The sequence below is a fragment of the Bacteriovorax sp. Seq25_V genome (genome assembly GCF_000447795.1).
GTDB lineage: Bacteria > Bdellovibrionota > Bacteriovoracia > Bacteriovoracales > Bacteriovoracaceae > Halobacteriovorax_A.
Genome location: NZ_AUNI01000009.1, coordinates 115,344 through 230,686 on the forward strand (window position 1 = coordinate 115,344; position 115,343 = coordinate 230,686).

Sequence of the window (115,343 nt, forward strand, 5' to 3'; positions counted from 1 at the left end):
CCCCAAGCATTTTATAAAGATTGGCGGCACTATGAGAGACGCGTTCTCTTACTGTATGATCTCTTTTTCCATTGATAATAAGAACTTTGTCATTGTTTAGGTTTGAGATCGGATCAATAAGGCCTCTATCTTCGAGATCTTTAATTTCTCCAAGAAGATCGTCTGTATCTATTGTGAGATTCTGTTCTTCCATGCAAAGCTTCATCGCCTTCATGACATTATTTTGAGAACAATAGTATGGACCACCTGCGAATAGCGCAGCACCTGAAACAAGATTTGAATGACTGAGGTGAAATTGTCCCGCCATATAGGCACCAGAAGAGATTCCAGAGACAGTGACCGTCTTGTTAATGTGATGAAGCTTTTGAATATCTAACGTCTGGTAATGGTCTATTGTTATCATAAGGTTTATTTACCGTTACAATCGCCTGTTGGCACGCTACTTTTTTGAAAGTATAATATTTATATGAGAAAAGTAATTGTTTTTACTGGCGGTGGAAGTGGTGGGCACGTCGTTCCTGGCCTAACATTAATAGCCAAACTTAGAAATGAAGGTTTCGAAGTTCACTATATTGGTTCAGAGCATGGTATCGAATCCAAGCTAACTCAAGGGCATGTCGATAAGTACTACGCCATTCAGACTGGAAAGTTAAGACGATATATCGATTTTCAAAATGTGAAGGATATATTCAAGGTCTTTGTCGGACTACTTCAGAGTATTAAAATTATTTTGAGTCTTAGGGCGCGTAACCTCGTTGTGGTATCAATGGGGGGATTTGTATCAGTTCCAGTAGTAATTGCAGCTAAGTTCCTTTTTAAGAAGGCTGTGATTCATGAACAAACGACGAGAGTTGGATTGGCCAATAAAATTTGTTCTTATTTTGCAGATAAGGTTTTTGTTAGCTTTGAAGATTCACTCCAATTCTTTCCGAGTAAAAAAACTGTTTTAAGTGGTTATCCAGTGAAAGAGGAATATGAGACGGTTGATCTAACTATCGATATGTATGAAGGGATCAAGCTTTCTGAAATTAAAAAAGATATTCTCTTTATTACTGGAGGTGGAAATGGTTCAAAGCTTCTTAATGACCAGGTTTACAAATCTCTTGAGGTTTTAAAACAGAAATACTTCATCATTCATCAAGTCGGACAAGCTTTTATGCCTGAGTATGTAAATCTTAGAGATGATAATTACATTCCGTGTGCTTTTATTGGTGAAGAAATGCCAGATATCTTTAAGGTCGCTAAGGTTGTTATCTCGCGTTCAGGTGCCGGTACGGTCGCAGAATTAATGGCCCTTGGAAAAAAGTCTATTTTTGTTCCTCTGAAAATTGCACAGAAAAATGAGCAGTATCATAATGCTATGGCCGCCAATAAAAAGCTCGGATCAATTGTAATTAAAGAAGATGATTTTAGAGAAGTTAATTTTGTTGATTTACTAGAAGGTTTTGTGTCAAGTTCTGAAGTTGTTGTACAGACTAATGGAGCAAGGGACTTTCTAGTTCGTGAGATTCAGAAGTTATATCTCAGTTAGTTCCTTTAGAAGGTCAATTCGAGAAATCATTCCAACTAGAACACCTCTTGATGTTATGACAGGAATAATCTTTAGTTTGTTTTTAAGAATTTTTAGTAAGACTTCTTTTAAGTTGTCAGATTCGTTAACAGTAATAACATTCTTTGTGTAGCTAACTTCTTTATTAATGTCTTTGGATGCAGATTGTATTAAAAGATCATACTCTGAGACAATACCTAAAATAGTGTTCGCGTTATTAACAACACAGATTGAACTAAGTCTTTGGACTGAGAGGGTCGTAATAGCGCTCTTGATGGAAGTTGTACCAGATATGGTGACAGGATATTTTTGCATAATATCTTTAGCACACATCTTGAGAAATTTATCAGCATTTGATGCTTCAGTTATTAAATCAATTGGTAATTTAGCCATTTCACACTCTTAGTAATACACCCCGAGACTTAATAGTTTTAATATACTTCGAAAATGGTTTCAGTTTCTTTCTTAAGTTAGAAAGGTGAGTATCAATATTTTGAGATGATGTATTTGTACTCGCCCAAATAATCTCAGCGAGGTGTTCGCGTGGAAAAATCTTGTTTGGATTTGTCACGAGAAGGTGAATGATTTTATATTCAATTGGAGTAAGAGTGACATTAGTATTTGCTACTACAGCAGATTGCAGGTCAGGGTTTAGTGCAAATTCATATCCATCAAGTTTTAAAAGCCCAACGTCCTTTTTTCTTCTGTGTTTTGCTTTTTTTGCTTCAACTTTATTTTTGATACGTGCAATAAGCTCATTGATTGAGACGGGCTTAACAATAAAATCTTGAGCCCCTAGATCAAGGCCTTTAATTAGTGCATCTTCCGATGGATCACCAGTTAAAAAAATCGCAGGAAGTTGAGGATGAGTTTGTCTCATCTTTTCATATAATTCAAATCCATTGATATTTGGCATATGAAGATCAAGAACAACAAGATCAGTCTTACTTGTGTTGAGATAGCCTAATAGTTCAAGAGGGTTTTGAATGAGTTCCATTTCAAACTCAGATCCAAGTAGGTCTCTATAGTTGTTTAGGTTGTCTTTAACATCGTCAACGATAGTAATGTGCATACAAAATCCTATTTTAAAATCTTAAGAAATGCCTTGTAAGTAGTTATATTAGTATTATCTAGTATTTTAAGTCAAAGAAAAGGATTTGGGAAAGTAAATAATTATAATGTAGTAGAGAAAAGGGCCCTAAGGCCCTAATTATATTGAGAATTTTAAGACTATTTACGTTTTACAGAACGCTTGTTGGACTCAAGGATTTTCTTACGAATGCGGATATTTTGTGGCGTTACTTCAACCCACTCATCGTTATCAATCCAATCTAGTGCCCACTCAAGAGTTCTTGGTCTTACTGGAGGTAGGATGATGTTTTCGTCTTTACCAGCAGTACGAACACTTGTAAGTTGTTTCGCACGACATACGTTTGCAATTGTGTCGTTTTCTTTCTTAGCTTCACCAACAACCATACCTTCATAAACAGTGTCACCCGGTTCAATGAAGAATTCACCGTTGTTAAGCAGGTTGAAAACAGCATAACCTGTTACTTTTCCAGCTCTATCAGAAATAATTGCTCCATTTTGTCTTGCTAGTAGGTCTCCCGCGTAAGGGCGGTATCCAAGGAATTCAGATGAAAGAATCCCTTCTCCGCGAGTGTCAGTTAGGAATGTTGATCTGTATCCAATAAGTCCACGTGATGGAATTTCGAATTCAATTCTTGTTCTGCCTTCACCAACTGGAAGCATTGAAGTCATAAGACCTTTTCTTTGAGAAAGTTTTTCTGTAACTGCACCAGTGTAATCATCTGGAACATCAAGAACAGCTTTTTCGTAAGGTTCAAGTCTTTCACCATTTTCTTCTTTGAAAAGAACTTCTGGTCTTGAAACCATTAGCTCGAAACCTTTTCTTCTTAGTTCTTCGAAAACGATTGCAAGTTGAAGCTCTCCACGACCTTTTAACTTGTAGATTTTCGCATCATCAGTTTGCTCATACTGAAGAGCTACGTTAAGACGACAAGCATCTAGTAAGAATTCTTCAAGCTTTCTTGAAGTAAGATATTCACCTTCTTGTCCAGAAAGTGGAGAAGTTGAAACTGAAACGTTAACAGAAACTGTCGGTGGCTCAACTTCAATTCTTGTCATTGGGTCAATATTATCTGTGTTACAGATAGTATCACCAATAGAAACTTCTTCAATACCTGAACAAATTACGATCTCTCCAGCAACTGCTTCAGTAACTTCTGTTGTTGCAAGACCAGCGTAAATTTGAATATTTGATACTTTGAAGTTCTTTGTTTTTCCATTTTTCATTACGCACGCAAAGTTTTGGTTCTTTACGATTTTACCTTGGTGAATACGTCCAACAAAAAGTTGCCCAAGGAATTTAGAGTAAGAAAGGTTAGATACTAAAAGTTGTAGGTGAGTATCGATATTTCTTACAGGTTCTGGGAAGTAGTCACTTACCATGAAGTCAAGAACTGGAATCATGTCTTCTCTTACTTCTCCTTGGTTTAGTGATGCCCAACCATTTTTTGCTGAAGCAAAAATAAATGGAATATCAATATCAAAGTCTTCAAGATCAAGTTCAGTTGCAAGTTCAAGAAGTAGATCTTCTACTTCACCCTTAACCTCATCGATTCTTTGGTCAGGTCTATCAACTTTATTGATAATAACCCCAACTTTAAGACCTCTATCTAAAGCTTTTCTAAGTACGAATCTTGTTTGTGGAAGTGGACCTTCTGAAGCATCAACTAAAAGTAGGATACCATCAACCATCATAAGAGATCTTTCAACTTCTCCACCAAAGTCCGCGTGGCCTGGAGTATCGAGAAGGTTGATCTTTGTATCATTCCATACAAATGAACAGTTTTTAGCTGTAATCGTAATCCCTCTTTCTTTTTCAATTTCACCAGAGTCCATAACTCTTTCTTCGATTTCTGCTCTTGCATCAAAAGTGTTTGATTGTTTTAGTAACTCATCAACCATTGTAGTTTTTCCGTGGTCAACGTGTGCCACGACGGCAATGTTTTTTAATTTGCTAAATGAAGCAGTCATAGTTCTTCCTCTGTAATGTAAATTTTGTGAGAGTATAGTTTTAATGGCGCAATATGTAACTATTAATATTTAATCTTTTTAGAAAAATAACATTAAATATGCTATTAATTGCGTCATAAACTGATGAAAATCTAACATAAATAAAAAAAATGGAAATAAAGTGATTCAAGTATTCGGATTATCGAAAAGTTATGGGGAACGTGTCTTATTTAGCGATGTGACATTTTCAATAAATAAAGGCGAGAGGGTTGGCCTTGTGGGAAGAAATGGGGCAGGTAAGTCGACCTTGTTCAAAATTCTTCTTGGGGAGCTCTCATTTGATACTGGTGATTTGAACATTCCAAAGGCCTATAAACTTGGAACATTAAAGCAGCACATTGAATTTACGCAGGCAACTGTTATCGCTGAATGTATGTCAGCTCTTCCAAAAGAATTTGAATACGAAACATATCGTGCTGAAAAACTACTTTTTGGTTTAGGTTTTACGCAAAAAGATATGGAGAGAAGTCCGAGTGATTTTTCTGGTGGGTACCAAATTCGTATTAATCTTGTGAAGACGCTTTTACAAAAACCTGACTGCTTGTTACTTGATGAGCCTACCAACTATCTTGATATTGTTTCTCTTCGTTGGCTTAGAGATTTTCTAAAGTCATTCCCTGGTGAAGTGGTCCTGATTACCCACGATAAAGATTTCATGAATTCAGTAGTTACTCATACTATGGGAATATCGAGAAAGACTGTTCGGAAGTTCAAGGGTGATACAAATAAATTCTACGAGAGAATTATCGAGGAAGAGGAAATATACGAGCAGACTCGAATTAATCAGGAAAAGAAAATTCAGCATATGATGGATTATGTTGATAAGTTTAGGGCGAAGGCTAGAGGAGCTTCTCAAGCACAGTCAAAGCTTAAGATGATTGAAAAGATGGAGCGTTTTGATGCTTTAGCTAGTGAGAAGAGTTTGGATTTTGCATTTAATTATCAGCCATGCCCGGCAAAAGTTATTATGCGAATAGATGCCCTGACTTTTGGATTTAATGATAAGAATCTTTTTGAAAATATTACTTTTGCAGTTGAGTCGAATGATCGAATTGGAATCATTGGAAAGAACGGTAAAGGGAAGTCAACTTTCTTGAATTGCTTAGGAGAGTTTCTTACCCCTAAGTCCGGTGAAGTCTGGAGGCATTCGAGTTTAAGCCTAGGACACTTTGGCCAGACCAATGTTGACAGGCTCTATGCTGACAATACGATTTATCAAGAAATTCAAAGTGAAAATGAAGATATGACAATCTCCAAGGCACGTAGTGTATGTGGGACAATGCTTTTCTCAGGTGATGATGCGGACAAGAAGATCAAAGTATTGTCTGGGGGAGAGAGAGCGAGGGTTCTACTTGGAAAAATTTTAGCTCGTAAGACAAATCTTCTCTTCCTCGATGAGCCTACAAACCATTTAGACATGGAGTCGGTCGAATCATTAATTGATGCCATCAAAGATTATGAGGGCGCATGTCTCGTTGTAACCCACTCGGAAGAACTGCTTAGAAAGTGTGTTAACAAACTTGTTGTTTTCCGTGAAGATCACGCTGAAGTCTTCGAAGGAACATATGATGAGTTTCTTGAAAAGATTGGATGGGACTCGGAGGAGGAAAAAGTTTCAACTCAAAAAATTGTTGAAGCTGCTCCTGTTGTGAAAAAGAAAAAAGGTAACTCTCAAAAACTTGAAGCAGAGGAAGAAGAGATTACATCTAAGATTGAAGTACTTGAAAACTACTTGAATGTCATAAATCAAAATATCATTAAGCACTCAGAGTCTGGTGATCATGAAAAAATAATGGCCTCTACCGCTGAGGCCGAAAGCGTAAATCAGAAAATCGAGGAATTATTTCTTCGCCTAGAAGAGATTCACGATTTACTTGCTGATTAGATTAATTATCTGGTTTGGTTTGGCGTAGATTTCTTTCTCTGCGCCAGATCGATTACGTACTCTGAAATGCATATAGTTTTCGTTTTTAACTTTCCTTGTCATCAGCATGATATTGCAGTCACCAACTTCTTCTCCCCAAATATAAGTCACATCTTTTTGATTTTTAGAACTGTCTTGGCGCTCAAGTTGCCAAATAATATGGGATATATCACAGCCGTTAAAAATGCTTTTAATACTGAGATCGTTTGGAATCGATATGCATGGGGCTTCTTCCTCAACTATAGGATAATGAATCTCAATATCGGAAACTTTAAATTCTTCTGACTCGGTTATTACTTGGTTTATAGTCCTACCATCTGTGCAAGTATGATCTGGGGAAAAACCAAGATCTGAAAAAGCAGTAATCGTTTCGGCTAATTTTTGTGAATTGTATCGATAGTTATCGAGCATGGATTCTTCAAAGAAGTCATCTTCTTTTGCGTACTCAATACTCGAAAGTGTTCCAGGCTCCTCGTCTTCGGCAAAATAACTTATTAATTGGTCAACATAATCGCAGGCGATAGCCGGAATATTGAACCCTGCAGCGGAAATAGCTGGAGAGAGCTGTCTCGTGTCGTAATCATATCTTATATAGATTGAAATAAGTTCCTGCAGCATAAAGTCTTTAGCTTCTGGAGGAAGGGAACTAGAGCTTAAAGCAATTTCGTAGAGACTATCTTGATCTACTTTGTGGAGATAATTATAAACATAAGTTCTAAAAGCATCATCCGATAATTGTGAGATTGCAGAGGCATCTGTTCCCGCTCTGAAAATTTGTATCTTATCTTCATTTCCTTGTTCTCTGGAAATATATTCTATAGCTTCAGCTCTGTAGGATAGATCCTTGTCAATAATGTTTTCATCGATCCCATAGTTAATATTTCTTCTGATATCATTTAAATTGAGATTGGAATTATTTGCTAATAATGCTTGTTCAATTTCTTCATAGCTATAATTGATTTTACCATCGAGCTTGTCTTTTACAGCATCTCGAGCTACTTCATATAACCTATAAATAGATTCTTTCTGTCCTGTAAAGGGATTTGTAAAAGTTGTCTCTGGAGACTGGGACATGTCGTCGATGACAGATTCGATATCCATTGCATGAATAGTAAGAGATAGAATTAAAGTAAAACAAAACAATTTCATTGGTTCTCTATTTTAAGATATTTTTACGCAATAGAGAGTAGGTATAACTCTCATCTGCTATCTATCGGAAAGTAGATGAGAGTTCTTGAATAGTTGATTGCTGGAATCGGGTACTATAGGTTGAAATAAGCAGTTAGTCCAAGATTTGTTTTATCTGCTCTGATATCATCATAGATAAACGTCGCGCTTGGAGCAATTGAGATATCTCTTGTGAAGAAATAAGTCATAGCAATAAGCTGTTGATTTTCTTTTCTATCAACATCGCTGAAGCCTTTATTTCTTAATTGCTCATAGTTACCAAGGTCTGTTTGAGCGCGAAGAGCAATATTTTGCCTTATATAGTACTCCATTGAAATACTAGCTTTGTATGCCCTTTGAATTTGATATGAGTATAGGGAGATGTCTCTTTTGTAGGTTGGTATATAGATTGTATCTTTATCGAAAAAAGCCTGCTGATATGAAAAAGTACCTGCAACATAAAATGCCCTTGTTATAGGAAGAGCTAGTGCATGCTGAAAGCTTAGGTTGTAATTATAACCATAATCTCTATAGAGCTTTTGAGTATATTTTTCGAATGCTAAGAAAGAAACATTTTGAAGATATCCAAGACGGTAAGTTTTAAAATAAGAAAGCTTTGGATTATCAAATTCTAGATTTTGGTGGTTATCATCAAATTCCTTTTGAAGAGAAGAATCATTAGATTCAAAACTTGAGTGGAAAGGAGTTGTCATATAAGTTCCAACCTGAAGTGAAAGGTTATCACTTTTTGAAATCCTATACTTCATCCCAAGTTGTCCAGAGAGAGATTGAAGGCTTGGCTTTTTTGCTGAATTTGTAATATTTGGTCTTTCGGCATTCATTGGATCACTTAAAGCTCCACCCTTATATGTAAATCTTGAATAAAAACTAAATGATGAAAGTGCTCCTGATAAGTTTTTTAACGTAGGGTTCTCAAGAACTTCTTCTTTTGATTTTGTTACTGCTTCTGGAGCTTTTTTTTCTACTGTATTTTCTTCCGCTGTATACACAGTCAGAGAAGTAAGCATAATTAAAAGAATTTTAAGCATTGTTCTCTCCTTTTAGTGAGTAATCACAAAAAATATTTTCATAATTACTAGTTTGATATGTTGTTTTTTTTGTTAGCGTATTAATTACTGTCGCTGACCTCCATGCCATTAAGCTTGTTTGAGGGTCAGCAATGCCGTGGCAGTGGCGACTGAAATTCATTGCGAAGATTCTATTCTCCGTTGGTAAATTAGCTCGAAGGGAATAGTCTTTCTCTAAAACTGGGCGATTGTTGTTATCAAAATGAATATTAGAAAATAGACTCTCAAGACAGTTTGGGATTCTTGTCTCAAACCCTGTGGCAAGAATAACAATATCGTAAGAAGCGACTTCGTCTTGATCATGCATTGTGTTCCTAGCTGTTACATTAAAATCTCCCTTAGGAGTTTCTGTCATCGCAGTGACCCATCTCATTGGAAGGATTTCATATCTTGTAAATTTCTTTAGGTAGAAACGATCGAGATACAGCTCATTATAAAAATCATCTAAGTAAACAGGTGTATTTCCATCACTCATGAATTTTTGATTGTTTACAATTTCTTCCTTGATCTCACTCTTTACATCGAAGAAACTATTGATAAAATCTGGAGTAAAGAAATCATTTGAAAAAGAAGCCTCATCTAGCGGTTGAAAAGTTTGTCTGTCTGAAATAATTGAAATCTTGTCTGCTCGTCCCCAGTTTTCTTGAAGTCCGTTTCTAAAAATCTCAAGACCTGTCTGTCCACCACCAACGATAAGAACTCTCTTGGCCGTGAAATCTACATCCTTAAGGTTTTTAGACTTCGCGTGGAAAACATTTTTGCCGATATGTGAAGTTGCAAAATTAGGAATTCTTGGAACTGGACCAGTTCCGATACAGATATTCTTTGCAACATATTCACCATTGCTTGTGGCTAAGTGGAAGTTACCATCTTTAAATGTTACATTCTCAACACTTGTATCAAAGAGAAGTCGATCAGCAAGATTTCTTGACACCCATTGGCAGTAATCTTGAAATTCTATTCTGGTAATAGACTTTCTTCCCGTATTCATGAACTGGTAGAAAATACCTTTTTCTACTAGGTAGTTTAGAAAAGACTGTGGATTCGTCGGATCAACAGGAGTGACGAGATCTTTCAAGTATGATGTTTGCATAATTGCATCATTGAAATGTAGCTCCTTGTGCCAAGTAAACTCTTTTTGTAGGTCAAAGAACTTCGATGACAGGTTGGTTTTACTAAGCAGTGAGGCTAAACTTAAATTGAATGGGCCTATCCCAATTCCGATTAGATCTAAAGTGTTACTCATATTTTTTCCTCGATATTTAATGATAATTGCCTCTTTCCTAGGACTGGCTTGAGCCTCTCTCTTGTGTCTCCGTAGCCACGTATAAATCTGACCTTGTTGACTAGAACTTTTTCAAATTTATGAGATGTGAGATCAAGGCTTTCAGAAGGAAGGGGATTTTGATTGATATATTTTCTTAACTCGTTGTTAAGAATTTTTAGAATGTTCTCTTCTGTTTGATTAAATGCTGCAGTGAAAGCACGAGCAACATATCTAAAAACAGTGACGAGATGCCCAGTGAAGAGATCATGGATTAAATAATTTGCAGGTAACTTATCGAGATGTTCGAAAAATGAGAATTCTCTTAGTGCACTGTCTGGAGTAACTCTCAGGTCTCCGTGGAAGTCTTTAATTATTAGACCTGCTGGAGAATGATTTTTCAGAACAATAATAGTATTTTGGCCATGAGCAACTAAACCTATCCCATACTTCATTTGTAGGTGATAAAGCGGAACAATCACTGTATTTACATATCTGGCAAGCCAGTCGTCTTCTGACAAACCACTAAGTTTTACATATTCTGCAATTAAAAAATTATCATTGTGTGAATAAAAAAGAGCTGCCGTTGGTATTGCAATATCACCTGAAGAAATTTTAGAATCTGCCGACTCTCTCCAAATGCAACCAAGCATCTCTTTGTAGCGATAAGGAGAAAATTCTATTCGACTGTAAATTTTATTATTTACACTTATTCCCGCAACTTCTTTCAGGCATATTGTATTTTGCTCTTTGAAGAGTTCATCACTGTTTAGAATATTTTCAATTTCATTTGATAATGAATGACCATATGGAATTACTTTGCTTGGAATTCCTCTGAAAGATGATGTGTTGAGGATTGAAACGGATGTTTTAATATCAAGTTTAGAGTTTTTTCTAGTGTTTGAAAGTGTTCTGATTGAGGACTGTGCTGAAAAATAAGATCCTAACTCACCAAACGAGATGATCATTTTCTCATTAATTAAATCCGCAAATTGAATAACAATTTTATTCTCCCATTGCCATGGATGAACAGGGAAAATGATATAATCACTAATGGAAATATTTGCTTCTGCTAGTAACTTATCAATTGTCTCAAAGTCTTCTGTCGAGAGAGATTCCTTGAGGAGAACATCAACGTCATAGTTGTCATCAAGTCCAAAAGTAGCAAGAGATTTATTGACTGCAATATAAACTAGCTGGAAGCTGTTTTTTGCCTCAGGAGAATAATTTTCTAAATCTTTTGATCCCCATCCTAGTCTTCCTTTGTTCAGAAGTAGCTTTGGATGACCATCGAGAAGATGATTCATTTCACTAAAACCATATTTTGATATTTCTTCAAGTGATAAGTTTTTATATTTATTTGTTATAAATACATCTGAATATAGTGTTTGCTCGAGTTCTTCGATAAAAATTGAAAGTGTTTCATCTGACATTTCTGTGAGATGTTGTGTTTCAAGAAAAAAATCTTTCGCTGATAAAGCTGCAACTTCTTGTGTACTTATAAACTTCTTAATTGTTGTATGATTAATTGAAATAGAGTCGAGTAGCGATTTTCTTGCTGAAAATGTATAGCTTATGCCATTGTTCAGGCTCAGACTAAAACACGAGTCTGAAAGGTTCTCATAGTTGAAAACTTCTTCGAAGTAGAGTTCTTCTAGGGCCTTAGAGATGATTTTTCTCGATGCTAATTGATAGTTATTTTCCACTTAGATACTCCTGGAAAAACCTACTACGGTCACAACGAGTGAGTGCTGCTCTTTTATGAGGAAAATCAAATTCTTTTACAAGTGACCAGCCTGGAAGGGACGTTGCAAATTTAATAACCTTTTTATTATCAGCTCTCGGCTCTCCCCAGATTCTTTTTGTATTCAAATTACTTTGAAATAAGTAGTCGCAGATACAGTTTATTGATTCTATAACATAGCGAGAACCTAGAAACTTTTCTTCTCCGATTAGGAAGTGAAAACCCATATCTTCTGATTCAGGATTACAGTAAGGAGCGATACGATCTCCATAAGCATTGTATACTTCAAAGTATCCAATTGGCTTTTCATCAACAAGACACATTAATGGTGTCTGATAAGGACTCTTGATAAGATTGTGAATATATGTTTTTAGTTCTTCCTTTGGAAGATTCATCTCCCAGAACTCTTTAACGTACCCTTGATGCTGCCAAGTGTAGAAAGTTTCTAAATCACTCTTGTTATTCATAACTCTAAAAGAAATGGGACGTGAAAGTTTCTTCACTTCTTTTGTATACACAATTTTATCAACAGTATTTGGCGTTATAGTTCGAGCATTATGAAATATTGGGTTTGGAATCTTGTTGTAAATAAGTGTTGGATCAGCCATTGTATTTTCATTGTGACTTTCAACTGAACATCTAAAATTACCTTTTTGCCAAAGTGTTTCTGAATTAAGGAGGTTGGAGATAATACTTCTGTCAGCAATTTGATCCCTCATTGATAATGTAAATAGAAAGTTTTTAAATTCATTAATGATGAATTTTTCAAGGTAGCTATCACCGTCAGCCATTTCACTAATAAATGAAAAAGTTGTGTTGATGATAAGATAATATGAAAAAATTTTGTTAACATTTTCACTGTCTAAAATATTCCCATTTTCTTTTTCAAAATTTGCAATTTGATGTTCAAATTTCTTCGATCCGTGTTGAGTGAATCCGCTTCCTTGGCAGTCTTTAAATAGGACTCGATCAAAGAGACCATCTTTAGTAGAAATAATAATGTTTTGGAGATGAGCCCCTAGTAAAACGCCGTGATCTGTAGCGAGTGTGAGTATAGGCTCGATAATTTTTTTAAAAAATGAATTAGAAATAAGTTTAGTTGCTAGAATTTTGTTTGAACTGTAGCTCTTTACAAGTGTGCCAAGTTGAGAGATTTTTGAATCACTTTTCTTTTCGATGAAAGTCGCGAGAAGGTGATAATCTGCACTTTCATTTTCAAAATTGTCTCTTAGTACAAATGATGACTCCTGAACTCCTTTGATGCAACTATAGACTGGTTCACCTAGGATTTTGAAGTTATCATATTTTTTAAGATGTTCTTGTATATATGAAGTTTCTTTTAATTGTGTTACTTGTAGCCCACGCATACACTCATTTTTTGTCAGCACTCGTACAGAGTTAGTCAGTTGCACGGACATGGAAAACTTGATTGTGAATGGAGCTTGGTTACAGTAGAGAGAGCGCATCGAAGATGTTGGGTACCAATCGTTTAGCCCTTCACTTGTTTTGATCTCTTTAGCAATATTTGTAAGCTTTCGTAGTTGCCATGGATGAAAAGGAAAAGGTGTTTTCCCTGTTGGGATATCAGTTATACCTTCAAATTTTGCAAGCTCTACAATTGCATCTTTATATTTTGCAGAAGCAATTAAACTTTCAACTATGTCATTGTCTAGCAGTATCCACTGAAGTTTAAACTTTGAAGCATATTCAGGAGAGAACTTCTCCGTCTCCTTATTTGTCATCCCCTTCTTAAGCTTTGGAAAAGGATGAAATGGGTGTCCAAACAGAAGGTTTTGTTCAGAAGCGATATAATTATCTGACGCTTGTTTGGTCGTCTTTTGTGCGTCGAAAATTCTTTCAAGTTCTTTATCGCTTTCTAGAATATTACTAAGAAAACTTGAATTATCTCCATGTGGAAATAGTTTAGTGATGATAATTTCTTTTAGAGACCCTGGAGTAATGTGAGTTAGATTACCATTCTCTTCAAGTATGTACTCCGATGAAAATTTGTGATTTCCTGTTATTGATATAAAGTCAGCATTAATTATAAGTTTTTCATCCGCTGAGAATGCAATGATTAATTTATTGTTCTTGAATGTAAATCTATCGTCACCTGAAAAATCTCTTAGAAGAGAGTTCAGAAATGATTGATTAGAATAAATTGTTGTTAAGTTATTCTGTTGCATTAGATATCCTATAACTCGAGATGTGGCTTAAAATGCTTAATATCGTAAATATTCCGAGCGTAAAGAGTAGTGTAGTTTGCAATGATCCAGCTGTTAGATAGATTAGTGTAATTAACAGAGCTGGAAATAAAATTTGAAACTTTCTTGTTTTGTAAAATGTATTTAATTTTTTAATTTTTAAATTTCGAATCTTCTTTTTTCGTATTAAGTATATGAGAAGGGCACTTAGTGGAAGAATGGAACTCAGCAAAGAGAATATTGTCCAGATTACTTTTAGTGTCGCCCCGCCAAAGTTTCCGTAATGTAGAGGCTCAGAAATAATGATTGTCTTAAGGATAAAAGGTAGTTCGACTACCTTAACGTCAATCGCCTCATTGACAGATACAAACATGAGTCGTTTAATTTCTCCTTCTTCAAGAAGAATAGAGTAAGATGATGGCGTCGAAAATTCATTATCTGGAAATGAAATAAAATCAACTTCATTTCCTTCTAGATTAGCAAAAGCTTTATTCAATGCTTTGGGAAATTCTGATTTAGCTTCTGCGCTAATTATTTGAGCGTTAATTTGGGACTTGAAGTATAGGTTAATAATTAGTCCATTAAATGAAAGAAACACGCCAGTGAGTGAGACTATTAGAAGCCATGAGAAAGTGAAAACACCGATAGTATTATGAATACTTCCAACTAATGTTCTAAGGTTAGAGACTGGTTTATTATTTTTAAACTTCTTAAGTATCAATATTCCACTAAGTAGGATAAAGATCAATCCAAGACCTATAAGGCCAATTAGATACTTTCCCTTTCCCCCAAGAAGTATATCTCTGTGAAGTTTGAGAATAAAATCAATGAATGTATCACTTGATTTTTTTATGTTTTGAATTGTTTCAATACTTTGATTTTCTTTGTTGTAAACTAACTTCGTTGCTCCGGAGAATTTAGTTTTTCCTTGATCTGTAATCCTAATATTGATGATCTTAGAATTGTTATCATCCTTGGCCAATGATAGAATTTTCTTATTAGGAAATTGAGTTTTTAATAACTCATAAGCAACTAAGAAATCTTGCTTTAGTAGAGGTCCTTCTTCTGAGTAGTGTACTTTCTGAGTTAGCTCTTCTTTCCAGATTAAAATTGTTCCAGTTAGAGCTAGGATGAGGAAATTCATGGCCAGGACTAGACCTAGAATCTTATGTATTTTGAATATTTTTTTAAAGATATTCGATTTTCTCATTTCTTAAACTTCTGTAGAGAGGAGATTTAAATAAGTTACAAATCTCCCTAATTCATCTATAGGTTGGATTTATCATTAAAAAGTTTGAGTAGTCAAACTATTATTTAAGTCTGTAAACATTGTTAATGGAATTTACTAAATCTGGATGGACAGTCGTGTATTTTTTTGGAGAAAATAGTCTATATATGACTTAGTTCAAGATGTGCTGTAGTGCGTTATTATATTAGGAAGGATAATTGTCAAAATAAGCTGCGTGAATGTTGAACTTTCAGCGCAGCTAAAACTAATGAGCTAATACAAATCTTTAGTTTTAAGTTCTGTGATAAATCAAAGATCATCACTATGAACTAAGGAAACAGAGTTCATGCAGTAGCGTTTTCCCGTCGGGGCAGGTCCGTCATCGAATACATGGCCAAGATGGGAGCCACAGCGAGAGCATACAACTTCCACTCGTGACATTCCCCAAGCATTATCTTCATGTAGAGTTACACTTTCTGGGATTGCATCATAAAAGCTTGGCCATCCTGTGCCAGAGTCAAATTTTGTCACACTATTGAAAAGCTTTTGTCCGCAAGAAGAACAGTGAAAGACTCCTGGTCTCTTTTCTTCATTGTACTTACCAGTGAAAGCTCTTTCTGTTCCTTTCTCTCTTGTTACGTGATACTGGAGAGGAGTCATCACTTCTTTCCAGTAGTTTTCATCTTTTTTAGACCAATCAATTTTTTCATAATCAATCTTTGAAAGATGGCTTCCAATCTTATCTTGCGTTTCTTTGGCTTCTGTTTTTCTAAAAATATTAAACATAAAAATACCTAAAATAAAAAATGGGATAATAATAAGAGCTTTTTTCTTCACGTTCACATCCTCTTAAAGGTTCTTGATATTTAGTGAATAAAGCACAACTTCTGTTACATCTATTATAAGCTATGGAAGGTTTGTTTCAATACTTATTGGTTTACGATCATCATCAATGGCGACAAATGTAAACTCACCATGCACAGCTAACTCTCGAGAATCATTATACATATCCTCGAGGTAGATATCGACTCCAACAACAAGACTCGATTTTCCAACCATTTTTACTTTGCCGATTAGTTCTGCAATAGTTCCTCCTGGAATTGGTTTTTTGAAGTCTACCTTTGAACTTGAAACAGTTACTACTTTTTGGCGAGTAAAACGTGTCGCCGTAATAAATGATACTTCATCCATCCATTTAAGTGCTGTTCCACCAAAGAGGGTGTCGTAGTGGTTAGTTGTACTTGGGAAAATTGCTTTTGATACTTTTGTTGTCGAACTCTCAATTCTACGAGATAAGTCCATGTTTCCTCCTGCGGGGTTGTTGAATCTTCAATAAAGGATCTGGCTTCTACTATTGTAGCTACAGTCGCGCGACGGCCGGGACTTTCACCCTGTTCACTTTAAAGAGATTATTTATTTCTTATATTCTTATATGTTTTGATTGCTAACATCAAGACAATTGTGAAAAGGATGAGTCCAACAAGTCCATATCCCATACTTACGATATCCTTTAATACAACAAGGAACACGATAGCTACAAGAAAGATTGTTGCAACTTCATTCCAAACTCTTAATTGGGTGCTTGTATACTTGAATGAATTATTTAGAAGTTGTTTTAAAATACGATGGCAGCTTAAGTGGTACAGAAAAAGTCCAAAGACAAAACATAGCTTTACAATAAGCCATGGATGGTTATTGATTGGAAAGTAATTATGAATGAGGGAAAGTCCAAAGAGAATAGTCACGATTGCAGAAGGCCACGTAATTCCAAACCACAGTCTTTTTTGCATAATCTTAAATTGATTAGATAGAATTTCTTTTTCTGGAGATGGTTTTTCTTGAGCTTCAGTATGATAAATGAAGAGTCTTACAATATAAAAAAGCCCTGCAAACCAAGTCGTTACAAAAATGATATGAAGAGCTTTAAGATAGAAATAACTCATTATTTAACCTCGAATACAAGGAAATGAGTTCTCTGGTATTTTGAAAAATTATTATCACTAACAAAAATTAGAGTCTTGTTTCCATTTGGAAGAGTTGGTCCAAAACACATTCCCTCAATATTATCAAGGAATTGATATTCAGAGTTAAGGTCCTTAATATAGTTGTCCAGATCAGCGACAATTTGTTTCTTAAGATGGGAAAGCTTCGCACCTTTCAAGCTTTTGATCGTTGAAACATCAGTTACTTTCTCGTCAATAGTTACTTTAAAGAGAAGGATTTTAGTTTTATCTACAATTGGGTAGTATGTTCTTTCAGCGACAAGTAGAGTATTGTCATCAAGCGAAAGAATGGCTGGAACTCCCGACTGAGCGCCTGTTGAAGTCATGATGGATTCTAGACTTTCAATTGGCCCTAGGGAGTATGCATATTCAGACATTGGCACAAATGTTGTGCCTGTTGATTTATATTTGGAAATCCTAATCGTTGAGGGAGCTTTAAGAGTAGCTACTTCACTATCTTGAACTAATGCATCTTCAGTTGAAAAGAACATATATTCACCAGAAGGTGAAATTGAAATAGGTTCAAAAGCAAGATTGTCTCTCACTCCACGAGTGAAGTAACCATTGTCTCGAAGAGGAGTAAACTTTTCATCGATCATGAGATCGTTGATATATTTTCCCTCAGATGAGAAAGTAATAATACGTGGTGGATAAATTGTCTTTCCACGAAGACTACCTTCGCTGGTAATAAGAAGGTTTCCATTTTTTAAAATTTCAATATCTTCAAAATCAATAGTATTTTTCTTATAGTCGGCTTCTTTACTGTTTTTTAAGTAAACCATATGAGATGGAGTGATATTTACTTTTCCATCTTTAATCTCTGTTTTGAATTTATAAAATCTTGCTGCTGCAAGTTTTGACCTGTCGTCACTGACGGCAAGAAGCTCATTGGTTTTTTCATTAAATCGAACCCCTGATAACCCACCAAAGGCCTTACCGTCCACAGAGAAGTCTTGAGAGTAGAGGATGTGGTTATTAAGTTTTAAATCAAGAGCTAAAATTGATTGCGTACATAAGAATAGGATCAATAGAAATTTCATAATTTTCTCAAAAAAGAAAGGCCGCATGACTGCGGCCAAGTATTAATTTTTAAATGTCGGAGCACCTTTGATATTTTCTGTGTAGAAATCACCAAACTTTTCCATTTGCTTATGGAATGATGCTGCAAGATTTTGAGCTTTCGTTACATAATCATTTTGATTTGCCCATGACATTTGTGGATTAAGAATATCAGCTGGAACATCTTTTAGTTCACATGGAATTTGAAGTCCAAAAATTGGATCCATTTCTGTTGGGGTATTTGTAACTTCGTTCGCTTGGATTCCTCGAATAATTTTTCTTGTGATCTTTAATGGGAATCTTTGACCAACGCCATATGACCCACCAGTCCAACCAGTGTTGATTAACCAGACGTTAAATCCTAGTTTGTCGATATACTCACCAAGAAGTTTTGCGTACTCAGATGGATGTCTTAACATAAATGGTGCTCCAAAGCATGGAGAGAAAGTAGCACTTGGCTCTTTTACACCAACTTCTGTTCCTGCAAGTTTCGCAGTGTACCCAAGAACAAAATAGAACATTGCTTGTTCTTTAGTTAGTTTAGCTACAGGAGGAAGAACACCAAAAGCATCTGCAGAAAGGAAGAAAACATGTTTCGGAGTATTTCCACGAGATGATTTTTCAAGTTCTTCGATGAAAGAAAGTGGGTAACTTGATCTTCCATTCTCAGCGAGAGTCATATCGTCAAAATCCACGATACGGGTATTTTCGTCCATCACAACGTTCTCTAAAAGAGCACCAAACTTATTTGAAGCTCTATAGATTTCAGGTTCAGTTTCAGCAGACAGTTTATATGTCTTAGCATAACAACCACCTTCAAAATTAAAAGTTCCCGCTTCGCTTAGTCCGTGCTCATCATCACCAATTAGGAATGTTCCTTCGTCTGTTGAAAGTGTGGTCTTACCAGTCCCTGAAAGACCAAAGAAGATTGATACTTCACCATTTTCGAGACGACTTGCACCTGAGTGCATTGGGAGAATATTTTTTTCTGGAAGTCTATAGTTCATGGCCGCGAACATACTCTTCTTAATTTCACCCGCGTAAAGTGTTCCACAGATAATTGTTGTGTTTGTCTCAAGGCAAGTTACAACCGCTACATCGTCACGAAGATTGAACTCTTTCGGATCAAGCTTTAGTTCTGGCGCGTGAAGAATTGTGTAGTCAGTATTATTAAAATCTCTCATCTTCTCTCTAAAAAGATGAGTAGAGAAAAGCGCATGATTAGGGTGAGTCGTAACAAGACGAGCTCCGATATTATGAACTTCGTCAGCACCAACTGATCTCTCCGTTACGAATAGATCTTTTGAGTCATTTAAGAAATTTAAGACATGTGACTTAAGTTTTGCGAAAGTTTCTGGAGTCATCGGGTGTAGATTATTTTCCCACCACACAGTATTTTCAGTTGCAGCTGATTTAACGATATATCTATCGTTAGCCGCGCGCCCAGTATATTTTCCTGTCTTAACAACAAGAGCACCATCCTTAGTTAACTTTCCGATCCCTCTCGCTACAGCTTGTTCAACTAGTTCTGCACGAGATAGGTTAAAGTAAATATTATTCGGACTTCTGTCGAGGTTAATACCTAGGGATTGATAAAAAGATGTCATGATTTCTCCAATTCGTATTTGATACTGTTAGTCATTTTTTGTTGTGACTCAATTTAACTATATTTAATGCCATTTGATAACTGCTTTTTTGAGGCATTTTTACAAAAATAGTGTGAGAATATATCGATGTTTGGAGCCGCATTGAAACGGTTGAAACTTTAATAGAATTTGATATATAAGTAATAGAAAAAATGTATAATTTTGCGCTCTGCGCACTTGGAGAGAAGGCCACAGATGAAGAAGCTTAGTTCTACGGAAATTAGAGAAAAATTTCTTGAATACTTTGAGAAAAATGATCACTTAAAAATTAAACCAGCATCAATTGTTCCAGAGAACGATCCTACGCTTCTTTTTATTAACTCTGGTATGGCACCTCTCAAAAATTACTTTCTTGGAAGAGAAGTTCCTCCAAGTCCAAGACTTGCTAACTTCCAACCATGTATTCGTACAAAAGATATCGATGATGTTGGAGACAGGCACCACCTCACAATTTTTGAAATGATGGGGTCATGGTCAATCGGTGACTACTACAAAGAAAGAGCATGTGAACTTGCTTATAATCTTCTTGTTAAGGAATTAGGTTTTCCAGCTGAGAGATTATACTTCACTGTTTATGGTGGAAACGAAGCTATTGGTATTAAGCCAGACTTTGAATCTGTAGAAGCTTGGAAGAAATGTGGAGTTCCTGAGGACCATATCGTTATGCTTGGTGATGATAACTTTTGGGGACCAGCAGGGGACACTGGTCCATGTGGTCCATGTACAGAGGTCTTCTTTGATTGTGGTCCAGAGTATGGTCCAGAATATAAACCAGGTGGGCACTTTGATGATGTTAGTCGCTACATTGAAATTTGGAACGCTGGCGTTTTCATGGAGCTTAACAAAAATAAAGACGGAAGCTTTGATCCACTTCCACTAAAGTCTGTTGATACAGGTTCAGGTCTTGAAAGACTTGCCATGGTCATGGGTGGACATGACTCTGTTTATGATACAGATCTTTTAAAGCCACTTGTTGATCTTTCTAGAGAACTCATTAAAACTGATGATGTAGCAACTAATCGTATGCTTTCTGATCACATGAGAGCAACGGTAATGATCCTTGCTGAAGGTGTAATGCCAAGTAATGAAGGTCAGGGATATATTCCAAGAAGACTAATTAGAAAATGTGTTGCTGCTTGTATTTCTCGTGGTGTTTCTCATCCAGACTTTACTAAGCATGTTGATAAAACAATTGAGATTCTTGGAGATAATTACCCACAACTAAAATCTGCAAGAGAGGCGATTCTTTATAACCTTTCTCAAGAGGTTGATGAATTCGTTCCGACTGTTAGAAACGGTTTAGAGATGATTGCGTCTGAATTGCAAACAAATAAGAAATCAAATGAACTATTTCCAGGGAAAATTGCATTTGAACTTGTTACAACTCATGGTCTACCTCTTGAAGTCATTAAAGCAGAACTAAAGAGTAAGAAAATTCCATTTGATGAGAAGGGATTTGAAGAGTGTTACGAAGAACATAGAAAAACTTCACGCGTAATTTCGAGAAAAGGTTCGACTTCTGAAGACCAAGCAAAAGTTGAAGAGGCATTTCTTTCAGAAGAAAATACAGAGTTTACTGGATACGATAAGACGAAAGATCTTTCGACTGTTGTAAAAACTTACTCTTCAGATGGACAGACAATTTACTTCTCAACTTTTAAAACACCATTTTACGGTGAGTCTGGTGGGCAGGCCGGAGATATTGGTTATGCGACAACATCAAACGGAAAAGTGGAAATTATTGATACAATCAAAATCAAGGGAACTCATGTTCATGTGGGACATGTTATTGAAGGAAAACTTGAAGAAGGTGATCAAGTTGAATTAGTTGTTGATGAAAAAAATAGAAAAGCATCAATGAGAAATCACACAGCTACTCACTTACTACACTCAGCACTTCATAAAGTTATTGGAACGCATGCTATTCAAAAAGGTTCTTCTGTATCTGCTGATAGACTTCGTTTTGACTTTCAAAATCCTGGTGCTGTGACAAAAGATGAACTAGAAAAAGTAGAACTTCTTGTTAATTCTTGGATTATGTCAAATAACTCAAAGACAACTGATCTTTGTGGCTATGAAGAAGCAATAGAAAAAGGTGCAATGGCCCTTTTTGGTGAGAAATATGATTCAGAAGTTCGAGTTGTTTCTTTTGGCCCTGAATCTGTAGAGCTTTGTGGTGGTACTCACGTTAATGCAACTGGTGATATTGGATTATTCCTTATCACAGCTGAAAGTTCAGTGGCTAAAGGTGTAAGACGTATTGAAGCCGTTACTGGTGAAAAGGCAATTCTTCTAATGCAGGAGAGGGCGAAGTTTTTAAGAGACGCTTCTGAGGAGTTAAAAGTAAAGCCAGAAGAAGTCGCTACAAAAATTAAAGAACTTAGAATTGAAATGAAAAATAAAATCAAAGAAGCAAAGGAAAATGCGGGAAGTGCTTCTTTGGAAAAAGAAATTAAACTTGAAGTATCTGGAGTTAAATTCTTCGCAGGTGTGACTAGTGGTGATCCAAATGATCTTAAGGCCATGGGTGATGACCTTATCAACCGTGGAGAGTATCAACTTATTTGTCTTACAGGAAAAGACGATAAATCTGTTAAGGCATTTGTTTGGTCAAATGATTCTTTAAATAAGAAAGTTAAGGCCGGTGATGCACTTAAAAATATTCTCGAGGTAATCGGTGGACGTGGTGGTGGAAAGCCGCAATTTGCTCAGGGTGGTTCACCTGAAGTTGCAAAATTACCAGACCTTGTGAAATACCTAGAATCTGACTTCCAAGCTTGGTTATCTACTAAAATTTAATCAATATAGTCGCTATTTCATAATAAATAGCGACTACTTTTCTCTCATTTTCATCTACTTATAGCCGATAAATTATTACTATTTACAAAAAATAAGGTGATTCTATGCCCAAGCGAGTTCCACTCGTTAATGATTGGATAGAAAATTATACTAACTCAAAAATGGTGATCTTATCAAAGAATTATTCATTAAGTTTCGGAGAATATTAAATGAATAAAAATATTGAAAAACAGAAAACTGGATTTATTCAAAAGGTGAAATTCTTTCATTGGATTGTCTTAGTTCTTTCAGTTGCATTGACACTAGTTGTATGGAAAATTACAAAGAAGCAAACTTATGATAAGGAAAAAGTTCGCTTTGACAGAGAAGCTGATCAGGTCGTTAGTATTATTATTGAAAGAATGCAGAAATACGAAGAGGCGCTGTGGAGTGGGGTAGCCGCAATTCGAATGAATGGGGATAAAATATCGAGAAAGGAATGGGAAGTATTTAGTCGAAAATTCCAAATTGAAAAAAAGTATCCAGGTATTAATGGAATAGGTGTAATTTACAAAGTTTCAAAAAATAACCTGAAGAAGTTTATTGATTATGAAAAGAGATTCTATCCAGACTTTAAGCCTTATCCAGATCATGAGAAAAATGATAAGTGGGTAATTACTTATATTGAGCCAGTGGAAGATAATAGAAAAGCTGTCGGTCTTGATATGGCACACGAACAGAATCGTTATCAAGCGGCTTTAAGGGCCGAAGAGACGGGCCAGGCGCAGGTTACTGGACCCATTGTTCTAGTTCAAGATTCAAAAAAAACACCTGGATTTCTTTTCTATACGCCTTTTTATAAGAATGAAAATATTTCAACAGCTGAAGGTAGAAAGGAAAATTTGATTGGCCTTGTCTATGCTCCGTTTGTGATGCGAAAACTTATGGAAGGTGTTCTTGATGAGAAGCTACGCGCAGTTAGTTTGTCAATTAGTGATGGTGATTCTGTTCTTTATAATGAGTTGAGTGAAACAAGAGATACACCAAGCTTTAAGAGCACAAAAAATATAAATATCTATGGTAGAGTTTGGAAAGTTAGTATCGAGACAAACAAGCTTTTTAATAAAAATACAAATAATACTCTGTCTAAATTAATATTAGTCGCAGGATTCTTGATTGATTTTCTCGTGTTCTTGCTATTTATCTTCCTCTCTAATTCAAATACGCGCGCTATAGAATATGGTGAACGTATGGCAAAAGGATATCAAGAGAAAGTAAAAGATTTAGAAAGGTTGAATAATGAGCTAAAGAAAGAGAATTTTGAGCGTATTGAAGCAGAGAAAAAAGCTGAGTATGCAAACGTGGCGAAAAGTAATTTTCTTGCAAATATGAGTCACGAAATTAGAACCCCACTAAATGGAATTATAGGTATCTCTGATTTGGTCAGTGAAGAGAACATTCCAGAAAATGTTAGAGAAGATATCATACAAATTAGAGAGTCAAGCCTTAGCCTTTTGCATATTGTTAATGACATCTTAGATTTATCAAAATTGAATGCTGGAAAGCTTGATCTTGATTATGTGGTCTTTAATATTCGCGATTGTTTTACAAGTGCAGCTTCTCTTTTTAAGGCGAGTGTCCTATTAAATGAGATCTATCTCGATCTAGCAATAGATCAATCGGTACCTGAGTTTGTTGGAGGTGATTCATTTCGTTTGAAGCAAATCCTTTTAAATTTAATTGGAAATGCTATCAAGTTCACTTCTGATGGGGGAGTTAAAATCTCATTAAAAGTCGTGAGCTTGATTAATGATACTTATCTTTTTGAATGCTCGGTTCTTGATACTGGTATTGGTATATCTGAAGACGCCATGGGGCAATTATTTAAATCATTTGAACAAGCGGATAGTGGTATTAGTCGGAATTTTGGAGGCACTGGATTAGGACTAAGTATATGTGCGAGTTTGGTTGAGCTCTTTAACGGAGAAATAAAGGTAGAAAGTACGGAAGGTGTAGGATCAAACTTCTCTTTCACTTTCCAATTAAAACATGAGAGCCAAAAATTATTAGATCCAGAGGAAAGAGAACAATCAATTCAAAATTTTAGTGATATCAGTGTATTATTAGTTGAAGATAATAAAATTAATCAAGTTGTAGCAAAGAGATACCTTGAGAAAGCGGGGGTGAAAAATATTACTGTCGCTTTAGATGGACAGATTGCAGTTGATCTTGTTCGTGAGAAAAATTTTGATATTATTTTGATGGATATTCAAATGCCAGTGATGGATGGATTAACATCGACAAAGCTGATACGAGAGTTCAATAAAAAAGTTATTATTGTAGGGTTGTCTGCCAATGCCTTTGATGAGGATAGAGAAAAAGCCTTGTCTTATGGCATGAACGATTACCTTGGAAAACCATTGAAGTATAAAAGCTTAGTCGAAGTGTTATCTAAGTGTATAGCGGTAGTTCAAACTCATAAGTAGAGCCTTCTCCTTTGGTACTTTTAATTCGAAGCTCACTGTTGTGTTGTTCAAGGATTCGTTTACAACTTGCTAAGCTAAGTCCTACTCCTTCGACTTTTGGGAATAGGCTAATTTGAGTGAAAGGTTTCATTAATGCATTAAGCTCGTTTTCCTCAAAACCTTCCCCGTTATCAATGTATTTAATACGACACTTATTTTCTTGAAGCTCATGAGTTATGAGAAGTTTTAAAGGCGTATTGCTTTTTTTAAATTTCATTGAATTTTTAAAAAGATTAATGAATAAAGTGTTTAGCAGAGCTTCATTGCCTTGAAGCATTGGGATTTTATTTCTTATTACTTCACAGTTACTCTGAGCAAATTCCTCAGAAAGAATTTCTTCAGTCGAGTTGATAATATTATTGATGTCAACTTCATGAAAATCAAATTGTTTATGGGTAAGTATAGCGTAATTGAGAAGGTCATCAACGTTGTTGATCATTTTGTTAATAAGCGTATATACTTTTTGTCCATACAATTCTATTTCATTAAACTTTCTATCTTTAATATCCTGATTAATAATTTCGACAAATGAGCAAACCTTCTTTAGCGGAGATTTAATGTCATGTGTTGCTACATAAGCAAAGTTTTCGAGTTCCTTATTTGATTTTTCAAGATTTGTAAAAGTTTCCTTAATTGCTACTTCCATTGTCTTCATCTTAGCTTCTAGTTCCTCAAGTTCATCATTGGTACTTGATTGGTTTGTTGTTTGATTTTCTGTTTTAAAATTGAAATGACTAATCCGTTTAGATTGATTAATAACTTTGGATATAGAGCGTGAGAGTTCAAAAGAAATTTTACTTATTAATAAGTAGCTTAAAGTAATTATTACGAAATAGCAGATAAATATAAATCTTAAGAGGCTTTGAAAATTAGAGTCGATTTGATTTATTTCTTTTGATCTTAATTCGATAAAGTATTTTTCAAGATTTTTAAGAGCTTGTATTGCTTGAGTGTCATCTACTCTAACCGTTTTATCTATTTCTATAATTGATTTATTTTCATTTCTTAGTTTCGTGATGACCTGTAACTGAGAGTGGTAGAGTGCGATTGTATTTTTTAGTGTATCGAGTGTATTCTTTTCTGCTAATGATAATGGACGAAGCTGCAAGTACTCTTCGATTTTCTTCAATGCTTCAGATAGGGTAATGTCTGCTGTTCTTAGGTATTCACTATTACCCCTGAGCACATAATTCTTAAATGCATGAATTCCTCTTCCGTAACCAAGAAGTGAATGAATTGTAGAAAGTTTACCTTGTCTTTCCGTAACATTATTCAAAAATATTTTTATGCTATCATTTGATTTTTTGAGATAGTAAAAACTTGTCGCTTCTGCAATGAAGAGTAGTATGATTGGTAATAAACCTATAATTAAGAGTTTCTTTGTTATTTTCATAATAATGAAGTATATGCAAAGTTACTCTGTCAGTGAAGGTAAGTTATTGTAAATATTATGATCTAGGTTTGAACCTATATCTAGGTAATTGTGAACGGATTCTTAATTTTTTATATAGTTTACTAAAGATAACTTTAAGATTTAAGGCATTTTAAAAGTTAGAGTTAACCCAATTGGCATATTATTGAATCCGATTTTTTTTGAATTACTTTTATCTGCGATATTGAATGGCCCTACTAGGATTTGATCATACCAAGCATGTGTAAAAATATTGCTATTAAGGTTGTAGTTGTTTCGATGATATTGCCAACAAAACGCCAGGCCCATTATAGTTCTTCCAATATTTTCTTCTGTCGTTGCACCAACATGAGCAAATGCAAAAAGTGCTGAGCTAAAAATTGCTCCTCCCCAAATTCCAACAGTAGAGGACATTGAAGGAAATAGAAATCCTCTAAAAAGTGCTTCTTCTCCCATTCCAACCGCAGCAAAAGTAAAAATCGACTTCCACGCATCTGTTCGAAGAAGGCGATAGAGCTTTTCTTGATCATCTTCTCTTTCTGCATCTTCGATAGCATGATCTCGCGCCGTACTTCTGTTATAAGCAGCAAGTGATAAGAATCCGACTGCAATAGAATCACTAGCATTGAGTGGATTAAACATTTGTGCGTAATCATAGAAAATAAAACTTTCTCTATTACTTGGAGTTCCTCCAGCATCTCTCCAGGCATCATACATACTGTAAAAGGCAATATTTAAGCCAAGAGTTCTAAGCTTAGGGTCCTTCATGGAAAGAAGGCCAACAGATGAAACGAAGTAACTAGCTCCCTCCCAGTGACTACCATTCATTGATTGCCCAAGACCTGGAATTATACTACTCAAGCCCTGATAGGCTTGTGCTCTAACAGAAGTATTTAGAATGAATAGGCAAAGAAGTATAAAGGTCTTCATAATATCCTAATGAATATGAGATCTATATTCTAAATAAAAAGAAGCGAGAAACAAACCATGGGTAAATTTGGGACTTAAAGAAAAAGCACCCCGAAGGGTGCGTAAAAAATTAATCAATTTTAGTTCTAACAGACTTCTTGAAGTAGATACCAACAGTTGTTGCATCGTCTCCACATAAAGTTGCTGCATCAGAAACTGGAGCGAGAAGAGACATTGCTCCATGGTGGTAGATATACTTTACTGGTTGAGCGAAAAGTGAATCTAGGTATTCTTTCCCTTCGATACAATTTTCAGAAGATCCTCCATTTACTGGATAAGCAGCAGTATCAGTTTTTGTGAATGTCCAGTTAACGTTATCAGCTAAACCAATCAAGTTATAACGACATTCAGTTCCTTTACTGTGGTAAGAAGCAACAAACTTTCCGTTATCAAGAGAATAGTCTGTCGTCATATATGAGAAGAGAACCGCTCTTGTTTTAAAATCTGTTGGTGCTTGAGTTGGTACTCTATCTTCTCCACAAACAAAACCTGCATGTTGTGCTAACCAACGCTCTTGAGCTGGGAAGTTGATATCTTGAGCAAAAGATGAAGTTGCTGCGATTAGTGTCAGTCCAAATAATAATTTCTGCATATTTCCTCCTTGGGATATTTTTCACATATTGTATGCTTATATTAATAAAAGTTTGATAAGTCAAACTGCTTGTAACGTGTTAGTTTTATTGTTAAAAATGTAAACTAATTTGTTTTTAGCCAAGGGAGATATGTAAAATAGTCAGAGAGATTTATAGCTAATTTAGTATTAAATATTATAAATGGGAGAGCTGCCGTGCTCCCCCTTCGCCAAAATTATTTTCTTATAAAACCGTCAATAATTACGCCGATAAATGTAGTGACAAACAAAAAAGCAATAATATAGAGGGAGAGGTTACTTCCTTTGTCTTCACTCTTGCTATTGTTCTCAACATCTTGCTGTTCATTCATTTTGAATTCCTCAAATGTGGTTAACAAATTTTAAATACTAAGAATTAAGAAAAAAGAAGTAAGGGTGGACTTAAGCCCGAATATTTTTTGCTATAGGACTCTTTGCAGAGTTGCTTAGATTGAAGCGAAAAAGTTTCACCTAAGAGACATTTGATCGGAAAAACTTTATTCGTATGATGATAAAATGGTAGAGGAGAGGAATCTCCTGAAACTTCTGACTTTTCAAGTCGATCACTTTGCAGAAGACTCTCTACTAAATGGGGAGAGGAATAAATCTTATCAATTTTTTCTTTAGCTAAATCTTGAGTAAAATTTAGAAAGCAAAATTTCGTTAAAAAGATTGATAATATAATTATGTAGTAGATTCTCATTCAACTGTATTATATCTCTGTTGTGAGAATTTAACTACTAAGTAATTTTCAAGAATAAGCGCCAAAAATTTCGTAGACCTATTATTTCGATTGCAGTGATTTTCTTAGATTAGTGGTGCCCGGGGCGAGACTCGAACTCGCACAATGTTGCCATCGGCGGATTTTGAATCCGCTGCGTCTACCATTTCGCCACCCGGGCTTGGAAATGATATTTTAAGAATTTCCAGACTGTGTGTCAATGAGATTAAAGCCTCAAAAGCTTCAATGCCTGCTTCGTCGTAAATCTAAACTCAGAATCAGGTAGTCTCTTCATTAACTCCCTACCGTCGATGATACAAGGGTGCTTGATATAATCGATTAAGTAGTCTGGAAAGGTCCAAAGTTTTTTTACAATTTTCGCAACAGGCGAAAGTATAGAGACAGGAAATGGCACATAACTATGAGCAACAAGTTCTTTGGCTTCTTTTAGAGTAATTGTTTCTTCTGGTGCAACATTATATATACCAGTTTCAACATTAAATAAGCACTCACTAATAATTGAAGCCATATCCAGTTCATGAATAAATTGAAATGTAGGGTTGAAATCAATTGGTATTGGTGCAATCGATGACCTTAGGTACTGACTAATAGTATTATTTATTTGTGGACCAATAATATTACAAGGACGGAGTACAATTGTTTGTAGCTGATCTTTGTACTTCCACATCCAGTTTGTGCAGATTGAGTCCATCTCTGTTACATCGCGAAGCTCTGGATACTTGATACTCGCCCTTAGTGGAGCATCCTCTTTAATGAAAACTGGATTATCTGAAAGCGCGCCATATACATGATGAGTCGATAGGACAATTACTTTTTGAAGTTGATACTTAAGTGCAAGCTCTAGAATTTTGTTTGTTCCAATCAAATTGAGATTTAATCTTTCTTCTATTTCACTCTGTGAGGTCGACTTTGAATGGCTCATTCTTCCAAGGTGGAAGAGGGCGTCGATATTTCTCTCTCTAAATATTTTTTCGAAATTTCCACGAGTATATTTGATTCTCACAAACTCAAAATTTGGAGCAGTGATTTTCACTCGAGGGTTTCTAGTATCAACACCAATAATTTTAATGTTGGGATACTTTCGCGTGATAATTCCACAAAGAATATTTGCAAGTCCTCCTGAGGCACCAATAATTAGAACGCTTTTAATTTCTTTCATTTTATTTTCCATGTTTCTTAAAGATAAAGTTCCTTCTCTTTTTTAGCCCTTCATCTAACATTAATTGAATCGTTGATTGAATATGATCTATATATTCATCAAGCTCTTTGTCTGAAGGATCCTGACCAATTAATGATTGTTCAACTTTAATTGGTTTTCCGATATAAATATCCATCGGTGAAGGAAGGGGAAAGTAGTTTGCACTTATTGGCATGGCCGGCAATCCAAGCGCTTTTGCAAGACCTTTTGCTTGATAAACAAATGGAAATGTTTCTTCTGCGCCAACAACAGCAACAGGTAGGATTTCAATATTCGCACTAAGTGCCATTCTATAAAAACCTTTAGTGAATGGTTGTACTTTGTAAAAGTCCTTTGTACTTTTTGCCACACCACGAACCCCCTCCGGAAACACGAGAAGAGATTCGCCACGCTCTAGTAGATTTTGACAGTTGTCGCGATCTCCGAGAACTGATCCACATTCACTGGCCCATTTATTAATAAAAGGAAGATTAGTAAAGAATCTCTCAACCATTGGACGTACGATTCTTGGGGGCCAAACTTGAGTGGCGAATGCTGTGCCAATCATCAGTCCATCGATAGCAATCTGCCCACTATGGTTTGATACCACCATATATTGTTTATCTTGGACATTCTCAATTCCAAATGTTCGTACTTTGAAGTAGTTCTTAAATACTGGAAAGATCAGGTTTAGATACTTCTTTGCACTTTCAAAGTTGAGTCCCCAGGGATCAGTTCCTCCTTGGTACTTCTCTTCTAAGTAGCTAAAAATATTATCAATATTTTCAATTTTTTCATTTTTAAGAAATTTAAGCACGTCTTTTCCAAGTATAAGTAATTGATTTATTTATATTTTATCAAAGTTACAAACCTCTACCAAACTAGGCAGGATGTGCTAAAATATTAATCGACAGTTATGTTTCGTTTAGAGGAATGTATGCAAAAACAAGAATGGAAATTTAAGCTTCATAAGCTAATGAGAGAATGCCAAGACGAAATCTCGAAAGCTACAGTTATTGGGAAGAAAATGATTACAGCTTCTCAAACTAATTCAAACTTACATGAAAATTATGAGGAGCTAGGTCGTTTAGCTGCTAAGCACTTAAAGGCCGGGATTCTTGAGTGGGAAAATCCACGAGTTAATGAATTACTTGAGGAAATTAAAAAATGTGAAAAAGACCTTCACCATTTCGAGAGTGAAGTCAAAGATATTAAAGCGAAGTGCGACGAAAAAGAGTAAGCTAGGCTTACTCTTTTATTTTTTCTCTCTCAACATGTAATAAAAGAAAATTGATTATCGCTGACTCAAGAGGAGGAATACCTGTTCCTTTCTCCGCTGAAATGAAGTGAAGTTGTTCAACCCATGATGACTCTTTAAAGATTCTTGGTTTCAACTTTTCTAGAGCTGAGCGCTCTTTCTGTGTTTTAAGTTTATCAAGCTTGTTGAAAATCATAAACGTGTGATGACCGAAAGGCTCTAAATAGTCTCTAAACTCTAAGTCACTATCTTGCATGGGATGGCGTGCATCTTGAAGGTTTAGCATCAGAATTTTTTCGTTCGTTCCTGTAAAGAATGTATGCATCAATTCTTGCCATTGAGTTTTCATCTCTTTTGATACTTTTGCATGTCCATACCCTGGAAGATCGAATAAAAAGAACTCTGGTGTGTCTTTGTATAGTTTTCCTTCAAGTTCTAGTCCGAAAGAGAAGATATTAATCTCTCTCGTTCTTCCTGGAGTTTTTGAAATACGGGCAGTATTCTTTCCGAAAATAGCATTGATTGAACTCGACTTACCAACATTACTTCTGCCGATGAATCCGATACCAATTGCATTATTATTTTTTAAGAAGTCCTTTAATTGATTAGGGTCGCTTATACCATATCTGAACTTTGTCGATGATTTTGAAATTTTAAAATCCATTATTTACCTCAAACTTTGTATAGATCCAGTAAATTGGAGGATCTATGGCAATACAACTATCAAACAATAACCCTCTTGTAAAAGAGAGCTTCGCAAAAATTGGGACAGAACTTGAAATATACCCCGTTTTTGGAAAAAAGCGTACGATATCTCTTAATCGGAAGATACTGATGATTAATGAGAAAAAGGGACAGTTTGCGGTGAATCCTCACCAGATAAAGCTGTCATCAATCTCAGATGAGGAGCAGAGCTATCAATTAGAAAACTTTCAGGACGAATTTAATGAATTCTACACACTTAAGGTTACTAAAGGACAAGGCTTTAAGGTTAATGGACAGCTCGTTAAAGAAGCCTATTGCTTTGAAGGCGATGTCATTATGATTGGACTCAATAAACTAGTCTTTAAAAACTCAGATAAGAGGCTTAAAAAGAAGTTGTATTCATATATCCCTAAATTACCAATGTTGATTGAAGGCGAAACTGGGACGGGAAAATCAACTCTAGCTAAGAAGCTACATGAGCAGTCATCTGTTCGTGGAGACTTCATTCATATTAATATTTCTTCATTTCCTGCTAGCTTAATTGAGTCAGAACTTTTCGGACATGTAAAAGGAGCTTTTACCGGCGCCATTACAGAAAAACTTGGTGCGATAAGGAGTGCGAGTGGGGGAACACTTTTTATTGATGAGATTGACTCACTCCCTCTTGAATTACAAGTGAAGTTACTACTATTTCTTGACTCTAAAAGTGTACGTCCAGTTGGTAGTGACAGTGAGTACCATAGCGATACTAACTTGATATTTGCTTCGGGACAAAATTTAAAAGAGCTCGTTAAAAAAGGAGAAATGAGAAAGGATTTTTTCTTTAGAATCTCTAGTGGGCAGTATATTTACTTGCCATCTTTGCGTGAAAATAGAGAGCAAGTCGCTGAGTTATGTATGGAGTTTGAATTTAAAAATCTCGTTACAATCTCAAGAGAGTTAATATCATTTTATAAAGACTATGACTGGCCAGGAAATATAAGACAGCTACGAGGGCATCTTGAAAAGAAGATGTATCTCACCAAGCGAGGAAGACTTGTATTGGATAAAACTGATTATGAACTTTTAGATATAGATTTTGATCTAGGAGAAACAGAAGAGAATTTAATATACGACTTTGAAAGTTATAAAAAGAAATTCTTCTTACGTGCTTATCACCGCTGTGGAGAGAACCTGTCTGTGACCGCAAAGAGAATGGATGTTGCTCCAAATACAATTAGAAGAGTACTCGATTTAGCCATTAAGGATTGATTGAATATAAACCTCTTCAATGGTTCCATCTATTTTTAGATCTTTTAGAACATTATTTAATTCTCTTTTAATCTTATTTCTTAAAATAATTTTCCCTTCTTCTTCCATTGGAAAAGAGGGGATTATTGGTTGGACATTCTTGTAAATGCGATCTCTGAGAACGTATTCATTTTGAATTTTTTCAAAATACTTGGCAATATATCTATTACTTGCTCTAAAAGAGAAATCTACCAATAGAGTTTGCATTCCTTTTCTCTCTTCGATGTAAATTGGAATATTGACATCATTCAGTTGAAGACTCATTTCCGTATAGTGACGAAATTTAGAACGAGAGTGTGCAAGTTTTTCAGAATCCATTGTATCAGAATAGCTACTAGGCTCTCTCACTACTTCTTTTGCCATCTTATTATCAATTTCACTAGCTTGTTTAATAACTGTTATACCTGTTAGAGTTATGGCCATCATTCCAGCTGTTCCAACCACGATTGTTGTAGGTTTAAGTCCACTCAACCATTTTTGAGTTTTTATAAAAAGTGGTGCAAAGAGAAGCGAAACCCCAGCTAAAACTTTTTTTGGTGTAATACTTTTGTAATCATAGCTTTTAGCCTTGACGACTTTTTCAAGAGCTGAAATTTTTGCTTTTTCACTTTTCTTTTTTACATCGCCAATAGACTTTAAAGTGAACTGCTTACTTTTTGATATTGATTCTTTGAAATTAATTGTTGTTTTCTTTCTGATGATATCAGTTTGTGCGACAGTTTTTTTGACAGATTTTGGCGTAAGTTTTAAGACAATACGAGAGAGAAAATTGCTAATCACAATTAAAATCTTATTTATAAAACTCTCAATCTTTAACCAAAATTTCATTAGCCTACCTTCGTGTTGCCAACTCACTTTTCGACTTTTTAGAGCAGATCTTTACTAAAGAGCTAGAGTTTAGGGCAAATATGTCCGCTATTTAAAAAAAAGGTCAATTTTCAGAAGAAAACCTAGGGGCTTCCGAAGAGATTTCGAGTTGAGTGGAGTAAGGAGTAATTGATGAAAAAGCTTGGTTTTTTCGCCCTATTTATTATTTTTCAGGCCTGTGGGCCGATTTCGATTAATCGTAGTTTTCTTGATGAGATGGAAAATGAAGGGGAGCAGTACTTGGTTCCTGGACAGCATTTCTCTCGCGTTTCTGGTGATAGCGAGAAGTCTGCCTATCCAGAAAGAGCAATGTTCGAGCGTACGCCAGACAAGGAGAGTGTTTATCCTGAGATGACGGAGAGACAAAGAATTGCCGCGGAACTCAAAGGAAAGCTTGCTACACTTACACCTCAACAAAGAAATTGGTTTGATGAGCATGAAGACTTATTTCAGAGTGATTCGCAAAAAGTATATTTTCTAAGTCTCGCGGATGGGGAAAGAGATGAGTATCTTGCGAATATAACGGGAAAAGTTATTGGACAACAAGCTCGTCGCGCGCCGTCATCAATAGTGAAATATTCGCCTCGTGGAGGGCGAGAAGTCATGCTTGGAATGGACAAGGCACAAGTTGTTCAGCTTTGGGGGAACCCGCATCAAGTCGATGTTGCAGGTAATCCAAGACTTGAAAATGAGCGTTGGACTTTTTATGAGCAAGGCGTAAAAAAGTATATTTATTTTGCTCGTGGTAAGGTTGAAGGCTGGTTCTTAGAATAGCTTGAAAACCGACCCCTAATGGGATAAATAGGGGTAATTACATATTTTAGGGAGAGAGGGAATGACCCAAAAAGACACAAAAGTCTTTTCAATGACTGGCTTTGGAAAGTTTCAGCTTGAAAGAGAAAATTTACAAGTCACAGTCGAAATCAAGAGTGTCAATCATCGCTTTAAAGATGTGCGCTTTAAAATGAGCTCGCATCTTTCTCCATTAGAAATAGAAATGAGAAATGCCATTAATGCGAACTTTAAAAGAGGGAGCTTTGACATTTTTATTAATTATAAGAAGATTGATACAGGTACAAGATTTGATGATTTCGATGAAGACAAAATTAAGGCCTTCTTGAAGAAAATTAAATCGATGGCCGATGCTGAAGGTGTTGGCGTTAGTGTCAAACCGACAGAATTTTTAAGATCTGAATTTCAAAAAGATCAAGATGACACTTTTTCGGAAGTGCTTCTTGAAATGACAAGAGAAGCTTTTCCTCACGCTATTGAAGAGCTTAAGAAATCAAGAAATATAGAAGGTGAAAAGCTGGTCAGTGTTTTAAAAGAGCATCGTAATCACTTTGAAGAAAATTATTTAGAGATAAAAAAACTTAGTGGAAGTTTTGAAGATACTGTTAAAGAGAGACTTAATAAGAGATTTGAAGAGTTTCAAAAGGTAATGCCTGTAGATGAACCAAGGTTCATGCAGGAAGTAATTTATTATCTTGAAAAAATGGATATTCAAGAAGAGCTTAATCGAATTCAGATTCATCTTGAAAAATTCGATTCAATTTTTGAAACAGGTGGAGAAGTTGGAAGACAACTAGATTTTCTACTTCAGGAATTAAATAGAGAAACTAATACAACAGGTTCGAAATCATCTCTTGAGGAAATTTCATCGCGCGTGGTGCAAATGAAAGTCCACATGGAAAAGATTAGAGAACAGGCATTAAATTTAGAGTAATATGGAAAAAACTGGAAAAATTATAGTAATTGTAGCCCCTTCAGGAACTGGGAAATCAACTCTAATTAAGAGATTGAAAAAAGCATGCCCTGAGCTATTAGAATCTGTATCATATACGACACGGAAGATACGTGAGGGTGAAGTTGATGGTGTTCACTACAACTTCATCACTAAAGAAAACTTTCTTGCGATGAAAGATGCTCAAGAGTTTTTAGAGTGGGCACAAGTTCACGGAAATTACTATGGAACAAGTAAGAAATTTGTAGAGAAACAACTACTGGAAGGGAAGAGTCTACTTTTTGATCTCGATGTTCAAGGAACTGACTCGTTTAAAACATACTTTAAAGATAGTGCAAAAGTTATTTTTATTGCACCACCATCAGTTGAAACTCTTCAAGAAAGACTTCTTGGTAGAGGGACTGAAACTGAAGAATCACTAAAGCTTAGACTTTCAAATGCTCTTGGAGAGTTGAAAAGAAAAGATGATTTCGACTATTGTGTCATTAATGATGAGCTTGAAAGGGCATATCAGGAATTGCTTTCAATAGTAAAAGGTATTTTAGGATAATATGTATCAGCAGCTAGATTTTTCACATGAAAGAGAATTGAATATTGAAGAACTTTGTCGAAGGGTAGAGGCATATTATCCAGATGCAAATTTTACTTTATTAAAGAAGGCCTATAAATTTGCTGAGAATGCACATAAGGGTCAAATGAGAAGCTCTGGGGAGGAATATATTATTCACCCAATTAACGTTGCGGGAACACTCGTTAAGCTTCGAATGGATATAGATTCAATTATTGCTGGTCTTCTTCACGATGTTGTTGAAGATTGTGATGTGAAGCCTGAAGAGCTTGAAAAAGAATTCAGTAAAGATATCGCACAGATTGTTGTTGGTCTGACAAAAATTTCTAAAATCAAATTCAAAACAAAAGAAGAATCTCAAGCAGAAAACTTTCGAAAGATGGTTGTGGCGATGGCCAAGGACCTTCGAGTTATTATCGTGAAGCTTGCAGATCGTATGCACAATATGAGAACTCTTCAGTATGTATCTGAAGAGAAGCAAAGAAAGATCGCGCAAGAAACATTAGATATCTATGTTCCTCTCGCAAGTCGTCTGGGGATTAACTCAGTTAAGACTGAGCTTGAAGATATTTGTCTTCGTTTCCTACATCCTGATATTTACTATCGTCTTGCAGAAAAGATCATGATGAAAAAATCTGATCGCGAAGAGTATATCGCTGATACCATCAGTATTATTCAAGATAAACTGATTGAATATTCAGTCAAGGCTGAGATCAAAGGAAGACCAAAGCATTTCTATTCGATTTATAAGAAGATGAGCGCGCGTGCTGTAGACTTTGATCAGATCACTGATATTCTAGCGTTTAGATTAATCGTTTCCAATATTACAGAATGTTATAAGACTCTAGGGATTATTCACTCATCATTTACTCCTATCCCTGGACGTTTTAAAGACTATATTGCGATTCCGAAAGTTAATAATTATCAATCTCTTCACACAACCGTAATTGGACCAAAGGCGGAGAGGATTGAAATCCAAATCAGAACAAGTGAGATGGATGAGGTTGCAGAGAGAGGGATCGCTGCGCACTGGAAATACAAAGAAGGTGTCGTCGCTGGTGGAAAACAACTTTCGTGGGTACAAGAACTTTTAGAATTTAATCAAAATATCGAAAGTAATGCCGAGTTCATGAGTCATATTAAGAATGACCTTGATATTGGAGGTGTATTCGTATTCACTCCAAATGGGGATGTTTTTGAACTTCGCTATGGGGCAACTCCACTTGATTTCGCTTACAGTGTTCACACCGAAATCGGTCATCGCTGTGTTGGGGCAAAGGTTAATGGAAGAATTGTTCCTCTTAAGCATACATTAAAGTCTGGAGACACTATTGAGGTTCTAACTTCGAAATCTCAGACTCCAAATAAAGACTGGCTAAGTATTGTTAAGTCTTCAAAAGCGAAATCAAAAATCAAGGCCTGGCTTCTACGTGTTGAGCGTGAGAAGAATATTGAAGTTGGTAAAGAGACACTTGAAAAAGCATTCAAAGTTCTTGGGACAACTCTTAAGGCCGCGATTAAGGCCGGTGATTTTGATAAGGCCAAAGAGCCTCTTGGTGCGAAGAGCGATGATGAGATCTTTGCGCATGTTGGTTCTGGTAAACTAAGTGCTAAGAGAGTAATTGAAGTAATCCCTGGTTATGAACAACCTGACAAGGATGAAACTCTTCAAGAAAAACTAAATGAGATCAATACTCTTTCTGATAAAATTTCTAAGACCGCGAAGAGAAGTTCTCATAAAGATAATGCTGTTATCGTCGATGGAATGGATGATCTGATGGTTCGTATGGCCCGTTGTTGTAATCCAATTCCAGGGGATCCAATCATTGGTTATATCACTCGTGGTCGTGGTATTACGATTCACCGTGGTGATTGTACGAGATATGATACAGGTGAGGTGGGGAGACAGATTCACGTCGAATGGAATCCTGAATTTAGTTTCAGACATCCGGTAAATATTCGTGTCATTACCCATGATAGACCAGGTGTTCTTTCATCGATTTCTAAGTCGATTAATAACCTTGGTGTTAATATTCGTTCTGCTATTGCTAAATCAACTCAGGATAGAAAAGGTAGTTTTATCTTTGAGATTGAAGTTAAGGATTACTCTGAGCTTCTAAAAACAATCAGTGGCATTGAAGGTTTAGAAGAAGTAATTTCTGTCTCAAGAGCGTAGTAGGTAGGGAGGATTTTATCCTCCTTATTGTATATTCAGCTTTCTCGAGTCAAATATATTGAAGAAGTCTCGCCCCTGTTCTTTCACAAGTTTAGGAAAGCTTTCAAAATTTTCGACGAAGTCTTCCTTTGTAATTTCCTCTTTGAGTTCGTATCCCTTGTTTTCGAGCTTGAAGAGCTTCATTACTTTTTGATCAGCAATGAAAACAACTTTGATTTTTGGTTTATCACTGTTGTTTATGACTTCGGGCTCTTTTTCCTTGCTTGGAATATTATACGACTTTAGAGAAGGTGCTGAAATTGATCCCACTCCAGATGATGAATTTGACTTCCCACTGTTTGGTAGTGAGGCTGGACTTCTTGTTGTCGTTGCACTTCTTGAGGCAGCGCTTGGTAAGGCATCTGAAAATGTATTACTGATGCTTTCTTTTTTTCTCTGTGCATCTTCTCTTTTATCTTTAGCAATCTCTTCTTTTGACTTTGGAGCTGCAGGTACAATATTTGTTCTTACAGCTTTTTCTGTCTTGGTGTAGAAGGGAGTATATTGCTTGTTGGAATTAGCTTTGTTAACAGAGTTATTGTTTTTTGCTTTAAACGTAGATGGGGTAGGCTTATAATCTTTTGCCTGCGACCAATTGCTACTTGTTGAATTCTTTCTGTGATCATTTTTAATTTCAGCATAGTACTGCTGAGCTTCATCAGGATACTTGCTTTCTATATCTTTAATAGAGGAGATATTATCTTTTTGTGGTACTGTTCTTGCGACTTTTCGAAGTTCTTTCTTAAGCTGATGAAGCTTAGTAAATATCTGCTTTCTTTGCACAGGGTTTTGTGTCTTAGAAAGTTGATCGATTAGTGAATTAAGTTCAGTTGTAATTTCAGTAGTTCTTATTACATCTCTCTCATACTGTTTCTTATGTTCAGCGATTGCAATCTTTCTGTTGATTATGAAAAGACTATCGTCTTCATCAATTCTAATACCGTATTTATTTTCAAGTTCTGGCTTATCTTCTTGTTGATATTCTTTCACTAGTTGCTGAATTTCTGGAATTATTTCATTTGTTGTTTCACTGTAGATATCGACGCCAGCTAAGCAGGAATATATCAGAATATTGTCAATGTTTATCTCATCATTTATAAGTGAAGAATTAAATACACGAATGTCTTCATAGTTGATTGAATATTCATTTTCTGGTATCGATAATTTATCGCATAGTGAATCGATTGTCTCTGTTTGGCATGTGGAAATGTTATCTTCTTTTAGTAGTGTTTCGATAGTATTTGAAACCACCGCATTTATTCCCTCACTTATGAGTAAACCTTTTAGCAGATAGTTAAGTGTCTTTTTTGATTCATCATCTTTACATTGTGATAAAGACACAATTTCTTTTTTACTTTTCTCTGGAGGACAAGTTTCAAGCTCTAAACTTCCTAGGGATTCAATCTCTGGAAGAATGGTAATAGCTTTATATTGTAGCTTGTTTTTATTTTCATCTTCATTCTTACAGAATGGATCTTTAGCCCTTTTTGATTTAGGAAGTTTGCATATGCAATTATTTAATGGGAAAGGAACTAAATCTTTTTCTGATTCAAATCCTTTTATTTCTACATTTTTATTCTGACGACAGAAATCAGTAAAACTTTGTTTAACAGTATAATTGATAATATCATCGAGATCAGATTCTGTTTTTACAGTTGGATTAGGATTGAACTGAGTGCAAGAAATAATAACATTTTCAATCTTCCTAATGCCTGTTTTGCAGTAGTAATCTTTATATCTCTTATAGTCTTCATTGGCATAAAGAAGACCATGATATGAAATTGATAATATAATTAGTTTTAAAGTAGTTTTTTTCATTACTTGTTCATTATCGTCAAGTATCGAAAAAAAGTTTAGTGTCTTTTAGCAAATTGTTGAATTTAATAGGTTTGGTGGCATTCAAAAGAGCTTTCGAGTGCCACTGTTAGTTGGTAATTATTTATTTAATTCATTTAAGAAGCGGTCGTCAACTCCGAGGTATGAATCGTAGTTAGTTGATGCTGAACCTGCTGATGTACTAGATGATGATTCTTTGTAGTACTTCGTATCGTATCCAAGAGTGATCGTTGTACCAACATAATAAACTTGCTTGTATGGATTATCGATATCCTCGTACGAAAGATCTACGTCAACGAGAAGAGCTCCACCACTTGCTCCTGAAAACGAAACAGTTTGAACTCCAAACTTTCTTCTGTCATAAGCGTTAAGGTTAATAAACTCTTGTGCTCTTATCTGGTCGTCATATGTTAGTGTTTTCCCATTGTCTCCTTTGAGATTATCTGAACTATATCCTGCAGAAATGACCGTTGTTTGATTATCATATCTAATAAACTCTGATGGGTGCATGGCCAGTTCAGTTTCAATTAGAGCCGGCTTAATTGTAGAAAATGGGATTTTTCCATTAAAAGAGAGTACTGCTGAGTCTCTTTCTAGGTTTAATTCCTCAATGTTAAGATCTTTAACAATTTTTAAGCCAGACTTTGTTGTTGTTTCCCAAGTGATACTTTTTATATCATACTTTGATTCGGTTTCTGTGTTACCAAAACAGTGACCTGCAGATTTGATAACACGACTTGATTGGCCAGGGATTGCTGAAATTAACGTACCTGAACAATATGAAACTTGCCTATTTGTTAAAACCGTTTTGATTCTTCCTACCGCATCAAGATAAGCTGGAGATGATTTTGTTTTCTTTTTTCTTCTGTCCGCTTTTTGAAGTTCTGAAAGGTCAGTATAGTAAGTTATTCCATTCTCGGAGAATGAGAGTGCACGAGTTGCAATTTCTAAAATTTCAAGATTAGAGCTGTAGTTTTCTGGAAGTGTAATTTCCGGCTTAGAAAAATCGCATTCTTTAGCAGTTGTAGAAAAAGTAAACACTGTTAAAACTGTGATCAATTTAAGTAGTTGTAACTTCATAAATACACCCTTTATCTTGATTAATATGTATATTTATAAGCAAGTACGATGCCAAAAATAAAAATATTGCGTGTATATTGGTATCTAACTTGCAGAGTTGTCAGTATGAAAAAACTTATTTTGATACTTACATTTCTAGGCTTTTCAGCAGCTTATGCCAACGACTGTAGACGCTTAAATGTGTCCAATAATTGTTCACGTGACAGAATTTATACAAACCGGATGGAATTAATTGCAATTAAAACGGCTGTATTCTTAAGTGATAGAGGTCTTAAAACTCTCGAGGATTATGTAAGTTTAAAAATATCTCGAATGAGCTCACAGGAAATACTCGATTTTAAATCTGATTTTAAAACTCTTTTCCTAGAAACTTCTTATAAGAGCTTTATCGAAGCTGCAAAGAAATCGAGTTATTGGAATAGAGATAGAAGACTAAACAATGCTTCTGCAACATTGGCCATGTTGCTAATGAAGAGAGAAGAAAGTGACATATTCAATGCATCTGAAGTTAAGTTTATTTATGCATTACAGAATTTAGACTTTATTGAAAATAAGGTTATTAATGATTTTAATCTTTCAAATATTGTAGTGAAGCTGACAGGGGCAGTTGGAAACAATGAAACGGTTAATAGAATAAGCGCACAGGCCCTTCTTGATACTATGGAAGTTGCGGAGTGCTTAATTGATATCACTGAAAGCGATGACCTCTATGGCGATATGCTTGCCTATGCAGACAAGGTTGAAAATACTGGCTCGGGAATAAAACTGAATGGTGAGCAAATTTTAAGCCGCCCTCTTCTTAAGCTGGAAAGGCTAAAAGTACCAAGAGAAATCGAAGTGATAGATAGTCGCAATTCTTTGAGCGGTCACACTAAATACACTAGAAATGAAAGTAGCGGACTTGATGCTATATTTGAATATTTTAAGTCATATAGTAGTAGTGAGTATGCAATAATTTCAAAATCAAATAAAACGATCAAGATATATGAGGGAGATCGTTTAGTTTCTGATGATGTTCTGCAATCAAAACTTTCTCTTGATGATAGACGCAATATTGGTGGAGCTGGAATATATTATCTAATGGGGAATAAGCATCTCTATAATAGTGATGGAACTTTCTTTAAAACTTTAGAGGATTATATCTCGTTAGACGATGGATCTGTCGTTATCATCCTTCCTAGTGATGAACGTTCGCATAATTTCAGAGTGAAGAACCATGAGCTTGCTTTTAATTCATCAAATTCAAAAGAATTCTATACGGCCTATAATTATACAGGAAGAGATCATCACTTTATTCCAATTAAATTCAAGGTTGAATCTCGTAGTCAAACAAATGTGGAATTTGCTGAAGCACTTGAATCTGAAAAGAGAAATTTAATGAAATTGTATGGAATGGACTCTGATACTTATAATGAATTAGCGAAATTTGCTTATGGTGTAATGAATGTAGAAACCCAGTATGGAGAATCACTGAAATATAAAATTAAAGAAACTGCACCAATCTTAGTATCAATAGCTAAAGGTAATGGGCTAAATGTGAAGCAAAACTCTCGTGGCCTCACTCAGATGAAAAGAATCCCAAAGTTGATTGTAGAGTCTTATAGGATAAAGAAGTCAGAGCTTGATCAGCCTCGTGCTGCAGCTGTTGCGACGGTTGGCTTTGCTTATGAGCTACTTCAAGATCTTAAGAGAATTTCACACCATCATAAAGATATTAATTCTACAAATATCTACGATTACCTATATTATCTCTACCAAGGAAAGCGTGGGGAGATTACAAAAGGTACGGCAACACCGGATAAAAATTTAACGATAAGAAAAATTGAAGCTTCAAAGAGAACTATTGAACTATCTGATGTTTTTAATTAGGGCAGTACTTAGAAATACTGCCCTCGAGTTTATGATTACTTACTTGAGGCAAGAAAGTCGATAAGCGTTTCAACGCTTTGACCACTACCTCCTCGTTGAACAAGTGATGGCTTTGCTCCACTTGTCCATCCAAAGATATCGAGGTGGGCCCATTTCGTTCCCTTTGTAATAAACTTCTCAAGAAAAAGAGCGGCCGTAATTGAACCTGCATATCCCGAGCTACCAGCGTTTGTCATATCAGCGAAGTCGCTGTTGAAATCTTTAATGTACGGTTGATATAGTGGCATTCTCCACGCAAGATCATTCATCTTGGCTGAACTTCTTTGTAATGCTGTTGCTAGGCCGTCATCATTTGAAAATAAACTTGCAATGTCTTGCCCTAACGAAACCTTGCCGGCACCTGTTAGTGTAGCAACATCAATTAGTACTTCAGGTTTCTTGTCCAGAGCGTAGCTAATAGTATCAGCAAGTGCTAAGCGGCCTTCTGCATCTGTATTGTGAATTTCTACACTAATACCCGCGCGAGACATATAGATATCACTTGGTCTCGAAGCATTTTCTGAAATTGCATTTTCTGCAAGTGCAAGATAGATATCGACATTCTTTTTAATCTTAGAGTTTTCAAGCCATCTCGAAAGACCAATCAGTGTTGCAGAACCACCCATGTCTTTCTTCATTAGTCTCATTCCTGCAGCAGGTTTTATGTCTAGACCACCACTATCAAACGTAAGTCCCTTTCCAACTAGGGCAATTGATTTTCCTTTTGCTCCTGCTGGTGAATACTTTAAGTGAACAATACGAGGAGGATTGTTCGAAGATCTTCCAACACTTAGAAGAAGTCCACATTTCTCCTTCGCTAGCTTTTTTTCATCGAGTACTTCAACTTTAATACTCTTGCTTTTTGCATAAAGTTTTTTAATTTCATTTGCATATGAAACTGGATGTAGCTCATTTGGAGGAAGGTTAACAAGGTGTCTTGCTTGATTAATTGAGACCGCAATCTCCTTAGCACTTGTGATAATTGTATCTTTAATTTTCTTTCCATCCACTAAAATAGAATTATATGAAAGACTTAAAGTACCTGAGAATCTATAAAGTCCTAACTCGAGTCCAACAATACTACCAATAATTTGTTCTTCATGCAGACCAGAGATTTCTATATTTATTGTCTTTCCTGCTAATTCTGTAGCTAATTGGCCGAGTGCCTCTCTTGCTTGACCATAGAGACTTGTATCAATAAAGCCATCGTGACCATTACTTGATATCTGAGAGTCGAGAACTACTGTGTAAAGAGTTTGATCTTTGAGTACAAGTTTCGACTTTGATTTCTTTAGTTCTTCGAGTTGATTTTTTGAAAGTCCAAATTTCTTAATTGCCGAGGCAAGAGATGCTGACGTTAAGATTAGAAGAGTGGATTCAGTTTTTTTAGAGCTTTTAGAAAGCCCTGAATTAATTTTAAAATTCATGTTTATGTCCTTTAGTCGATATCTGCTAGAGATAGGTATGCGATAGTTCTAAAAAATTTAAAAACTTCTTTATATAGAATTTTTATATTTCTAAAATTTGAGTAGTTTGTATTCACGCCGGAGTAATATAGATTGAAGACGTCATCTTTACGCCTTTTTTCTTCAAATACGGCCTTAATTCTTAAGATATGATAGTCATGGGAAATGACTAAAATATCTTTGAGCCCCTTAGATGCTCTAATATAGTCGAGAGTTCTCATAACATTTTCATAGGTATTACGTGCTTGATAGTCCAGTTCTAGAAAGTTTGGATTAATCTGAGATTCAGTATTTATATCCTTCAGTAGAAGATCGACGTTATTCTTACTATGAACTCCAGAAATAAGGATATTTGATTGCTTCAGTTCTTTTGCAAGCTTTATCGCGTAAGGAATTCTTCCAGCATCTCCAGTGAAGACAACAATCAGGTCAGGACTTTTCTTAAAGAAAGTCTCCTTTGATTCTTGATTTTCTTGTTTTGAGACGAGGAGGAGAATAATACACAGAATAGAATAAACAAAGAAAAGAGAAGCCAAAGACATGAGAAGACTTTTAAGCCTTCTCATTGTACGTGTTTGGCTTGTTTCAAAAACATATTTCTTGTCGTTAAACATAGACTACGGTTTTCTCGCAGCGATTACTTCAATTTCAATTAAAGCATCTTTTGGAAGTCTTGGAACTTCAACACAACTTCTCGCAGGAAATGGAGAAGCAAAGTACTGAAGGTAAGCTTCGTTTACTTTTCCAAATTCACTAAGGTCAGTGAGGAAGATCGTTGTCTTTAGAATATGATCTCTTGTTAAATTTTGACTTTCCAGTAATCCATCAATATTTGCAAGTGTTTGTGCTAATTGTGCCTCAAATCCTGAAGCAAGAACACCTGTTTCTGGATGAAGACCAATCTGTCCAGAGAAAAGAATCATATCTCTAAACTCAACACCTTGTGAATAAGTCCCTACTGCTGCAGGGGCCTTATCTGTTTTAATGATTTTTTTATCAAATGTACTCATTCTTACGCCTCGTTGTTTATAGTTTCTTCTTTTGAAAGAAGAGCTGTTAGACGACACATATTTACGATTTCTGGAATTGATGCCGTTCTTTGAATTACGTTTGCAGTGTGCTTCATTGGAACAAGGATTGGCCCAATCGCATCGGCTTCAGTTAATTGTTGAAGTAACTTGTATGCAATATTCGCAGAGTTTAACTCTGGGAAAATAAGAATGTCTGCAGACTTATCAAGCTCACAGAAGTCGAAAAGTTTATTCTGAATATTCTTATTCACAGCAACGTCTGCTTGCATCTCACCTTCAACATTTAAAGTTGGGTACTTCTCACGTGTGATTTGCGTAGCCTTCTTCATCTTAAGAGCTGAAGGATCTTTACTAGAACCAAAGCTTGAGAAGCTTAGGAAGGCAATGCTTGGATCTTTTCTCATTAAATGCTTATAAAGTTGAGCTGTAGAGTTTGCGATTTCACTTAAATCTTCCGCAGAAGGATTGATTTGAGTTGTTGTATCAGCAAGGAATAATACTCTGTCTTTGAAAACAAGAATAAATACACCTGCAGCTTTATGTCCTTCCTTAGTTCCAATTACTTGAAAAACTGGTTTAAGGCAATCACCGTAGTTTAGAGTTGGACCTGCTATAAATGTATCAGCAAGACCTTTTCTAACCATCATCGAACCGTAGTAGTTCTCTTGAGTCATAAGATCTTCTGCGTGGTAAATTGAAACACCACTTCTTTGTTTTTCTTTCGTATACTCTCTATAAAAGTCTTCAAGATTATCCGCTTTTCTTGGAGAAATAATTTCTACTTCTTCAAGGCCAGTAAGGCCAAGCTCTTCAATTTTTCTATTGATAGTTGTTCTATTTCCTAGAAGAATAGGTTGGATCTTTCCTTCATCAAGAAGTGTTTTTGCAGCTTGAAGAATTCTAGAGTTTGAACCTTCAGCAAAAACCATGCTAACTTTCTTTCCAGTTTTCTTAACGTGAGAAGATAGTCTATCTCTTGTTAATTTCATGAAAGCACCACTTGAGTGCTGTTTTGATTCAAGGTGAGCAGCATATTCGTCTAAGTCACTGATTGGAGTTCTTGCAACACCAGTTTCCATCGCGGCTTTTGCAACTGCTGGAGAAACTCTTGTTAGTACTCTCTTATCAAATGGCTTTGGAATTAAATAATCTGGCCCAAAAGAGAAATCCTCTCCACCATAGGCCATCTTTACATCATCAGGTACTTCTTCTTTAGCAAGACCTGCAATTGCGTAAACAGCAGCGAGCTTCATTTCCTCATTGATCTTTCTAGCACGAACATCAAGTGCTCCTCTAAAAATATAAGGAAAACCTAGAACGTTATTTACTTGGTTAGGGAAGTCTGATCTTCCTGTTGCCATGATGGCATCATTTCTAACTTCAGCAACTTCACTTGGAAGAATTTCTGGATCTGGGTTAGCCATTGCAAAGATAATTGGATTCTTTGCCATTGTTGCTACCATTTCTTTTGTCAGAACACCTTTAGCAGAACAACCGATGAATGCATCTGCTCCATTCATTGCATCAGCAAGTGATCGATCAGAAGTTTCAACCGCAAATTCGTCTTTATAAACGTTCATCCCTTCAGTTCTACCTTTGTAGATAACGCCTTTTGAATCAGTCATATAAAGGTTTTTAGCTTGAACACCAAGAGTTTTAAATAGCTTTGCACATGCAATTGAAGCAGCTCCAGCTCCTGAGAAAACTACCTTTACGTCTTCAATCTTTTTCTTCGAAATTTCGACAGCATTGATAAATGCCGCAGAAGCAATAATTGCAGTTCCGTGTTGATCATCGTGAAATACTGGGATATCCATGATTTCGATAAGCTGCTTTTCAATTTCAAAACACTCTGGTGCCTTGATATCTTCAAGGTTAACCCCTCCAAAAGTTGGCTCAAGTGCTTTTACAACATTAACCATACCTTCGACTGTTTTTTCATTTACTTCAAGATCGAATACGTCGATATCTGCAAACCTTTTGAATAGAATCCCTTTTCCTTCCATTACTGGCTTTCCAGCTTCTGGACCAATATCTCCGAGACCTAGAACTGCTGTTCCGTTTGAAATAACAGCAACAAGGTTTCCTTTCGCTGTATACTTGTATACATCTTGAACATTCTTTGCGATTTCAAGACATGGAGCTGCTACTCCTGGAGAATATGCTTTTGTAAGATCTGATGCCGTTAAGCATGGCTTCGTTGCGATTACTTCAATTTTTCCGGCTCTACCATTTGAGTGGTAATCGAGAGCCGCTTGCGTGCGTGAATCCTTAACTTTGTCTTGATTTTCTGTCACGATTTATTCCTTTGTTTCCAAACAATTTTTGCCCCTAAGAATACTCCATGAATCATGAAAAGATAACTTTTTAGGCCATCTTTTTTTTAGACATAATGTAGTGCAAGAATAAAACAAGGGAAGTTGTAAGAATTCCTACATATAATTCATCTACATCCACAAATAATGCAGGGCGGTTGATATTGCGCCATGTGGCAGTAGTTACAACTCCAAGTAAACATGCATATACAAATTGTTTATCTTTAATTTTTCCTGGGAAGATGTGCCCATACATCACAGGTAAAAGTAAGCAAGAAGCTGAAAAACTTCCAAGCGTTTTCCATACAGTTTTGATATTTCCTTTGAAAACCATTGCAAGAATCACAGAGATGATACCAACGAGAATAATTCCTAAGTGGTGGACAATGACTTTTCCTTTAAGTTTTTTTGGAGCAAGGTCATAAGCGAGAGTAGTACCCGCAAGAAAAAGATATGAGTCCATTGTCGAAAGAATCGTTGCAAGAATTCCGGCAAGGACAAATCCTCTTAGTCCATCAGGAAGAATTTGAATCGCATACGTCAAATAAGCATGTCCTGATTGTGCTTCTGGAATAACTGCGCGTGCATACATTGCACCCAGAGTTGTACAAATATCAAAGCAAAACCAAATTAGCGTCGAATACAAAATTCCATTACGAGCAGCTTTTTCGCTTACCGCTGCAAAACAACGTTGGTAGAAGTTAGGATCAACTAAAGTTGATAGGGCAATGAATCCCCATACTAGTGTTGTTCCAAGACCTACTTTTCCAGTTAGAGCAAAGTGAGTTTCTGGAAGATTTGCTCTAAGAAAATCAAGGCCTCCAAAAGTTGTGTACGAGAAAATCAAAACGATCACAACACCCGTACACATGACAAAGAATTGAATTAAGTCAGAAAAGACAACTGCGCGAAACCCGCCCCACATTGAATAAAGAACGACAAAGAGTGTCCCTAAAATAATATTAAGATATAGTTCTCCACCAAAAAGTAATTGTAGAAAAATTCCTAAGCTGATTGTGTACGCGACAGGAAGAACATTGAAAAAATTAAATATGGCCGCAAGCTTTGCTGATTTTGGACCAAACATTTTTTCAATCAAGTCAGGAAGTGTGATTGCTTTGTATGGCGCAATTTTGTGTATGAGAAAGAATGCGAAAATTATATAGGCGACATACCAGAAGAAACCTTGAGTCACAAAATTGAAGACACCTTCGTTAAAAGCAATTTCAGTTACACCAAAAATTCCACCATACCATGTTGCTACAAGAGTCGCGACGAACATCGGAAGAGTTAATTGTCTTCCAAGAATAAGAAGATCAAGCATTGACTCTTCTTCTGATTGGATAGCTTTACTTTTTAATTTTTGGCCAATGATTACAGAAGCAGCCGTGATTAATAGAACGACAAAGAATATTCCTACATCAAGGCGTGATAGTGTTGTCCACAGGTCAATTTCTGATTTCATGCGATCTCCTTTCGCCAGTATTAGCTGGATCAAGTTCAAAGGGTCGTTTGTTTTCAAACCTCTCAGCCAAAAATGGCTCCCCTGATTGAGTATTGGTAATTTTTAAGTATAATAGAGGAAATTAATGATTTTGAAAAGGGTAATAGCTCATGACTATCACACAACTTGAATATATCTTAGCCGTAGACAAACATCGTCACTTTAGAAAAGCATCCGAAGAATGTCATGTTTCACAGCCAACACTAAGCATGCAGATTCAAAAATTAGAGGAAAGCCTCGGCTTCATGATCTTTGATCGCTCCAAAAATCCTGTTATCCCAACAATTGAAGGAGAGAAGTTTATTCATCAGTCACGTACTGTATTAAAAGAATTTAAGAAGTTAAAAGATATTACAAATGATCCGACAGCAGGACTAACTGGAGAGTTTAGGCTTGGAATCATTCCAACTCTTGCTCCGTATCTTGTTCCACTTTTTTTAAATAAGTTTTCTGAGGCGTTACCTCAAGTTGAACTTATCTTAAATGAGAGAACAACCGAAGAGATCATTCAGATGCTCGACAGAGACGAACTCGACGCTGCCGTGTTAGTGACACCTCTACATAATAACTCTCTTGTTGAGAGGGTATTATTCTATGAGCCTTTTTATGGATTTGTTTCTAAAAAGCATGAGCTTTCTAGGAAAGCACAACTCGAATCTTCTGACCTAAATACAGAAGGCCTTTGGCTACTAAGGGAAGGTCATTGTTTTAGAGGCCAAGTTTTGTCTCTTTGCTCTCGTGGTGGAGGAACTCATGCTGGTCAAAGGTTTGAAAGTGGAAGTTTAGAAACGCTTAAAAACCTCGTTGTAAAAGACTCTGGATACACACTTATTCCTCACCTCGATATGATCGATATTGCGGGAACAAAGAAGTCTCTTGTTAAGCCATTCAAGGCCCCTGTACCAACGCGAGAAGTATCTATTGTTTATGGCAGAAACTTCTATAAAGAAAAGATCATCGACGCTTTAGAAAAAGTGATTCTAGACACTATTCCAAAAGAACTTAAAAGCTATAAAGTTGGTGAGGTTGAAGTCGTTCGTCTTAAATAATTAAGAAATGCTCCACTTGAATGGTGTTAAGAATTTCAATTCTTTATACGAGATCATCGTTTCATCATTCTTAATTGAAGCAGTTGCTAATGGAGATCTAATTTTTATCAGCAACCTTGCGATATAAGTACAATTCTCTAGATTTGAATTAGATTCCAACACCATCCGAAAGGGGCAGTTTGGTTTCATTTTGACGCCTTTTAAAGTAAGAAAGCAGTGTGATAATGCTATTTTCTTACATCTTCTTATATTTCGCACTTTCTCTTTAAATTACACGCCGCATTCAATGAAATTGTTTTATTTAATTACTATATTGAACTCAAGCAGAGAGGGACGCGAGTCCCAGTGGAAGGAGTCCAAGGATGAGAAAGATGATGAGTAAATTAGTTAAGGGAACAGTGGGAATGGCAGTAGTAGCAACAATGGTTTCGTGTGGAAAGACGATACCAGAAGGAAACGCTACTTTTGATGGTTCTAATATCATCGTGGGAGAGGTTAACTGGGGAGAAATCACAGACCTTTCAAGTACTGACGCTAAGAGAGTTGCAGGTAAGGCCGTAGCCGATGTGCAATTTGCAAATGGTGGAAGATGTACTGGTTTTCTAATCTCTGAAAATGTTCTTATGACTAACGAGCACTGTATTGGAAGTGCGGCAGATGTTATCGGGATGAAAGTTTATATGAAACACGAAAAAGGTGTTTCTAAGAGTGCACAAGAAGAGATCAAATGTTCAACATTTATTGGGAATGATCCGGCGTTAGATTTTGCACTTGTAAGATGTGAGGGAACGCCAGGACTAAAATATGGAAAAGTAGAACTTGCAGAAGTTGTACCGGCAGTAGGAGCTCAGATCTACGTGGTTCACCAAAACTGTGATTACTACACAGTACGTGACTGTGATTGGTCAAAGAAAGTTTCACCAGGGAAAGTAGTACAAGTTAGCGATGATATTTACTATGATGCAGATACATTAGGGGGGTCATCTGGTTCACCATTATTTGCGGCAGATTCAAATAAAGTAATCGCAATTCATCACTTTGGTCACGGCGGGGGCTGGACTGGAAGAGGGGAGAGTAACTCTGGGGTACCAATGACTAAAATTGTACCTTTCATCAAGTCTAATTTTCCTGGTGTTTTAGTAGACGCAGATGAACCAACTCCAACTCCAGTACCTACGCCGGTTTTCAGTGATGATAACCAAACATATGCAACAGCAACTGAATTGGAAGATGGAGTAAAAGCAAGTGGATTGAGTGTTGGGAGTGCGACTGACATCGACATGTACAAAGTAGAAATGAAAGCTGGTGAAGTTTTAGATTTCAAAATCAAGTTCAAGCACAGCGAAGGAGACTTAGACTTTAAAGTATATAAGCAATATGCAAGTGGAAAGAAGTTAGTGAAAACTGTTGAATCAGCAAGTGATGATGAAAGTGTAAGACTAAGAGTTTCTTCTTCAACAGCATACTATATCAAGGTATACGGATACAAGGGAGCACAGGCTAAATACGATCTTGAATTTTCAAAAAAATAATTTAAAAAAAGACAGGCTCCGAAAGGAGCCTTTTTTATTTGCTTTTAAACCAACTTAAAATACTTTGTTCGTGGTAATACAACCCATTTCTTTTATCTTTAATAAAGCCAACGTGTCCTCCATGCTCTGGAGTCTCTAAAAAAATGAGATCATTCTTCTTGGCCAGTTCATAAGGATAACTTTCTTTTCCTAAAAAAGGATCATCAAGTGCATTGAGTATTAGCACAGGAATTTTAACTTTTGGCAGGTGAGGTAAGCATGATGCCTTTGCTCTATAGTCTTCACCATCTTTATAACCATAAATAGGCGCAATAACGAGATGATCAATCTCACTTATAAATCGTGCCTTCTTTACTTGTTTAAAATCTACTGGAATATCAAAATCATTTAGTTTCTGCTTAACTTTCGACTTCATTGAATAGAGAAAATTTCCTTGGTATAAAATTTTTGAGGTACGGGTTTCAAGACTTACACGTGATGATTCAAGATGAAGAGGTGTCGAGAGGAGACACGCTTTTTTTATTTTTAAACTCAAGTTGTTAGCATTTCGAGAAATATAATTTCCTGTTATTGAACCACCAAGACTAATTCCAATAAGATTAATCTCTTCATACAGGTCTTCAAATTTTGAAACGATCAGATCGAGATCATCGTAGTCGACAGCATTATAAAACTTGTGGGTCCTATTCATATCTCCACCACAAGTTCTCATGTTCCATGTGAGTACATCAAAATCAGATTCATTTAGAATTTTGGCTAAGTTTAAAATGTACTTATCATCTCCTCGCCCCTCTAGGCCGTGAGTGATAATCACAAGCTTACGGCTGGCAACAGGAAAGAGATAGTAAGAGATATGATCATTATCACGAGTCGTGAGAGATTGCTTACTAACTTCGATGTCAGGTTTTTTTCTTGTAACGTAAGGAAGAAGAGTTTGGACATGTCCATTTCTAAAAAGTTTGGCCGGCTTATACTTTGATTTTATGATTGGCATATTTACTTCTTTTGAAAATAAAAAGGCCTCATTTGAGGCCTTTATTTTATTGTTCTTGTAGCATTTCTTTTGGAACACCTTTTGGAATCGCACTAAGAAGTCTCTTAGTATATTCATCTTTTGGATTTCTGTAGATTTCTTCAGAAGCACCAAACTCAACGATTCTTCCTTTGTTCATAACACCGATTTCATCAGCGATATACTTAACAACCGAAAGGTCGTGAGAGATGAAGATATAAGTAAGTCCAAACTCTTGCTGAAGATCTTGTAAAAGATTTAAAACTTGAGCCTGAACAGAAACGTCTAGAGCAGATACAGACTCATCACAGATGATGAATTCTGGTCTTAAACTAAGCGCTCTTGCGATACAAATTCTTTGTCTTTGACCACCTGAGAACTCATGTGGGTAACGGTTAAGGTAATCACCTGGTAAGCCTACTTTCTCAAGTAGTTCTGCAGCTTGTGCGTATCTTTCTTTTTTCGTTCCACCAACACCGTGAATTACCATTGGCTCAGTGATAATATCACCGATAGTCATTCTTGGGTTTAGTGAAGAATATGGATCTTGGAAGATAATCTGCATCTTCTCTCTCATATCTCTCATATCATTCTTATCAAGAGCTGTAATATCTGTTCCGTTGTAAACAACTTTTCCAGAAGTTGGCTCGATAAGTCTGAGGATTGCTCTACCAAGAGTTGTCTTTCCACAACCAGACTCACCAACAAGTCCTAGAGTTCTACCTTTTCTAACTTTGATTGAAACATTATCAACGGCCTTAAACCAATCAACAGTTCTACCAAAAATTCCACCTTTGATTGGGAAGTGCTTATTAAAGTCAGTTACTTCAAGAATAACTGGATTCTTTGTTTCATCAATTGGGTGAGGCTTTTTCATTTCAAGTTTTGAAACGTCAATATCACCATCAGCTTTAAGGAAATCTTCAACAGTTAGAAGTCTAACTGGATTCTCTTCAAGACTTGGACGACAAGCTAAAAGACCTTTTGTATATGGATGCTTTGGATCTTCGAAAAGAGCTCTTGTTGTATTTTGCTCAACAAGATCACCTCTGAACATAACTGCAACTTCATCAGCAATATCAGCGATTACAGCAAGGTCGTGAGTAATGAAAAGCATACTCATTCCGTGCTTTCTTTGAAGATCAAACATAAGTTCAAGAACTTGTTTTTGAATAGTAACGTCAAGAGCAGTTGTTGGCTCATCACAAATTAGAAGCTCTGGCTCACATGCCATTGCCATTGCGATCATTACACGTTGCTTTTGTCCACCAGACATTTGGTGAGGGTATTTATTAACACTTTCTGGAGGATTAGGAATACCTACTTCATCAAGAAGTTCGATAGTTCTTTTTCTCGCGTCTACTTTAGACATATTTTGGTGAAGCATAAGAACTTCATCAATTTGATTACCGACTGTAAATACAGGGTTAAGAGATGTCATTGGCTCTTGGAAAATCATCGCGATTTTATTACCACGTAACTTTCTAAGTTCGTCTTGAGATAGTTTCGTTAGGTCAGTTCCTTTAAATAGGATTTCACCTTTTGAAATTCTACCTGGAGGATTAGGAATAAGTCCCATGATTGCAAGTGAAGTAACAGACTTACCTGAACCTGATTCACCAACTAGACCAACAGTTTTACCTTTTGGGATTTTAAGATTTAAGTTTCTAACAGCTTGGATAGTTTTATCTTCACTTCTAAATTCAATTGTTAAATCTTTAATTTCTAATAGGGTTTCTGACATAATTTTTCTTCTCATTTCTTGTATTAAATTGTTTTCTAATTAAAACCTAATAAATCTCTAATTTTTAACGTGCTTTGTCGATATGTTCCGCGTCAGTAGCAGCAAACCAACATGCCGGTCTTTCCTCGTTTAATGCACCGGCTATAAATGTATCTAGTCGACATTGAACACTTGGATACGAGTCAAAAATTGTGTTTTCGACAATGTTTTGACTTGGAGTGTCGGCATGTACTTCTTCATCTCCATTTAAAAGACTAAGATTACGTGTCAAACTAGCCCCCGCCACTGCAATTTTTAAGCATGTTTCAAAATCAGATGCTTCTTCGAAGTTTTCATAACATCGTGAAGTAATGTATGGGTCAACATTATCAACTTCATCGAGTCCATATGCTACGTCATATTTTCTCATACATTCTGTACTAGCAAAGTAATCAGATTGCCCTTCACTCGACATATGTGAAAGGTATTTATTTTTGATCATTGGGTCACCGCCAATAATGTGACCGATTTCGTGGCAGGCCGTGAGGACAAAGGCCGCATCTGTCATATAAGGAAGTCTAGCGAGTCCACCCCAGAAGTTGATGCTAAATGTTCCATCGCTCTCCTTATTGGCCCAAGCTGAAAAATATGAAGTGTTCCAGTCCTTAGTTTTAACGACTAGGACGCGCCCTTTTTGTGCGGACTCAACATGGTAGAGCCTCCAAGTATTTTCAATTATTTTTTCAAACGATTCTTTGCTGACCGTTGAGCCTCGTTGTTCATCGGGAAGTATCTGCCAATAACCAATACCGGCAGTGGTTGCAGCAAACATCGAAATTTGTAGGACAATAAGAATAATGTATTTCACTCAGTGCTTCTACCATGAGAAGCACTCTATTGTTTGAGAATTTGTAATAATTACATTAGTTTAGTGAACTGATTCTCAAGATCCATCAGTTTGTCTCTAAGAGTTTTGATGTGAGCATCAAGATTTTCTTTAGTTACCTCTTCAGTAATAAAGTAGGGCTCACCGTAGAGAATATGCATGGTTCCAAAAGGTAGTGGAAGCCTTAGTTTGTCCCAAGAGCGAAATTCTTTCCTGCGAGTTGAGATCACGCAATAAGGTAGAATAGGGCATCCTGTAAGCTGGGCAATCTTAAAAATTCCAGGCTTTGGCTCATGAACTGGACCACGAGGCCCATCGACAGTAAGTCCTGCGTGATGATGAGTTTCATTGATATGTTTAACCATATCCATGAGGGCCTCTTTTCCACCACGTGAAGAACTTCCACGGGCAGTGTAGATATTAAATTTCCTCGCGGTATCAGAAGCTATCGTGCCGTCTTTAGATAAACTCGTCATGGAGACCATTGGAGTTTCAGCATTGAGGATGCACGAAACGAGGTTGTTATGCCAAACGGCCATAATGTAATTCCCATGAGGGCTTAGTTTTTTAGCCTGCTCACGAAATTCAATATTGTGATACTTCTTACGACTTAGAAGTTTAAAAACAGAAACGAGAATATAAATAAGATTAGCTATCATGAAAAAATCCTAACGAAGGTCTGTCGATTTGTTAATTGAAAACTTTATGTTTATCATAAATAAAAACACGAGGGGATTTATTATGAAAAAGTTGATTGCATTATTTTTTGCTGTATTCGCATTTCAGGTAGCTGCATTTGATGCAAAATTTGAAATTGGTATGTATGAAGGAAACTCTGAAAGGTATTTTGACTCTTTCTACATTGAGAATGATGTTTTCTATGCTGTTTCGGGAAAAATGGTTAGAGAAATGGGACCAATTGAATGCATTGGTGAAGATATTTGTATGGGTGGTCCATACTTAAACGATTCAGATCTTCCAGGGATTTTAAACGTCACTGTAGTTTTAAAATCAAGAACTGATTATGATGCAATAGTGTCAGCAATTCATGACGAAGCACAGATGTATTTTTTAACTTTAAAAAATTAGTCTAAGTTTTCTTTGTAAAGGGCCAGAGTTTTTTCTCTGGCTACTTTGTGATCTACCATCGGTTTCACATAATCACTTGTTCCAAATTCAGGAACCCATTTTTTTACATAAATAAGTTCGGGGTCAAACTTTTCCATCTGAGTTGTTGGATTAAAAATCCGAAAATATGGAGCAGCATCGCAACCACTCGAACTCGCCCACTGCCAGTTTCCATTATTACTTGCGAGATCAAAGTCGAGGAGCTTGCTAGCGAAGTACTTCTCTCCAAGTCTCCAGTCGATTTGTAAATCTTTTACAAGGAAGCTTGCAGTAATCATTCTAACACGATTATGCATATGTCCTGTTTTATTAAGTTCACGCATTCCTGCATCGACAATTGGGAAACCAGTCTGCCCCTCACACCAACGCTTAAAGTTGTTTTGATCATGGGACCAAGGAATCTTACGATACTTTTCTTTGAATTCCTCGTTCACAACATTTGGAAAATTAAAGAGTATTTGAGAAAAGAATTCACGCCAAATAAGCTCACTTAACCAAGTCTCATTTATTTTCTTTGCTTCTCTTACATACTCTCTAATAGAAATGGTACCAAAGCGTAGGTGAATCCCTTGAAGTGAAGTTCCATCAATGGCCGGAATATCGCGCGTATTGTGATAATCTTTTAATTTAACTTTTTCGATTTGTGCTTTTGGAAAAATCTCTCCAACATCTTCATAACCCATGTCTGTAAGTGAGATAATCTTCGATGCTTTCTCCTTATGGAGATTATCGAGCGCTTTTTCACTTAGAAAGCTTGCGGTATCTTTTGCTGTTAGATTTTGAAGCCACTTATTCTTATAAGGAGTGTAGACTGTATAAGGTGTGCGATCATTTTTTAAAATTTCATCACCTTCAAAAATCACATGGTCTTTGAAAGTATGAAAAGATATACGATGCCTAAAAAGTAGATCAGAAATTTCATGGTCTCTTTTTATCGCGCTTGGTTCGTAATCTCGATTTGTGTAAACTGCATCAAATTCTTCTGTCTTAATGAGGTCTTGAAAAACTTGTGAAGGAGTTGAGTAGAAAACACGTAAATTAGCTCCATATTCTTTAAGTTCTTGATGGAGTGTGGAGAGTCGGTGATGAATAAAGCTTACACGTTTGTCTTTTGGGTCGGAGAAATTCTTTAGGATATTTTTATCGAAGATAAATATCGGAATGACCTTATTTCCACTTTTAAGGGCCTCAAATAATCCGCGATTGTCTTTTAGTCTTAGGTCTCTTCGAAACCAGAAAATAGCTTTGTTCATACTCATATCTTATCAAAATTACAGCGTATTGTGACCTTGGCAAAACCTCGACAGCTTTATTTAAACTGCTCCATTTAAATGGGGACAGAACTATTGCTTGCTTAATGATTACATCACTATAGATAAAGCTATTTCCGGCGGTTCGAGCATTAGGACAGTAAATATCTAATATCGTGGAGAAATTTCTAAAATTATCCCCATTTAAGTGGAGCAGTTTAAAAAATATTCAATCGCCTATCAATATCAATATGTTAGTGATAGATACGGGGAAATTACTTTTAGGGGAAATAGATGAAGAAATTTGTGATTGGTAGTTTCGCAGTTATTGGTGGATTAATTGCCATTGTTATTGCCGCATTATTTACGGGATTTAAAGTTCAAAAAGATGAGGAAGGGTTTTCTAAAGTTGATCTTTTTTGGGGCGCAATCAAAGTAGATGAAAAAACGCAAAGAGTAAGAATCTTCGGTGATTTTGTTGACGTTGATGGAATGAATAAGAAAGTAAAAGTTGCAGATATTGTTGATGTTGATGGGGAAAAGGAATTTGTAAATATTGATAATGGAACAATCCTTGTCGATGGAAAATTAAATGTCGTTAAGATCAAAAAGGACCTTGTATCAAAGGTTGAAGAAGATAAGATCTTTATTAGAAATGATTTTAATTCAGCAAAGCTTGGAGTAATTGTTGCCCTGGGAAAAGAGTCCGAGGGAATTTTTATTAGAGGCAAGAAGACTGGAGAAGATGAAAAGTATATCCATGTTCAATCGGATGATCAAAATATCAAGATCGACGTTAAAGTCGAGATGTAAAAAAAGGGCCTTGTTAGGCCCTAGTCATTTTTTAAATTAATAAATTCAAATTTTGTAACATCGACTAAGCCCTTATCCGTGATCTTTAGTGTTGGAATTACTGGTAGAGCAAGAAACGCCATTTGAATAAATGGTTCACTTAAATGAACGCCAATATCTTTACATGATTTTTTAAGGGCAATGATGCCATCATTGATTTCTTGAGCATCAGCGAGGCTTAAAAGACCAGCAATAGGAAGTGGAAGACATGAATCAATTTTCTTATCTTTTACTACACAGAAACCACCACCAACATTTAGTAATTGATTAGCAGCTAGAACCATATCGTCTTCAGATTTTCCAATAACAATAATATTGTGAGAGTCGTGGGCAACACTTGAAGCAATCGCTCCTGACACAATCCCAGAGCCATGAACTAGTCCAAGACTTGGTTTATTTCCTTGCCCATATCTTTCAAAAACTGCAATGTAAGCAATATCATCATGAGCAAATTTACCGTCTTTGTAATCAATTTTTAGGTGTTCCGTAATGATCTCATCTTTTACGATTCCGATAACATTATAGTTTCCATTAGTCAGAGAGTAGTTAAGTTCTTCTAACTTAATTTCATCTCTTTTCATTGTGTTTTGAATTGGAGGATTCGACTTTTCTAGTTTCTCTTGAATCTTATCCTGTAGTGAAAGTTCACTAACAAGCTCACCTTTGATAAATACTTCTTTAATATCAACAGTTCTTAGATCATTTAGTAGAATAATATCGGCTTGTTTCCCTGGAGCAACAAGACCCATTCTCTTAAGTCCAAAATGTTTCGCTGCTGAGTAGGAAGCGAGACGGTAGGCTACGTGGATAGGAGTATCAAGTTCGTTGATCATTTTCTTAACCATGTAGTTAATATGACCTTCGTTGAAAATTTCATACGGATTTCTATCATCAGTACAAAGAAGACACTGACACGAATTAAAATCATTAACGATTGGAACAAGAGTTTTCAAGTTCTTTGCAACTGAACCTTCTCTTATAATTAGGCCCATTCCTTTTTGTAACTTCTCACGACCTTCGGCTGCAGTGACTGTCTCGTGACAGTTTTGTACACCCGCTGCGATATACGCATTCAAGGCCTTCCCTTGAAGTAGAGGAGAGTGACCATCAAGGTTTAAGTGTTCAAAGGCTTCTAGCTTATCAAGAACTTCATCATTGCCATTGATAACGCCTGGGAAGTTCATCATTTCCGCAAGTCCGAGAACATTTTTGTGATCAACATATTCTTTCATATTGATGAGATCAAATTGTCCACCATTAGTCTCAAAACCCGGAAGAGCAGGAATACATGAACTCACTTGAACAAATAAGTTTTGATTCATGATCTCACTACATCTTAGAAACCAATTAAAACCAGTCGCTCCCATAACATTTGTAATTTCATGGGGGTCACAAATTGCCGTTGTTGTTCCAAGTGGTAGCGTTAACTTTTCAAATTCAAATGGATGCATCATTGATGATTCAATATGAAGGTGTCCATCGATGAAACCTGGAACGGCAAATGCTCCCTTGGCATCGATTGTTCTCTTGGCCTTTTGATCATCATATTCTTTTCCGATCCCTGCAATTGTTTGTCCACTAATTGCAATAGAGCTATCAGTGATGTCGCCGTTTACAAGATCAAGAATTTTTACATTTGTAATAAGGATATCAATTTCTCCGTCACCTCTAGCAACAGAGAGAACTTTCTTTAATTGCTCACGAGCAATTCTTTGAGTTGCTTTATCATTTAATGATTTAGTCATAAATATTTCCTATCTAATTATATTAAAGGACATCATAGATTTATGGAAATGATAAGACAAGGCTTGTACAGCCTCGATTGGGCTTTTGGGTGAGAAGATTGTCAAAGTGGGAATTTCGCACTTCTTTATATGGAATATACTCATTTTTCTTTGTGTGAATAAAGTGGAGAAATGAACCTTTTCTTTCATCTTCAGCATCTAGTGCAGCGTCAAGTAGGGCATCAACATATTTAAGTTTATTTCTTGCTAAAAACCAGGCATCAGGATTTGTTGGGAAATATTCGGCTTCAAGATTTCCTAAGTTTTTTAGCGAAGTAATTTTATTATAGTCTTCAACATGATGATAAGTTTTTCCAAGCCAGAGCATATTCTCTTCTTGCCCTGGAACAGCGAAGAGTTCGTTATCATCGACTAAAATAGTATTTCTTAAATCGAAACCAAGTGGGGCTAAGTTTTTTTTATATCTTTTACTAAATCTTCCCTCTGTTGCAACCTGGGTAAGATCGTTAAAGGAGTAAACTTCAGTTGTATAGCTTAAAAGTGATTTTCCTTGGTCCGATTTAATTTGTTTTAAGAGTTCTAGGTTTCTTGATTCCCCACCGCCACTAAAAAAATAAATATCGACATTATCTCTTTTTGAAAGCTTCTCAATCATCTCAACCACACCATCATTTACGCGATAGGTTTCTCCTTCGACTGTTACAGTATGGGAATCTTTCTTAGATGTTGAGGGGGCGACAATAGTGTAATCAATGTCAAAGATAATACTAATCCTTGACCTCTTATCACTTGCTGGCCCACGCTTGTTAGAGCACGCGACAAAGAAGGTGAGTATTAATATCTGAGTAATTAGAACGCTTATTTTCACGCCTAATTTATCGGTAGTTTGGTCAATATTCTTAGATTTTGACCAGCAAATTGGGCGATGGAATAAAATGTGAGGAAATCTTAACTCTTTCTCACAGTTCTTCCACGATTACCCTTTAGAATTTATCGATAAGTACCCGAAATTTTTTACCTTGTTCGTTTTTGAGATCTTAACATAAATTAAGCAGTGTACGTTTATGAACAGGGCTATTCTCGAATTAGGTTTTAAATCAATTAATGGAGCTATGAAATGGGTTTACGAGAGGAAAAAAAGAAAAAGACGAGAGAAATGATCCTAGAGAAATCGTATGAACTTTTCACTGATAAGGGTGTTTCAAATGTTGGTATGAGAGAGCTGGCCCAGAAATGTAATTTAGGGATAGGTACTTATTATAACTACTTTAAGAGTAAGGATGAGGTTGTTATAAGTTTGCTCGTAGATAAGCTTAATTTAGCCTTGGACGCTCTTAATATCAAAAGAGTACTAAATTCAGACCAACTATTAAGTGTGTTCAAGCAGTTAAATAATAGTCGTAGTATTTTTGAGTCTTTCATACCAATTGCAATGAATATTGAGAATAGTCCACACCTGAAGGGACTAAAAACAGTTATTAAAGAGCATTTTTTTGAAGGAAAGGACTTACAAGGCTTCTATTTATTTATCACAGCGGCTCATTACTTCTTAGAAAATGAGAATGAAATTGATCGAGTACACTTTATAAAAAGTATTATTTAGCCTTAATTTCAAAGACATTGTGCACATCCCAATGTAATAAAATGGTGTGAAACAATTAGATCGTGTTTATATTGAAATCAGTAATATTTGTAACTTGCAATGCACGTTCTGCCCTGTGGTGGAGCGTGATAAGCAAGTTATGTCTTTTGATGACTTCAAAAAAGTTATTGAGGATGCTGCGCCTCTGGCGAAGCAAGTTTGTCTTCACTTGATGGGTGAACCTCTTGCGCATCCTGAGTTTCAAAAAATTGTAGAATATTGTGAATCACTCAATGTTTTGATTCAGATTACAACTAATGGACTACTCGCTAAGAAGTATAAAGATCTTCTGTGTTCGCCAACAATCAGACAAATAAATTTCTCTGTTCAAAGTTATAAAGATAATTTTCCGGAGAGGCCGATTGAAGATTATATGAGATCTCTACTTGAGTTCTGTGATCATCTTCGCAGTAATAATGAAAATACTTTTATTAATTTTAGATTGTGGAATCTTGGGGATAAATCGTTTGAGAATGAGAATGTGATTTCTTATCTGGAGCGATATTTTGATGTCTCGATAAATAGAAATGTCGATGTGGGGTTTAAAAAATCTAAGAAGGTAGTGGAGAAAATCTATCTCCATTTTGATTCACGATTTGAATGGCCAAGCTTTGATTTACCATATCAGTCAGATAAGGGACGTTGTCATGGTGTTGTGGGACATGTTGGTATTCATGCAGATGGAAAAGTCGTACCATGTTGCTTGGATAAAGAAGCAAATGTTGTCCTTGGAAATGTTTTTGAAACTAGCCTAAAAGATATACTTCTATCAAAAAGAGCTTCAGATATGCGGGATGGATTCAATAAGGGAATTCGTGTCGAGAAGTTTTGCCAGCACTGTTCGTTTGCTAATAGATTTTAACTTTCAGCATATATTACCTCCTATCTAAATAGTCTGGAATAAATAAAATATTACTAGGGGGGAATTATGTCTAAATCCGTAGTCATCTTGTTGTTCGTCTTGAACACATTCAGCGCGTTTGCTGATGTTTTTGAACTATCAATCGAAGATCTATTAAACGTTGAAGTCAGTGTCGCATCAAAAAATGAAACGCCTTTATATCTGAGCCCTGGAAATGTGACCTCTTTTTCAAAGCAAGAGTTCAATCTTTACGGAATAAATACAATTACAGATGCTGTTAATTTGACTTCAGGTTACTCAACTTTTTATGGATTAGGAGAGAGGACACTTATAACAAGAGGTCGAAAGATTAGTGGTTTTGATAATAATCATCATCTCTTAAAAATTGACGGAGTTCCATTTAATCATGTACGTGCAGGGAGAGTGTTTTTAGAAGAAGAAATACCTCTATATAATTTTCAATCTATCGAAGTATTAAAAGGCCCTGCTTCAGCAATTTATGGTACGGGCGCTCTTTCAGGAGTAATTTCATTAAATTCAAAAATTAATAATAATGAAGATTTTGAAATACAGGCCGGGATCGGCTCTCAAAACAGCAAAAGAATTGGAACAAATTTTCAGCGTAGATTAACAAGCGGTAAACTCTTTTTTTCGAGTAGTTTTTATACTCAGGAAGCATCCAATGATCTCGTAGGGGATCGGGCTCAGGATTGGAGAAATAGAGATTCAAAAGAGACTCTATTTATTAATTCATATTACACAATTGATACAGGAGCTTTAAAAGGTTTTACTCCTGGGTTAAGAGTTGCAAAAAAAACTAGTGGGATGGGTGCCGGTTTTTTTGGAAGTGCTGCAGGAGAGTCTGAAATCAATGAAATTAACTGGTCCATTGTTTCTCCATATATTAAATATCAAAATCAAATTTTTTCAGGTGTGGAGCTAAACTCCTATGTAGTGATGAATGAATCTGTAGAGCACTCAGTTTTTGGAAATAGAACTGAAGACTCAACAAGTCGTTATAAAATAGCATACCGTGAGTACGAGTTATATACAGATCTCAATAAGAAAAGCGAGTATGGGGATTTTACACTTGGTTTTGATTTTAAAAATAACTACCGTCGAGGTAGTCCAAACTCTTATAGTTATACAGGTAAGCTTACAACAGCTAGTGAGAATTTGCTTGGAGACTCTGATCGCTTAAATGTATATTCCGCCTTTTTAGAATATGCAAAGAAATTAGATTATTTCGAAGGGATTTATTTAACTTTAGGAGTTCGCGAAGATCACACAAAGGCACTCGATACAAGTTTTGAGCAACTCTCTCCTCGAGCTTCGATGGTTATGGATTTTGGAAATCATCAATTAAAGTTTCTTTACAGTAAGGCAATGAGAGCGCCAAATTTAAAAAATCTACTGATTAATAAAGATGCAATTAAAGAAAGAAAAGATGAAGGAAAGTCTAGTAGTGAAATTCCGACTTCAATAGATGCCGAAAAATTAGAGAATTTTGAAATTGCACATAGTAGTAAAATTGGGCAGTTTATGTGCAAAGAAGCAATCTTTATTAATTATCTAACTGATGAGATTACAAGAGAGAAAAGAAATGAAAAGGATGTTTACCTTAATAAAACTGGATTAAGTAAGGCATATGGGTATGAAATCGAGTTCTTATACACAGCAGAGAAGTTTAATTTTGGATTTAATTATTCCTATTCTCTAGCTCGTTATAATACCGACTCTGGTACTGTTGACCAGGATGGAGTACCAAATGAAACTGTTTCCTTTAGAACATCGGTAATTCCTTTAGAGAGAGTAAAGTTATCTTTAACGGGTCTCTATATCAATCAATTTAGAACGAATACCGACAATAAAAGGTATGCAGGTGGCCTAGTTTTAAATTCAAAATTAATTTATGAATATGGATCAAATAATAATTTAGCATTAGAAGTCACAAATTTATTTGATAAGAAAATTGCGAATCCTCTTAACGGTGTACTAGCGGATACGAATCCTGGTCGTCGGATAGAAGTTTTGTGGAGTATAGGAATTTAAGTTGAAATATTTAGTCGTTTTGTTTTTTACATTTATGATTAGGGCACAGTCTATCAGTACATTAGATGTGGAAGCCGCTCTGATTTTCAGAATAGCACCATTCGTAGATCAAAATATCTATGATGATACAAAATTTTGTATTTTAGGGAGTCCTCGATATGAAATATATGATGTTTTGAAGTCAAATGTTGAAAATAAAATGTTAGGTTCTAAGAAAGTAAGTGTTTCTAAGGTTAGTAATTCTACTATTAAAAATAGTAAATGTTCAATTCTTATTCTTCCTAACAAAGTAGCAGTTGATAGTCTGCAGAAAATTCTCAGTGAAACCCAAGGTCTTATTATCATTTCGTTGAATAATGAAAATCATGTCCTTTCTCACTTTGTCTTAAAGCGAGTAGAGAATAAAATTAAATTTGATGCAAATATTAAGAAGATAAAAGATGATGATGTAAAGATAAGCTCTAAGTTGCTTCGTCTAGCGGATAGGACTTACTGATGAAAAGTTTAAGAGAGCTCTTTTTTAGATATTTTCTCACGCTTATTGCTATTCTTGTGTTGGCAGTGTCTGTACTTTTTTACTTTCAGTATAAAACTCTTTTTCAGTTTTTTGTTGGAGAGTCAATAGACTCTGCAAAGTCCATTGCAATCAACCTTGAGGCGACAGTACTATTTGAATCCCTAGAGGATTTCCAGGACCTCACTAGGAATTTAAATTTTTACACGATGGAAGTTGTAAAAGGTGATCGAGTTTTTGCACGTAATGGATTTTACAATTATTCATTTTTTAAAGATATTAATGAAAATTATTATTATAAAAACGGAAAGATCTCAATTCGCACACCAATATTAAGTCAGGGAAGCACTATTGGAACTCTCTATGTAACTTATGAGGATAAGAAACTAAAAAAACTTATTTATGATCAATGTATATCATTATCTATTTTTGGAATAGTGTTTTTTGTTCTGTTGCTTCTTCTAAGAAGACACTTGATAGTAGCGATCCTGAAGCCGATCTCAACTTTGAGTAATTCTTTTAAAGAAATTATTGTCAAGAATGATTTAAGTATTCGCATTCAAGATGATCAAAAAATTCGAGAAACTAAAATTCTTGTGGAATCGTTTAATTCACTATTGTTGTTTCTTGAAGTGAACGCACAGAAACTTGATAGTTTAAATAAGAACCTTGAAAATAAAGTTCGAGAAAAAACTATTAGTCTCGAAGACGCTTTGACCAATCTTAAAGAAGCACAAAGTTCTATCGTTGCTCAGGAGAAGCTTGCATCACTTGGGGGATTAACGGCTGGAATAGCTCATGAAATCAAAAATCCTCTGAATCTCATTATAGGAAGTTCTACTCTAATTAAAGACATTCTTGTTCCCGATTTAAGCAAAAAGCTTGAAAAGGGGAAAAGTGAAGAAGTTGATTACGAATCAATGATGAAGAAGTTTACTGACGTTTCTGAACTCATCACAATAAATGGGCGACGAATAGATAGTATTATCAAAAGTATGCTTCTACTTGCTCGTTCCGGTGATGCATCTTTTGTCCAAGCAGATCTTGGAGAGCATATTGAGAGAGCGCTTGATCTCGCTTATCACTCGTTCAAGGCGAGGCAGAATTTTGTTAATGTGAACATAGATAAGGAAATCCCACGCGGATTTACCCTTATGTGTTTACCTCAGGATATTGAAAGAGCATTTATTAATATTTTGGACAATATCTTCTTTGCTTTGAATGTTAAACATAACGGGAAAGGGACAACGGCGTCTCTGAAAATTTCTCTAAGAGAAGTTGATAATGATTACGTTATAAGGCTTGAAGATAATGGAATAGGAATGAGTGAAGAAACTTTACAGAAAGTTTTTGAGCCATTTTATACGACGAAAGATCCTGGCCAGGGAACAGGTCTTGGAATGTCTATTGTTAATGATATTGTGACGGCACATAAAGGTAAGTTGAATGTGACTTCGACTCTTGATGTGGGAACAACTATTGAAATTCATTTTAAAAAGGTTTCTGAATGACAATACTTATAAGTGGTTTTGTTCCTTTTGGAGAATGGAAGTCCAATCCCACAGAGCGACTAGTTGAAGAATTGGAGTCAGATAATATCAATACAATTTTACTTCCAGTAAGTTACGATCGTGCATTTAAAGAATTAGAAAATACTGCAGACATACTAAGGCCTGATACACTCATTATGTTAGGAGTGGCCGGAAGAAGAAAATGTATTTCGCTGGAGCGAATTGCAATTAACGTCATCGATGCCGAGATAAAAGATAATGATGGCTACGGGCTAAATGGGCTGGTGATTGAAGAGAGTGGCCCAGATGGTATTTTTACAAATATGGACTTACTGAAAATCTATGAAACCTATGACCAATCAAGGTTTCTTCCTCTAGAAATATCTAATACAGCGGGAACCTATGTTTGCAATTATCTCTACTATAGGGCCCTTTCAAAATATAAGAATTCGATGAATGTACTCTTTATTCATGTACCACCTACGAAAGATGAAATGGCTGAGTCTGAGATTATTTTTGATGATTTAAAAGAGTCGGTGAGGTCGATAATTAAGAATTTTTCGAGCACAAAATAAAAAAGCCAGACTAGGTCTGGCTTCTTTATAAAACTGGTACTCCCAAGGGGATTCGAACCCCTGTTACCGCCGTGAAAAGGCGGTGTCCTAGACCGGGCTAGACGATGAGAGCGTAACCTTAAATTCCCGGATTTTACTAAACATGGTGATCTCGCTGTGACTCGAACACAGGACCCTCTCCTTAAAAGGGAGATGCTCTAACCAACTGAGCTACGAGACCGTCATTCTGTTTAGGTGAGATTGAATATAAGGTAAGAGGTCTTAGTCGTCAATACTAAAATTCGAAAAAGTGAAAAAAATTACAAAAAAAATGGTCAATTTTCTTTGTTTGCAATGGGTCTTTTTTTCAACACACCTTGCCTTAATGGCCTGAATCCTATATTTTATCGACGTTTTACAAATTCAAGATATGTGGTTAACAGTGGAAAATAATCTCGTAAATTCAACAGATAATAAGAAAGTTTCTTTTCATACATTAGGGTGTCGTCTGAATTTTTCGGAAACAGGTACAATTTCTCAAGGCTTCGTGGATCGTGGCTATGAAATTGTTGAATTCGGAGAGCAAGCAGACGTAACTTTTATCAATACATGTACAGTAACAGACGCGGCGGATTCAACGTGTCGTAACTTAATTAGAAAAGCATACAAGGCTTCTCCAGATGGAAAAATTGTCGTTGCTGGATGTTATGCTCAAATGGATGCGCCAAAAATTGCAAAGATGACTGGTGTTGATCTGGTTCTTGGAACGAGTGAGAAATATAAAGTTTTCGATTACCTTAATGAAGAAGAAACTGATGCAATTCACATTGATAAGTCAGTAGACTTCTATGGGGCTGCAACAAGTTCTGTCGATGGTCATACTCGTTCTTTCCTAAAGATTCAGGATGGATGTAACTATGTTTGCTCATTTTGTATTATTCCTTTTGCTCGTGGAAGATCTAAGGCAGTAACAATTGAGAGCGCAATTACTGAGGCGAAGAAGCTTTTATCGCAAGGATTTAAAGAGATCGTTTTAACAGGTGTTAATATTGGTGAGTATGAATCAACAAGTGGTGAGAAACTTTCTGACCTTGTTAAAGAACTACTTGCTCTTGATGGTCTTGAGAGATTAAGGCTTGCGAGTGTTGAGCCAAATACGATTACTGATGAACTTTTAGAAGTAATGAAGAGTTCACCGAAATTCCTTGATCACTTCCATATTCCACTTCAAAGTGGTGACGATACAATTCTTACTAATATGAGAAGAAAGTATTCTGTTGATGATTACAAGAGAATCATTAATAAGATTATTACAGCTTTTCCAAATGCTGGGATTGGAGCAGATATTATTTGTGGATTTCCTGGTGAGACTGATGAGAACTTCCAAAATACATTTAATCTTGTAAAAGAATTGCCAATTACTCACTTCCACGTTTTCCCATATTCGAAGAGAAAGAATACAATGGCCGGAAAGATGGATGATCATATTCAACACCCAGTTAAAAAGCAGAGGGTAAAAACTCTTATTATGCTTGGAGATGCAAAGTTAAATATGTTCACTGAAGATCAAGTTGGATCAAATAGTGAAGTTCTTTTTGAAAGAGAGAATAAAGAGGGATACTGGGAAGGGTATACAACAAACTTTGTAAGAGTATTTGTTAAGTCTTCACAGAACTTAAAAAACCAAATCATTAATGTTCAGTTAACTGAATTCAAAGATAATAAGCTCTATGGAGAGCTTATTAATTAAAGCTAATATATAGCGAGTAATCATCTTCACAGTAAATTTGCGAATAAGTTTCTCCACCAAGCTCAGGTGCGTGAAACTTAATCTCGCGACATTCTTTACCATCAATAGTGATAACTTCAACTTCTTCAGAAAAAAAGTTTTCACAATCTCTTGAAGAGTGTGGGTATGAAGGACGTCCTCCAAGAACAGCGTAATTAATAAGTTTATTTGTTCCCCTTACTGTAGACTTTAAGTGTGGATGACCTGCTGGCATATTTTCAATTTGATCGCGTGTGAATTTCTTTCCACTAATCATACCGACTTCCATAATTCTAGCTTCACCATCACATATCGCTGTATTGTATTCGGCTTTTGCTTTTTGGAAATCTTCAACACAATTTCTTTTTGGAGAAGGTTTTGATTTATACTTTCCAGAATACTTTGCCTTCAATTCCATGTTGAACATTAACTTTTGCATCGGAGTCATATGCTCACTAAAAGAAAATGCAGAAAAAGAGATAACGATTGCCAAAAGTACTTTCATAGAAGACTCCAAAATAAATTATTTGTAGTTATATTTGCATTGTTTATGCCAATCTTGACACTTGTAAGTGCTTGAATTTAAATACTTTAAGAATGAGGAAAGTGTATAAATTATAGCAATGACCAAAAAGTTGACAGTTTTTTTACTTTTATTTCACTAATCATTTACGAGATTCAAACAATCAATTGCATAACTTCTATTAGGATAAATTCATAACAAAAACTAGGAGAAGTTATTTGAAACCAATTCTTGCTACTACTTTAATTCTGATGACAACAAGCTCTTTCGCTAATTGTGATAACCTAAAAAGCTGTGTTGAAGAAGCATCTACTTTAACTGGTGTTAGTTATATCGGTGCTGTTGATTTGAATCAAAAGAATTTTATCTCAGATAGTTTTGCTCTTGATAGAGAAAATGTAGAGAAGTCAATTTCTGTGCTTTTAAATCAGCATGGATTTACAAGAATAACGGTAAATGAAAAAACAAAATTAATAATCCCTGCACGTGATGTTCGCTACAACACTGTAGAGAGCATTAAATGGACCGGCGATATTCAGGATATCCCAGATCTTTCAGACTATTTCTTATTAACCTACCCATTAAAAAATCAAGAGAGCTTGCCTTATATAACTCGCGCTCTTCGACCATTCATGTCACGCTACGGTAGAATTATCGAACAGGTGACTTCTGCTACAATCATCGTACAGGATACTGGAACAAACTTAAGAAAGATCGCCGGTCTGCTCACACAATTTGACCAACCTTTTGATCAGAAAAAGGTTAGAGACATTGAAAGACGAATGAAACACACCAATAGTAAATATGAAAAAAACAAGGAGGGTGGTAGACGTAAATGAAATCCTTAAATCTCAAAACCTTTGCTGAATAAAATCTTACATGGAGGAGGGAGTTTATCCCTCCTTTTTTATTTTAGATTACTTATTTTGCTCCACCCAGCTTCTTAGTTGGTCATAGTTCATCGCACCTGCGATATTACCAGTGATCTTCCCGTCCTTAATCATCATTGTCGCTGGAATCCCTCGAACTCCAAGGCGAGCGGCGAGATCTTGATTCTTTTCCGTATTAACTTTTAGAAACTGAACATGCCCACCATATTCATTTGAGACCATTTGAAATGTCGGTCCATACTGCTGACAAGGTCCACACCAAGAGGCCCAGAAATCTACAATTATAGGAATAGATGAATTTCGAACGATCTTATCAAATTCTTCTGTTGTGACGTCTTGAACAAGGTCATGAAAGGCCAGCGGGGTTTTACATTTTCCACAGATTGGCTGCTTTTTTACATCTGAAGCTTCAATTTTATTAAGTGCATGGCAGGAAGGACAACTTCCAAGGATTTTTTTCATAAATACCTCCATAGATTAATATGGAGGCATTATAAATTTTGTAAAGGTCTGCTTAGAAATATTCTTTTAAAAATTTAATCTGGCTTCTCTCTGGACCAAAAGCAAGGATTCCTACAGGGATTCCAAGAGTTTGTTCAATCAGAGCGATATAGTCTTTAACTTCCGTCGATAACTTACCAGAGAAATCATCCGTGAATGGCTTTAGCTCTTTATATACGGGTTCAACTTTTGAAAGATCAATTCCAGGATACGCACAATCAATTTCTTTTCCTTCATATTTGTAGCTTGTACAAACCTTAAGAACATCAACTTCGCTTAGGATATCGAGCTTTGTTAGCGCAATGCTGGTAAGAGCAGAACACTTCACAGAATATTTAAGAAGAGGAAGGTCTAGCCATCCACATCTTCTCTTTCTTCCTGTTGTTGCTCCGAACTCGTGACCGATAGTTTGGATTTTTTCACCAACGTCGTCAAAAAGTTCAGTTGGGAAAGGTCCTTCTCCAACTCTTGTCGTATATGCTTTTGTGATCCCTAAAACTTCTTCTACTTTACCTGCAGGCATTCCTGCTCCAGTGAAGATTCCACCGTAAGATGTACTTGAAGAAGTTACAAAAGGGTATGAACCATAGTCAATGTCTAGAAGAACACCTTGTGCACCTTCGAAAAGAATTTTCTTTCCTTCTGTCACACACTTATCAAGGTAGCTAAATGTATCAGCAACAAATGGAGCAAGGGACTTTCCTAGTTCAAAAAGTCTTGCTGCTTCTTCTTTTGCAGAAGGATATTCACATTGATAAAGATTTTTAAAAAGAGCTTCTTTTTCAATAAGATTTGCAGAAAGTTTTTGCTCAAGTACTTCAAGATTTAAAAGATCACGAACCTTAATTGCTTTACGGCTAATTTTATCTTCGTAAGCAGGTCCAATTCCTTTTCCTGTCGTTCCAATTTTTACTGGCCCTTTGGCTTCTCTCTGTCCATCAAGGAGCTTGTTATAGTGAGTGATAACTGTTGTGTTTGCAGAGATCATAAGATTACTTGAAGTAACCTTGATTCCAGAGGCTTCAACATTTTTTAACTCATCTAAAAAAGCACCCGGATCAAGAACCACACCGTGTCCAACAACTGAAGTACAGTGAGAGTGAAGAATTCCTGATGGGATAAGGTGAAGAACGATCTTCTTGTCACCAACAATGATCGTATGTCCAGCGTTGTTACCTCCTTGGTAACGAACAACAACATCACACTTAAGGCCTAGAAGGTCAGTGATTTTTCCTTTTCCTTCATCTCCCCATTGAGAGCCAATAATCGCCAGAGATTTCATTACGCTTTTACCTGATTAACGATATTGTTATTACCAAAGTATTCTCTGATTTGTGCAACGGCCATTTGACCTACTCTTAGTTGAGCTTCTTCTGTCGCTGCTCCTAAGTGTGGAGTCATCACAAGATTTGGGAGCTCTTTTAATTTATTGTCCGCAGGAAGTGGTTCTGCAGAGAAAACATCAAATCCGGCTGCTCTAAACTTCTTACTTGAAAGTGCAGCGTAAAGATCTTCTTCATTAACGATTCCACCACGAGAAGCATTAATAAGAATTGCATCAGCTTTCATAAGATTGAAAAGTTTTGCGTTAACAAGCCCACGAGTTGCATCCATTAGAGGAGTATGCAGTGTAATGATGTCACAGCTTTCAAAAATTTCTTCAAGCGTTGCTGCTTTGGAAACATATGGAAGATCACTCTTTTCAAAGAATGGATCAAATACTTTAACTTCAGGGTCAAAACCTGCAAGTCTCTTTGCTACAATTTGTCCAATCTTTCCAAAACCAACGATACCAACTTTCTTATTTGCTAGTTCGTTTCCTGTGAAAGAAGCCTTATCCCATGCACCAGTTTTCATTGAGGCATCTGCTGCCGCAGTTTTTCTTAGAACTGTCATCATAAGAGCAATTGCGTGCTCTGCTGCTGAGTTATTATTTGCACCAGGAGTGTTTTCAACTACAACATCGAATTCAGCACATGCTTTCTTGTCGATATTATCTGTACCTTCACCTGCTCTGATAACAAGGTTAAGATTTGGTGCTAATTCAAGATATTCTTTAGTTACTGTAGTTGCTGATCTGATGATGAGTGCGTTAGCTTTAGGGAGGAGTTCTTTTAATTCTTCTTGAGTTATTTTTGCTTTTGGGTGGACTTCGAGGTTTGTTTCAGCTTGTAATGCTTCAAAAACTTCTTTGTCCATACCGTCACAAACGACGATAAATGGTTTCATATGGCCTCCTAAGACTAGTTGTTTTAAAATGACGTTGAAATTATAGAATGAATACAGGGAGACTGTAACGTGGAAAATCAGAATTTTTTATCTTTTTTTGGTCAGAACCAGAGCTATTTCGTACGTCAGGTGAAAGAGTGGGGGGAGATTCTGACAGGGTTTGAAACGAAGAATAAATATCAAATATTGGATGCTAATAACCAACCTATTGGATTTTGTGCTGAGCAGGGTAGCGGGTTCTGGGCATTTATTAAGCGTAGCTTTCTTCGTGCTCATCGTCCGCTGACAATTCATGTCTTTGATAGGGAAGGAAATAAGATTCTAGAGCTTGATAGGCCGTATTATTGGTTCTTCTCTTCTATGTACGTAAAAGATGCGAATGGCAAAAATCTTGGTCATATCGAACAAAAATTTGCGATTTTTAGAAAGAGATATGAACTTCTTGATCATGCTCATAAAGTATTTGCACGTATTGATTCTGGATTTTTTAAATTCTTTTCTTTTGAAATTTTTAATAATGGTGACAAGAGTATTGGACTTATCTCAAAGAAGTGGGGTGGTATTTTTAAGGAGATATTCACCGATTCTGATACTTTTGGAGTTCAGCTTACTACTGATTTATCACCGGAGCAAAAGGCGATTATCTTTGCAAATGCACTGAGTATCGATTTTGATTATTTTGAAGAAAATGCAAATAGAGATGGAATTTTCTAAAAAAAAGGGCGATCTGGTCGCCCTTCAATTTAAATTAGTAATCTGTAAGTGACAAATGCCCCACCATAAGCCAGTAGTGTCATATAACCAAACATATAGGCAACATACTTCCAGCTATCAGTTTCTCTTTTAACGATACCGAGAGTTGAGATACATTGCATAGCAAATGCAAAGAATACAAGTAGTGACCAAGCTACTGCGATATTGTAAACAGGAAGACCTGTTTCAGGATTTATCTCAGACTTCATTCTATCCTTAAGAGAGTCAGACTCTTCATCAACATCACCTAGAGCGTAAATAGTTCCAAGTGTTGATACAAAAAGTTCTCTTGCTCCCATTGCTACGATAATCCCAACACCCATTTTCCAGTTGTACCCAAGAGGTGCAATTACTGGTTCAATAGTTTTTCCCATGCGACCAATTGTTGAGTACTCAAGTGATATTGCTGCAACTTCAGCATCCGTTTTCCCTTCAAGCTGTTCTGGTGCTGGCTTTGGAAAAGTAGAAAGAACCCAAATAACCATAGAAAGTACAAGAATAATTGTTCCGGCTTTCTTTAAAAATACTTTCCCCTTCAAGTACATTGCTTTAAATGCAATCTTAAGAGATGGAAGTTGATAAAGTGGAAGCTCGATAATAAATGACTGAGTCTTTCCTTTGAAAAAAGATAGTCTAAAAATTTTAGCAATAATAAGAGCTGTTATACTTCCTAAGAAATAAAGGAAGAAAAATGCAAGAGCTTGTGAATTGAAAATTCCAAAAATAGTTGTGCTTGGAATAAATGTACCAATAAGTAGAACATAGACAGGAAGTCTTGCACTACAAGTGATTAATGGGATTACCATTAGTGTGGCCATTCTTTCACGCTTATCTGCAATTGTTCTCGTTGCCATAATTGCAGGAACTGAGCAAGCAAAACCAGACATGAACGGAAGAAATGCTTTCCCGTTTAATCCAAACACTGACATTAATTTGTCAGTAATAATTGAAGCGCGAGATATATATCCACTTTGTTCAAGTAAACTTAATAGGAAAAAGAGGATAACAATCTGTGGAAGGAAGATTATAACTCCACCAACCCCAGCGATAACACCATCAACGATGAAGCTATTAAGTTGACCTTCAGGAATAAGGGCTCCAATATATTCACCAAAACTTCCAACACTTCCATCAATAAAGTCCATGAATGGGGTAGAGAAAGTGTAGATAGAATGGAAGATCATGTAAAAGATCGCTAAGAAAATAAATCCACCAAGATATGGGTGTAGTACAAAATTATCAATCTTATTTGATAAAACGATTTTGTCTTTTCCTTCTCCAACAGCGTAAGATGCTTTTAAGTCTCTTGCTTGTCTTTGAAATTTTTCAATGAAGTTTAAAGAATTTACTTCGTTACTGATGTCAACAGAACCAACTTCGTTAAAAGCAATATTGAAAGGATTATATTCAATTGCATCTTCATTAAAGATAATCTTCTTTTTCGGAAGAAGGCTCTCGTCTCCAGTGTTGTCACGAATGAACTTATCAAGGGCCTTGATATCACCTTTGTATGCACTCGTTATAATAAATGGCACACCAAGATTCTTTCCGATTCCTTCTAGGTCAAAGTGTTTAGCTTGAGCGAGGTCGGACTTGTTGAAAATAATTCTTATCTTATCTTCAAATAATTCCTTAAGTCCTAGTGCTACAGAAAGAGATGAATCCATTCTTGAAGCATCAACAACAACAAAAATTTCAGAATATTCGCTAACCTGATTATTTTTTCCAAGGATTGTAGAAACAGTAACAGACTCGTCAATTGATGAAGGAACTAGCGAGTAGATACCTGGTAAATCAACGATAGTAATTTGTTTTTCATTTTCTTTGTTTGATTTTAGACCTGCAAGTGCAGTATCAACAGTGATCCCGTAGTAGTTTGCTACTTTGCGGTTTGATCCCGACAGTACGTTAAATAGCGCCGTCTTCCCAGAGTTTGGTGGACCGATAACTAAAACTTTTTTCATTTCTTATCCTATAATTTCAACATTAATAAGTGCAGCTTCTGCGATTCTCATGGCAACAGTTTCACCATCTGTAAGACGAATTGTAAGAGGTGAACCAAGAAAAGATTCACTAACAAGATCAATTGTGTCCCCTGGTAGAATACCTAGACCAATCATCATTGATTTCGAAAGAAGGTTTTCATTGAATGAATGAACCTTTGCTTTTGAGCCTTTTTTGACTAGAGATAGTATTGTCATATATTCCTCGTTTTAAGAAAAAACATTGATGTATAAGAACTTATACATTAGTTTTAATAGTCAAACAAGTCTATGACATATGTCATTTTTACTTTAGTTAAGCTACTGATTTGAAAGGGCTTCGGAGAAATGCTCAGTAAGTTTCTCAATAATTTCTGAACCTAGTTCGAGTTTTCTGGTCTTTATACCAGTCAGTTCGAAGATTTTCTTTGAGATTCGATTTGATTCTGTGCCTTCGTGCTTATCTTGAAGATATATAATCTCACTTACTTTTGATGAGGCCAAAAGTTTTGCACATTCGTGGCATGGAAATAATGTGACGTAACACTTTGCATTTGAAAGGTTGTTTGTTGTGTGGAGAATTGCATTTGCTTCTGCGTGAACTACGTAACCATATTTTTGAAACTCAAGAGAAGCGGTCTTGTCCTTACCCCATGGGAGCTTCGTTTCATCAATACCAGCAACAAAACCATTATAGCCGAAAGTAATTTGGTGGTTATTTTGATCAACGAAAACACAACCAACTTTAGTTGCAGGATCTTTACTTTTAAAGCTAGCCATTATGGCCTGGAGCATAAAGTACTCGTCCCAGTTAATAGCGCTTTTAACATCGATGAAGTTGATATGATTATTTTCCATGGGCTAAAGATAGGAGAAAAGTTGTCAGTTTGTCACAGATTTTTTGCAGTAAATATAGATTAAATTTAACAGTGTGAATATCTCTTAATATTCTATTCTTTGTTCACATATGAACTCTTCCATTATTTCAGCCGTTTAAGATCATTACTTAAATTTACTTTTTTTTTATAAATAAGTTCTTAATAAAGTCGATAAAATAAGCAAGTTAACGACTTTAAAAAAAGAAATTGAAAAGGAAGCTGTATGAAATTTTGGAAGGCTCTGTCATTTAAGGCAAAAACACTCATCTCACTAGGTGGCGTTCTCTTGATAATGATTGCTGCATTAGGCTTAAGTTTTGTTTCTTCGTCAAATATGCGTGCTGAATATTTACATATTATAAAGAGTGAACTTGAAGCTAGAGACCAGTTACGCGTTCTATCTGAAGATATGCTAACGGCGAGAAGGCATGAAAAAGATTTTCTTCTTCGTGGAGACGAAAAGTACTTAAAGAAAAATGCGGAGACAGTTGAAGATTTTAGGGCCGGGGTTGAAAAACTTAAAAACTCAGAAGGTTTTGATTTTTCGAAAGAGGAATATGGAAGTCTGGTAAGCTCTATTGATGTGTACGAAAAGGGATTTGCGAAGGCCGTTGACGCTATAAAGAGTCAAGGGGATTCAAGTACAGGGCTTAGAGGAGAATTAAGAAATATTGCTCATGAAATTGAGAAATTTATTAAAGCGAATAATATTGGTGATAAAGGATTTGTTCAACTTCTTACTCTTCGTCGCCATGAAAAAGATTATTTATTAAGATACGATTTAAAATATTTTGAAAAAGCAAAAGTGGTTACTGGAGAAATGAAAAAGCTCGCTTCAGATCCAGCTATTGGTGATCAGTTAAATGTTTTGGCAGAGAAGTACATTAAAAAGTTTGGAGAAGTCACTGAAGCTCATAAGACTCAAGTTGATTCAATTGCTAGTTTTCGAAGCGCAATTCACTCTATTGAAAAGTTTATTAAAGAACACATTAAGGAGATAAATGAAGAAATTGCTAATGAAGTTGTAAATATAGAAAAAAGACAAAACCTAATAGAAATGATAATGCTTGGGTCATCAGTTTTTGCAATTTTAATTCTTCTCGGAGTTACAATATTCTATTTTCGTACAGCGCAAGCAATCACAGAGCTTGCTCTTAGTTTAAAGCATACTAGTGATGAGACTTCGAGTTCATCGAGAGAGTTAAAGCAAACTGCTGATGATCTTTCATCTTCTGTAACTGAACAATCCGCAGCGGTCTTAGAAACAGTTTCTACCCTTGATGAAATTAGAGAAATGATGAAGAGAAGTGTTGATAATGCTGCTTTTTCAGAACAGAAATCAACTGAGTCCCATGGGGTAGCTTCTGAAGGTAAGGAAGCGGTATCAAATGTTGTGAAAGCAATTAATGAAATCAGTGATTGTAATAATGATATTACAGGACAAATGGAGAAGACTTCGACAGAATTAGAACAAATTGTAAATGTTATTAAAGAAATTTCAGATAAAACTAAAGTTATTAATGACATTGTATTTCAAACAAAACTTTTATCTTTCAATGCTTCTGTTGAAGCGGCTCGAGCAGGCGAGCATGGAAAAGGTTTCGCGGTTGTTGCGGAAGAAGTCGGTAATCTTGCCCAGATGTCAGGTAATGCATCTAAAGAAATTGAAACTTTAATTTCAAGTTCTGTTCATCGAGTTGAATCGATTGTTACAGAGTCAAAAGAAGCCGTTGGCCGCTTAGTATCGGTAGCAAAAGGTAAAACTGAGTACGGGGTAGAAACAGCACAGCGTTGTGACCAAGTTTTAAATGAGGTTGTTTCTAACGTTGCTCAAGTTAAGGATCTGATGAAAGAGATTTCAGGTGCTGCTAGTGAGCAGGCTACGGGTGTGGAAAATATTGCTTCTGCGATGAATCAGCTCGATCAAGTAACACATGTGAATACGACAATTGCAAGCCAAACGGCAATGAACTCATCAACTCTTGCAAAGCAAGCGATTGACCTTGATTTAATTGTGTCAACGCTAGAAAGCTTAATCAATGGGCAAAAATCAAATAAAGTTGTAGGTGCTAAAAATACAATCGCTGAGTCTCAAGAAAAGGGAAAAGTTGTTGAGATGAAGAAAGCTGAAAAGAACCTTTCAATCGTTGAGGATATCCCTATTAATGAAGACGCACCAGTTTCAAAAGTTTCTGGTGAGAATTTTATGGATGGTCCTCCTTCGAGGGATGATGATAGATTTGAAGATGTCTAAAGATAGAGCAGAACTTAGGTTCTGCTTTTTTTTTGTAGCTATTGTGTAAGAGAGTTCATAAAATAAAATTCATGAGTAAATCAAGTAAGAGCTTTATTATATCTTCCCTAAAAATGGGAGTCGCAACTTTATCAAGTCGAGTTTTGGGTTTTTTTAGAGAAATTCTGCTCGCTCAAATTTTTGGAGCATCGGGGCTCACTGATGCATTTCATATTGCATTTAGAATTCCGAATATGCTACGCGACTTATTTGCTGAAGGTGCATTTTCATCGGCCTTCGTTCCAACTTTTACAGGAGCTAAGAATCATAGTGAAGAAGAAGCAATAAAACTTCTTTGGACTATGGGAATTGTACTTCTTGCAATTACGGGCTGTATTAGTGTCCTCATTATTATCTTTGCACCAGAAGTTGTAAGCTTAATGACCAATGAACTTTTCACTCAAGACGTTGCTCGCTTTGAGGTGTCTGTTCTTTTAACAAGAATAATGGCACCGTTTTTAACTTTTGTTTCTCTCGCGGCTTTATGTATGGGAGTTCTTAATACTTATAAAATGTTCTTTGCTCCAGCAATGGCTCCGGCCCTTTTCAATGTGGTAATGATTATTTCAATGCTTACTCTTCCAAAATGGTTAGAGGGCCAAGGACTAAATGGAATTGTTGCTCTAGCTATTGGGGTTATTATTGGCGGTCTTTGCCAGCTCTTTATTCAAATTCCGATGCTTGGTTCAAAAAAATTACTTCGCTTTGTTGGTGTCGACTTTAAGTCGAAGAATGTGACCGAAGTTTTACATCGCATGTCGATTGGGACAATTGGTGTCGCCGCTACTCAAATTAATCTTTTAGTTTCAACTTTTTTAGCTACAGGGACAGTGATTGGTGCAGTGTCTTGGCTACAATATAGTTTTAGGCTATTTCAATTTCCGGTAGGAATTCTTGGGGTTTCAATTGGAAATTCTAATCTTGTCCACTTTTCTGATCATTGGAAAAAAGGGGAAAGAGATGAAGCAGTGTCTTGTCTTCAGACAAGTTATATCACTTCATTGTTCACACTACTTCCTGCTTTTGCATTAATCTATGCTCTTGCTGAGGATTGTGTGGCCATTTCTTATCAGCGTGGAGCATTTTCGACTTCCGATACAATGATGGTTGCACAAACTTTAAAGTTCTATCTCGTGGGTCTTCCTTTCTACGGTCTGTATAAAGTGTTCTCTCCAACATTCTATACATTAGATAAACCTAAGCTTCCCGTATTTATTTCAACTGGTGCAATTTTATTAAATATTATTTTCTGTTTTTCGCTTGTTGATAGTATGGGGTTTAAAATCTTAGCCCTTGGGACATCTCTTTCAATGGTCTTTATAATCCTAGTGCAATCAATATTTTTGACTCGTTTACTCGGTCTTGAACTTTCTTTTTTCTTTCCTTTAAGATTTTTTAAGCTGGCCTTTGCAGGAATTATTTGCTTCGTCGCAACAAATTATTTTAGAAATTTATTTAGTATAGATATAGGCAATGGGACAATTAAATTGCTTTCTATCTTCTTAATGAGTGTTGGTACTGGCGCTTTAGCGTACTTTGTGTCTTTGTGCGTTATGGGGGACTACAAATTAGTAACTGGTTTTTTTACAAAGATATTAAAAAGAAAATAACCTTTTGCTTGCTTGTCTGAATCCAAATAGTTACACTTTTAAGTGGATTATATTTTTTGGAGAAAAATCATGAGAACTAATTTTGATACTCTCAAGGCGCTTGCCCTTTATTCTGTGAACAGTTTGAAGCAAGGTGGAGTAATTGAATTTGATATTGCTGACAGAGAAGCACTAATTGATGCTATGGCTACAGAGTACGGAGTTTGTTTTGCAACAGATGAAGATATTCGTGATCAAGCAATTGAAGAAGTAGAAGATAAGATGGGACTAGATAGTCTTACTGAAGATATTACTGAATCGGAAATGTTTAACCACGCTAGAAAAGAAATTATCAAATCTTTTAGTGGTGAGAATATTGGTGGTCTATATTTAGTAGAATCTCTTCACCAAATCGCAAACAGAATGGCTGAGTTCCTTCTAAACTGTGAATTAATTGAAGATGTATTTGGAAGTGATGAAGACATTCATTCTTTCCTTGTTCAAAGTATCAGACAATTTAATCCAAAAAGAAATTAAGATATGGCCCACTTCAAAGTGGGCTTTTTTTTTGCCTCTTTTTATTTCGTGATATTTGCTATCATCTGTTCAAAGAAAGGCCCTTCAAGTAACCCGTTTAGAATTGAACTCTTGCTTTCAACAATAAAAATCTCATCAGCATTTTTAAAGATTAAGATATCTATGTAGAGACGGTGTTCATCATCTTGAGTCGCAGTTCCTTCAATGCGAAGAGCTTCAACGCCAATATCACTAAATGAAATAATATTTTCTGGTACTTTGATAATTACATTCTCTTCATCAAAGACAAGTTTTTTCTCAATTGCATATGACTCGAATACATCCTGAAGATTTTGTGTTTCATTTAATTTGAAGTTGTATTTTAAAAAAGTTGCTCGCCAGTCATAGCGCGTATCAGTTCTCTCAAAAATATATTTTTCATCACTACTAAAAGTTTCTGTCCACCAAAGTGGAATATTGAAAAGTAGTCCGCCGAATCTGAATTCCTTTCCTGTTGCCAATGCAACTTTCGTTTCATTCTTAATTGAGAATGCCATGTAGGTGAGGTAGACAAGTATAATGGTCAAAACTGACCAACCAAAAATATTTTCCATGACACTTTTTATCGAGATCGTGTGACTCTGTAAATGATCTATATTAGCCAAAATTATTCGTGAAATCATAGAGTTAGCTTTGTTTTAACTTTTTTGTTCAAGTTTTTCTCCTAACTTGTCGATTAGACAATGAGATAAAATGTAGTCGGAGTAAAAGATGAGAAAGCATTCAACAATTAAGAAACTACTAGTTCTTGTAATAATGGCAAACAGTGCACTTGCGGATTGGACAGTCTGTGAGGAGATCTCTGATGTATACGAACAAGAAAAGTCTCTTTGTTATAAAAGATATATCAATAGCGAGTTTGGCGATGGTGGATTCTGCGTGGAATGTTTACCCGAGTTACCAGAAACAAATCCTTGGGCCGAAGTTGCAAAAGTAGCAATTCCGTCACTTGCAATGTTTGGATCAGCATATGTTGGTGCAAAGTATGCTTATAAATCTCAAAAAGAATGGGCGAATGCTTATGAAGGTGGGATCAAATCATGTAATGGAACAATTACTGATTACCATGCCTACAACCTCGAAGTAGGTGCGAATCCAATAACTGGAAAAGAAGAAACTTCAATGCTTGGAGCCTGTATGGGTAGTGGCATGGGAGCGTATGCTGGTGGCCTTGGCTTAACTGGTGGACTATATGGTGGTGTTGGTGGAAGTGGTTTCATTAACAACGGATTCTCTGGTGGCTACATGGGTGGGATGATGGGTCCTAACTTTGGCGGCGGCTATACAGGTGGTATGTACGGAAATGGTATGTACGGAAATGGAATGGGTGGATATGCTCAAGTGAATTTAAATCCATGGGCTTCGCTTGCTGGTGGGGCCCTTGCTGGTCTTCTGACTGGTGGAAACTTATATGGTGGAGTTAGTATCAACGGTGGTGTTGGCATGGGTGGATACCCAGGTGGCTATGGAATGGGTGGTTACCCTGGATATGGCATGGGCGTTGGTATGGGAGGTTACCCAGGGTATGGCATGGGCTATGGAATGGGTTACGGAATGGGCATGGGTGGATACCCAGGTGCAGGTATCGGTATCGGTGGATACCCTGGAGCTGGAATTGGTATCGGTGGATATCCAGGAGCAGGAATTGGAATCGGTGGAAGCATAGGTATCGGTGGATATCCTGGCGCTGGAATTGGTATCGGTGGATATCCTGGAGCTGGAATTGGAATCGGTGGAAGCATAGGTATCGGTGGATATCCTGGCGCTGGAATTGGTATCGGTGGATACCCAGGAGCAGGAATTGGCATCGGTGGATATCCTGGAGCAGGAGTTGGAATCGGTGGAAGCATCGGAATCGGTGGATATCCTGGAGCAGGCGTTGGAATTGGTGGCTATCCTGGAGCTGGAGCTGGAATTGGAATCGGTGGAAATATCGGTATTGGTGGCTATCCTGGAGCTGGTGGAAATATTGGAATAGGTTTACCTGGCATGTACCCGGGGATGAATGGAAGCCTTGGTGTAAATGGTGGAATGTATCCAGGTTACAATGCTGGTTATAACGGAACTGCTGGTTATGGTTTAAATAACTATTACGGAAACGGATCGACTGGTGCATGGGGAAGCTCTGGTGGTTGGCAGGCGCAAGCGCAAGCTCAACAGTACCTCGCTTATATGAATCAAGGACAGTCTGTGGCAGCAAACTCACGTTACCAACAAAATCAAGTTGGGAATATGTATGCTAATCAGTCCCTTTATTCTAATCTTCAGTCTGCACAAAATAACCTCTACGGAAATATGTACGGACAAGCATATAGCTCTGGTTACAACCCATATGGGAATGTAGGTATTCAGGCCCAATTTGGGGTCGGTGCACAAGCTGGATACTCGTTTAGAACTAATTAAAATAGAAAATGAATAGATAAAAGAAAAGGCTCCATTTGGAGCCTTTTTTATTTAGCGTGCATTAAAACTTTAATACATTTTTCAAAAACGACTTCAATCTTATTTGCATCAATCATTTTATCAACCACACCTGTTCCAAAAGTAGGGTGTTCAATAAGCTGACCTTCAAGAAATTTCGTTCTAATTGAGTACTTTATAGGAGCTTCTTTTGAACCTTTTACGGCCTTGTCCCATACATTGAAGATCTTCTCTTCAGAGCTCATTCTTGGCTTAACAATTCTACCTGTGCTAGTTCTTCTTGTTTTTCCAGCTACCGCTACTTTCTTTTCTTTGAAAGAATGATTAGAGTTACAAGTCTTACATTGTACTCTCATTGGAGTTTTTTCATCTTTCATAACAACAATAATATGAGCAAGGTCTAGTTTACACTTCGAACAATATGTTACAATTTCCTTGCCAACACCAATTTGAGACATACATTTTCCTGGTTATTTGATTAGAAGGACAAGGATATTTTTTGTGAGTGATAAAGTAAAGACCGAACGCATAGGAATGAAAAGAATTCAGCTTTTAGAAAAAGCTAAGACACTTCCGTCTATTCCGGGTTGTTATTTACTTAAAAAAGTCAGTTCTGATGGGGAAGTTGAAGATATTCTCTATGTTGGGAAAGCAAAAAACTTAAAGAGTCGGGTATCTTCTTATTTTAATAATTCTCCAAAATCGCCCAAAACAGATATTCTTGTTTCTCATGTCAATAATTTCGATTTTATTATTACTGATAATGAATCAGAAGCATTTGTTCTCGAAAACAATCTAATCAAGAAGCATTACCCAAAATATAATATTCGTTTAAAAGATGATAAGTCTTATCCTTATGTATCAATAGATTTGAATGAACCATTTGCTCGACCGGTTTACACGAGAAAGCCAAATCGGGCAAAAAAAATTAAGCTTTTTGGGCCATTTACAACAGGTAGTAATATTTCACAAGTAATTAGAATTCTCATGAAATCTTTTATGTTAAGGGATTGTTCTCTTGCAGAATTTAACAGAAGAAAAAGACCATGCCTATTATTTGAAATCAATCAGTGTTCTGCTCCATGTGTTGGGAAAATTAATGAGCAAGATTACCTGAAGGATTTAAATTTTGTTATTAACTTCTTTGAGGGGAAGAGTAAGAAAGCATTAAAAGAACTGGAAGACCGAATGATGAATGCAGCATCGGAAGAGAAGTTTGAGTTAGCAGCATCAATTCGTGATAATCTTCAGGTCTTAAAAGAATTCTGTGAAGGATCTTTTGAACAGAATGTTGAGATGAATAATAATAAGAACCTTGATGTTATCTCTTACTATGTAGGAGATATTGAGTTAGACATTTCTTGTTATATGGTGAGAAATGGAATTGTTTTAGGACATAAGAACTTTCACTTTCAAAAGGGGGACGACGCTTTAGAGAATGAAGAAATATTTATGAACTTTCTCTATCAGTATTACACGACAACACGCGAGCTAACACCCGATGAAATTGTCGTTGATCTCGCTGATAACAATATTCAAATTCTAAAAGATTCTTTGTTAAGTGCTCTTGATACAGAGATAAAAATATCTTCTCCAGGAAAGCAGTTTGCAAATATCTTCTCTTTGACTTCTGAGCATGCAAAAGAACATCAGAGATTTAGAAATAAGAATGAAGACTCACCATGGGTTGGACTAAATAAGCTTCGAGAGCTTTTGAATTTAAAAGAAACACCAAAACTTCTTGAATGCTATGATGTTGCAATTTGGCAGGGGAGCTCTCCAACGGCATCACAAATTGTATTTGATGAAGGGGTACCGGATAAGAAAAGATATCGCTATTATGCTCTAGAAGAAAGAGAAGAAGGAAATAATGATTTTGAAATGATGAAAGAGGTTCTCAGTCGTCGCCTTAAAAAAGGCAAACTACCTGACGTCTTTATTGTCGATGGTGGAAAAGGACAGGTTAATTCATTTCTTGAAGTGCTCAAGGATTTTGATTTGAATATTCCAGTTGTTGGAATAGCAAAAGAGAGAAGCGGAAAGCATCAAAGCTTTAAAGATACAGCTGTTGCAAAAAGTGAAGAGCGTTTAATTATTCCAAATCGTTTGAATCCGTATATTCTCAAAAAGTGTCCATCACTGATGAGAATTGTTGTTTCCATGAGAGATGAAGCACATCGATTTTCTCGCAAGCTTCATCATAAAAAAGAGAAGGACAGGATTTTCAATTCTTGGTTCAATGACATTGAAGGAATTGGACCAAAGACTCGTGAAAAAATTCAAACTAATCTCGATGTGAGCATTGAAGAGCTAAAATCTTTTTCTACAGATCAAATAATGGATAAGTTTTTAGTGAGTGAAGTGATTGCGAAGAAAATAAAAAAGAAGCTGTCTTCTGACAGCTTTTAGTTGATGACATGAATCTTTTTACGATTCCCGTGACCACATTCTGGGCAGCGAGAATTTTCTTGTATGCATAGGTTTTTATAGTCAGAAAGATGAGTATGAATTAGTCTAGCCTCACATACTTCGCACGTATTAATGATTCTTGATACTTGATCAGCATCACCAAAGTACTCTTCAAATGTTTCAAATTTAAATTCAGGGTCAAAAGACATTTTTACTCCTACTTTCTTATCCAGTTACTTCTTTCATTATCGGTATGGCCCCTTTCGTCTTTACTAATTGTTTATCTTTTGAGATTTTGAGGGATAATTTACCCATGGGTAAAAATAGCTTCTCGAGATAGTTTATCTAACTCTTTGATTTTAAAAGGTAATATGAGCACTAACTTGTTTGAAAATCGGCTTCCAAAACACTCTCAGCTTACTTCGAAGCAGAGCTTTTTCACAGGACTGTTTAGTCGAAATCCGTGGTACCCAAATCTTTTAAAATTAAATCAACCGGTTGAGAATTCGAGTGAAACTCCAGTCGTAAAAGTACAACAACAAGAAGTAAAAAGAGCAGTTGAATCACTTCATAAGATTGAAGAGAAAGAAGTAAATCTTAATAAGCTCGTTGAAGTACCAGCAGCTAAGAATATCAAGAAAGAAGAACCTGTTGTTCAGGCAAGTGTGGCCGAAATTAGCTCGAGCTTTGAAGAATATCTTTCTTCAATGAACAAGGATTGGAAAAAAGAAGAAATTCCAGGTTTCAATTATTTTGAAAATGGAAAATTAAAGGTCTTGTTCTATGGTCTTTCTGAATTTGAAGAGAACGAATTTAAAGACCTTGAAGTTCCACCATATAGTTTAGTTCCAAGTGACCAAGATCTTCTAGGAAAAATGATCGGAGCAATGAATTTAAAAGAGGGTTCTTTCTTAAGATGTCCTCAGGTTAAAGGTGATGGGGCGCTTAATCATCTTCTAAGTGCTGTTTCATACTTTAGACCACAAGTCGTAGTTTCACTTGGAGCAGGTTCAACAAATATTGCTCTTGAAAAGAAAGTTCGTCTTTCAAATATTCATGGAGAAATTCTTCCTAAGTCATTTAGACTTACTGGTGAAAATAAAACTTTGGAATTTTATGTTTCACCTCTATTTCATCCTAATCTTCTTGAAATTAATACGAGTATGAAGAGAACTGCTTGGATTGATATGCAAAGAGTGATGAAGTTCTTACAAGAAAATCAAAAAACCGAGTAATATTGTCCGTCGATTTTGCTGTTGAGCAAAATTTTAAAATCGTCTATCATTTAAATGACCAAGAAGGTCAGTTAGAGGATTAGGATGATTCTTAAGTTTCATATAGCACTATTTGCGAGCACCCTAGCTTTTGCAAATATCAAAAATTATCAGAATATCAGTAATGACTTTAAAGTCAGAGTTCGTATTGCTAAAGAGTTAAACTCAGTGACTATCTCTGGTACCGACCTCAAGCGTGAGCTTTATCCTGTTAAGCAGAAGAAAGTGTTTGCAGGAAGGAAGAAAATAAAATTCAACTGCAGTGACTTTAAATCAGACAATAAGATGGCGAAAAATTCGATGCTCCTGGCTTCCTTAGAGTCTTCTACGGGCTTAATCTCTTTTGGGAAGAATAAGTATCACGGAAAATTAAATGTCGTTACGAGCGAAAATAATGATTCTTGTGATGTCGTTAATGAACTTGATATGGACATTTATATCGGGTCCCTTTTAGCTAAGGAGATGAATGCTTCTTGGCCTCTCGAAGCACTAAAAGCACAGGCCGTTGCTGCGAGAACATATGCCCTTTATCAAATCTCTAAAGCAAAACTAGTAGATGATTCATTTTTTGATCTAGAAAATTCTGAGAAACATCAAGTAAATGGAGACTTCTTCGATGTAACACAAAGAACTTTAAAGGCGTCGAGAGAAACATCTGGTCTTATTTTAACTAATGATCTTGGAGAGGTAATACCTGCGTTTTTTCATGCTAGCTGTGGTGGACATACTATAGAACCCCAGGAAGTATGGACGAATAAAGTTAGTGGTTATAAATCTGCTACGTGTGAATACTGTAAGACAAGAGATAACTGGGATAACACAATCACAAGAGAGCGCTTTAGGGCTTTTTTAGATTGGTTAGGAAAGAAAGATTATATTCGTCCAGTTGGTAATTATAAAAATCTTGTCGTTTACCCATCAAATAAGAATAGTGGTCATGTAGAACTTAGTATTGGGCAAAGACGAATAAGTTTAAGAAAATCACTTTTTAGAAGATACTTTGGAAGAGTTATTTTTCCATCAAATAACTTTCATATTGTCGACGGTCAAACAGATGGGGAAATTACTTTTGTAGGTAAGGGTAATGGCCATGGAGTTGGGCTTTGTCAGGTTGGTGCGAAATCCTTGGCCCAAAAAGGACTTGGGTTTCGTGAGATTCTCTCTCATTACTTCCCAAGTTTGAAATTAACTAAAACGATCTAATTACACTGAATGTTGTAGAATGTTGTTACTACTGGTGCAGCGTAGATTTGCCCATATTGAGACTGGTATGGATCAGCTTGCATATAAGTTTCTTTCGCCGAAGAAATTACCCCGTAAGGACATGATGTACTTTTTGAAAGAACGATACCGTACGGAGCTTGGAAGTTTGAAAGTGTACGACCTTCAAAAATTAGATTTTGATACGCACACATTGAAACGTAAACATTATGTCCAAGGACTGTATTTCCATTTGTGATTTCTGCAACGATCATTAGATCGTTAAATGTAGAAGTTCCCATATAGAGTTGACCGACATTTCCTGCAATTGTACCAGGTCTGAAAGAGCCACTTAGTTTATTTGTACTATAATATGAACTTGATGTTCCACCTTGAATACTATATTGGAGAACATTACTTATTCTTTGTCCCGAACTACATGGTAGAGCAGAAGAGAGCTGAGAAAAAAGTGAATTAACAGCTTCAGGGTTAGAGGCACTATTGATAGTCGTTGATCCGTTTGATGTTCCACTGCTGTAAATTGTTCCAGAACCAGATCCCGAAGAAGAAGACTTGTTATCTCCACCACAACTTACAAGAGCAGTTAAGGCACCAAATACGATAATGTTTTTTAACGAAATTTTCATTTTGCTAATCCTTAAATATTTCCCCACAAATTAACTGGGCTTTTATTGCTTTAGGCATATCGGTGTCCCCTCTTTAAAACTTTAGTGAATCAGTTATTATTAAATAATATCAAGTTAAATACTTAGAATACCGAAGATTAGGATATGATAATTAATAAGATTAAGAACATTGTTGATAACCTCAAAGTAATGTTTAGGGATGAGCATGCTCTTTTTAGAGTTTCAATGGGACTGAAATTCGCCCTAATTCCAACTCTGTCACTAATGTTCGCAATCCTACTTAATTACATTATTCTTCGAGTTACTATTTCGACATTAATGTCTTTTGAGAATGTTCGTGACTTTGTCATTGTTGATATTCTCTATCTATTTATTGAAAAGAGTGTTGTGGATATTATCCCATGGTTTATCCTTCTCTTTTGGATTCTACTAATTCTAGGAATGTTTCTTGCCAATGTTGTAATTAGGCCATTTAAAATTATTGGTGATTATTGTGAGCAAAAAGTAAAGGGACAGACTGTTTCTTATGATCCGGAATTTGTGACTAACTTAAAACTCTTATCTTCATTCTCTGAATGGTTTTTTAGTACAATCGATGTAATGAAAGAAGTAGGGGATATTCGTGAAGTTAAGATTCCCGAAAAATACAAACGAATTCATCAACCAGTTTTCGAAACTAGCTTTTTCTTGTATACCTCTCTCGTCGTAACTATCGCGACAGCACTAACTGCGATTCTTACTCTATATGCTAATTATGAAGTATTTAATGGGGTTGTTGAAGTTGTGAGAGAGTTTTTTGTAAATAAGGCAGAATTAAAAACATTTTTAGTTAAATTAAATGAGGTGTATTCACTAATTTCAATTTTTATCGTCGCCTTCAATATCATTGCCTATCTTTTCTTCTGTATTTATTTATATTCGAAAATCTCAACACCTGCGTTTGGATTTTTCGCAACCATGAGATCCTTTATTTCTGGTCGACACTCTAACCGTGTACACTTAATTGGCTATCCATTTGTTCGAAAGTATACTAGATCGCTCAACAAATACCTCGATGAACTTGAAAGAAGTGCTCTTGAAAGCAATAAAAATGCAAAAGATAATTGAGGAAATTCAAACTATCAGTTAAAATCTTATAAAACTTTTAAAGTAAAGTATTAACAAAAGGAATTGTAGATGAAAAAACTTATTGCTCTAATCGGAGCAGGACTTATGCTAGCTAGTTGTGTTTCTGATGACAAAATAGCTACTGCAGTAAAAAAAGCGATTAAGGAAGATCCAAATCTAATAGCTGAAGCTATCAAAGCTCACCCGGCAGAAGTAATGCAAGCTCTTCAAACAGCTGCAAGAGATGCTAGAGAAGTAATGGCTAAGCAAAGAGAAGAAGATGAAAAAGCAAAGTTAATGGATGCTGTTAATAATCCTCTGAAGCCATCTATTACTGATGCAGATGCAATCAGAGGAACAAAAGGTGCTCCAATTCAATTAGTTGAATACTCTGATTTTCAGTGTCCATACTGTACAAAGGGATATGAAGAAGTTGTTAAAGTACTTTTAGAAAAATATGATGGAAAAATTCAATTTGTATATAAGCACTTACCACTTTCATTCCATTCTGAAGCAAGAATTGCAGCTCATTACTATGAAGCACTAAGACTTCAAAAAGATGATTTCGCACACAAGTTTCATGATGTCCTTTTTACAAATGAAGCTCAACAAAAGCTAAGACAGTTTAAAGAAAAATATCTACAAACTGTTGCTAAAGAGCTAGGTGCTAATATGAAGAAGTTAGCAGCTGATGTTAAGTCTGAAAAAGTAATCAATAAAGTAAAAGCAGACGAAGCAGAAGCAGCAAAGTTTCAAATTCAAGGAACTCCAGGTTTTGTACTTAACGGAGTACCGATTAGAGGAGCTTACCCAATTCAACACTTCGAAGATGTTCTAAAACTTCTTCAAGATAATGGTAAATTAAAAATCTAAGATAGGGGCCTTATGGCCCTTATTTTTTTTAAGGATTAAATATGGTTGATTTCAATCAAAAATATATCAAAGTTAATCAAGCATATCTTGCGAATTCAATTCACCAAGAAAGCCTTGGAGTGGATGATCTGATTAATGGCCAAGTTCCCCTCAATCTGCTAGATCAAGAGATTATTGATTCAATGTACGTAAGAGAAATTGAGAAAATATTGAATGAGGAAACTCTTTATCAAATTTCAAGAGCTGTAATTAACCTTGAAAATAAACTTAATAAGCTTGAAGAGATTGTTAATCTAGATGTAGTTGTTCCAAATCTGAGGGAGTTTTATACTTCGTTATCAGCTGTATTTCTTCAGTGTTTTGTTGAAACTGAAAATATTGATGACCTAGATGAGGCGAAATCTCACTGGCTAGAGGCAGTGAAGATAGGGCTAGAGGAAGAATTATCAATTTGGCAAGAAAAAATTAAAAGTCAGAAAATGTAAAAAAAAAATAAAAAAAAACGCCAAAACCCCTTGTCAAAGCACTCTTTCCACGTCATGATTTTTGAACAACCTATAAACACTAACTTTCGGAGTTAACATGAACAGAAAAGAACTTATTGAAGCTATTCTTTCAAACAAAGAACTTAACCACCTAACAAAAAAAGATGCAGATGCTTTCGTAGCTACTCTTCTTGAAACAGTAAAAAAAGCTGTTAAAAAAGGTGATGATGTTTCTCTAATCGGTTTTGGTACATTCACTAAAACAAGAAGAGCTGCTAGAACTGGTATCAACCCAGCAACTGGTGAAAAAATCAAAATTAAAGCTAAAACAGTTCCAAAGTTCAAGCCAGGTAAAGCTTGGAAGGAAATGTTCTAATTATTAATTAGATAACTTTTCAAATATAGAAGCCCTCTTTTCGAAGAGGGTTTTTTTTTCTTAAAAATCAATTTGTTGATAGCTCTTGTCGGCCAATAGGGTCGACAAAGTGACACCGGGAAAATACTACCTATCAGCTAACATGCTATTATTTTATGAGTAGAGGCAAAAACTTCCAACATTGTCTTTCCCATCTTGAATTCATTTCATCTTAGCTGTATAATTTTTGACAGAGGCCCCTTTTCAGAGGAAAAATCTATCACAAGACAGGCCTAACATATAAACACCAGGAAGGAAGTTTTATGGCAGATGGAGATGCTAGCAACACAGATTCAAGCAAAAATCCTTTGTTAACTATCGTTTTAATTTTAAATATCGTTTTAATGGGCGTCATTGCGTACATGCAATTTGAAACACATAAGAAGTTATCTAGCCAGTCTTCTATAGCAGACGTCGTAAAAGCAGAGATGGCTAAAGCTGAAGAAGAGGGCGATACAAAATCAGAAACTGGTGAAGCAAAAGAACAAAGTGGAAAGCTATTTCCATTAGATGGTTTTACTGCAAACTTAGCTCAAGGTGATGGGCCAAGAAGATTTATTAGACTAAATGCAGTTTTAAAACTTAATACAGAAGCGAATGAAGAAGAATATAAGGCCCGTAAGCCGCAAATTCGCGACGTGGTAATCAGTATTTTAAATGCTAAAAGACCACAAGATTTACTCAAATCTGAAGGTAAGGAGTACCTTAAAGAAGAGATTAAATCTGCAATCAATACTTTTCTTGTAAATGGAAAAGTTATTGATGTTTATTACGTAGGATTTCAAATTAACTAATAATTTGGATTTTATTGCTTAAAGGAACGGACAGTATGTCCATCATCAAATCCTAGGAGGGGAAAAGATGGCTCAGGTTCTAAGTCAAGATGAAGTTGATGCTCTATTAAACGCTGTTAACGATGGTGACTCTGATGATTTCTTAGGAAGTGACGGAGGTGACTTTGATGATGATGATAGCGATGATAATATTCAGCCCTATGATCTAACCAATCAAGATAGAGTTATCCGTGGGCGAATGCCTATCCTTGAGATTATCTATGAGAGATTCATTAGATCTTTCAGGGTATCTCTATCAAACTCTCTAAGAAAAATTTCTACTATTTCGATGATTTCGACAGACCTTTTAAAGTTTGGTGAATTCGTAAATACGCTACCTATTCCTTCTTGTATGTGTATCATGAGATTCAATGAACTAAGAGGACCTGCTCTTCTAGTATTCGAATCAAAACTTGCTTACGCAATTATCGATTCTTATTTTGGTGGAACAGATAGACCTTTTACAAAAATTGAAGGAAAAGAATTCACGGCAATCGAACTTTCTTTCATGAAGAAAGTTATGGATATGGCTATTTCTGACCTTGAAGAAGCTTGGGCGCCAGTTCATAGAATTGATGCTCAGTTTATTAGAACAGAGATTAACCCACAGTTCGTTGGTGTTGTTCCTCCATCAGATGTAATTATCGCAACTACACTTGAAGTTGAATTCGAATCAGCTTCTGGAACGATCATGATTGTTGTTCCATATTCAACGATCGAACCAATTAAACAAAAACTAAGTTCAAGTTATCAGACTGATAACGATATGGCCGACAGTATTTGGACTCAGGCCATGAACGAGCATATTAAGCACGCACAAGCGACAATTGTTGTGAAGCTAGGTGAGGCTAGTATGACCGTTGGTGACCTTTTGACACTGGAAAAAGGGGACATTATCCCACTGAACCAGGAAGCGTCAGGAGAGGTTACCGCAGAAGTTCAAGGTGTGGATAAGATGAAGTGCTTAATTGGAACCTATAAGGGCAATAGAGCGGTTCAAATCACACACGTTGATAAAACACCAAAAGGTTCAATTCAGTTTAAACACGAAGACTAGGAGTCGTAGATGAGTGATCTACAAAACGGACAGGAAGGTATGGGAAAATTAAGTTCAATTAATTCAATGGAAGTTGAAAAGTTAGCTGATGAAGTTAAGGCCGGTGATGATGCGATTAATAAGCTAAAGGTCCAGAATCTCGACTTTATTTTGGATATTCCGCTTAAGGTTACAGTTGAGCTTGGGAGAACTGAAGTCGTAATCAAGGATTTACTTCAACTTGGACAAGGTTCGGTACTAGAACTTGATAAGTTAGCAGGGGAGCCACTAGAAATTCTAGTTAATGGCAAGCTTGTTGCAAAAGGAGAGGTAGTAGTTGTTAACGAAAAATTTGGTATTCGTTTAACAGATATTATTTCGCCGATAGAGAGAATCGAAACGTTAAAATAAATTAAGGGAAATTAGGGATCAGTATGAAAAAGTTATTATTAATTCTCATTCTTTCAACGACAGCTTTGGCGAAAGTAAAAATTACGAAGCTAGATTATAAGAATGACAATAATTTTGGTGTAGTAACAATCAACTTAGATGCAGAGTTAAAAGAAACTCCTGAACTAACAATCAAAGATGATATGGTACAACTTGCTATCCCTAATTCATATGTATGGCCAAAGATTGAAAATCAAGTTTCAGTGAACAATAAATTTGATTCGACACTAATGGCCTACCAGTTTGATAAAGACCTTGTAAGAGTAAGAGCAAATTTACCATATGATCTAAAAGGAAAAGAAAATAAGGTAAGTGTTGTTCTTGGAGATAAATCAATTAGTCTTTACTTTCCAAAGTTAGCCGTAAAGACGAATGGTCAGAAAGTTGCTTCAGCGATTAAGCATGTTGAAACTGAGACTACTACAAAAACAAAGAAAACTGATTCTTATGACGAAAGTTACCTAAATACACTTTTAAAAGATAAAGAAGCAAAAGCAGCTAAAACTGCCAAGACGATTACTAATTATGAAAATGTATTAAATAGTGAAAAAACAAAAGTTCAAACAGAAGTTGTAGACCAAGTTAAAACTAAGGCTTCTGCATTAGCTAAGAATGAGTTCAATTTCTCTTCTTACATTTTTAAGTTTATTGGATTCTTTGCTCTTCTCGTTGCTGGGCTTTATGCAGCCTTCAATTTCTTTAGAAAAGGAATGTTAAAGAAGAGTGGGTTAGGATTTTTTAGTTCAGCAAAAATGGTTGAAGTGTTAAGTACAACATACCTAGGGCCAAAGAGAAGTATTCTGGTAATTAGAGCACATAAACAAGTATTCCTTGTTGCTCAGTCAGAGAAAGGTATGGACTTCTTAACAGAAATTAAAGATACAGCTGCATTTATTAAGGACGGTGAGAAAGAAGTAATCGGTTCTAACTTTGACACAAATTTAGAAAAAGCTTCTTCTATTGAAAAAGATTTCAAATTAAAAGAAATGATTCAAGCAACTGAGAAGCAGGTAGAAGTAAGACCTGAGTATAATGCAGCGGCAGAGGTAACTCGTACGCAGAAAGATAAGGTGAGTCTTTCAAAGCAAATTAAAAGTAAAGTAAAAGAACTAAAACAATTTCAATAGGAAAGTAGAGTGAAATTTTTAAAATCAATTATTGCAATATTTCTCTTTCTCTTTGGAACGCAAGTATATGCACAACAAGGTAGTACAAACCTGGGGCTCCCAGGTTTAAGTGTTAATTTTGGCCAAGGTGTTGATCTTGTCGATACATTACAACTTGTCATCCTTTTCACTGTCTTAACTTTGGCTCCAGCTATCTTAATTCTTTGTACATGTTTCACAAGAATTATTGTTGTCCTATCTTTTATGAGACAAGCTATTGGTACTCAGAGTATGCCACCTAACCAGCTACTTGTTGGTTTTGCGATGTTCTTATCAATATTTGTTATGCAACCAACAGGGGAAGCAATTTATAACGATGCGGTTAGACCATACTTAAATCGAAAAATTACAACAACTGTTGCTCTTGATAGAATGGAAAACTCACTAAGAGGATTCATGAATAAACAAGTTAGAAAAGCTGATATTGGACTTTTCTACGATGTCACAGGAAAACAAGCACCACAGTCAATTGATGATGTTCCAATTCATTTCTTGATTCCAGCTTTCATTATCTCTGAGTTAAAGACGGCCTTTCAAATTGGCTTCTTGCTTTATATACCATTTCTAATTCTTGATATGGTTGTTGCCTCAGTGCTTATGGCCATGGGGATGATGATGTTACCTCCTGTTGTAATATCACTACCATTTAAACTTTTACTTTTTGTTCTAGTTGATGGTTGGCAGTTAGTAACAGGATCTTTATTAAGATCTTTTCATTAGGAGTGAATAATGGATTTTTTTTCAGATATTGCTAAACAAGCAATTACAGTCGCTCTCATGATTTCTGCTCCTATGCTTTTAGGTTCTCTTGTTATGGGTATCATGGTTTCGATCTTTCAAGCTGTTACTCAAATCAATGAGCAGACCCTTTCATTTATTCCAAAGATTCTTGTGATCGTTGGAGCTCTTGTTTTAGCTGCTCCATGGATGAGTGATCAGTTAACTACTTTTACGAGAGAGCTAATTATTAGTATTCCAGATTTAATTACAAGGTAGTAAATGAGTATTCAAATAACTGACATTGTTCCTATCATTGCATTCTGGTTAGTTTTTTCCAGATTGCTTGCAGTGAACTTTCAGTTGCCAATATACGACAACCTTCCAATCCCAATGCTTGTGAAGGTTCTTTCGACGCTTGTAATGTCTCTGTGCTTTTTTCCAGAAGTTCAACATGAAGTAATGAAGGATATAAATTACATTGGAGTGGAAAACTTTTGGGTGATTACACTTTTCTATACTATAGTAGGTTTAGTAATTGGCTTCTTAGTGAAGGCGATTATGGGACTTTTTACCGCCGCAGGTAACATCATTACACAGCAAATTGGATTTTCAGCAGTAAGTTATTTTGACCCAAGTTCTGGACAGCAAGTTGGTCCATTCGAAAAAATTATTCAATGGACGGTACTTGTAATAGTTCTTTCGTCAGGTGCTTTGATTCCAATGTTTAAAGGTATTTTTGGCTCTTTTCATTCAATCCATCTTTATGATCTTGGAATGTTTGGTAAGACTCATATTTTTTACATCGGTGTTTTTAAGAGTCTATTTCTTTCGGCAATTATGCTGTCAACACCACTTATTTTTACAAATATGCTAATTATGGTTATTTTGGGAATCTTGTCTCGTACAGTTCCTCAGTTAAATGTAATCATGGTTAGTTTCTCGATCAATATTGGTTTAGGTTTATTTGTCTTCGCTGCAACCAGTGAAGAATTTTTCCATGTCGCGTTTAGGATGTATACTGAGAAGCTCGGTGAGTGGTTTCAGTTTGTCATCTAATTGAGGAAGTAAATGGCTGAAGATACAGACCAAGAAAAAACCGAAGAGCCTTCCGCCCATAGGATAGAAGAGTATAAGCGAAAAGGGGAAGTCTCATCGTCAAAAGAACTAATCAGTGTATTAGTCTTGTCTGCTTGTATGCTGACGATCGGTATGTCTTTTATTTTTATCTTTGAACAAATGGAAGAGTTTTTCAGATGGCTTGCGCATCTTGATATTACAACTGCGTATACTGAGAAATCACTTCGAACTATTGCTACAAAAACAGCTTCAACAGCACTCATTTGTGGAGCACCAGTCTGTCTCGTTGCTCTTTGTATTGGAGTGATTTCCAGCGTAGCACAAACAGGATTTATTTTTGCTTCTGAAGTTCTAGAATTTAAACCCGAGCGTCTTGATCCGATAAAAGGGTTTAAAAATTTATTCTCGATGAAATCAGCTGTCGAAGCAATAAAAGGTATCTTTAAATTTATTTTTGTAATGGCGATCGTTTTTATGTTTTTAAAAGACGAAATTGCTTCATATATCGGATTTTTTCATTTAGACTTTTTTCAGAGCTTTGTTTACGGACAATCAATTTTAATAAAGCTTGGTTTTTCTATTATTATCGGACTTTTTGTCATCGCTTTAGGTGATTTTGCTTACCAAAAGCATTCGTACAAGAAGAAAATGATGATGACGAAGGACGAAGCTAAACGAGAGTCTAAGGAGCAGGATGGAAATCCTGAAGTAAAGCAAAAGATTAGACAGATACAGCGTGAGATGTCGCAAAAACGTATGATGGCAGATATCCCGACAGCGGATGTTATTATTACAAACCCGACACACATTAGTATCGTTTTAAAGTATGATAGTGAAACAATGATTGCACCAACAATCATTGGGAAAGGTGCTGATAATTTAGCACTTAAAATAAGAGAAATAGCGAAAGAGCATGATATTCCAATCGTTGAAAATGTTCCGTTAGCGAGAGCTCTTTATAAGACAGTTAAGGTCGGGGAAGGAGTCCCTAGATCTTTATTTAAGGCTGCTGCTGAAGTTCTAGCGTTTGTATATCGCCTGAACAAGAAGAAAAAAGCCTTAAAATAGTAGGAGATAAACCATGGATGGTATTTTCGGGCGTTTTAAGTTCTTAACGCAGAACTCGGATCTAGCTGTAGCTATAGCTCTACTGGCAGTTCTGGGCGTAATGATTATTCCAGTTCCACCATTCTTACTAGACTTACTACTCGCTTTAACTCTTTCATTCTCGGTTATTATTCTTTTAGTTTCTGTATATACAAAGAAGCCTTTGGACTTCTCAACTTTTCCGGCCGTTCTACTTGTAACGACACTATTTAGACTTTCTCTTAACGTTGCTTCGACAAGAAATATTCTTTTGAGAGGTGGTAGTGAAGGTGTTAGTGCTGCGGGTGAGATCATTCGAAGCTTTGGAGAGTTTGTTGTTGAAGGTAACTTCGTTGTCGGTATTATCGTTTTCATAATTCTTGTAATTATCAACTTCATGGTTATTACAAAAGGTGCTGGAAGGGTAGCTGAAGTTGCAGCAAGATTTACATTAGATGCGATGCCAGGTAAGCAGATGGCAATTGATGCTGATTTAAATGCTGGTCTGATCAATGACCAACAAGCAAAAACGAGACGTGCTGAAGTTGCGCAAGAAGCAGACTTTTACGGGTCGATGGATGGTGCTTCGAAGTTCGTTCGAGGAGATGCTATTGCGGGTATCTTAATTACGGCCATTAACATTATCGGTGGGATTATTGTTGGTGTAGCTCAAAATAATATGAGCTTTGGCCAAGCTGCTGAAACCTTCACTCTATTAACGGTTGGGGATGGTCTTGTATCGCAGGTTCCGGCCCTTATCATTTCGACTGCTGCTGGTATTATCGCAACAAGAAATACTTCTGATGATAATCTTGGTGAACAGGTTGGTAAGCAGTTTAAACTGCACCCAAAAGCAATTTATATTGCAGCTAGTTTTCTTCTGGTCTTTGCTCTTATTCCAGGTCTTCCAAAGGTACCATTCATAACAGTAGGTTTAACACTGATTTTTGTTGCAAATAGAATTGAAAAAGGTGCACTAAAAGCAATTGAGATTGAGAAATCTAAAGTTGTTGAAGAGAAAAAAGCAACTCCTGACTCACTCGAAGACTTATTGTCTCTTGAGCTTGTCGAGCTTGAAGTTGGTTATGGACTTGTAAACTTAGTCGACTCTTCACAAAATGGTGATCTTCTTGAACGTATCACTTTCATGAGAAAACAATTTGCACTAGATTGGGGTGTTATTATTCCATCTGTAAGAATTAAAGATAACCTGGAATTAAAACCAGGTGGATATAGTGTGAAAATAAAGGGTATTGAAGTTGCTAAGGGTGAGCTTGTTCCTGATCACTACCTTGCGATGGATCCTGGTACTGTTATTGAAAAAATAGATGGAATTGAAACTGTTGAGCCAGTATTTGGGCTTCCTGCTGTTTGGATTTCAGAAGATCAGCGTGATGATGCTGGTTATAACGGGTATACTGTAGTTGATTTATCAACTGTTGTGGCAACTCACTTAACTGAGATCTTAAAGTCTAATTTACATGAATTATTTGGAAGGCAAGAACTTGTAAGAATCATGGATAATTTCAAGGAACAATATCCAAAAATCGTGGCCGATTTGATACCAGAAATTCTTCCTTTGGGAACAATCCTGAAAGTTTTACAAAATCTTCTGCGTGAAAATGTTTCTGTAAGGGATTTACGAACAATTCTTGAGACTCTCTCTGAATATGGTACAATGGTTAAGGATGCAGACTCTTTAACTGAGTACGTTAGACAGTCTTTATACCGATCTATAACTGAAGCAATTAAGAGTGAGCAAGGCGATATTCCTCTGTTTACTTTAGATCGAAAAATTGAAGAACAAATTGCTGGTAATCTTATTCAAACTGAAAGTGGGCAGCAGTTATCTCTTGATCCAAGAATAACTCAGACAATACTTGCAAGTTTAAATGAGAAAATTGAAGAGGCTACAAATTTGGGTGAGAAAATGGTTGTACTTTGTTCTCCTGTCATTAGAAATCATTTTAAGAAATTGACAGAAAAATTTATCCCGAATTTGATAGTAGTAAGTCATAATGAATTAAGCCCTGATGCAAACATCAGGTCTCTTGGAACTGTGAGGTTATAGGATGTACGTTAGGAAGTTTGAGGCAGACTCATTGGAAGAGGCGCTCAGTGACATCAAGAGAGAATTAGGCCCAGATGCCATTATCTTGAAGACAACTTCAAGTAAAGGCTTGAAAGGTGCTTTTATGAAGAAGAGAATCGAAATTACTGCTGCAATTTCGGAGAAGAGTTATTCGAAAAAAGCAAAAGTAGATACGATTCTTGATCCAGAACAAAAAGATAAATTCTATTCAAACAAATCAAGTTATATATCAAATATGATTGATAATGCTACAGGTGATAGAAAAGCGAAAGCAACAGCCGCAAGTGGTTATGGAAAAGTCGCTTTGAATAAGCCTGTTGCTACGAGTGCTCCAGAGATGACTTCTTCTCTTGATCATTTCTTAAGTGAAGATACTCCTACTAAAAATTCAGTTAAATCATTTGATGATTTCTTAAGTGAGAGAGATGGTGCGCTTGATGAAGAAATCAAAATTGATTATTCAAGTAATTATGAGCAAACTCACGCTCAGGATATGGAAGAAGAGGAAGATGATTTTGAAGAAATTTATCAACCGCAACAGCAAAGTCAAACTCAAAATAGAGCTGAGACTAGAATTGTTTCAACTCCAGATAGAACATACGATGCTCAAATAGAAGCACAGAAATCTAAAATTGATGAACTAGAAAAGAAATTATTTGAACTAACGAGAAATGTTCAATCTTTTAATAAACCAGAAGCCCTAGGGATTCAGGAACTAATGTCAAGCCTAAGAAGCCTAGATATTGAAGATACATTTATTCAGAAGGTTGTGAGAAAAGCTCACTTTGAGTTATCAGCAACAGATAAAGAAGATGCAGATGTAGTATTTGATTTCGCTTTAAGAGAGATGCTAAGTGAAATTAATGTTCAAATGCCACTTTTCTCTTCTGTTGATAATGCTGAGAAGAAAGTTGTTACAGTTGTAATCTCAGATGTAACAAGTGGTCAGAGTACAATGCTAAGAAAGATTGCTTCTTTGAAGAAAGATTCAGTAATCGTAAGAAACAAAGGTTCTGAAGAATTTAAAGAAGGAGAGACGTTCTCTGAGAAATTCTTTGGAATTGAAACTAAGGTTTGTAAAACAATTTCAGAAATCGTTGCTGCAACAAGAAATAGCTTAGAATCAAAGAATAATGTATTTATTGATTACAAGGCCGGAAATCAAGAAGTAAACGAAGTGAAGAAATTTATAGATGGGTTAAAAAGATCTTTTGAAAATGTGGAAATTTTAGTCTGTCTTTCTTCTATTAATTCTGAATTGTATAATAGAAAAGTGCTAAATCGCTACAGCAGTTTAGCAAATGGAATGATTGTTACACACTTAGATCAGTGTTTGAATTTTGGGTCATTATTTAATCTAGCGATAGATTTTAATAAATTACCTTATAAGTTTTTTGGAACAGGTGAAGTTGTTCCTGATGACCTAGAAGCTGCAACTGCCGAAAGGATTTTGGCGGGGATTTTTCAACTTTAGATTTTAAATTAGCTTGATTTTGAGGAGACAGGATGTCCAAGCAAGAGCTTAACCAGTGGTTAATGTCACATCGAAGTGACGTTAACTCTGAAGTGAATGTAAATCTACAATCATTTCAAACACACGCGAAAAACACACAAATAATTGCAATTGCCTCAGGAAAAGGGGGAGTAGGTAAAACTACTATATCTCTAATGCTTGCTAGACAGTTAGCAGCAGATAAGAAAGTTTTACTAATTGATTGTGATTATAATCTTTCTAACACAGCTGTAAAACTGGGTCTTCCACTAAATGATAATTTCTATTCATTACTTTCACTTGAAAAAACATTTGAAGAATGTATTTATCAAGAAGGGAACTTACATCTATTAAGTGGATGTAATGGAAGCACTGATATCTTTGACTCAAGCTTCGAGCATGACAGATTTATCATCGATATTATCAACGAACATAAGCATGACTATGATTACGTTATTCTTGATTGTCCTGCTGGATTAAATAAAGAGACCGTTAATCTTACGGCCTATGCTGATGCCAGATTTATGGTGGTAAATCCTGATAAATCTTCACTAACTGATACGTACGCATTAGTAAAAATTTTAAGTCAAAGATACCAAGTAAATACAAATCACCTTATTGTGAATAGGGTTTCAAGTAATCACCAATATCAAAGAGTAGTGAAGTCGCTACATGACACAATCTCATCATTCCTAAATGGAAGACTGAAAGTATTAGGTGCTGTAAAGGCTTTAGAACTTCCTATTGATGAGTTCGATCGCAATCTAAATAAAGGGGCAAATAATTCCCTTGAGAAATATTTATCTAAAATCGTAAGCAAGTATACCGACGAGAGCACTGGTACCATTTTGTTTGGGGCCCAAAGTAAATCTTTAACGTCAGTAGGACATGTTGCTTCGGCAGCAATTTAGACAAGGAGTGCTCAATGTCATCTTTAGCGAAAAAACTTAAAAACTTAAAAGATTACAGATCAACGGTTGACCCAAAGGTTAAAGATGAAATCGTTGTAGAATATGCTCCACTTATTAAATATATTGCGCAAAAAATTGCTTCAAGACTTCCTGCTAATATTGAACTTGATGACCTAATTTCATGCGGTGTTATTGGTTTAATGGATGCTATTGAGAAGTTTGACCCTTCACGTGACAATAAATTCAAAACATATGCTGAATTTAGAATTAGAGGAGCAATCCTTGATGAACTTAGAGCACAGGATTGGGTTCCAAGATCGATTAGAGAAAAAGCTAAAGTTATCGATAGAGCATACTCAAAACTTGAGGCAGAGCTAGGAAGACCAGCTACTGATGAAGAAATGTGTGCTGAACTTGAGATGTCTAAAGAAGACTTCCATGACATGTTGAACAAAGCTAAATCAGTATCTATTCTTAATATTGATGACTCTGCAACTTTCAATAGAAATGATAAAAGAACAATGGCCGGGATGAATGAGGATAGTAAGCATGTTAATCCATTCACAGCTGTAGCGAATAAAAACTTCAGAGATAAAATTAAAGAAGGAATTTCTCAGCTTCCAGAAAAGCAAAGATTAGTTCTTTCTCTTTATTACTATGAAGATTTAAATCTTAAGGAAATTGGTCAGGTTTTAGATGTTACTGAATCTCGTGTTTCTCAACTTCACACTCAAGCAGTAAGTAAGCTTAAAGCAAAGCTACAGACAATGTTTGAAGGTGTTGAAGATATGGTTAGTTAATTATATTTAAAAACCAAGCATTTTGATATGAAATAGCCTTCACTTTTGAAGGCTTTTTTTTTCCTAAATTCACCTTTCTGTAAGCTTTTTAAGCTTTTTATTTCAAGATAAAAATTGCATAATATAGGAGTTATTCAAGCACGATTCACAGGAAGTGAAGGTCTTAAAACATGATGTGTAATTCAATTCAACAAATTATTATATTCAATTCAGCTCAGTCAGCAGGAGTTTGCGATGAAAATTAGGTTTGGAAAACCTCTTTATATTTATTTTGTATCAGCAATGATTCTAATTATGGCAATGATGTCATTTGGGATTTATTACTATTGGACAAAGGGAACAGCTAATATTGATGGTGTTGCTCAAGTCTTTGATTCAACAACTGCTATTGAAAACCTTGAGAAGAAAGGTGGAATTGAAACGGTAAAAGATCATGCACAAAACGATCGTCTACGTGATGCAATCTCTTACTTTGATGGGTTTGCTGAGAATGTAAAGAAGTTAGAAGAGGTTCAATCAACTGATAATTATGAAGAAATTACTAAATCATTTAATGCTCTAAAAAACTCAATGAGTAAGATGCTGACTTACACGAGTAATAACAACTTAATTGATGTTCTACGTTCAAAAGTAATTTCTTTTGAAAATTTTGTTGTTCACAATAACTGGAGAACACTAACAAGAGTTTCAAAGAAGATTAATGCAAAAATTTCAAGTGGTGCGACAAGCTCTCCAGGTTTTTTTAGCTATAGAAAAATGAAGTCGCTACATGATTCACTTGAAGCTGATATTAAATATATGGAGAGTGTTACGATGAGTTCTGTTCTTGCTCAAGAAGATAAGAACTTAATTCTTTTAAAGTTGGATACATTAAAGACTGAATTAAATATGATGGATGAGTCTCTTAACTCTCTAAATGTGTTTCATGCAAGTTATATCAATGCGGAAGCGGCTTACAAAAATTGGTTAGTTGAAATCAAGCCACGTTTAACAGAAAGAAAGTTAGATGTTATCAAAAATTCTCAAACTATACTTTATGGAATGTTTGGTCTCACTGCTGTTGTTATATGTTTGTTTGCTGGGGGATATCTTGTTTACTTTAAGTATGGAAGAAAGCAAAAAGAAGAAGTTGAAAAAATCATTATGTCTGTGATCAAGGATAATTTAATTCCATTAAATACAGAACTTGATAAATCATGGAGTGTAGACTTTAAAGATAATTTAGAAAAGTATAGAGAGTATGTTCACAAGAGAATGAGTTTTGGATCAATCTTTCAAGATGCAATGCCATTTTCATCAATACTATTAGACTCGAATCTGAATATGGTTTGGGCAAATACTCTTTTCTACGAGCATTGGAATCTTGATGAAAAAGTTAAAACAAATTCAAATATTTCTTGGGACTTTTTGCAGAGATTTACAAACCTAGGTGAGAATGATCCAGTAATTGAAGCTATTAGAGATAATATTGCTGGTATTTATCAAATTCAAGTTAAGACTGAAAAGTCTGAAGAAGCTGCTCCATTTGAAATGTATGTATCTCCAGTAGAATATGCAGGTCAAAAGAGAATCATGGTTATTTTCTATCCACTGAGAAGCTTGGAAGAAACACTTGGAAATCAGATGAAGGCCCTTGTATCTCCAGTGTCTAAAACTCTTGATGCCCTTGTCGAAGGTAAATTTCAAGGTGATTTTAAAGAGAAAGTTCAAGGTGATTTTGAAGCAGCAGGTATTGATCACATATTTAAGAAATTTGATAAAGTTAATGACTTCTTCAATAATCAAAGAAATGGTTTAATGGAAGAAATCGATACAATTGAAAACTCTCTCTTTGAACAATATAAACTAATGGATGACGTTAGAATTGTTTTTGAAGCTCAGAAAGATCTACAGCATGAAGCAATTTCAAAATTCTCGAGTGCTAAGAATGATATCATTTCTGTGGTTGATATGAGATCTCAGTTTGAGCAAATGCTTACTCAAATGAATGAAATTGGAAACAGCTTGTTCGCAGAAGAAGTTTCTCTTCTTTCTCGAGCGAGTGAGGTGACTGACATTATGGGGGAAAACTCAAAAGCAATCGACTCCCTTGTAAAATCTCGTGATGAGTTTAAGAGATTAAAGTCACAAGTTGAAATGTTTAAATCAAGAGTTTCAAATATTTTAGAACATTCAAGAAACTCTGATGCTCCAAGCAAGAACGCCCAAGGTATCCAAAGATTGAAAACAGAACTTTTAGAATTTGAAAATGTTCTAACTTCTTTTTCTAAAGTTTCAACTGCCCTTGATGTTGGTTTATCAAAAATTCAAATCATTACTCAAAGTAAGAAGATGCCAAATCTATCTGATACGAAGAGAAGCTTTGAGGAGTTAAGAGCTCAAATCGAGGAAATCCAAGCAGAGAGTACGAAGATGGGAAGACTTGGGCAGGAAAGAGATGAGGAACTTATCAAGTCGCTAAAAGGACTGTTCTTAAGTTTCCAAAATCTAAGAGCGAAGTCTAATGAAGTAGAAGAAGTTTTAAATGAAGAGCCGGCAATGCCAATGCCACCTGATCATCAAGAGATTATTGCACAAGATATCTAAGAAAAAGGCCTAAATATTTAGGCCTTTTTTTATCTCTTTTTTTAAGTCTTCTAAAGTTCCTACGTTTTTTATAACGATATCTGAAAGTTCTTTCTTTTTCTCAATATCAATTTGCTTTGAGATAATATTTCGAGCAAGCTTCTCATCAATATTATCCCGTGCAGTTAAGCGAGCAATTTGAGCATCTTGAGGGGCATAGACAAGAGCTTTAAGATCTACAAGTTTATCGAGTCCCTTTTCAAAAAGAAGAGGAACGTCATAAACAATAAAGTCGGGATTGTTAAACTGATTGAAAGCTGTGATGAATGCATCTGGCATTTGTGAATAAATAAGGGCTTCAATAGATGACTTGATCGTATCGTCGGAGAAGAATAATTCTCTTAGTTGTTTAAAATCAATCCCAGAGTCTGTAAGTACATGAGGGTGATGCTTACTTAAATAGTCTTTTGTCTTTTGCTTTTGGTAAACTGCTTTTACAAGCTTGTCAGCGCAAATTACACTAACTCCCATTTCTTCAAGAATTTTCGATGCTGAAGATTTTCCAGTTGCGATGCCACCAGTGAGCCCTATTACTGGGCAAGGAATATTGTAAAGTCTCTCACTCGGATTAAGTTTTTGAAATTTACTCACTTTGTTTCACTTCCTGCCAAAGATATTCAAGTTCATCTTGAGAAGTCGTTTTCATGTCGATGTTTCTTTCTCTTGCAAGATCTTCAATTTTATTAAATCTCTTCGTGAACTTAATATTTGCCTCACGTAGAGCTTGTTCAGGATCAATACCTAAGTGGCGTCCGAGTTGCGCTGCTGAAAAGAGAAAATCTCCAAGCTCTTCTTTCACTCTATCGTGATTAAATCTTGGAAATGGTGCAAGCTCTTCTTTAAGCTCCTGCCATTCTTCTTCGACTTTATAGGCAACTTGAGTTGGGTCGCTCCAGTCAAAGTTAAGCTTATTTGTCTTCTTTCCAATTTTGTAGCTACTTGTTAGCGCTGGGAAACAGAGGTGCTCATCATTTATTTCATAATGTGATTTCGATTCAGCTTTTTCTTTTGCTTTAATTTTTTCCCAGTTATCCATAATATCATCAACACCATCAACTTTTGTGTCAGAGAAAATATGCGGATGACGTCTTATCATTTTGTCGGCAAGAGTTTTTGAAACTGACTCAAGGTCAAATTTTCCATTCTGTTTTGCAATAATACTGTGCAGAAGAACTTGAAGAAGTACATCTCCAATTTCCTCTTCCATCTTATCGTAGTCTTCACTTTCTACAGCATGCATATACTCATATGTTTCCTCTTGGAGATATTTAAGTAGGCTGCGATGCGTCTGTTCAAGGTCCCATGGACATCCATCTTTTGGATCTCTAAGTTTGGCGATGACATCATATAGTCTCTCAAATTCTTTAAAGGACATTTGTACTCCATGGTAAAAAAGTGTAATCTTATTAAAATTCTAGCGTTAAACAAGCATAATGAGAAGTTTTGAGTATGGAAATTAGTGGAAAGTATCTTAACATATCGGTATCTGATAATTCGAAGTCTCCATGGGAGTCAAAGAGCGTTTTAAAGATGTTAAAAGATTCACTTGAGGTTATCGAAAAATTTATTTACTCCTCTAAGACTACTCTAAACAAAAAATCTCATCCTCAGATTCTACTCGACCTTCACTTCTGTGGTGACACGAGAATGAGGGCCATTAATAAGGCCCATCGCGGCAAGGACAAGACAACAGACGTTCTTTCATTTCCTGGTTTCGAATCTCTTCGTGCTGACGGAGTGAGCGATGTTTATGATGGGATGATTCATCTTGGTGATATAATCATTAGTCGTCAGGTGGCGCAGAAACAGGCAAGGGAATTTAAAATTACTGTTGCTGATGAAGTTATTCATCTCTTTGTTCATGGACTTTTACACGTTCTTGGGTACGATCATGAAATTTCTGAGGAAGAAGAAATCATTATGACAGATCTTGAAAACAAAATTTTAAAAGACATTTCAAAAAGTAGGAAAAAATAAAATGGAACAATCTGTAAAAATCAAATTTGACGAATGTCGCAGTTTAATGAAGAACTATGCTCCTAAGCTTCAAAACTTACGGGGGTCGCTTTGACATTGATCGCAAAAATGCACGCCTCGAAGAAATTACTGAAATGGAGGCCATGCCAGGTTTTTGGGATGACAATGAGAATGCAACAAGACTTCAAAAAGAAAAAAATATTATCCAAGATGTTCTTGGAGTCTATAACGGCCTTAAAGATTTACTAGATGAATATGAAATCCTTTGTGAGTATGCAAAGGAAGGTGATGATGAGTCGGCTGAAGGTTCACTTGAAGTTTGTGAAAACTTTATCGAACAATTTAAAAAAGCAGAATTAAAAGTATTATTATCAGACGAAGTTGATCCAAATAATGCCATCGTCAGCATCAATGCTGGAGCCGGTGGTACAGAGTCATGTGATTGGGCGGGAATGTTGTTTCGAATGGTAAATCGCTGGGCCGAACAACACGGACATAAGGTGCAAGTTCTTGACGTTCAAGATGGTGATGCGGCAGGAGTTAAATCCGTTACGATGATGGTAATGGGAAGCTACGCTTACGGTAATTTAAAATCAGAAACTGGTGTTCACCGTCTCGTTAGGATTTCACCATTTGATTCTGCGGGAAGAAGACATACATCCTTTGCCTCCATTTATGTTTCACCCGAAATCGATGACACTATCGAAATTGATATTCTAGATAAGGATTTAAAAATTGATGTTTATCGTGCAGGTGGAGCCGGTGGTCAGTCGGTTAACACTACCGACTCAGCGGTAAGAATTACCCATCTTCCATCAGGTCTAGTAGTAACTTGCCAGAATGAGAGAAGTCAGCTGCAAAATAAATTACAGGCCATGAAAGTTCTACGTTCACGTCTTTATGAGCAAGAACTTGAAAAGAGAAGGGCAATTGAAAACGAAGCGGAAGCAAATAAGAAAGATATTGCTTGGGGAGCACAGATTAGATCTTACGTTCTTCATCCTTATAAGATGGTAAAAGATCATCGAACAAGTCAGGAGAGCTCCCAGGCCGAGAAAGTTCTAGATGGAGACCTTGATCAATTTATGGATTCTTTCTTGAGATGGTCTGTTAATACTAATCAGACGGGAACCACTCAGGAATGAAATTCTTTAACCTTCTAAAAGACTTTAATCTTTTATTTTTTAGAGACCGTTCTTCAAAGATATTTGCTTTTGCAACTATCCTAGGACTGGCCTTCTCAATTTCGATTGTCCTCTCGACTCTTGGGTTAATGGATGGCTTTTCAAAGAAATTAAAAGAATCGTTAAATGAAGGGCACGGTGAAATCGTTTTGACGAGTCGTCGTGGATTTTTTAGTCGAGACGATAGGGACCTGCAAAAGCTTTCTTCTCAAGGAATTAATAAGTTTGCCTTTATGGTTCGCACTCAAAGTTTTTTAACGAGTAATCAAAAAGGTAAGGCCGTATTTGTTGTTGGAATCGATGACACTTTCTCGGCCATTAGTGAAAATATAAAAGCACCTGCCACTGATGAAGTTATCATTGGTTCTGAGCTTGCTAAGAATCTAGATCTGCAAGTAGGAGATCCTATCTCTTTGACATTTGCGGCAGGTCGAGCCGGGGAGAGTTATCTTCCATCTATTGGATCATTCACGGTCGCTCAAATTTACAACTTCAATATCCATCAATTTGATGAACGCTATGTTTATGCCAACCTTGAGACGATTCAAAATAAAATCCAAGTTGGAAACAATGTTAATCTTGTTAAACTAAAGCTTGATGTTGATAAGCAAAATGTTGATGCGATTGATGAAATGGTTAAGAGACTAAGAAGTATTTTCTTTTTGGAGTTTGAAGTCCAGCCTTATTGGGGAGACTTTGCAACATTTCTTAGAGCTGTTGATTATGAGAAGTATCTGATCTCACTTGTTCTTTATATCGTTATTGTGATTGCGGCTTTTAACTGCTTAGCTTTTATTGTTTATTCGAAAGAGAAAAAGGCGCAAGAGATCTTTCTTCTTTACGCAATCGGCCTGTCTCCAAGAAAATTTAAAAATCTTTGGTATATCCAAAATAGTTTTATCTGGTTTATCTCATTTCTTGTGAGTCTGTTATTTGTTGAGTTCTTCTCGTATGCGATAGCAAATTGGGAGATTTTTAAACTTCCAAGTGATGTTTATATCTTGGGCCGCATTGAAGTTAACCTAACGCTGAAATATATATTAATCACGGCATTATCTTCATATATGCTGTTATTCTTTTTAACTTTCCTAATCCTGAAAAGACTTGATGGTAAGTCGCTAGGTCAAGGTTTGAGAGAGGAGTTTTCTTAATGAGTTTTGTTAAAGTTCAAAATATTGTCAAAAAGTATGGTCGTTCAACAATCTTAAACAATGTAAACTTCTCCCTCGAGCAAGGTGAGCAATGTGTAATTAAAGGAGCATCAGGCTCTGGTAAGTCAACATTGCTTTATTTACTAGGTGGACTTGAAAAGTCTAACGGTGGGAGCATTGTTGTTAATGGTGTTGATATTGGAAAGCTTAATGACGATGAACTTGCAAAATTTAGAAATACTGAAGTTGGATTTGTTTTCCAATTTCACTTTCTCCTCTCGTCTTTAAATTGCCTTGAGAATACATTATTACCTGCAAGACTTGGCGATCATGACGTAGATGAAGTCAAAAAATATGTAACGCACTTGGCAGAAAGGCTAGGAGTTGAGGATTGTCTCAAAAAATATCCATACGAAATTTCTGGTGGCCAGCAGCAGCGTATTAATCTTATTAGGGCACTATCGTTAAAGCCTTCTCTTTTATTGTGTGATGAGCCAACAGGAAATTTAGACTCAAAGAACTCGAAACTAGCAACAGAGCTTCTTATAGAGCTTTCTAAAAATTCGGGCGTTACACTTCTTGTCGTAACACACGACGACTACGTGTCTTCAATGTTCGAAAATGTGAAGCACATGGCCGATGGAGTGCTGCAGTAATTATTGCGGATAGTCTAAAATAGTTTTTGTAAGATCGTGTGATTATTGATATTTTTTTATACTAGAGTATTTTAATCCATTAGGATGGAAAAATAATCACGGAGTATTGATGAATAACTCTCTAATGAGTTCTATTATAATTTCTTTTTTCTTGTCTTTGAATTCGTTAGTTTTCGCTATGGAGCTTGGACCAGAGAAGGATCTTTTTAAAGTTTCAGACATTAAGATTCAAGGTTTAAAAAAAGTTGAAAAGGAAGCAGTTCTTGAACGTATTAGTACGAAGAAAGGGCAGGAGCTTACAAACTATTCTTTAAAGAAAGACATCGAAAAGATTTACAACCTTAAATATTTTGATAGTGTTGAGGCCCATCAAGAGGGTTCTGTTCTAATTTTCAAAGTTAAAGAAAAGCCAATTATTGCTAAAATCGTATTCGAAGGAAATGATGAAGTTTCTAAGGATGATCTGACGGGGCAAATTAAGTCAAAAGAATATTCAATCCTCGACATCAACACTATTAAGACAGATGTTAAGGCCATGCAAAAATTCTACGAAGAAAAAGGTTTCTACCTTGCTTCTGTAAACTATGAATTAAGAAAAGTAGATGATGAGAACGTAGACCTTGTCTTTAAAGTTGATGAGTTTGAAAAAGTTAGAGTAAAGAAGATCTCGTTCCTAGGGACGCAGGCTTTCTCGGATAATGAACTTAAAGGATTAATGGAGACTAGAGAGGAGAGTTTATTCTCTTTTATGTCTGGTTCAGGAAACTTTAAAGAGTTTGGTTTTAGAACTGATATCGAAAGAATTAAATACTTCTATAGAACTAAAGGTTACCTACAAATTAATATTGGTACACCTGATGTTACAGTATCTGAAGATAAGAAATGGGTTTTCGTAACTGTTAAAGTCAATGAGGGTCCTAAGTTTAGCATTAGAGATATCTCTTTCCAGGGTGAAGTTCTATTCCCTGATACGGAGCTAATGGAAAAAATTAAGCTCAAAAATGGCGACGTGTATTCAGAAGAGCTCCTAAGAAATGACGTTCAAACTCTTACGGAGCTATACCAAGACCAAGGGTATGCTTTTGCAAACGTTATTAGAAATCTAAATGTGGTTCCTGGGGAAAACAAAGTAGACGTTGACTTCTCATTTGAGAAAGGAAAAATTGCATACTTTGGAAAGATCTCTGTAAAGGGGAATACTAAGTCTAGAGACAAGGTAATCCGCCGTGAACTTAAGATTAAGGAAGGGGCGAGATTTACAGGAACAGGACTTAGAGAGTCAAAAGAAAATGTTAATCGTCTCGGATTCTTCGAGCCTGGTTCAGTTGTATTTAATACAATTTCTCCTCCTGGTAAAGATGATGTTCTTGACGTTGAGATTACAGTTAAGGAAAAGAGTACAGGTCAGATTTCTCTTGGAGCAGGTTACTCAACTCAAACAGGTGGATTCTTTCAAGCGTCTATTACGCAAAATAACTTTAGAGGTATGGGGCAGCAGCTGTCTTTCTCGACAAGTTTATCAAAGAATCAAAAAAGTTTCTCGCTATCTTTCACAGAGCCATACTTTTTGGATACGAAGTGGACTGCAGGAGGGGAGGTCTTTAAGAATGAAAACAAAGAACTTTCATCATATGACTATAAGAAAGAAGGTTTTGCTCTAAGAGTTGGTTACCCAATTTTTGATTATACAAGGCTATTTACTACCTATAAACTAGAAGAAACTACGCTTGAGAATATCGAGGACGAGACAATTGATGAAGAAGCTGAAAACGGTTTAACTTCATCTGTAAGACTTGCTTTGGTGACGGACAAGAGAAATCACCGTTTTGAGCCAACTGATGGTTACTATATTAATATCGCAACAGAGTATGCAGGTGTTGGTGGTGAGAAGAAATGGTTAAAGAACGAATTTGACTCAAGATACTTTAAGTCTATTTGGGGCGATCTTGTTTTCAGATCAAGATTTTACACATCAAAGCTTGAAGTTGTTGAAGGTCAAAAAATCCCACGTAATGAGAAGTTCTCTCTTGGTGGGGCAAGAAACTTAAGAGGATTCAATATTCAAGATATTGGTCCGAAAAAGATTGTTCTTGTTGATGCAGATGATGACGGCTTAAAGAATGATGAGAAAGAATTTAATTCTGGAGCATTATTTACAGCATACACAACATTTGAATTTGAGCACCCGCTTGCTCGTGAAGCTGGTCTTAAATGGGTTGTCTTCTATGATGCTGGTACTGCTGCTGATTTTAAAGATATTGGTAAGATTTATATGGATTACGGTTTTGGATTTAGATGGTTTTCACCAATTGGTGTGCTAAGATTTGAATTCGGATTCCCTATTAATCCAGATAGTGGTGAAGATGATGGAAGTAAATTCCATTTTGATATAGGTCAATTATTTTAAATATCAGGGAGAAAGATATGAAAAAAATTATTATTGCGCTTACAGTATTAACTGCTACGTCATCGATGGCCTTAACAGTAGGAAAAGTTGATGTACAAAAAGTATTATTAACAATCAAAGAATCTGAATCAATCAGAAATAAATTAAAAGCTGAATTTGATAAGAAACAAAATGAAATCAAGAAAGAAGAAGAAAAGCTTGTAAAAGAAAGAGCTGACTTTGAAAAACAAGCAATGGTAATGAACGAGCAGACAAAGCAAAAGAAAGGCCAAGCTCTTCAACAAAAATTTATGGCACTTCAACAAAAGATGCAAAAGTATCAAGGTGAAATGCAAGATATGGAACAAGAGTTCAAGGCTCCAGTTCTTAAGAAAATTAAAGATGTGGTTGAAGAGATTTCAAAGGCTAAAGGTGTTGAGTTTACTTATGAAGCAGGAACAACTCCACTTTTATACGTAAAAGAAGTTGTGGACTTAACTGCAGATGTAATTAAAGATTACGACAAAAAACATAAATAATATTTTTGAAATATAAAAAGTGAAGGGGAACAAGTTTGTTCCCCTTATGTGTTTTAAGTGACT

Annotated in this window: 103 protein-coding genes, 3 tRNA genes, 1 pseudogene and 1 riboswitch (1 of these 108 only partly in view); of the genes and pseudogenes, 54 read left to right on the top strand and 53 right to left on the bottom strand. The window is 35.9% G+C overall.

The window, feature by feature from the left end:
• A protein-coding gene (locus M900_RS01840; protein ID WP_021273131.1) for a hypothetical protein crosses the window boundary here: on the bottom strand, window positions 1-403 show its beginning. 560 nt of this gene lie to the left of the window's left edge; 403 of the gene's 963 nt are visible here — the first part of the coding sequence; its start codon is at window positions 401-403; its stop codon lies beyond the left edge, outside the window.
• A 63-nt stretch (window positions 404-466) separates the two neighbouring features.
• Here M900_RS01840 and M900_RS01845 point away from each other — a divergent pair, with 63 nt between their 5' ends.
• The gene (locus tag M900_RS01845; RefSeq protein ID WP_021273169.1) at window positions 467-1,531 is read left to right on the top strand and encodes a glycosyltransferase; all 1,065 of its coding nucleotides are present in this window, start codon (window positions 467-469) and stop codon (window positions 1,529-1,531) included.
• Here M900_RS01845 and M900_RS01850 read toward each other — a convergent pair.
• From M900_RS01850 to typA, 3 genes are all read right to left on the bottom strand, one after another.
• On the bottom strand, window positions 1,517-1,942 hold the full coding sequence (locus tag M900_RS01850) for a CBS domain-containing protein (protein WP_021273357.1): 426 nt from the start codon (window positions 1,940-1,942) through the stop codon (window positions 1,517-1,519). The two genes, M900_RS01845 and M900_RS01850, sit on opposite strands and share 15 nt — an antisense overlap.
• 1 nt (window position 1,943) lies before the next feature.
• Window positions 1,944-2,621 carry a response regulator transcription factor gene (locus M900_RS01855; protein WP_021273502.1) on the bottom strand — a complete coding sequence of 226 codons (678 nt, stop codon included), beginning with the start codon at window positions 2,619-2,621 and terminating at the stop codon, window positions 1,944-1,946.
• 158 nt (window positions 2,622-2,779) lie between these two features.
• Window positions 2,780-4,609 (bottom strand): translational GTPase TypA, encoded by a 1,830-nt coding sequence (gene typA, locus M900_RS01860; protein WP_021273323.1) that lies wholly within the window; start codon window positions 4,607-4,609, stop codon window positions 2,780-2,782.
• Between the two features lie 160 nt (window positions 4,610-4,769).
• Between typA and M900_RS01865 the strand changes: the two genes are divergently transcribed.
• Window positions 4,770-6,533 carry an ABC-F family ATP-binding cassette domain-containing protein gene (locus M900_RS01865; protein ID WP_021273470.1) on the top strand — a complete coding sequence of 588 codons (1,764 nt, stop codon included), beginning with the start codon at window positions 4,770-4,772 and terminating at the stop codon, window positions 6,531-6,533.
• Here M900_RS01865 and M900_RS01870 read toward each other — a convergent pair.
• The 11 genes from M900_RS01870 to M900_RS01920 all read right to left on the bottom strand — a co-directional run bounded on the left by M900_RS01870 (window position 6,519) and on the right by M900_RS01920 (window position 19,936).
• Window positions 6,519-7,721: a hypothetical protein gene (locus M900_RS01870; protein ID WP_021273094.1), complete on the bottom strand. Its 1,203-nt coding sequence runs from the start codon at window positions 7,719-7,721 to the stop codon at window positions 6,519-6,521. The genes M900_RS01865 and M900_RS01870 overlap by 15 nt on opposite strands.
• A 113-nt stretch (window positions 7,722-7,834) precedes the next feature.
• Window positions 7,835-8,788, bottom strand: a complete 954-nt coding sequence (locus tag M900_RS01875; RefSeq protein WP_021273215.1) for a hypothetical protein — start codon at window positions 8,786-8,788, stop codon at window positions 7,835-7,837.
• Window positions 8,781-10,073 (bottom strand): lysine N(6)-hydroxylase/L-ornithine N(5)-oxygenase family protein, encoded by a 1,293-nt coding sequence (locus tag M900_RS01880; protein WP_021273350.1) that lies wholly within the window; start codon window positions 10,071-10,073, stop codon window positions 8,781-8,783. Before M900_RS01880 ends, M900_RS01875 begins: the two co-directional genes overlap by 8 nt.
• Complete coding sequence (locus M900_RS01885; protein ID WP_021273352.1) at window positions 10,070-11,797, bottom strand: IucA/IucC family siderophore biosynthesis protein; 1,728 nt, start codon at window positions 11,795-11,797, stop codon at window positions 10,070-10,072. The genes M900_RS01880 and M900_RS01885 overlap by 4 nt, the downstream gene beginning before the upstream one ends.
• Window positions 11,787-14,021, bottom strand: coding sequence for a GNAT family N-acetyltransferase (locus M900_RS01890; RefSeq protein ID WP_021273254.1), 2,235 nt, complete (start codon window positions 14,019-14,021; stop codon window positions 11,787-11,789). The genes M900_RS01885 and M900_RS01890 overlap by 11 nt, the downstream gene beginning before the upstream one ends.
• Window positions 14,008-15,249, bottom strand: a complete 1,242-nt coding sequence (locus M900_RS01895; protein ID WP_021273222.1) for a PepSY domain-containing protein — start codon at window positions 15,247-15,249, stop codon at window positions 14,008-14,010. The genes M900_RS01890 and M900_RS01895 overlap by 14 nt, the downstream gene beginning before the upstream one ends.
• Before the next feature lie 327 nt (window positions 15,250-15,576).
• Window positions 15,577-16,053 (bottom strand): peptide-methionine (R)-S-oxide reductase MsrB, encoded by a 477-nt coding sequence (gene msrB / locus M900_RS01900; RefSeq protein WP_084703442.1) that lies wholly within the window; start codon window positions 16,051-16,053, stop codon window positions 15,577-15,579.
• Between the two features lie 120 nt (window positions 16,054-16,173).
• Entirely contained in the window at window positions 16,174-16,569 is a 396-nt protein-coding gene (locus M900_RS01905; protein WP_021273112.1) for an acyl-CoA thioesterase, read from the bottom strand.
• Between the two features lie 107 nt (window positions 16,570-16,676).
• Window positions 16,677-17,210 carry a CopD family protein gene (locus tag M900_RS01910; RefSeq protein ID WP_021273549.1) on the bottom strand — a complete coding sequence of 178 codons (534 nt, stop codon included), beginning with the start codon at window positions 17,208-17,210 and terminating at the stop codon, window positions 16,677-16,679.
• The gene (locus M900_RS01915; protein ID WP_021273469.1) at window positions 17,210-18,310 is read right to left on the bottom strand and encodes an esterase-like activity of phytase family protein; all 1,101 of its coding nucleotides are present in this window, start codon (window positions 18,308-18,310) and stop codon (window positions 17,210-17,212) included. The genes M900_RS01910 and M900_RS01915 overlap by 1 nt, the downstream gene beginning before the upstream one ends.
• Window positions 18,311-18,352: 42 nt before the next feature.
• Window positions 18,353-19,936 (bottom strand): phosphoenolpyruvate carboxykinase (ATP), encoded by a 1,584-nt coding sequence (locus tag M900_RS01920; RefSeq protein ID WP_021273401.1) that lies wholly within the window; start codon window positions 19,934-19,936, stop codon window positions 18,353-18,355.
• Between the two features lie 234 nt (window positions 19,937-20,170).
• Between M900_RS01920 and alaS the strand changes: the two genes are divergently transcribed.
• Together alaS and M900_RS01930 are read left to right on the top strand one after the other, a co-directional pair.
• On the top strand, window positions 20,171-22,774 hold the full coding sequence (alaS, locus tag M900_RS01925) for an alanine--tRNA ligase (protein WP_021273410.1): 2,604 nt from the start codon (window positions 20,171-20,173) through the stop codon (window positions 22,772-22,774).
• Between the two features lie 209 nt (window positions 22,775-22,983).
• A complete protein-coding gene (locus M900_RS01930; RefSeq protein WP_021273525.1) occupies window positions 22,984-25,239 on the top strand; it encodes a CHASE domain-containing protein in 2,256 nt (751 codons plus the stop codon).
• Here M900_RS01930 and M900_RS01935 read toward each other — a convergent pair.
• From M900_RS01935 to M900_RS01965, 7 genes are all read right to left on the bottom strand, one after another.
• The gene (locus tag M900_RS01935) at window positions 25,205-26,671 is read right to left on the bottom strand and encodes an ATP-binding protein (protein ID WP_021273537.1); all 1,467 of its coding nucleotides are present in this window, start codon (window positions 26,669-26,671) and stop codon (window positions 25,205-25,207) included. The genes M900_RS01930 and M900_RS01935 overlap by 35 nt on opposite strands.
• A 141-nt stretch (window positions 26,672-26,812) precedes the next feature.
• Entirely contained in the window at window positions 26,813-27,619 is an 807-nt protein-coding gene (locus M900_RS01940; protein WP_021273455.1) for a CPBP family intramembrane glutamic endopeptidase, read from the bottom strand.
• A gap of 109 nt (window positions 27,620-27,728) precedes the next feature.
• A complete protein-coding gene (locus M900_RS01945; RefSeq protein WP_021273079.1) occupies window positions 27,729-28,250 on the bottom strand; it encodes a hypothetical protein in 522 nt (173 codons plus the stop codon).
• Window positions 28,251-28,465: 215 nt separating this feature from the next.
• Entirely contained in the window at window positions 28,466-28,600 is a 135-nt protein-coding gene (locus M900_RS17950; protein ID WP_021273293.1) for a hypothetical protein, read from the bottom strand.
• A 484-nt stretch (window positions 28,601-29,084) separates the two neighbouring features.
• Window positions 29,085-29,170, bottom strand: a tRNA-Leu gene (locus M900_RS01955).
• A 45-nt stretch (window positions 29,171-29,215) separates the two neighbouring features.
• Complete coding sequence (locus M900_RS01960; protein WP_021273237.1) at window positions 29,216-30,169, bottom strand: NAD-dependent epimerase/dehydratase family protein; 954 nt, start codon at window positions 30,167-30,169, stop codon at window positions 29,216-29,218.
• A gap of 1 nt (window position 30,170) precedes the next feature.
• Window positions 30,171-31,004: a lysophospholipid acyltransferase family protein gene (locus M900_RS01965; RefSeq protein WP_021273432.1), complete on the bottom strand. Its 834-nt coding sequence runs from the start codon at window positions 31,002-31,004 to the stop codon at window positions 30,171-30,173.
• Between the two features lie 120 nt (window positions 31,005-31,124).
• Here M900_RS01965 and M900_RS01970 point away from each other — a divergent pair, with 120 nt between their 5' ends.
• The gene (locus M900_RS01970) at window positions 31,125-31,427 is read left to right on the top strand and encodes a hypothetical protein (RefSeq protein WP_021273515.1); all 303 of its coding nucleotides are present in this window, start codon (window positions 31,125-31,127) and stop codon (window positions 31,425-31,427) included.
• A gap of 7 nt (window positions 31,428-31,434) precedes the next feature.
• Here M900_RS01970 and yihA read toward each other — a convergent pair whose 3' ends face one another.
• The gene (gene yihA, locus M900_RS16835) at window positions 31,435-32,109 is read right to left on the bottom strand and encodes a ribosome biogenesis GTP-binding protein YihA/YsxC (protein WP_021273474.1); all 675 of its coding nucleotides are present in this window, start codon (window positions 32,107-32,109) and stop codon (window positions 31,435-31,437) included.
• Between the two features lie 44 nt (window positions 32,110-32,153).
• Here yihA and M900_RS01980 point away from each other — a divergent pair, with 44 nt between their 5' ends.
• Window positions 32,154-33,401: a sigma-54 dependent transcriptional regulator gene (locus M900_RS01980; protein WP_021273315.1), complete on the top strand. Its 1,248-nt coding sequence runs from the start codon at window positions 32,154-32,156 to the stop codon at window positions 33,399-33,401.
• Here M900_RS01980 and M900_RS01985 read toward each other — a convergent pair.
• A complete protein-coding gene (locus M900_RS01985; RefSeq protein ID WP_021273462.1) occupies window positions 33,384-34,268 on the bottom strand; it encodes a hypothetical protein in 885 nt (294 codons plus the stop codon). The genes M900_RS01980 and M900_RS01985 overlap by 18 nt on opposite strands.
• Window positions 34,269-34,439: 171 nt before the next feature.
• Here M900_RS01985 and M900_RS01990 point away from each other — a divergent pair, with 171 nt between their 5' ends.
• The 4 genes from M900_RS01990 (at window position 34,440) to M900_RS02005 (ending at window position 38,795) form a co-directional block, all read left to right on the top strand.
• Window positions 34,440-35,081, top strand: coding sequence for a hypothetical protein (locus M900_RS01990; RefSeq protein ID WP_021273132.1), 642 nt, complete (start codon window positions 34,440-34,442; stop codon window positions 35,079-35,081).
• 61 nt (window positions 35,082-35,142) lie between these two features.
• On the top strand, window positions 35,143-36,033 hold the full coding sequence (locus M900_RS01995) for a YicC/YloC family endoribonuclease (RefSeq protein ID WP_021273568.1): 891 nt from the start codon (window positions 35,143-35,145) through the stop codon (window positions 36,031-36,033).
• 1 nt (window position 36,034) lies between these two features.
• The gene (gene gmk / locus M900_RS02000) at window positions 36,035-36,601 is read left to right on the top strand and encodes a guanylate kinase (protein WP_021273273.1); all 567 of its coding nucleotides are present in this window, start codon (window positions 36,035-36,037) and stop codon (window positions 36,599-36,601) included.
• A gap of 1 nt (window position 36,602) precedes the next feature.
• On the top strand, window positions 36,603-38,795 hold the full coding sequence (locus tag M900_RS02005; protein WP_021273226.1) for a bifunctional (p)ppGpp synthetase/guanosine-3',5'-bis(diphosphate) 3'-pyrophosphohydrolase: 2,193 nt from the start codon (window positions 36,603-36,605) through the stop codon (window positions 38,793-38,795).
• Window positions 38,796-38,819: 24 nt separating this feature from the next.
• Here the strand turns inward: M900_RS02005 and M900_RS02010 are convergent, their stop codons facing one another.
• Both M900_RS02010 and M900_RS02015 read right to left on the bottom strand, forming a co-directional pair.
• Entirely contained in the window at window positions 38,820-40,652 is a 1,833-nt protein-coding gene (locus M900_RS02010) for a hypothetical protein (RefSeq protein WP_021273299.1), read from the bottom strand.
• A 117-nt stretch (window positions 40,653-40,769) separates the two neighbouring features.
• Window positions 40,770-41,750 (bottom strand): hypothetical protein, encoded by a 981-nt coding sequence (locus M900_RS02015; protein WP_021273353.1) that lies wholly within the window; start codon window positions 41,748-41,750, stop codon window positions 40,770-40,772.
• Window positions 41,751-41,972: 222 nt separating this feature from the next.
• Here M900_RS02015 and M900_RS02020 point away from each other — a divergent pair, with 222 nt between their 5' ends.
• Window positions 41,973-43,619: a hypothetical protein gene (locus M900_RS02020; RefSeq protein ID WP_021273441.1), complete on the top strand. Its 1,647-nt coding sequence runs from the start codon at window positions 41,973-41,975 to the stop codon at window positions 43,617-43,619.
• Window positions 43,620-43,654: 35 nt separating this feature from the next.
• On the opposite strand, the gene M900_RS16840 is transcribed toward M900_RS02020, so the two are convergent.
• The 5 genes from M900_RS16840 to M900_RS02045 all read right to left on the bottom strand — a co-directional run bounded on the left by M900_RS16840 (window position 43,655) and on the right by M900_RS02045 (window position 49,935).
• Window positions 43,655-45,085: a leucyl aminopeptidase family protein gene (locus M900_RS16840; protein ID WP_021273530.1), complete on the bottom strand. Its 1,431-nt coding sequence runs from the start codon at window positions 45,083-45,085 to the stop codon at window positions 43,655-43,657.
• A gap of 11 nt (window positions 45,086-45,096) precedes the next feature.
• Window positions 45,097-45,738, bottom strand: coding sequence for a YdcF family protein (locus M900_RS02030; protein ID WP_021273451.1), 642 nt, complete (start codon window positions 45,736-45,738; stop codon window positions 45,097-45,099).
• 3 nt (window positions 45,739-45,741) lie between these two features.
• Window positions 45,742-46,134: a Rid family detoxifying hydrolase gene (locus M900_RS02035; protein WP_021273550.1), complete on the bottom strand. Its 393-nt coding sequence runs from the start codon at window positions 46,132-46,134 to the stop codon at window positions 45,742-45,744.
• Between the two features lie 2 nt (window positions 46,135-46,136).
• Window positions 46,137-48,452: an NADP-dependent malic enzyme gene (locus tag M900_RS18005; protein ID WP_021273337.1), complete on the bottom strand. Its 2,316-nt coding sequence runs from the start codon at window positions 48,450-48,452 to the stop codon at window positions 46,137-46,139.
• A 70-nt stretch (window positions 48,453-48,522) separates the two neighbouring features.
• Window positions 48,523-49,935: a sodium:solute symporter gene (locus tag M900_RS02045; protein ID WP_034730811.1), complete on the bottom strand. Its 1,413-nt coding sequence runs from the start codon at window positions 49,933-49,935 to the stop codon at window positions 48,523-48,525.
• A riboswitch (TPP riboswitch) is annotated at window positions 49,925-50,028 on the bottom strand. It overlaps the preceding gene by 11 nt.
• A gap of 56 nt (window positions 50,029-50,084) precedes the next feature.
• Between M900_RS02045 and M900_RS02050 the strand changes: the two genes are divergently transcribed.
• Both M900_RS02050 and M900_RS16845 read left to right on the top strand, forming a co-directional pair.
• On the top strand, window positions 50,085-51,023 hold the full coding sequence (locus M900_RS02050) for a LysR substrate-binding domain-containing protein (RefSeq protein ID WP_034730814.1): 939 nt from the start codon (window positions 50,085-50,087) through the stop codon (window positions 51,021-51,023).
• A 362-nt stretch (window positions 51,024-51,385) separates the two neighbouring features.
• Window positions 51,386-52,555, top strand: coding sequence for a serine protease (locus M900_RS16845; RefSeq protein WP_021273484.1), 1,170 nt, complete (start codon window positions 51,386-51,388; stop codon window positions 52,553-52,555).
• A 34-nt stretch (window positions 52,556-52,589) separates the two neighbouring features.
• Here the strand turns inward: M900_RS16845 and M900_RS02060 are convergent, their stop codons facing one another.
• The 4 genes from M900_RS02060 to M900_RS02075 all read right to left on the bottom strand — a co-directional run bounded on the left by M900_RS02060 (window position 52,590) and on the right by M900_RS02075 (window position 56,835).
• Window positions 52,590-53,549 (bottom strand): YheT family hydrolase, encoded by a 960-nt coding sequence (locus M900_RS02060; protein WP_021273419.1) that lies wholly within the window; start codon window positions 53,547-53,549, stop codon window positions 52,590-52,592.
• A 46-nt stretch (window positions 53,550-53,595) separates the two neighbouring features.
• Window positions 53,596-55,311 (bottom strand): ABC transporter ATP-binding protein, encoded by a 1,716-nt coding sequence (locus M900_RS18010; protein ID WP_021273122.1) that lies wholly within the window; start codon window positions 55,309-55,311, stop codon window positions 53,596-53,598.
• 64 nt (window positions 55,312-55,375) lie between these two features.
• Window positions 55,376-56,158 carry a hypothetical protein gene (locus M900_RS02070; RefSeq protein WP_034730820.1) on the bottom strand — a complete coding sequence of 261 codons (783 nt, stop codon included), beginning with the start codon at window positions 56,156-56,158 and terminating at the stop codon, window positions 55,376-55,378.
• A 50-nt stretch (window positions 56,159-56,208) separates the two neighbouring features.
• The gene (locus tag M900_RS02075; RefSeq protein WP_021273164.1) at window positions 56,209-56,835 is read right to left on the bottom strand and encodes a lysophospholipid acyltransferase family protein; all 627 of its coding nucleotides are present in this window, start codon (window positions 56,833-56,835) and stop codon (window positions 56,209-56,211) included.
• 82 nt (window positions 56,836-56,917) lie between these two features.
• Here M900_RS02075 and M900_RS02080 point away from each other — a divergent pair, with 82 nt between their 5' ends.
• The gene (locus M900_RS02080) at window positions 56,918-57,265 is read left to right on the top strand and encodes a hypothetical protein (protein ID WP_021273312.1); all 348 of its coding nucleotides are present in this window, start codon (window positions 56,918-56,920) and stop codon (window positions 57,263-57,265) included.
• Here the strand turns inward: M900_RS02080 and M900_RS02085 are convergent.
• Window positions 57,262-58,557 carry a deoxyribodipyrimidine photo-lyase gene (locus M900_RS02085; protein WP_094742611.1) on the bottom strand — a complete coding sequence of 432 codons (1,296 nt, stop codon included), beginning with the start codon at window positions 58,555-58,557 and terminating at the stop codon, window positions 57,262-57,264. The two genes, M900_RS02080 and M900_RS02085, sit on opposite strands and share 4 nt — an antisense overlap.
• 291 nt (window positions 58,558-58,848) lie before the next feature.
• Between M900_RS02085 and M900_RS02090 the strand changes: the two genes are divergently transcribed.
• On the top strand, window positions 58,849-59,367 hold the full coding sequence (locus M900_RS02090; RefSeq protein ID WP_021273578.1) for a hypothetical protein: 519 nt from the start codon (window positions 58,849-58,851) through the stop codon (window positions 59,365-59,367).
• A gap of 20 nt (window positions 59,368-59,387) precedes the next feature.
• Here M900_RS02090 and adeD read toward each other — a convergent pair whose 3' ends face one another.
• Window positions 59,388-61,151, bottom strand: coding sequence for an adenine deaminase (adeD, locus tag M900_RS02095; RefSeq protein ID WP_021273058.1), 1,764 nt, complete (start codon window positions 61,149-61,151; stop codon window positions 59,388-59,390).
• Window positions 61,152-61,191: 40 nt separating this feature from the next.
• Window positions 61,192-62,019 carry an NIF family HAD-type phosphatase gene (locus tag M900_RS02100; RefSeq protein ID WP_157680521.1) on the bottom strand — a complete coding sequence of 276 codons (828 nt, stop codon included), beginning with the start codon at window positions 62,017-62,019 and terminating at the stop codon, window positions 61,192-61,194.
• Window positions 62,020-62,268: 249 nt separating this feature from the next.
• Here M900_RS02100 and M900_RS16850 point away from each other — a divergent pair, with 249 nt between their 5' ends.
• The 6 genes from M900_RS16850 (at window position 62,269) to M900_RS02130 (ending at window position 68,307) form a co-directional block, all read left to right on the top strand.
• Entirely contained in the window at window positions 62,269-62,754 is a 486-nt protein-coding gene (locus M900_RS16850; protein ID WP_021273250.1) for a TetR/AcrR family transcriptional regulator, read from the top strand.
• Between the two features lie 46 nt (window positions 62,755-62,800).
• Window positions 62,801-63,655 carry a radical SAM/SPASM domain-containing protein gene (locus tag M900_RS02110; protein WP_021273138.1) on the top strand — a complete coding sequence of 285 codons (855 nt, stop codon included), beginning with the start codon at window positions 62,801-62,803 and terminating at the stop codon, window positions 63,653-63,655.
• 66 nt (window positions 63,656-63,721) lie between these two features.
• A complete protein-coding gene (locus M900_RS02115; protein ID WP_034730822.1) occupies window positions 63,722-65,707 on the top strand; it encodes a TonB-dependent siderophore receptor in 1,986 nt (661 codons plus the stop codon).
• 1 nt (window position 65,708) lies between these two features.
• A complete protein-coding gene (locus M900_RS02120) occupies window positions 65,709-66,203 on the top strand; it encodes a YfiR family protein (protein WP_034730823.1) in 495 nt (164 codons plus the stop codon).
• Entirely contained in the window at window positions 66,203-67,732 is a 1,530-nt protein-coding gene (locus M900_RS02125; protein ID WP_021273517.1) for a sensor histidine kinase, read from the top strand. The genes M900_RS02120 and M900_RS02125 overlap by 1 nt, the downstream gene beginning before the upstream one ends.
• The gene (locus M900_RS02130; protein WP_021273297.1) at window positions 67,729-68,307 is read left to right on the top strand and encodes a pyroglutamyl-peptidase I; all 579 of its coding nucleotides are present in this window, start codon (window positions 67,729-67,731) and stop codon (window positions 68,305-68,307) included. The genes M900_RS02125 and M900_RS02130 overlap by 4 nt, the downstream gene beginning before the upstream one ends.
• Before the next feature lie 34 nt (window positions 68,308-68,341).
• Here M900_RS02130 and M900_RS02135 read toward each other — a convergent pair.
• Together M900_RS02135 and M900_RS02140 are read right to left on the bottom strand one after the other, a co-directional pair.
• Window positions 68,342-68,419 (bottom strand) — tRNA-Glu (locus M900_RS02135).
• A gap of 31 nt (window positions 68,420-68,450) precedes the next feature.
• Window positions 68,451-68,527 (bottom strand) — tRNA-Lys (locus M900_RS02140).
• A 189-nt stretch (window positions 68,528-68,716) separates the two neighbouring features.
• On the opposite strand from M900_RS02140, the gene mtaB reads away from it, so the two are divergent.
• On the top strand, window positions 68,717-70,036 hold the full coding sequence (gene mtaB / locus M900_RS02145) for a tRNA (N(6)-L-threonylcarbamoyladenosine(37)-C(2))-methylthiotransferase MtaB (protein WP_084703392.1): 1,320 nt from the start codon (window positions 68,717-68,719) through the stop codon (window positions 70,034-70,036).
• On the opposite strand, the gene M900_RS02150 is transcribed toward mtaB, so the two are convergent.
• The gene (locus M900_RS02150; RefSeq protein ID WP_021273437.1) at window positions 70,029-70,559 is read right to left on the bottom strand and encodes a hypothetical protein; all 531 of its coding nucleotides are present in this window, start codon (window positions 70,557-70,559) and stop codon (window positions 70,029-70,031) included. The two genes, mtaB and M900_RS02150, sit on opposite strands and share 8 nt — an antisense overlap.
• Before the next feature lie 236 nt (window positions 70,560-70,795).
• On the opposite strand from M900_RS02150, the gene M900_RS02155 reads away from it, so the two are divergent.
• Window positions 70,796-71,416, top strand: a complete 621-nt coding sequence (locus tag M900_RS02155; protein WP_021273527.1) for a hypothetical protein — start codon at window positions 70,796-70,798, stop codon at window positions 71,414-71,416.
• 78 nt (window positions 71,417-71,494) lie between these two features.
• On the opposite strand, the gene trxC is transcribed toward M900_RS02155, so the two are convergent.
• Genes trxC through M900_RS02170 form a run of 3 tightly spaced genes read right to left on the bottom strand, consistent with a single transcriptional unit; the run spans window position 71,495 to window position 74,197 of the window.
• Entirely contained in the window at window positions 71,495-71,929 is a 435-nt protein-coding gene (gene trxC, locus M900_RS02160) for a thioredoxin TrxC (RefSeq protein WP_021273468.1), read from the bottom strand.
• 52 nt (window positions 71,930-71,981) lie between these two features.
• The gene (locus tag M900_RS02165) at window positions 71,982-73,250 is read right to left on the bottom strand and encodes an adenylosuccinate synthase (RefSeq protein WP_021273562.1); all 1,269 of its coding nucleotides are present in this window, start codon (window positions 73,248-73,250) and stop codon (window positions 71,982-71,984) included.
• A complete protein-coding gene (locus M900_RS02170) occupies window positions 73,250-74,197 on the bottom strand; it encodes a hydroxyacid dehydrogenase (protein ID WP_021273500.1) in 948 nt (315 codons plus the stop codon). The genes M900_RS02165 and M900_RS02170 overlap by 1 nt, the downstream gene beginning before the upstream one ends.
• A 69-nt stretch (window positions 74,198-74,266) precedes the next feature.
• Between M900_RS02170 and M900_RS02175 the strand changes: the two genes are divergently transcribed.
• A complete protein-coding gene (locus M900_RS02175; RefSeq protein ID WP_021273161.1) occupies window positions 74,267-74,911 on the top strand; it encodes a phospholipid scramblase-related protein in 645 nt (214 codons plus the stop codon).
• A 29-nt stretch (window positions 74,912-74,940) separates the two neighbouring features.
• Here M900_RS02175 and feoB read toward each other — a convergent pair whose 3' ends face one another.
• The 3 genes from feoB to M900_RS02190 all read right to left on the bottom strand — a co-directional run bounded on the left by feoB (window position 74,941) and on the right by M900_RS02190 (window position 77,790).
• The gene (feoB, locus tag M900_RS02180) at window positions 74,941-76,914 is read right to left on the bottom strand and encodes a ferrous iron transport protein B (RefSeq protein ID WP_021273256.1); all 1,974 of its coding nucleotides are present in this window, start codon (window positions 76,912-76,914) and stop codon (window positions 74,941-74,943) included.
• 3 nt (window positions 76,915-76,917) lie between these two features.
• On the bottom strand, window positions 76,918-77,151 hold the full coding sequence (locus M900_RS02185) for a FeoA family protein (RefSeq protein WP_021273285.1): 234 nt from the start codon (window positions 77,149-77,151) through the stop codon (window positions 76,918-76,920).
• Between the two features lie 102 nt (window positions 77,152-77,253).
• Window positions 77,254-77,790, bottom strand: a complete 537-nt coding sequence (locus M900_RS02190) for a dCMP deaminase family protein (protein WP_021273358.1) — start codon at window positions 77,788-77,790, stop codon at window positions 77,254-77,256.
• Window positions 77,791-78,033: 243 nt separating this feature from the next.
• Between M900_RS02190 and M900_RS18015 the strand changes: the two genes are divergently transcribed.
• The 3 genes from M900_RS18015 (at window position 78,034) to M900_RS02205 (ending at window position 82,229) form a co-directional block, all read left to right on the top strand.
• Window positions 78,034-80,064, top strand: a complete 2,031-nt coding sequence (locus M900_RS18015; RefSeq protein ID WP_021273546.1) for a methyl-accepting chemotaxis protein — start codon at window positions 78,034-78,036, stop codon at window positions 80,062-80,064.
• 71 nt (window positions 80,065-80,135) lie between these two features.
• Entirely contained in the window at window positions 80,136-81,713 is a 1,578-nt protein-coding gene (murJ, locus tag M900_RS02200; RefSeq protein ID WP_034730824.1) for a murein biosynthesis integral membrane protein MurJ, read from the top strand.
• Window positions 81,714-81,782: 69 nt separating this feature from the next.
• Window positions 81,783-82,229 (top strand): hypothetical protein, encoded by a 447-nt coding sequence (locus M900_RS02205; protein ID WP_021273411.1) that lies wholly within the window; start codon window positions 81,783-81,785, stop codon window positions 82,227-82,229.
• Window positions 82,230-82,270: 41 nt separating this feature from the next.
• On the opposite strand, the gene M900_RS02210 is transcribed toward M900_RS02205, so the two are convergent.
• Complete coding sequence (locus M900_RS02210; protein WP_021273473.1) at window positions 82,271-82,822, bottom strand: hypothetical protein; 552 nt, start codon at window positions 82,820-82,822, stop codon at window positions 82,271-82,273.
• Between the two features lie 157 nt (window positions 82,823-82,979).
• Between M900_RS02210 and M900_RS16855 the strand changes: the two genes are divergently transcribed.
• Window positions 82,980-84,671 (top strand): hypothetical protein, encoded by a 1,692-nt coding sequence (locus M900_RS16855; RefSeq protein ID WP_021273282.1) that lies wholly within the window; start codon window positions 82,980-82,982, stop codon window positions 84,669-84,671.
• Between the two features lie 47 nt (window positions 84,672-84,718).
• Here M900_RS16855 and M900_RS02220 read toward each other — a convergent pair whose 3' ends face one another.
• Window positions 84,719-85,147: a hypothetical protein gene (locus M900_RS02220; RefSeq protein ID WP_021273345.1), complete on the bottom strand. Its 429-nt coding sequence runs from the start codon at window positions 85,145-85,147 to the stop codon at window positions 84,719-84,721.
• Between the two features lie 43 nt (window positions 85,148-85,190).
• Between M900_RS02220 and uvrC the strand changes: the two genes are divergently transcribed.
• The gene (gene uvrC / locus M900_RS02225) at window positions 85,191-87,098 is read left to right on the top strand and encodes an excinuclease ABC subunit UvrC (protein WP_021273180.1); all 1,908 of its coding nucleotides are present in this window, start codon (window positions 85,191-85,193) and stop codon (window positions 87,096-87,098) included.
• On the opposite strand, the gene M900_RS02230 is transcribed toward uvrC, so the two are convergent.
• Window positions 87,095-87,307, bottom strand: coding sequence for a hypothetical protein (locus M900_RS02230; RefSeq protein WP_021273150.1), 213 nt, complete (start codon window positions 87,305-87,307; stop codon window positions 87,095-87,097). The two genes, uvrC and M900_RS02230, sit on opposite strands and share 4 nt — an antisense overlap.
• Before the next feature lie 162 nt (window positions 87,308-87,469).
• Between M900_RS02230 and M900_RS02235 the strand changes: the two genes are divergently transcribed.
• Both M900_RS02235 and M900_RS02240 read left to right on the top strand, forming a co-directional pair.
• On the top strand, window positions 87,470-88,333 hold the full coding sequence (locus M900_RS02235; RefSeq protein ID WP_157680523.1) for a hypothetical protein: 864 nt from the start codon (window positions 87,470-87,472) through the stop codon (window positions 88,331-88,333).
• Between the two features lie 84 nt (window positions 88,334-88,417).
• Window positions 88,418-89,575: a SpoIID/LytB domain-containing protein gene (locus tag M900_RS02240; RefSeq protein WP_021273320.1), complete on the top strand. Its 1,158-nt coding sequence runs from the start codon at window positions 88,418-88,420 to the stop codon at window positions 89,573-89,575.
• On the opposite strand, the gene M900_RS02245 is transcribed toward M900_RS02240, so the two are convergent.
• Window positions 89,572-90,219: a hypothetical protein gene (locus tag M900_RS02245; protein ID WP_021273307.1), complete on the bottom strand. Its 648-nt coding sequence runs from the start codon at window positions 90,217-90,219 to the stop codon at window positions 89,572-89,574. The genes M900_RS02240 and M900_RS02245 overlap by 4 nt on opposite strands.
• 144 nt (window positions 90,220-90,363) lie before the next feature.
• On the opposite strand from M900_RS02245, the gene M900_RS02250 reads away from it, so the two are divergent.
• The 17 genes and pseudogenes from M900_RS02250 (at window position 90,364) to M900_RS02330 (ending at window position 107,348) form a co-directional block, all read left to right on the top strand.
• Window positions 90,364-91,326 (top strand): hypothetical protein, encoded by a 963-nt coding sequence (locus tag M900_RS02250; protein ID WP_021273246.1) that lies wholly within the window; start codon window positions 90,364-90,366, stop codon window positions 91,324-91,326.
• Window positions 91,327-91,395: 69 nt separating this feature from the next.
• Window positions 91,396-92,199 carry a thioredoxin domain-containing protein gene (locus M900_RS02255; RefSeq protein WP_021273493.1) on the top strand — a complete coding sequence of 268 codons (804 nt, stop codon included), beginning with the start codon at window positions 91,396-91,398 and terminating at the stop codon, window positions 92,197-92,199.
• Window positions 92,200-92,240: 41 nt separating this feature from the next.
• Window positions 92,241-92,684, top strand: coding sequence for a hypothetical protein (locus M900_RS02260; RefSeq protein ID WP_021273402.1), 444 nt, complete (start codon window positions 92,241-92,243; stop codon window positions 92,682-92,684).
• Between the two features lie 97 nt (window positions 92,685-92,781).
• A complete protein-coding gene (locus M900_RS02265; protein WP_021273087.1) occupies window positions 92,782-93,060 on the top strand; it encodes an HU family DNA-binding protein in 279 nt (92 codons plus the stop codon).
• A gap of 302 nt (window positions 93,061-93,362) precedes the next feature.
• Complete coding sequence (gene fliL, locus M900_RS02270; RefSeq protein WP_021273581.1) at window positions 93,363-93,893, top strand: flagellar basal body-associated protein FliL; 531 nt, start codon at window positions 93,363-93,365, stop codon at window positions 93,891-93,893.
• A gap of 67 nt (window positions 93,894-93,960) precedes the next feature.
• Window positions 93,961-94,989: a flagellar motor switch protein FliM gene (gene fliM / locus M900_RS02275; RefSeq protein WP_021273046.1), complete on the top strand. Its 1,029-nt coding sequence runs from the start codon at window positions 93,961-93,963 to the stop codon at window positions 94,987-94,989.
• A gap of 135 nt (window positions 94,990-95,124) precedes the next feature.
• Window positions 95,125-95,379: pseudogene (gene fliN, locus M900_RS02280) on the top strand (flagellar motor switch protein FliN); the annotation flags it as partial.
• Between the two features lie 23 nt (window positions 95,380-95,402).
• On the top strand, window positions 95,403-96,545 hold the full coding sequence (locus tag M900_RS02285) for a flagellar biosynthetic protein FliO (protein ID WP_021273228.1): 1,143 nt from the start codon (window positions 95,403-95,405) through the stop codon (window positions 96,543-96,545).
• A gap of 9 nt (window positions 96,546-96,554) precedes the next feature.
• Complete coding sequence (gene fliP / locus M900_RS02290) at window positions 96,555-97,304, top strand: flagellar type III secretion system pore protein FliP (protein WP_021273059.1); 750 nt, start codon at window positions 96,555-96,557, stop codon at window positions 97,302-97,304.
• A gap of 9 nt (window positions 97,305-97,313) precedes the next feature.
• Window positions 97,314-97,580, top strand: coding sequence for a flagellar biosynthesis protein FliQ (fliQ, locus tag M900_RS02295; RefSeq protein WP_021273092.1), 267 nt, complete (start codon window positions 97,314-97,316; stop codon window positions 97,578-97,580).
• 3 nt (window positions 97,581-97,583) lie between these two features.
• Window positions 97,584-98,360 carry a flagellar biosynthetic protein FliR gene (locus M900_RS02300; protein WP_021273310.1) on the top strand — a complete coding sequence of 259 codons (777 nt, stop codon included), beginning with the start codon at window positions 97,584-97,586 and terminating at the stop codon, window positions 98,358-98,360.
• Window positions 98,361-98,372: 12 nt separating this feature from the next.
• Window positions 98,373-99,449 (top strand): flagellar biosynthesis protein FlhB, encoded by a 1,077-nt coding sequence (flhB, locus tag M900_RS02305; protein WP_021273231.1) that lies wholly within the window; start codon window positions 98,373-98,375, stop codon window positions 99,447-99,449.
• Between the two features lie 13 nt (window positions 99,450-99,462).
• Window positions 99,463-101,538, top strand: coding sequence for a flagellar biosynthesis protein FlhA (flhA, locus tag M900_RS02310; protein ID WP_021273438.1), 2,076 nt, complete (start codon window positions 99,463-99,465; stop codon window positions 101,536-101,538).
• Between the two features lies 1 nt (window position 101,539).
• Window positions 101,540-103,033: a GTPase gene (locus tag M900_RS02315; protein WP_021273430.1), complete on the top strand. Its 1,494-nt coding sequence runs from the start codon at window positions 101,540-101,542 to the stop codon at window positions 103,031-103,033.
• 32 nt (window positions 103,034-103,065) lie between these two features.
• Window positions 103,066-103,962, top strand: a complete 897-nt coding sequence (locus tag M900_RS02320) for an AAA family ATPase (RefSeq protein WP_021273363.1) — start codon at window positions 103,066-103,068, stop codon at window positions 103,960-103,962.
• Between the two features lie 14 nt (window positions 103,963-103,976).
• Complete coding sequence (locus M900_RS02325; RefSeq protein WP_021273166.1) at window positions 103,977-104,762, top strand: FliA/WhiG family RNA polymerase sigma factor; 786 nt, start codon at window positions 103,977-103,979, stop codon at window positions 104,760-104,762.
• A 234-nt stretch (window positions 104,763-104,996) separates the two neighbouring features.
• Window positions 104,997-107,348 carry a hypothetical protein gene (locus M900_RS02330; RefSeq protein WP_021273480.1) on the top strand — a complete coding sequence of 784 codons (2,352 nt, stop codon included), beginning with the start codon at window positions 104,997-104,999 and terminating at the stop codon, window positions 107,346-107,348.
• A gap of 9 nt (window positions 107,349-107,357) precedes the next feature.
• Here M900_RS02330 and coaE read toward each other — a convergent pair whose 3' ends face one another.
• Complete coding sequence (coaE, locus tag M900_RS02335) at window positions 107,358-107,978, bottom strand: dephospho-CoA kinase (protein WP_021273081.1); 621 nt, start codon at window positions 107,976-107,978, stop codon at window positions 107,358-107,360.
• Complete coding sequence (gene mazG / locus M900_RS02340) at window positions 107,971-108,762, bottom strand: nucleoside triphosphate pyrophosphohydrolase (RefSeq protein WP_021273458.1); 792 nt, start codon at window positions 108,760-108,762, stop codon at window positions 107,971-107,973. Before mazG ends, coaE begins: the two co-directional genes overlap by 8 nt.
• Window positions 108,763-108,836: 74 nt before the next feature.
• Here mazG and ybeY point away from each other — a divergent pair, with 74 nt between their 5' ends.
• The 6 genes from ybeY to M900_RS02370 all read left to right on the top strand — a co-directional run bounded on the left by ybeY (window position 108,837) and on the right by M900_RS02370 (window position 115,280).
• The gene (ybeY, locus tag M900_RS16860) at window positions 108,837-109,364 is read left to right on the top strand and encodes an rRNA maturation RNase YbeY (protein WP_021273489.1); all 528 of its coding nucleotides are present in this window, start codon (window positions 108,837-108,839) and stop codon (window positions 109,362-109,364) included.
• Between the two features lies 1 nt (window position 109,365).
• Window positions 109,366-110,509, top strand: a protein-coding gene (gene prfB / locus M900_RS02350) for a peptide chain release factor 2 (protein ID WP_369751632.1) whose coding sequence is annotated in 2 segments (ribosomal slippage) — window positions 109,366-109,455 and window positions 109,457-110,509 — 1,143 coding nt in all. Because the reading frame shifts where the segments join, the coding sequence is not laid out codon by codon here.
• On the top strand, window positions 110,506-111,699 hold the full coding sequence (locus M900_RS02355) for an ABC transporter permease (protein WP_021273394.1): 1,194 nt from the start codon (window positions 110,506-110,508) through the stop codon (window positions 111,697-111,699). Before prfB ends, M900_RS02355 begins: the two co-directional genes overlap by 4 nt.
• The gene (locus M900_RS02360; protein ID WP_021273170.1) at window positions 111,699-112,355 is read left to right on the top strand and encodes an ABC transporter ATP-binding protein; all 657 of its coding nucleotides are present in this window, start codon (window positions 111,699-111,701) and stop codon (window positions 112,353-112,355) included. Before M900_RS02355 ends, M900_RS02360 begins: the two co-directional genes overlap by 1 nt.
• A 109-nt stretch (window positions 112,356-112,464) precedes the next feature.
• Window positions 112,465-114,762 (top strand): outer membrane protein assembly factor BamA, encoded by a 2,298-nt coding sequence (gene bamA / locus M900_RS02365; RefSeq protein ID WP_021273221.1) that lies wholly within the window; start codon window positions 112,465-112,467, stop codon window positions 114,760-114,762.
• Between the two features lie 17 nt (window positions 114,763-114,779).
• Complete coding sequence (locus M900_RS02370; RefSeq protein ID WP_021273423.1) at window positions 114,780-115,280, top strand: OmpH family outer membrane protein; 501 nt, start codon at window positions 114,780-114,782, stop codon at window positions 115,278-115,280.
• The last annotated feature ends 63 nt before the right edge of the window (window positions 115,281-115,343 follow it).

Bases quoted from the DNA above. Each gene is read 5' to 3' on its own strand.
- M900_RS02285 (WP_021273228.1), top strand. From the start codon at position 95,403: ATGAAAAAGTTATTATTAATTCTCATTCTTTCAACGACAGCTTTGGCG.
- M900_RS01845 (WP_021273169.1), top strand. From the start codon at position 467: ATGAGAAAAGTAATTGTTTTTACTGGCGGTGGAAGTGGTGGGCACGTC.
- M900_RS16855 (WP_021273282.1), top strand. From the start codon at position 82,980: ATGAGAAAGCATTCAACAATTAAGAAACTACTAGTTCTTGTAATAATG.
- M900_RS16840 (WP_021273530.1), bottom strand. From the start codon at position 45,085: ATGAATTTTAAAATTAATTCAGGGCTTTCTAAAAGCTCTAAAAAAACT.
- M900_RS02320 (WP_021273363.1), top strand. From the start codon at position 103,066: ATGTCCAAGCAAGAGCTTAACCAGTGGTTAATGTCACATCGAAGTGAC.
- M900_RS02265 (WP_021273087.1), top strand. From the start codon at position 92,782: ATGAACAGAAAAGAACTTATTGAAGCTATTCTTTCAAACAAAGAACTT.
- M900_RS01940 (WP_021273455.1), bottom strand. From the start codon at position 27,619: ATGAAGACCTTTATACTTCTTTGCCTATTCATTCTAAATACTTCTGTT.
- ybeY (WP_021273489.1), top strand. From the start codon at position 108,837: ATGGAAATTAGTGGAAAGTATCTTAACATATCGGTATCTGATAATTCG.
- M900_RS02030 (WP_021273451.1), bottom strand. From the start codon at position 45,738: ATGTTTAACGACAAGAAATATGTTTTTGAAACAAGCCAAACACGTACA.
- M900_RS02170 (WP_021273500.1), bottom strand. From the start codon at position 74,197: ATGAAACCATTTATCGTCGTTTGTGACGGTATGGACAAAGAAGTTTTT.
- M900_RS02300 (WP_021273310.1), top strand. From the start codon at position 97,584: ATGAGTATTCAAATAACTGACATTGTTCCTATCATTGCATTCTGGTTA.
- M900_RS01875 (WP_021273215.1), bottom strand. From the start codon at position 8,788: ATGCTTAAAATTCTTTTAATTATGCTTACTTCTCTGACTGTGTATACA.
- M900_RS02130 (WP_021273297.1), top strand. From the start codon at position 67,729: ATGACAATACTTATAAGTGGTTTTGTTCCTTTTGGAGAATGGAAGTCC.
- M900_RS02020 (WP_021273441.1), top strand. From the start codon at position 41,973: ATGGAATTAATTGCAATTAAAACGGCTGTATTCTTAAGTGATAGAGGT.
- bamA (WP_021273221.1), top strand. From the start codon at position 112,465: ATGAATAACTCTCTAATGAGTTCTATTATAATTTCTTTTTTCTTGTCT.
- M900_RS02190 (WP_021273358.1), bottom strand. From the start codon at position 77,790: ATGGAAAATAATCATATCAACTTCATCGATGTTAAAAGCGCTATTAAC.
- M900_RS02045 (WP_034730811.1), bottom strand. From the start codon at position 49,935: ATGAAATCAGAAATTGACCTGTGGACAACACTATCACGCCTTGATGTA.
- M900_RS01905 (WP_021273112.1), bottom strand. From the start codon at position 16,569: ATGGACTTATCTCGTAGAATTGAGAGTTCGACAACAAAAGTATCAAAA.
- M900_RS02325 (WP_021273166.1), top strand. From the start codon at position 103,977: ATGTCATCTTTAGCGAAAAAACTTAAAAACTTAAAAGATTACAGATCA.
- msrB (WP_084703442.1), bottom strand. From the start codon at position 16,053: ATGTTTAATATTTTTAGAAAAACAGAAGCCAAAGAAACGCAAGATAAG.
- typA (WP_021273323.1), bottom strand. From the start codon at position 4,609: ATGACTGCTTCATTTAGCAAATTAAAAAACATTGCCGTCGTGGCACAC.
- M900_RS01995 (WP_021273568.1), top strand. From the start codon at position 35,143: ATGACCCAAAAAGACACAAAAGTCTTTTCAATGACTGGCTTTGGAAAG.
- M900_RS02165 (WP_021273562.1), bottom strand. From the start codon at position 73,250: ATGAAATCTCTGGCGATTATTGGCTCTCAATGGGGAGATGAAGGAAAA.
- M900_RS01895 (WP_021273222.1), bottom strand. From the start codon at position 15,249: ATGAGAAAATCGAATATCTTTAAAAAAATATTCAAAATACATAAGATT.
- M900_RS02010 (WP_021273299.1), bottom strand. From the start codon at position 40,652: ATGAAAAAAACTACTTTAAAACTAATTATATTATCAATTTCATATCAT.
- M900_RS01915 (WP_021273469.1), bottom strand. From the start codon at position 18,310: ATGAAATTTCTATTGATCCTATTCTTATGTACGCAATCAATTTTAGCT.
- M900_RS02185 (WP_021273285.1), bottom strand. From the start codon at position 77,151: ATGACAATACTATCTCTAGTCAAAAAAGGCTCAAAAGCAAAGGTTCAT.
- yihA (WP_021273474.1), bottom strand. From the start codon at position 32,109: ATGGATTTTAAAATTTCAAAATCATCGACAAAGTTCAGATATGGTATA.
- M900_RS02235 (WP_157680523.1), top strand. From the start codon at position 87,470: ATGAGCACTAACTTGTTTGAAAATCGGCTTCCAAAACACTCTCAGCTT.
- M900_RS02080 (WP_021273312.1), top strand. From the start codon at position 56,918: ATGAAAAAGTTGATTGCATTATTTTTTGCTGTATTCGCATTTCAGGTA.
- M900_RS02250 (WP_021273246.1), top strand. From the start codon at position 90,364: ATGATAATTAATAAGATTAAGAACATTGTTGATAACCTCAAAGTAATG.
- M900_RS01920 (WP_021273401.1), bottom strand. From the start codon at position 19,936: ATGACATCTTTTTATCAATCCCTAGGTATTAACCTCGACAGAAGTCCG.
- M900_RS01990 (WP_021273132.1), top strand. From the start codon at position 34,440: ATGAAAAAGCTTGGTTTTTTCGCCCTATTTATTATTTTTCAGGCCTGT.
- M900_RS02245 (WP_021273307.1), bottom strand. From the start codon at position 90,219: ATGAAAATTTCGTTAAAAAACATTATCGTATTTGGTGCCTTAACTGCT.
- M900_RS01855 (WP_021273502.1), bottom strand. From the start codon at position 2,621: ATGCACATTACTATCGTTGACGATGTTAAAGACAACCTAAACAACTAT.
- M900_RS02205 (WP_021273411.1), top strand. From the start codon at position 81,783: ATGAGAACTAATTTTGATACTCTCAAGGCGCTTGCCCTTTATTCTGTG.
- M900_RS02090 (WP_021273578.1), top strand. From the start codon at position 58,849: ATGAAGAAATTTGTGATTGGTAGTTTCGCAGTTATTGGTGGATTAATT.
- murJ (WP_034730824.1), top strand. From the start codon at position 80,136: ATGAGTAAATCAAGTAAGAGCTTTATTATATCTTCCCTAAAAATGGGA.
- M900_RS01910 (WP_021273549.1), bottom strand. From the start codon at position 17,210: ATGAGTTATTTCTATCTTAAAGCTCTTCATATCATTTTTGTAACGACT.
- M900_RS02115 (WP_034730822.1), top strand. From the start codon at position 63,722: ATGTCTAAATCCGTAGTCATCTTGTTGTTCGTCTTGAACACATTCAGC.
- M900_RS02210 (WP_021273473.1), bottom strand. From the start codon at position 82,822: ATGGAAAATATTTTTGGTTGGTCAGTTTTGACCATTATACTTGTCTAC.
- M900_RS02050 (WP_034730814.1), top strand. From the start codon at position 50,085: ATGACTATCACACAACTTGAATATATCTTAGCCGTAGACAAACATCGT.
- M900_RS01890 (WP_021273254.1), bottom strand. From the start codon at position 14,021: ATGCAACAGAATAACTTAACAACAATTTATTCTAATCAATCATTTCTG.
- M900_RS02085 (WP_094742611.1), bottom strand. From the start codon at position 58,557: ATGAACAAAGCTATTTTCTGGTTTCGAAGAGACCTAAGACTAAAAGAC.
- M900_RS01930 (WP_021273525.1), top strand. From the start codon at position 22,984: ATGAATAAAAATATTGAAAAACAGAAAACTGGATTTATTCAAAAGGTG.
- alaS (WP_021273410.1), top strand. From the start codon at position 20,171: ATGAAGAAGCTTAGTTCTACGGAAATTAGAGAAAAATTTCTTGAATAC.
- M900_RS01980 (WP_021273315.1), top strand. From the start codon at position 32,154: ATGGCAATACAACTATCAAACAATAACCCTCTTGTAAAAGAGAGCTTC.
- M900_RS01970 (WP_021273515.1), top strand. From the start codon at position 31,125: ATGCAAAAACAAGAATGGAAATTTAAGCTTCATAAGCTAATGAGAGAA.
- M900_RS01985 (WP_021273462.1), bottom strand. From the start codon at position 34,268: ATGAAATTTTGGTTAAAGATTGAGAGTTTTATAAATAAGATTTTAATT.
- M900_RS02005 (WP_021273226.1), top strand. From the start codon at position 36,603: ATGTATCAGCAGCTAGATTTTTCACATGAAAGAGAATTGAATATTGAA.
- flhA (WP_021273438.1), top strand. From the start codon at position 99,463: ATGGATGGTATTTTCGGGCGTTTTAAGTTCTTAACGCAGAACTCGGAT.
- M900_RS16850 (WP_021273250.1), top strand. From the start codon at position 62,269: ATGGGTTTACGAGAGGAAAAAAAGAAAAAGACGAGAGAAATGATCCTA.
- M900_RS01935 (WP_021273537.1), bottom strand. From the start codon at position 26,671: ATGAAAATAACAAAGAAACTCTTAATTATAGGTTTATTACCAATCATA.
- M900_RS02075 (WP_021273164.1), bottom strand. From the start codon at position 56,835: ATGATAGCTAATCTTATTTATATTCTCGTTTCTGTTTTTAAACTTCTA.
- M900_RS02315 (WP_021273430.1), top strand. From the start codon at position 101,540: ATGTACGTTAGGAAGTTTGAGGCAGACTCATTGGAAGAGGCGCTCAGT.
- M900_RS01850 (WP_021273357.1), bottom strand. From the start codon at position 1,942: ATGGCTAAATTACCAATTGATTTAATAACTGAAGCATCAAATGCTGAT.
- M900_RS02240 (WP_021273320.1), top strand. From the start codon at position 88,418: ATGATTCTTAAGTTTCATATAGCACTATTTGCGAGCACCCTAGCTTTT.
- M900_RS01945 (WP_021273079.1), bottom strand. From the start codon at position 28,250: ATGCAGAAATTATTATTTGGACTGACACTAATCGCAGCAACTTCATCT.
- M900_RS02360 (WP_021273170.1), top strand. From the start codon at position 111,699: ATGAGTTTTGTTAAAGTTCAAAATATTGTCAAAAAGTATGGTCGTTCA.
- M900_RS17950 (WP_021273293.1), bottom strand. From the start codon at position 28,600: ATGAATGAACAGCAAGATGTTGAGAACAATAGCAAGAGTGAAGACAAA.
- M900_RS02230 (WP_021273150.1), bottom strand. From the start codon at position 87,307: ATGTCTTTTGACCCTGAATTTAAATTTGAAACATTTGAAGAGTACTTT.
- M900_RS02125 (WP_021273517.1), top strand. From the start codon at position 66,203: ATGAAAAGTTTAAGAGAGCTCTTTTTTAGATATTTTCTCACGCTTATT.
- fliQ (WP_021273092.1), top strand. From the start codon at position 97,314: ATGGATTTTTTTTCAGATATTGCTAAACAAGCAATTACAGTCGCTCTC.
- mtaB (WP_084703392.1), top strand. From the start codon at position 68,717: ATGTGGTTAACAGTGGAAAATAATCTCGTAAATTCAACAGATAATAAG.
- mazG (WP_021273458.1), bottom strand. From the start codon at position 108,762: ATGTCCTTTAAAGAATTTGAGAGACTATATGATGTCATCGCCAAACTT.
- M900_RS02035 (WP_021273550.1), bottom strand. From the start codon at position 46,134: ATGAGTACATTTGATAAAAAAATCATTAAAACAGATAAGGCCCCTGCA.
- flhB (WP_021273231.1), top strand. From the start codon at position 98,373: ATGGCTGAAGATACAGACCAAGAAAAAACCGAAGAGCCTTCCGCCCAT.
- M900_RS01960 (WP_021273237.1), bottom strand. From the start codon at position 30,169: ATGAAAGAAATTAAAAGCGTTCTAATTATTGGTGCCTCAGGAGGACTT.
- M900_RS02370 (WP_021273423.1), top strand. From the start codon at position 114,780: ATGAAAAAAATTATTATTGCGCTTACAGTATTAACTGCTACGTCATCG.
- M900_RS02060 (WP_021273419.1), bottom strand. From the start codon at position 53,549: ATGCCAATCATAAAATCAAAGTATAAGCCGGCCAAACTTTTTAGAAAT.
- M900_RS02150 (WP_021273437.1), bottom strand. From the start codon at position 70,559: ATGAAAGTACTTTTGGCAATCGTTATCTCTTTTTCTGCATTTTCTTTT.
- M900_RS02260 (WP_021273402.1), top strand. From the start codon at position 92,241: ATGGTTGATTTCAATCAAAAATATATCAAAGTTAATCAAGCATATCTT.
- M900_RS02330 (WP_021273480.1), top strand. From the start codon at position 104,997: ATGAAAATTAGGTTTGGAAAACCTCTTTATATTTATTTTGTATCAGCA.
- M900_RS02220 (WP_021273345.1), bottom strand. From the start codon at position 85,147: ATGTCTCAAATTGGTGTTGGCAAGGAAATTGTAACATATTGTTCGAAG.
- gmk (WP_021273273.1), top strand. From the start codon at position 36,035: ATGGAAAAAACTGGAAAAATTATAGTAATTGTAGCCCCTTCAGGAACT.
- adeD (WP_021273058.1), bottom strand. From the start codon at position 61,151: ATGACTAAATCATTAAATGATAAAGCAACTCAAAGAATTGCTCGTGAG.
- fliL (WP_021273581.1), top strand. From the start codon at position 93,363: ATGGCAGATGGAGATGCTAGCAACACAGATTCAAGCAAAAATCCTTTG.
- fliM (WP_021273046.1), top strand. From the start codon at position 93,961: ATGGCTCAGGTTCTAAGTCAAGATGAAGTTGATGCTCTATTAAACGCT.
- M900_RS18015 (WP_021273546.1), top strand. From the start codon at position 78,034: ATGAAATTTTGGAAGGCTCTGTCATTTAAGGCAAAAACACTCATCTCA.
- M900_RS02355 (WP_021273394.1), top strand. From the start codon at position 110,506: ATGAAATTCTTTAACCTTCTAAAAGACTTTAATCTTTTATTTTTTAGA.
- M900_RS02015 (WP_021273353.1), bottom strand. From the start codon at position 41,750: ATGAAGTTACAACTACTTAAATTGATCACAGTTTTAACAGTGTTTACT.
- M900_RS01880 (WP_021273350.1), bottom strand. From the start codon at position 10,073: ATGAGTAACACTTTAGATCTAATCGGAATTGGGATAGGCCCATTCAAT.
- M900_RS18010 (WP_021273122.1), bottom strand. From the start codon at position 55,311: ATGTCAGAAACCCTATTAGAAATTAAAGATTTAACAATTGAATTTAGA.
- trxC (WP_021273468.1), bottom strand. From the start codon at position 71,929: ATGAAAAAAATCCTTGGAAGTTGTCCTTCCTGCCATGCACTTAATAAA.
- feoB (WP_021273256.1), bottom strand. From the start codon at position 76,914: ATGAAAAAAGTTTTAGTTATCGGTCCACCAAACTCTGGGAAGACGGCG.
- M900_RS01870 (WP_021273094.1), bottom strand. From the start codon at position 7,721: ATGAAATTGTTTTGTTTTACTTTAATTCTATCTCTTACTATTCATGCA.
- M900_RS02255 (WP_021273493.1), top strand. From the start codon at position 91,396: ATGAAAAAACTTATTGCTCTAATCGGAGCAGGACTTATGCTAGCTAGT.
- M900_RS16845 (WP_021273484.1), top strand. From the start codon at position 51,386: ATGAGAAAGATGATGAGTAAATTAGTTAAGGGAACAGTGGGAATGGCA.